This window comes from Pseudomonas sp. TE3644 (assembly GCF_056278815.1).
The window spans coordinates 6,610,172-6,722,281 of record NZ_JBWBQF010000001.1 but is presented as its reverse complement, the minus strand read 5'-3'; the positions used below and the strand labels follow the sequence as shown (position 1 = coordinate 6,722,281).

Annotated in this window: 104 protein-coding genes (2 of these 104 only partly in view); 44 read left to right on the top strand and 60 right to left on the bottom strand. The window is 63.5% G+C overall.

Annotation, left to right across the window (positions count from 1 at the left end; translation table 11 throughout):
* A protein-coding gene (locus ACZ9GA_RS29925) for a histidinol-phosphatase (RefSeq protein WP_455921638.1) crosses the window boundary here: on the top strand, positions 1-65 show its 3' portion. The gene continues 592 nt to the left of window position 1, outside the view; the window shows 65 of its 657 coding nt (coding positions 593-657); its start codon lies off the left edge, out of view; it ends in the stop codon at positions 63-65.
* A 113-nt stretch (positions 66-178) separates the two neighbouring features.
* On the opposite strand, the gene ACZ9GA_RS29920 is transcribed toward ACZ9GA_RS29925, so the two are convergent.
* Together ACZ9GA_RS29920 and ilvA are read right to left on the bottom strand one after the other, a co-directional pair.
* Positions 179-628 carry a DUF2269 domain-containing protein gene (locus ACZ9GA_RS29920; protein WP_457358640.1) on the bottom strand — a complete coding sequence of 150 codons (450 nt, stop codon included), beginning with the start codon at positions 626-628 and terminating at the stop codon, positions 179-181.
* A 43-nt stretch (positions 629-671) separates the two neighbouring features.
* A complete protein-coding gene (gene ilvA, locus ACZ9GA_RS29915; RefSeq protein WP_027980127.1) occupies positions 672-2,186 on the bottom strand; it encodes a threonine ammonia-lyase, biosynthetic in 1,515 nt (504 codons plus the stop codon).
* 123 nt (positions 2,187-2,309) lie between these two features.
* Between ilvA and rpiA the strand changes: the two genes are divergently transcribed.
* On the top strand, positions 2,310-2,981 hold the full coding sequence (rpiA, locus tag ACZ9GA_RS29910; protein WP_457358642.1) for a ribose-5-phosphate isomerase RpiA: 672 nt from the start codon (positions 2,310-2,312) through the stop codon (positions 2,979-2,981).
* A gap of 103 nt (positions 2,982-3,084) precedes the next feature.
* Here rpiA and ACZ9GA_RS29905 read toward each other — a convergent pair whose 3' ends face one another.
* The 3 genes from ACZ9GA_RS29905 to ACZ9GA_RS29895 all read right to left on the bottom strand — a co-directional run bounded on the left by ACZ9GA_RS29905 (position 3,085) and on the right by ACZ9GA_RS29895 (position 6,193).
* Positions 3,085-4,011, bottom strand: coding sequence for an SdiA-regulated domain-containing protein (locus ACZ9GA_RS29905; RefSeq protein ID WP_457358644.1), 927 nt, complete (start codon positions 4,009-4,011; stop codon positions 3,085-3,087).
* A 105-nt stretch (positions 4,012-4,116) separates the two neighbouring features.
* A complete protein-coding gene (locus ACZ9GA_RS29900; RefSeq protein WP_457358645.1) occupies positions 4,117-4,782 on the bottom strand; it encodes a fumarylacetoacetate hydrolase family protein in 666 nt (221 codons plus the stop codon).
* Between the two features lie 10 nt (positions 4,783-4,792).
* On the bottom strand, positions 4,793-6,193 hold the full coding sequence (locus ACZ9GA_RS29895; protein WP_457358647.1) for an FAD-binding oxidoreductase: 1,401 nt from the start codon (positions 6,191-6,193) through the stop codon (positions 4,793-4,795).
* Positions 6,194-6,367: 174 nt separating this feature from the next.
* On the opposite strand from ACZ9GA_RS29895, the gene serA reads away from it, so the two are divergent.
* The 3 genes from serA (at position 6,368) to ACZ9GA_RS29880 (ending at position 10,162) form a co-directional block, all read left to right on the top strand.
* Positions 6,368-7,597, top strand: a complete 1,230-nt coding sequence (gene serA / locus ACZ9GA_RS29890) for a phosphoglycerate dehydrogenase (RefSeq protein ID WP_455921643.1) — start codon at positions 6,368-6,370, stop codon at positions 7,595-7,597.
* A 190-nt stretch (positions 7,598-7,787) separates the two neighbouring features.
* On the top strand, positions 7,788-9,050 hold the full coding sequence (locus tag ACZ9GA_RS29885; protein ID WP_457358648.1) for an ATP-grasp domain-containing protein: 1,263 nt from the start codon (positions 7,788-7,790) through the stop codon (positions 9,048-9,050).
* Between the two features lie 11 nt (positions 9,051-9,061).
* The gene (locus tag ACZ9GA_RS29880) at positions 9,062-10,162 is read left to right on the top strand and encodes a phosphoserine transaminase (RefSeq protein ID WP_457358650.1); all 1,101 of its coding nucleotides are present in this window, start codon (positions 9,062-9,064) and stop codon (positions 10,160-10,162) included.
* Between the two features lie 68 nt (positions 10,163-10,230).
* Here the strand turns inward: ACZ9GA_RS29880 and ACZ9GA_RS29875 are convergent, their stop codons facing one another.
* The 3 genes from ACZ9GA_RS29875 to ACZ9GA_RS29865 all read right to left on the bottom strand — a co-directional run bounded on the left by ACZ9GA_RS29875 (position 10,231) and on the right by ACZ9GA_RS29865 (position 11,961).
* A complete protein-coding gene (locus ACZ9GA_RS29875; RefSeq protein ID WP_457358652.1) occupies positions 10,231-10,668 on the bottom strand; it encodes a DUF4399 domain-containing protein in 438 nt (145 codons plus the stop codon).
* 176 nt (positions 10,669-10,844) lie between these two features.
* Positions 10,845-11,327, bottom strand: coding sequence for a 2-thiouracil desulfurase family protein (locus ACZ9GA_RS29870; RefSeq protein ID WP_457358654.1), 483 nt, complete (start codon positions 11,325-11,327; stop codon positions 10,845-10,847).
* Between the two features lies 1 nt (position 11,328).
* The gene (locus tag ACZ9GA_RS29865) at positions 11,329-11,961 is read right to left on the bottom strand and encodes a 2OG-Fe(II) oxygenase (protein ID WP_457363622.1); all 633 of its coding nucleotides are present in this window, start codon (positions 11,959-11,961) and stop codon (positions 11,329-11,331) included.
* Positions 11,962-12,103: 142 nt separating this feature from the next.
* Between ACZ9GA_RS29865 and ACZ9GA_RS29860 the strand changes: the two genes are divergently transcribed.
* Positions 12,104-12,868, top strand: a complete 765-nt coding sequence (locus tag ACZ9GA_RS29860) for a DUF2059 domain-containing protein (protein WP_457358656.1) — start codon at positions 12,104-12,106, stop codon at positions 12,866-12,868.
* 225 nt (positions 12,869-13,093) lie between these two features.
* Here the strand turns inward: ACZ9GA_RS29860 and bipL are convergent, their stop codons facing one another.
* Entirely contained in the window at positions 13,094-14,017 is a 924-nt protein-coding gene (gene bipL / locus ACZ9GA_RS29855) for a phospholipase BipL (protein ID WP_457358657.1), read from the bottom strand.
* 96 nt (positions 14,018-14,113) lie between these two features.
* Here bipL and ACZ9GA_RS29850 point away from each other — a divergent pair, with 96 nt between their 5' ends.
* Both ACZ9GA_RS29850 and ACZ9GA_RS29845 read left to right on the top strand, forming a co-directional pair.
* On the top strand, positions 14,114-14,692 hold the full coding sequence (locus tag ACZ9GA_RS29850; protein ID WP_457358658.1) for a DUF6436 domain-containing protein: 579 nt from the start codon (positions 14,114-14,116) through the stop codon (positions 14,690-14,692).
* Between the two features lie 16 nt (positions 14,693-14,708).
* The gene (locus tag ACZ9GA_RS29845) at positions 14,709-17,066 is read left to right on the top strand and encodes a penicillin acylase family protein (protein ID WP_457358660.1); all 2,358 of its coding nucleotides are present in this window, start codon (positions 14,709-14,711) and stop codon (positions 17,064-17,066) included.
* A gap of 303 nt (positions 17,067-17,369) precedes the next feature.
* On the opposite strand, the gene ACZ9GA_RS29840 is transcribed toward ACZ9GA_RS29845, so the two are convergent.
* The 7 genes from ACZ9GA_RS29840 to ACZ9GA_RS29810 all read right to left on the bottom strand — a co-directional run bounded on the left by ACZ9GA_RS29840 (position 17,370) and on the right by ACZ9GA_RS29810 (position 25,487).
* On the bottom strand, positions 17,370-18,260 hold the full coding sequence (locus tag ACZ9GA_RS29840) for an ABC transporter permease subunit (RefSeq protein WP_457358662.1): 891 nt from the start codon (positions 18,258-18,260) through the stop codon (positions 17,370-17,372).
* Entirely contained in the window at positions 18,257-19,177 is a 921-nt protein-coding gene (locus tag ACZ9GA_RS29835) for an ABC transporter permease subunit (RefSeq protein WP_457358664.1), read from the bottom strand. Before ACZ9GA_RS29835 ends, ACZ9GA_RS29840 begins: the two co-directional genes overlap by 4 nt.
* Positions 19,174-20,316, bottom strand: coding sequence for a polyamine ABC transporter ATP-binding protein (gene potA / locus ACZ9GA_RS29830; RefSeq protein ID WP_457358666.1), 1,143 nt, complete (start codon positions 20,314-20,316; stop codon positions 19,174-19,176). Before potA ends, ACZ9GA_RS29835 begins: the two co-directional genes overlap by 4 nt.
* A 375-nt stretch (positions 20,317-20,691) precedes the next feature.
* Positions 20,692-21,789: a polyamine ABC transporter substrate-binding protein gene (locus ACZ9GA_RS29825; protein ID WP_457358668.1), complete on the bottom strand. Its 1,098-nt coding sequence runs from the start codon at positions 21,787-21,789 to the stop codon at positions 20,692-20,694.
* 147 nt (positions 21,790-21,936) lie between these two features.
* Entirely contained in the window at positions 21,937-23,301 is a 1,365-nt protein-coding gene (locus ACZ9GA_RS29820) for an aspartate aminotransferase family protein (RefSeq protein ID WP_457358670.1), read from the bottom strand.
* Positions 23,302-23,335: 34 nt separating this feature from the next.
* Positions 23,336-24,694, bottom strand: coding sequence for a glutamine synthetase family protein (locus ACZ9GA_RS29815; protein ID WP_457358672.1), 1,359 nt, complete (start codon positions 24,692-24,694; stop codon positions 23,336-23,338).
* 13 nt (positions 24,695-24,707) lie between these two features.
* A complete protein-coding gene (locus ACZ9GA_RS29810; protein WP_457358673.1) occupies positions 24,708-25,487 on the bottom strand; it encodes a gamma-glutamyl-gamma-aminobutyrate hydrolase family protein in 780 nt (259 codons plus the stop codon).
* A 277-nt stretch (positions 25,488-25,764) separates the two neighbouring features.
* On the opposite strand from ACZ9GA_RS29810, the gene ACZ9GA_RS29805 reads away from it, so the two are divergent.
* Positions 25,765-27,141 (top strand): glutamine synthetase family protein, encoded by a 1,377-nt coding sequence (locus ACZ9GA_RS29805; protein ID WP_457358675.1) that lies wholly within the window; start codon positions 25,765-25,767, stop codon positions 27,139-27,141.
* 197 nt (positions 27,142-27,338) lie between these two features.
* Positions 27,339-27,977, top strand: a complete 639-nt coding sequence (locus tag ACZ9GA_RS29800) for a TetR/AcrR family transcriptional regulator (RefSeq protein ID WP_457358677.1) — start codon at positions 27,339-27,341, stop codon at positions 27,975-27,977.
* 90 nt (positions 27,978-28,067) lie between these two features.
* On the opposite strand, the gene ACZ9GA_RS29795 is transcribed toward ACZ9GA_RS29800, so the two are convergent.
* From ACZ9GA_RS29795 to ACZ9GA_RS29725, 15 genes are all read right to left on the bottom strand, one after another.
* The gene (locus tag ACZ9GA_RS29795; protein WP_457358679.1) at positions 28,068-29,222 is read right to left on the bottom strand and encodes a glutathionylspermidine synthase family protein; all 1,155 of its coding nucleotides are present in this window, start codon (positions 29,220-29,222) and stop codon (positions 28,068-28,070) included.
* 7 nt (positions 29,223-29,229) lie between these two features.
* A complete protein-coding gene (locus tag ACZ9GA_RS29790; RefSeq protein WP_457358681.1) occupies positions 29,230-29,961 on the bottom strand; it encodes a DUF1190 domain-containing protein in 732 nt (243 codons plus the stop codon).
* 14 nt (positions 29,962-29,975) lie between these two features.
* Positions 29,976-30,404 carry a DUF350 domain-containing protein gene (locus ACZ9GA_RS29785; RefSeq protein ID WP_027980100.1) on the bottom strand — a complete coding sequence of 143 codons (429 nt, stop codon included), beginning with the start codon at positions 30,402-30,404 and terminating at the stop codon, positions 29,976-29,978.
* A gap of 18 nt (positions 30,405-30,422) precedes the next feature.
* On the bottom strand, positions 30,423-31,073 hold the full coding sequence (locus tag ACZ9GA_RS29780) for a DUF2491 family protein (RefSeq protein ID WP_457358683.1): 651 nt from the start codon (positions 31,071-31,073) through the stop codon (positions 30,423-30,425).
* Positions 31,074-31,625: a rhomboid family intramembrane serine protease gene (locus ACZ9GA_RS29775; protein ID WP_457358685.1), complete on the bottom strand. Its 552-nt coding sequence runs from the start codon at positions 31,623-31,625 to the stop codon at positions 31,074-31,076.
* Between the two features lie 118 nt (positions 31,626-31,743).
* On the bottom strand, positions 31,744-32,448 hold the full coding sequence (locus ACZ9GA_RS29770) for a PspA/IM30 family protein (RefSeq protein ID WP_457358687.1): 705 nt from the start codon (positions 32,446-32,448) through the stop codon (positions 31,744-31,746).
* Between the two features lie 18 nt (positions 32,449-32,466).
* The gene (locus tag ACZ9GA_RS29765) at positions 32,467-33,123 is read right to left on the bottom strand and encodes a YjfI family protein (protein ID WP_027980096.1); all 657 of its coding nucleotides are present in this window, start codon (positions 33,121-33,123) and stop codon (positions 32,467-32,469) included.
* 161 nt (positions 33,124-33,284) lie between these two features.
* A complete protein-coding gene (locus tag ACZ9GA_RS29760; RefSeq protein ID WP_027980095.1) occupies positions 33,285-33,500 on the bottom strand; it encodes a TOBE domain-containing protein in 216 nt (71 codons plus the stop codon).
* Positions 33,501-33,531: 31 nt separating this feature from the next.
* Entirely contained in the window at positions 33,532-34,347 is an 816-nt protein-coding gene (ssuB, locus tag ACZ9GA_RS29755; protein WP_457358689.1) for an aliphatic sulfonates ABC transporter ATP-binding protein, read from the bottom strand.
* On the bottom strand, positions 34,344-35,126 hold the full coding sequence (ssuC, locus tag ACZ9GA_RS29750; RefSeq protein ID WP_027980093.1) for an aliphatic sulfonate ABC transporter permease SsuC: 783 nt from the start codon (positions 35,124-35,126) through the stop codon (positions 34,344-34,346). Before ssuC ends, ssuB begins: the two co-directional genes overlap by 4 nt.
* A gap of 9 nt (positions 35,127-35,135) precedes the next feature.
* Complete coding sequence (gene ssuD, locus ACZ9GA_RS29745) at positions 35,136-36,284, bottom strand: FMNH2-dependent alkanesulfonate monooxygenase (protein ID WP_476227402.1); 1,149 nt, start codon at positions 36,282-36,284, stop codon at positions 35,136-35,138.
* A gap of 58 nt (positions 36,285-36,342) precedes the next feature.
* Complete coding sequence (locus tag ACZ9GA_RS29740; protein WP_027980091.1) at positions 36,343-37,308, bottom strand: sulfonate ABC transporter substrate-binding protein; 966 nt, start codon at positions 37,306-37,308, stop codon at positions 36,343-36,345.
* Between the two features lie 177 nt (positions 37,309-37,485).
* Positions 37,486-38,079: an NADPH-dependent FMN reductase gene (ssuE, locus tag ACZ9GA_RS29735; protein ID WP_457358691.1), complete on the bottom strand. Its 594-nt coding sequence runs from the start codon at positions 38,077-38,079 to the stop codon at positions 37,486-37,488.
* 304 nt (positions 38,080-38,383) lie between these two features.
* On the bottom strand, positions 38,384-39,022 hold the full coding sequence (locus tag ACZ9GA_RS29730) for a peroxiredoxin (RefSeq protein ID WP_416421506.1): 639 nt from the start codon (positions 39,020-39,022) through the stop codon (positions 38,384-38,386).
* A 282-nt stretch (positions 39,023-39,304) separates the two neighbouring features.
* The gene (locus ACZ9GA_RS29725) at positions 39,305-40,657 is read right to left on the bottom strand and encodes an OprD family porin (protein ID WP_457358693.1); all 1,353 of its coding nucleotides are present in this window, start codon (positions 40,655-40,657) and stop codon (positions 39,305-39,307) included.
* 416 nt (positions 40,658-41,073) lie between these two features.
* Between ACZ9GA_RS29725 and ACZ9GA_RS29720 the strand changes: the two genes are divergently transcribed.
* From ACZ9GA_RS29720 to tauD, 6 genes are all read left to right on the top strand, one after another.
* Complete coding sequence (locus ACZ9GA_RS29720; RefSeq protein WP_457358695.1) at positions 41,074-42,006, top strand: aliphatic sulfonate ABC transporter substrate-binding protein; 933 nt, start codon at positions 41,074-41,076, stop codon at positions 42,004-42,006.
* 34 nt (positions 42,007-42,040) lie between these two features.
* Positions 42,041-43,021, top strand: coding sequence for a taurine ABC transporter substrate-binding protein (gene tauA, locus ACZ9GA_RS29715; RefSeq protein WP_457358697.1), 981 nt, complete (start codon positions 42,041-42,043; stop codon positions 43,019-43,021).
* Between the two features lie 247 nt (positions 43,022-43,268).
* On the top strand, positions 43,269-44,243 hold the full coding sequence (tauA, locus tag ACZ9GA_RS29710; protein WP_457358699.1) for a taurine ABC transporter substrate-binding protein: 975 nt from the start codon (positions 43,269-43,271) through the stop codon (positions 44,241-44,243).
* 150 nt (positions 44,244-44,393) lie between these two features.
* Entirely contained in the window at positions 44,394-45,185 is a 792-nt protein-coding gene (tauB, locus tag ACZ9GA_RS29705; RefSeq protein ID WP_457358701.1) for a taurine ABC transporter ATP-binding subunit, read from the top strand.
* Positions 45,182-46,015 (top strand): taurine ABC transporter permease TauC, encoded by an 834-nt coding sequence (gene tauC, locus ACZ9GA_RS29700; protein WP_457358703.1) that lies wholly within the window; start codon positions 45,182-45,184, stop codon positions 46,013-46,015. Before tauB ends, tauC begins: the two co-directional genes overlap by 4 nt.
* A 34-nt stretch (positions 46,016-46,049) precedes the next feature.
* The gene (gene tauD / locus ACZ9GA_RS29695) at positions 46,050-46,883 is read left to right on the top strand and encodes a taurine dioxygenase (RefSeq protein WP_457358705.1); all 834 of its coding nucleotides are present in this window, start codon (positions 46,050-46,052) and stop codon (positions 46,881-46,883) included.
* Positions 46,884-46,977: 94 nt separating this feature from the next.
* Here tauD and ACZ9GA_RS29690 read toward each other — a convergent pair whose 3' ends face one another.
* Positions 46,978-47,220: a hypothetical protein gene (locus tag ACZ9GA_RS29690; RefSeq protein WP_457358706.1), complete on the bottom strand. Its 243-nt coding sequence runs from the start codon at positions 47,218-47,220 to the stop codon at positions 46,978-46,980.
* A 386-nt stretch (positions 47,221-47,606) separates the two neighbouring features.
* Positions 47,607-47,849 (bottom strand): hypothetical protein, encoded by a 243-nt coding sequence (locus ACZ9GA_RS29685; protein WP_457358708.1) that lies wholly within the window; start codon positions 47,847-47,849, stop codon positions 47,607-47,609.
* 587 nt (positions 47,850-48,436) lie between these two features.
* On the opposite strand from ACZ9GA_RS29685, the gene ACZ9GA_RS29680 reads away from it, so the two are divergent.
* Both ACZ9GA_RS29680 and ACZ9GA_RS29675 read left to right on the top strand, forming a co-directional pair.
* Complete coding sequence (locus tag ACZ9GA_RS29680; protein WP_457358710.1) at positions 48,437-49,099, top strand: hypothetical protein; 663 nt, start codon at positions 48,437-48,439, stop codon at positions 49,097-49,099.
* Positions 49,100-49,101: 2 nt separating this feature from the next.
* Entirely contained in the window at positions 49,102-50,304 is a 1,203-nt protein-coding gene (locus tag ACZ9GA_RS29675) for a helix-turn-helix domain-containing protein (protein ID WP_457358712.1), read from the top strand.
* Positions 50,305-50,310: 6 nt separating this feature from the next.
* Here the strand turns inward: ACZ9GA_RS29675 and ACZ9GA_RS29670 are convergent, their stop codons facing one another.
* From ACZ9GA_RS29670 to ACZ9GA_RS29655, 4 genes are all read right to left on the bottom strand, one after another.
* A complete protein-coding gene (locus ACZ9GA_RS29670; protein ID WP_457358714.1) occupies positions 50,311-51,237 on the bottom strand; it encodes a sulfonate ABC transporter substrate-binding protein in 927 nt (308 codons plus the stop codon).
* A gap of 51 nt (positions 51,238-51,288) precedes the next feature.
* The gene (gene mgrA / locus ACZ9GA_RS29665) at positions 51,289-52,326 is read right to left on the bottom strand and encodes an L-glyceraldehyde 3-phosphate reductase (protein ID WP_457358716.1); all 1,038 of its coding nucleotides are present in this window, start codon (positions 52,324-52,326) and stop codon (positions 51,289-51,291) included.
* 127 nt (positions 52,327-52,453) lie between these two features.
* Positions 52,454-53,782, bottom strand: a complete 1,329-nt coding sequence (locus tag ACZ9GA_RS29660; protein WP_457358718.1) for an LLM class flavin-dependent oxidoreductase — start codon at positions 53,780-53,782, stop codon at positions 52,454-52,456.
* A 2-nt stretch (positions 53,783-53,784) separates the two neighbouring features.
* Entirely contained in the window at positions 53,785-56,022 is a 2,238-nt protein-coding gene (locus tag ACZ9GA_RS29655) for a TonB-dependent receptor (RefSeq protein ID WP_457358719.1), read from the bottom strand.
* Positions 56,023-56,237: 215 nt separating this feature from the next.
* On the opposite strand from ACZ9GA_RS29655, the gene ACZ9GA_RS29650 reads away from it, so the two are divergent.
* Positions 56,238-57,263, top strand: a complete 1,026-nt coding sequence (locus tag ACZ9GA_RS29650) for a LacI family DNA-binding transcriptional regulator (protein ID WP_457358721.1) — start codon at positions 56,238-56,240, stop codon at positions 57,261-57,263.
* Positions 57,264-57,354: 91 nt separating this feature from the next.
* On the opposite strand, the gene ACZ9GA_RS29645 is transcribed toward ACZ9GA_RS29650, so the two are convergent.
* On the bottom strand, positions 57,355-58,245 hold the full coding sequence (locus ACZ9GA_RS29645) for a LysR family transcriptional regulator (protein WP_457358723.1): 891 nt from the start codon (positions 58,243-58,245) through the stop codon (positions 57,355-57,357).
* Between the two features lie 116 nt (positions 58,246-58,361).
* On the opposite strand from ACZ9GA_RS29645, the gene ACZ9GA_RS29640 reads away from it, so the two are divergent.
* Positions 58,362-59,090, top strand: coding sequence for an SDR family oxidoreductase (locus ACZ9GA_RS29640; protein ID WP_457358725.1), 729 nt, complete (start codon positions 58,362-58,364; stop codon positions 59,088-59,090).
* A 152-nt stretch (positions 59,091-59,242) separates the two neighbouring features.
* Here the strand turns inward: ACZ9GA_RS29640 and betT are convergent, their stop codons facing one another.
* A complete protein-coding gene (betT, locus tag ACZ9GA_RS29635) occupies positions 59,243-61,207 on the bottom strand; it encodes a choline transporter BetT (protein WP_457363623.1) in 1,965 nt (654 codons plus the stop codon).
* Between the two features lie 319 nt (positions 61,208-61,526).
* On the bottom strand, positions 61,527-62,462 hold the full coding sequence (epsC, locus tag ACZ9GA_RS29630) for a serine O-acetyltransferase EpsC (RefSeq protein WP_457358727.1): 936 nt from the start codon (positions 62,460-62,462) through the stop codon (positions 61,527-61,529).
* Positions 62,463-62,743: 281 nt separating this feature from the next.
* On the opposite strand from epsC, the gene ACZ9GA_RS29625 reads away from it, so the two are divergent.
* The 13 genes from ACZ9GA_RS29625 to ACZ9GA_RS29565 all read left to right on the top strand — a co-directional run bounded on the left by ACZ9GA_RS29625 (position 62,744) and on the right by ACZ9GA_RS29565 (position 75,000).
* On the top strand, positions 62,744-63,742 hold the full coding sequence (locus ACZ9GA_RS29625) for a D-cysteine desulfhydrase (protein ID WP_457358728.1): 999 nt from the start codon (positions 62,744-62,746) through the stop codon (positions 63,740-63,742).
* 123 nt (positions 63,743-63,865) lie between these two features.
* The gene (gene tcyJ / locus ACZ9GA_RS29620) at positions 63,866-64,663 is read left to right on the top strand and encodes a cystine ABC transporter substrate-binding protein (protein WP_457358730.1); all 798 of its coding nucleotides are present in this window, start codon (positions 63,866-63,868) and stop codon (positions 64,661-64,663) included.
* Positions 64,660-65,328 (top strand): cystine ABC transporter permease, encoded by a 669-nt coding sequence (gene tcyL / locus ACZ9GA_RS29615; RefSeq protein WP_457358732.1) that lies wholly within the window; start codon positions 64,660-64,662, stop codon positions 65,326-65,328. The genes tcyJ and tcyL overlap by 4 nt, the downstream gene beginning before the upstream one ends.
* 4 nt (positions 65,329-65,332) lie before the next feature.
* Complete coding sequence (gene tcyN, locus ACZ9GA_RS29610; RefSeq protein ID WP_457363624.1) at positions 65,333-66,076, top strand: L-cystine ABC transporter ATP-binding protein TcyN; 744 nt, start codon at positions 65,333-65,335, stop codon at positions 66,074-66,076.
* Between the two features lie 214 nt (positions 66,077-66,290).
* Positions 66,291-66,998 carry a hypothetical protein gene (locus ACZ9GA_RS29605; RefSeq protein ID WP_457358734.1) on the top strand — a complete coding sequence of 236 codons (708 nt, stop codon included), beginning with the start codon at positions 66,291-66,293 and terminating at the stop codon, positions 66,996-66,998.
* Positions 66,999-67,100: 102 nt separating this feature from the next.
* Entirely contained in the window at positions 67,101-68,336 is a 1,236-nt protein-coding gene (locus ACZ9GA_RS29600) for an SfnB family sulfur acquisition oxidoreductase (RefSeq protein WP_457358735.1), read from the top strand.
* A 20-nt stretch (positions 68,337-68,356) separates the two neighbouring features.
* Positions 68,357-69,562: an SfnB family sulfur acquisition oxidoreductase gene (locus ACZ9GA_RS29595; RefSeq protein WP_457358737.1), complete on the top strand. Its 1,206-nt coding sequence runs from the start codon at positions 68,357-68,359 to the stop codon at positions 69,560-69,562.
* On the top strand, positions 69,562-70,923 hold the full coding sequence (locus ACZ9GA_RS29590; protein WP_457358738.1) for an LLM class flavin-dependent oxidoreductase: 1,362 nt from the start codon (positions 69,562-69,564) through the stop codon (positions 70,921-70,923). The genes ACZ9GA_RS29595 and ACZ9GA_RS29590 overlap by 1 nt, the downstream gene beginning before the upstream one ends.
* 113 nt (positions 70,924-71,036) lie before the next feature.
* The gene (locus tag ACZ9GA_RS29585) at positions 71,037-71,828 is read left to right on the top strand and encodes a MetQ/NlpA family ABC transporter substrate-binding protein (RefSeq protein WP_457358740.1); all 792 of its coding nucleotides are present in this window, start codon (positions 71,037-71,039) and stop codon (positions 71,826-71,828) included.
* A gap of 2 nt (positions 71,829-71,830) precedes the next feature.
* Positions 71,831-72,949, top strand: a complete 1,119-nt coding sequence (locus ACZ9GA_RS29580) for a methionine ABC transporter ATP-binding protein (RefSeq protein WP_457358742.1) — start codon at positions 71,831-71,833, stop codon at positions 72,947-72,949.
* Positions 72,939-73,583, top strand: coding sequence for a methionine ABC transporter permease (locus ACZ9GA_RS29575; protein ID WP_457358744.1), 645 nt, complete (start codon positions 72,939-72,941; stop codon positions 73,581-73,583). Before ACZ9GA_RS29580 ends, ACZ9GA_RS29575 begins: the two co-directional genes overlap by 11 nt.
* Before the next feature lie 38 nt (positions 73,584-73,621).
* Positions 73,622-74,248 (top strand): class I SAM-dependent methyltransferase, encoded by a 627-nt coding sequence (locus tag ACZ9GA_RS29570; protein WP_457358745.1) that lies wholly within the window; start codon positions 73,622-73,624, stop codon positions 74,246-74,248.
* A gap of 236 nt (positions 74,249-74,484) precedes the next feature.
* Entirely contained in the window at positions 74,485-75,000 is a 516-nt protein-coding gene (locus ACZ9GA_RS29565; RefSeq protein ID WP_457358747.1) for a hypothetical protein, read from the top strand.
* Between the two features lie 194 nt (positions 75,001-75,194).
* On the opposite strand, the gene ACZ9GA_RS29560 is transcribed toward ACZ9GA_RS29565, so the two are convergent.
* From ACZ9GA_RS29560 to ACZ9GA_RS29490, 15 genes are all read right to left on the bottom strand, one after another.
* A complete protein-coding gene (locus tag ACZ9GA_RS29560; RefSeq protein ID WP_457358749.1) occupies positions 75,195-78,263 on the bottom strand; it encodes an efflux RND transporter permease subunit in 3,069 nt (1,022 codons plus the stop codon).
* Entirely contained in the window at positions 78,260-79,330 is a 1,071-nt protein-coding gene (locus ACZ9GA_RS29555; protein ID WP_457358751.1) for an efflux RND transporter periplasmic adaptor subunit, read from the bottom strand. The genes ACZ9GA_RS29560 and ACZ9GA_RS29555 overlap by 4 nt, the downstream gene beginning before the upstream one ends.
* A complete protein-coding gene (locus ACZ9GA_RS29550) occupies positions 79,327-80,406 on the bottom strand; it encodes an efflux RND transporter periplasmic adaptor subunit (protein ID WP_457358753.1) in 1,080 nt (359 codons plus the stop codon). The genes ACZ9GA_RS29555 and ACZ9GA_RS29550 overlap by 4 nt, the downstream gene beginning before the upstream one ends.
* A gap of 1,015 nt (positions 80,407-81,421) precedes the next feature.
* On the bottom strand, positions 81,422-82,303 hold the full coding sequence (locus ACZ9GA_RS29545; protein ID WP_027980056.1) for a transporter substrate-binding domain-containing protein: 882 nt from the start codon (positions 82,301-82,303) through the stop codon (positions 81,422-81,424).
* The gene (locus ACZ9GA_RS29540; RefSeq protein WP_457358755.1) at positions 82,300-83,073 is read right to left on the bottom strand and encodes an amino acid ABC transporter ATP-binding protein; all 774 of its coding nucleotides are present in this window, start codon (positions 83,071-83,073) and stop codon (positions 82,300-82,302) included. Before ACZ9GA_RS29540 ends, ACZ9GA_RS29545 begins: the two co-directional genes overlap by 4 nt.
* Entirely contained in the window at positions 83,070-83,729 is a 660-nt protein-coding gene (locus ACZ9GA_RS29535) for an amino acid ABC transporter permease (RefSeq protein ID WP_457358757.1), read from the bottom strand. Before ACZ9GA_RS29535 ends, ACZ9GA_RS29540 begins: the two co-directional genes overlap by 4 nt.
* Positions 83,710-84,375, bottom strand: a complete 666-nt coding sequence (locus ACZ9GA_RS29530) for an amino acid ABC transporter permease (protein ID WP_455921704.1) — start codon at positions 84,373-84,375, stop codon at positions 83,710-83,712. Before ACZ9GA_RS29530 ends, ACZ9GA_RS29535 begins: the two co-directional genes overlap by 20 nt.
* Before the next feature lie 471 nt (positions 84,376-84,846).
* Positions 84,847-85,629 (bottom strand): MetQ/NlpA family ABC transporter substrate-binding protein, encoded by a 783-nt coding sequence (locus ACZ9GA_RS29525; RefSeq protein WP_457358759.1) that lies wholly within the window; start codon positions 85,627-85,629, stop codon positions 84,847-84,849.
* Positions 85,630-85,787: 158 nt separating this feature from the next.
* Positions 85,788-86,735 carry a sigma 54-interacting transcriptional regulator gene (locus ACZ9GA_RS29520; RefSeq protein ID WP_457358761.1) on the bottom strand — a complete coding sequence of 316 codons (948 nt, stop codon included), beginning with the start codon at positions 86,733-86,735 and terminating at the stop codon, positions 85,788-85,790.
* 9 nt (positions 86,736-86,744) lie between these two features.
* The gene (locus tag ACZ9GA_RS29515) at positions 86,745-87,326 is read right to left on the bottom strand and encodes an alpha/beta hydrolase (protein WP_457358763.1); all 582 of its coding nucleotides are present in this window, start codon (positions 87,324-87,326) and stop codon (positions 86,745-86,747) included.
* A gap of 646 nt (positions 87,327-87,972) precedes the next feature.
* The gene (locus ACZ9GA_RS29510) at positions 87,973-88,374 is read right to left on the bottom strand and encodes an ExbD/TolR family protein (RefSeq protein WP_027980049.1); all 402 of its coding nucleotides are present in this window, start codon (positions 88,372-88,374) and stop codon (positions 87,973-87,975) included.
* Position 88,375: 1 nt separating this feature from the next.
* Positions 88,376-89,101, bottom strand: a complete 726-nt coding sequence (locus ACZ9GA_RS29505; protein ID WP_455921708.1) for a MotA/TolQ/ExbB proton channel family protein — start codon at positions 89,099-89,101, stop codon at positions 88,376-88,378.
* A 27-nt stretch (positions 89,102-89,128) separates the two neighbouring features.
* Positions 89,129-89,941 carry an energy transducer TonB gene (locus tag ACZ9GA_RS29500; RefSeq protein ID WP_457358766.1) on the bottom strand — a complete coding sequence of 271 codons (813 nt, stop codon included), beginning with the start codon at positions 89,939-89,941 and terminating at the stop codon, positions 89,129-89,131.
* A 226-nt stretch (positions 89,942-90,167) separates the two neighbouring features.
* Complete coding sequence (locus tag ACZ9GA_RS29495; RefSeq protein ID WP_457358768.1) at positions 90,168-91,502, bottom strand: aryl-sulfate sulfotransferase; 1,335 nt, start codon at positions 91,500-91,502, stop codon at positions 90,168-90,170.
* A gap of 16 nt (positions 91,503-91,518) precedes the next feature.
* Positions 91,519-93,882, bottom strand: a complete 2,364-nt coding sequence (locus ACZ9GA_RS29490) for a TonB-dependent receptor (RefSeq protein ID WP_457358770.1) — start codon at positions 93,880-93,882, stop codon at positions 91,519-91,521.
* Positions 93,883-94,059: 177 nt separating this feature from the next.
* On the opposite strand from ACZ9GA_RS29490, the gene ACZ9GA_RS29485 reads away from it, so the two are divergent.
* The 4 genes from ACZ9GA_RS29485 (at position 94,060) to ACZ9GA_RS29470 (ending at position 99,082) form a co-directional block, all read left to right on the top strand.
* Complete coding sequence (locus tag ACZ9GA_RS29485; RefSeq protein WP_457358772.1) at positions 94,060-95,010, top strand: LysR family transcriptional regulator; 951 nt, start codon at positions 94,060-94,062, stop codon at positions 95,008-95,010.
* A 210-nt stretch (positions 95,011-95,220) separates the two neighbouring features.
* Positions 95,221-96,270, top strand: coding sequence for an ABC transporter substrate-binding protein (locus ACZ9GA_RS29480; protein WP_457358773.1), 1,050 nt, complete (start codon positions 95,221-95,223; stop codon positions 96,268-96,270).
* A 15-nt stretch (positions 96,271-96,285) separates the two neighbouring features.
* Positions 96,286-97,890 (top strand): alkaline phosphatase family protein, encoded by a 1,605-nt coding sequence (locus ACZ9GA_RS29475; RefSeq protein ID WP_457358775.1) that lies wholly within the window; start codon positions 96,286-96,288, stop codon positions 97,888-97,890.
* A 133-nt stretch (positions 97,891-98,023) separates the two neighbouring features.
* On the top strand, positions 98,024-99,082 hold the full coding sequence (locus ACZ9GA_RS29470; protein WP_457363625.1) for an IS110 family RNA-guided transposase: 1,059 nt from the start codon (positions 98,024-98,026) through the stop codon (positions 99,080-99,082).
* A 349-nt stretch (positions 99,083-99,431) separates the two neighbouring features.
* Here ACZ9GA_RS29470 and ACZ9GA_RS29465 read toward each other — a convergent pair whose 3' ends face one another.
* On the bottom strand, positions 99,432-100,337 hold the full coding sequence (locus ACZ9GA_RS29465) for a TauD/TfdA dioxygenase family protein (protein WP_455921715.1): 906 nt from the start codon (positions 100,335-100,337) through the stop codon (positions 99,432-99,434).
* Between the two features lie 149 nt (positions 100,338-100,486).
* Here ACZ9GA_RS29465 and ACZ9GA_RS29460 point away from each other — a divergent pair, with 149 nt between their 5' ends.
* Positions 100,487-101,407 (top strand): LysR family transcriptional regulator, encoded by a 921-nt coding sequence (locus tag ACZ9GA_RS29460; protein WP_455921716.1) that lies wholly within the window; start codon positions 100,487-100,489, stop codon positions 101,405-101,407.
* 132 nt (positions 101,408-101,539) lie between these two features.
* Here the strand turns inward: ACZ9GA_RS29460 and ACZ9GA_RS29455 are convergent, their stop codons facing one another.
* A complete protein-coding gene (locus tag ACZ9GA_RS29455; RefSeq protein WP_457358777.1) occupies positions 101,540-102,538 on the bottom strand; it encodes an ABC transporter substrate-binding protein in 999 nt (332 codons plus the stop codon).
* Positions 102,539-102,835: 297 nt separating this feature from the next.
* On the opposite strand from ACZ9GA_RS29455, the gene ACZ9GA_RS29450 reads away from it, so the two are divergent.
* The 3 genes from ACZ9GA_RS29450 to ACZ9GA_RS29440 are packed head-to-tail and all read left to right on the top strand — an operon-like array spanning position 102,836 to position 106,882.
* Complete coding sequence (locus tag ACZ9GA_RS29450) at positions 102,836-104,434, top strand: ABC transporter permease (RefSeq protein WP_457358779.1); 1,599 nt, start codon at positions 102,836-102,838, stop codon at positions 104,432-104,434.
* 5 nt (positions 104,435-104,439) lie between these two features.
* On the top strand, positions 104,440-105,255 hold the full coding sequence (locus ACZ9GA_RS29445) for an ABC transporter ATP-binding protein (RefSeq protein WP_155980601.1): 816 nt from the start codon (positions 104,440-104,442) through the stop codon (positions 105,253-105,255).
* 16 nt (positions 105,256-105,271) lie between these two features.
* The gene (locus ACZ9GA_RS29440; protein ID WP_457358781.1) at positions 105,272-106,882 is read left to right on the top strand and encodes an arylsulfatase; all 1,611 of its coding nucleotides are present in this window, start codon (positions 105,272-105,274) and stop codon (positions 106,880-106,882) included.
* Positions 106,883-107,000: 118 nt separating this feature from the next.
* On the opposite strand, the gene ACZ9GA_RS29435 is transcribed toward ACZ9GA_RS29440, so the two are convergent.
* Complete coding sequence (locus ACZ9GA_RS29435) at positions 107,001-108,074, bottom strand: fatty acid desaturase (RefSeq protein WP_457358783.1); 1,074 nt, start codon at positions 108,072-108,074, stop codon at positions 107,001-107,003.
* Between the two features lie 100 nt (positions 108,075-108,174).
* Between ACZ9GA_RS29435 and ACZ9GA_RS29430 the strand changes: the two genes are divergently transcribed.
* Complete coding sequence (locus ACZ9GA_RS29430) at positions 108,175-109,179, top strand: AraC family transcriptional regulator (protein ID WP_457358784.1); 1,005 nt, start codon at positions 108,175-108,177, stop codon at positions 109,177-109,179.
* Here ACZ9GA_RS29430 and ACZ9GA_RS29425 read toward each other — a convergent pair.
* Both ACZ9GA_RS29425 and ACZ9GA_RS29420 read right to left on the bottom strand, forming a co-directional pair.
* Positions 109,127-110,536 carry a heavy metal sensor histidine kinase gene (locus ACZ9GA_RS29425; RefSeq protein ID WP_457358786.1) on the bottom strand — a complete coding sequence of 470 codons (1,410 nt, stop codon included), beginning with the start codon at positions 110,534-110,536 and terminating at the stop codon, positions 109,127-109,129. The genes ACZ9GA_RS29430 and ACZ9GA_RS29425 overlap by 53 nt on opposite strands.
* Positions 110,529-111,203, bottom strand: coding sequence for a heavy metal response regulator transcription factor (locus tag ACZ9GA_RS29420; RefSeq protein WP_457358788.1), 675 nt, complete (start codon positions 111,201-111,203; stop codon positions 110,529-110,531). Before ACZ9GA_RS29420 ends, ACZ9GA_RS29425 begins: the two co-directional genes overlap by 8 nt.
* Before the next feature lie 136 nt (positions 111,204-111,339).
* Between ACZ9GA_RS29420 and ACZ9GA_RS29415 the strand changes: the two genes are divergently transcribed.
* Both ACZ9GA_RS29415 and uraH read left to right on the top strand, forming a co-directional pair.
* A complete protein-coding gene (locus tag ACZ9GA_RS29415; RefSeq protein ID WP_027980031.1) occupies positions 111,340-111,807 on the top strand; it encodes a GlcG/HbpS family heme-binding protein in 468 nt (155 codons plus the stop codon).
* Positions 111,804-112,110, top strand: partial view of a hydroxyisourate hydrolase gene (gene uraH / locus ACZ9GA_RS29410; RefSeq protein ID WP_457358790.1) — the 5' portion only. Its footprint extends 104 nt past the window's final position; only the first 307 of its 411 coding nucleotides appear in the window; the start codon lies at positions 111,804-111,806; its stop codon lies beyond the right edge, outside the window. Before ACZ9GA_RS29415 ends, uraH begins: the two co-directional genes overlap by 4 nt.

Here is a 112,110-nt window from a genome sequence, read left to right as displayed (position 1 = left end):
CCGACCCGAATCTGCTGGCTGAAGCGCAGCGGCGCGGGTGGAAGATCATGTCGCTGCGCGATTGATGCTCCACCCACCTCGCGTGGGAGCGGGCTCTGCCCGCGAAAAGGGCGACGCGCAGTGACAGATATCACGCGGTGTTCTTTTCGCGGGCAGAGCCCGCTCCCACGGGGTCGAATCAGACCGGCTTGATCAGCATCAACGCCAATATCGCCACCAACACCACCAGCGACACCCCCGCAAACACCATACTGAACTTGCGCTGCTTGACCACCTGCACCTGGTTATAGGCCACCGCCGCCTGCCGCCAGCGAATGGTGCGGCGCACCAGCAGCAGAAACCCCGCCACGCCCACTATGTACAACACCGAGCCGCCCAGCAGCCAGGTCTGCCCCAACGGCCAGCCCACGGTGTGCATCATCCACCAGCCGGTAAACGGAAAGCTCACCACGCACACGCCCATCAGTATCCAGGCGTACAGCCACGGGCGTTGCAGGGTTTTGGCGAAGGCCGACTTGTCGCCGCCGCGCCAGCCGCGCCAGGTCTGGAACAGCACGGCCGCCACGCTGCCCAGCAGCAGCGCGGTGGCAATGCCATGCAGCATTTTCAGCAAGCTCAGGGTTTCCATGGTGCAGGTCCTGTGCGTGTGTCGATGCCTTACAGCCTAGCAGTCAGCCCAGGAACAGGCGGTACGCCGGGTTATCGGTCTCGTCCCAGAACGGATAGCCGATTTCGGTCAGGGCCGCCGCCACGTCGCCGCGCTCCTGGGCCGGTACCTGCAGGCCCGCCACCACACGGCCGTCGGCCGCGCCATGGTTGCGGTAGTGGAACATCGAGATGTTCCAGCGCCCGCCCAGCTTGTTGAGGAAGTTGAACAGCGCGCCCGGGCGCTCCGGGAACTCGAAGCGCATGACCATCTCGTCGCTGACCTGCGCCGCATGCCCGCCCACCATGTGGCGGATGTGCAGTTTGGCCAGTTCGTTGTCGGTCAGGTCCAGCACCGGGAAACCCTGTTCGGTCAGGCTGGCGACCAGCGCGGCACGTGGGTCGGTGTCCGGGTGGGTCTGCACGCCGACAAAGATGTGCGCCTCGCGACCGGTGTGGTAGCGGTAGTTGAATTCGGTGATCTGGCGCTTGCCGATGGCTTCGCAGAACGCCTTGAAGCTGCCCGGCTTCTCGGGGATGGTCACAGCGATGATGGCTTCGCGGCCCTCGCCCAGTTCGGCACGCTCGGCCACGTGGCGCAGGCGGTCGAAGTTGACGTTGGCGCCCGAATCGATGGCCACCAGGGTCTGGCCGGTGACGCCGTACAGCTCCACGTACTTCTTGATGCCCGCCACGCCCAAGGCGCCGGCAGGTTCAGTGATCGAGCGGGTATCGTCGTAGATATCCTTGATGGCCGCGCAGATCTCGTCGGTGCTGACGGTGATCACTTCGTCTACGTAGTCTTTGCAGATATCAAAGGTGTGCTGACCGATCTGTGCCACGGCAACACCGTCGGCGAAGATGCCCACGGTCGGCAGCACCACGCGCTCGCCCGCCGCCATGGCGGCTTGCAGGCAGTTGGAGTCGTCCGGCTCCACGCCGATGACCTTGATCTCGGGGCGCAGGTACTTCACGTAGGCCGCGATACCGGCGATCAGGCCGCCGCCGCCCACGGGTACGAAGATCGCGTCCAGGTTGCCGGGGTGCTGACGCAGAATCTCCATGGCCACGGTGCCCTGGCCGGCGATGGTGTGCGGATCGTCATACGGGTGGATGTAGACGTAACCCTTCTCGTCCACCAGCTTGAGCGAGTAGGCCAGGGCCTCGGGGAAGGAGTCGCCATGCAGCACCACCTTGCCGCCGCGCGAGCGCACGCCTTCGACCTTGATCTCGGGGGTGGTCTTGGGCATCACGATGGTGGCTTTCACGCCCATTTCCCGCGCCGCCAGGGCCAGGCCCTGGGCGTGGTTGCCGGCCGAGGCGGTGACTACGCCACGGGCACGTTCTTCGTCGCTCAACTGCGCCAGTTTGTTGTAGGCGCCGCGAATCTTGAAGGAAAACACCGGCTGCAGGTCTTCGCGCTTGAGCAGAATACTGTTGCCCAGGCGTTTGGACAGCTGGCCGGCGGCCTGCAAGGGGGTTTCCACGGCAACGTCGTAGACGCGCGAGGTGAGGATCTTCTTAACGTACTGTTCGAGCATCGGAAGCATCACTGGCGGTTGAGCAAGACCTGCGAGTCTACCCCAGCGTTCCAGCCAAGGACCACAGCAAAGGGGTATAATGCCGCCCTTCCCCCGCTACTTTGTGCCCGCTCCGGAGCCCGCATGACCCAGGACCAACTCAAACAGGCCGTCGCCCAGGCTGCTGTCGACTTCATTCTGCCCAAGCTGGACGACAAGAGCATCGTCGGCGTCGGCACCGGCTCGACAGCCAACTGCTTCATCGACGCCCTGGCCCAGCACAAGGGTGCCTTCGACGGCGCCGTTGCCAGCTCCGAAGCCACCGCTGCGCGCCTCAAGGGCCACGGCATCCCAGTGTACGAGCTGAACACCGTCAGCGACCTGGAGTTCTACGTGGACGGCGCCGATGAAAGCGACGAGAAGCTGAACCTGATCAAGGGCGGCGGCGCAGCCCTGACCCGCGAGAAGATCGTCGCGGCTGTGGCCAAGACCTTCATCTGCATCGCCGACGCCAGCAAGCTGGTGCCGGTGCTGGGCGCGTTCCCGCTGCCGGTGGAAGTCATCCCGATGGCCCGCAGCCACGTGGCGCGCCAGCTGGTCAAGCTGGGCGGCGACCCGGTGTACCGTGAAGGGGTGATCACTGACAACGGCAACATCATTCTCGATGTGCACAACATGCAGATCACCGACCCGGTGGCACTGGAAGCGCAGATCAATGCGATTGTCGGCGTGGTGACCAACGGCCTGTTCGCGGCGCGTCCGGCTGACCTGCTGTTGCTGGGTACCGCCGAAGGCGTGAAGACCCTCACCAAGTGATACCTCTGTAGCCGCTGCCGCAGGCTGCGCTGGCCCTGGAATACACTGAAGATGTTCAGCGTGGCATAGGGCCAGCGCAGCCTGCGGCAGCGGCTACAGGCAATCAGAACTTGCGGAACACGTAGAACAGGTTCGGCTCGCTGACCATATAGATAGTCCCGCTTTCGTCCATCGTCACGCCTTCTGCGCGTGGAATGGTGTCCTTCAGGCCGTTCAGGCCGCCCAGCAAGGTCATGTAGCTGATCTGTTTGCCGCTGGGGTCCAGCTCCAACAGCATGTGCGAGTCCGCCGACAGGGCCAGGGTATTGCCCGTGCGCCGGTCAACGGCCAGCGCCGACAGGTTGCGCATGTTCAGGGTGGTGTAGGGCAGCTTCACTTTGTCGCCCTGCCACTGCCCCTTGTCATCGCTCTTGAGCGCGAACATCGCCGCCGGACGCTCTTCACCCAACAGGATCTGGCCGCGACGCGGGTCCCAGGCAATCCCCTCGAACGCCTTGTTCTGATTGGCCGACGGCCCCAGGTCGAACTGCGGCCAATCGGCCAGGTTCAACGCCTGGGTCTCGGGGGTCACGGTGACCACGGTCATCAGGTGCTGACGCTCATCGGTAATCGCCATACGGCCACCGCTCAGGTAAGTCACGCCCTCGGGGTTGGACCAGCCATTGAGTGGCATCTTGCGCAGCACGTCGCCTTCCAGGTTCAACTCCACCAGGAACGCATGCTTGCCCATCACCGAGAACAGCGTCTTGGTATCGGGGTTGTAGGTCAGGTCTGACGCTTCGTCCGTCTCCAGGCCCACCATTTTCTTGCCATCAATAAAGGCGTGGTAATCGGGCAGCCAGACCGCAGCATCGCGCTGAGCCTGGGGGGTCATGCGCTCAATCACCCAGAGTTTGACCCGGGTGTCCCACTGCATGATCGCGGCAACGGCGTAGGCCGCCACGACAAGCAACAGCCAGACATACCAGCGGGTCAAAAAGCGCGATTTGCGCCCGCGCGCTGGCGAGGAAACGGAGGGGGATACGGCCATGTGGATGTCTTCCTGAGAATGCGGCGACCCTGGGCGCAACGGCGCGCAGGGTGATTAAGCCGCATTATCCGGATGACGTGTGAAAAAAAAGCAAAAGCCCGGAGGTCAGTTCACAACGGACTCGAAACGGCTGGCACCCGGCAATTCCAGCACCAGCTCATCGCCCGGGTTCAGCGCGCCAACCCCGGCCGGCGTACCGGTCAGGATCACGTCGCCGGCCTGCAGCGAGAAGTGCGCGGCCATGTACTGGATCATCGGCACGATGGGGTTGAGCATCAGGTTGCTGTTGCCGTCCTGGCGCACTTCGCCATTGATGGTCAGGCGCACCGGGATGTCGGTCAGGTCCGGGTAGGTGCCGGTGGCCACGAACGGCGCGATCACCGCCGCACCGTCGAACGACTTGGCCAGCTCCCACGGCAGGCCTTTTTCCTTGAGCTTGCTCTGCACGTCGCGCAGGGTCAGGTCCAGCGCCGGGGCGAAACCGGAAATGGCGTCCAGTACCTCTTCCTCGCTGGGCCGGGTGGACAGCGGCTTGCCCAGCAGCACGGCGATTTCCGCCTCGTAATGCACCGAACCGCGATCAGTCGGGATCTTGAAGCCGCCTTCCACCGGCACCACGCAGCTGCCCGGCTTGATGAACAGCAGCGGCTCGGTAGGCACCGGGTTGTTCAGTTCCTTGGCGTGTTCGGCGTAGTTGCGGCCAATGCACACCACTTTGCCGAGGGGAAAGTGAATGCGGGTACCGTCTACATATTGATGCTGATAGCTCATGACCGACTCCTTATTGATCAACCGGGAAGATCTTGCCAGGGTTCATGATGCCATTGGGGTCGAACACCGCCTTCAGGGCTTTCATGTATTCGATTTCCGCAGGCGAGCGGCTGTAGTCCAGATAATCGCGCTTGACCAGGCCCACGCCGTGCTCGGCAGAGATCGAGCCGTTGTACTTCTGCACCGTCTCGAACACCGCGGTATTCACCGATACGCACTTGGCAAAGAACTCTTCCTTGCTCAGGTCTTCAGGCTTGAGGATGTTCAAGTGCAGGTTGCCGTCGCCGATGTGGCCGTACCACACCACTTCGAAATCCGGGTAGCTGGCGCTGACGATGGTGTCGATGTCCTTCAGGAACGCCGGCACCTGGGCCACGGTCACCGAGATGTCGTTCTTGTAGGGCGTGCGGTGCGAGATGGTCTCGGAGATGTACTCGCGCAGCTTCCACAGGTTGGCCAGTTGCTGTTCGCTCTGGCTCATCACGCCATCCACCACCCAACCCTGCTCCACGCAGTGCTCGAAGGTGGCCAGCGCTTCGTTGGACACCTCTTCGGTGGTGGCCTCGAACTCCAGCAGGGCGTAGAACGGGCAGTCGGTGGCGAACGGCGGCGGCACATCGCCGCGGGCCATGACCTTGGCCAGGGCCTTGTCGCTGAAGAATTCGAACGCAGTCAGGTCAAGTTTGCCGCGGAAGGCGTGCAATACCGGCATGATCGAATCGAAATCCGGCGTGCCCAGCACCATGGCGGTGAGGTTTTTCGGCGCCCGGTCCAGGCGCATGGTGGCTTCCACCACGAAACCCAGGGTGCCCTCGGCGCCGATGAACAGCTGGCGCATGTCGTAGCCGGTGGCGTTCTTGATCAGGTCCTTGTTGAGTTCCAACAGGTCGCCCTTGCCGGTCACCACTTTCAGGCCGGCCACCCAGTTGCGGGTCATGCCGTAGCGAATCACCTTGATGCCGCCGGCATTGGTGCCGATATTGCCGCCAATCTGGCTGGAACCGGAGGAGGCGAAGTCCACCGGGTAATACAGGTCGTGATCCTTGGCCAGGTTCTGCAACTGCTTGGTGATCACGCCCGGTTGGCACACCACGGTCCGATCAACGGTATCCACGGCGCCAATCCTGTTCATGTAGTCGAACGACACCACCACTTCGCCATTGGCGGCAACCGCCGCCGCAGACAGGCCGGTGCGGCCGCCCGAGGGCACCAGCGCAATCTTGTGGGTGTTGGCCCAGCGCACGATGGCCTGGACCTGTTCGACGGTCTTGGGGAAGACGATTGCACTGGGGGCCGGGGCGAATTGCTTCGTCCAGTCCTTGCCATAAGCCTCGAGAGAGTCGGCGTCGGTGAGTACCTTGCCGGGTTCAACCAGGGTGTGAAGCTCTTCAAGAAACGCTGAATGGGTCATCGCAGAACTCTCGAACTATTCATAGTCACCCTGAGCACACTTCACGTCCCAGGGATGGGCTTATCAAGGGGGGGATATGCTAGCATACGCCCCCCGCTAATCGCGCTTTGCGCCGATTCTGCGACTGGCTTCATCCCCCCTGCCATTTTTTCTCCGGGACACAGGTTTACGCAGATGAGCAAGACTTCTCTCGATAAGAGCAAGATCAAGTTCCTTCTTCTCGAAGGCGTCCACCAATCCGCCGTCGACGTCCTCAAGGCCGCCGGGTACACGAACATCGAGTACCACATCAAGGCGCTGCCAGAAGCCGAGCTGAAGGAAAAGATCGCCGATGCACACTTCATCGGTATCCGCTCCCGCACCCAGCTGACTGAAGAGCTGTTCGATTGCGCGAAAAAACTGGTAGCTGTCGGCTGCTTCTGCATCGGCACCAACCAGGTAGACCTGGACGCGGCCCGCGAGCGCGGCATCGCCGTGTTCAACGCCCCGTACTCCAACACCCGTTCGGTAGCCGAACTGGTGCTGGCCGAGGCTATCCTGCTGCTGCGCGGCATCCCCGAGAAGAACGCTTCCTGCCACCGTGGTGGCTGGATCAAGAGCGCGGCCAACTCCTTCGAGATCCGCGGCAAGAAGCTGGGCATCGTCGGCTACGGCTCGATCGGTACCCAACTGTCGGTTCTGGCCGAAAGCCTGGGCATGCAGGTGTTCTTCTACGACACCATCACCAAGCTGCCGCTGGGCAACGCCACTCAGGTTGCCAGCCTGACCGAGCTGCTGGGCATGTCCGACATCGTCTCGCTGCACGTGCCTGAAACCGCTGCTACCCAGTGGATGATGGGCGAGAAGGAAATCCGCGCCATCAAGAAGGGCGGCATCCTGATCAACGCCGCCCGCGGCACCGTGGTCGAGCTGGACCACCTGGCCGAAGCCATCAAGGACAAGCACCTGATCGGCGCCGCCATCGACGTGTTCCCGGTGGAGCCACGCTCCAACGACGACATCTTCGAAAGCCCGCTGCGTGGCCTGGACAACGTGATCCTGACCCCGCACATCGGTGGTTCCACCGCCGAAGCCCAGGCCAACATCGGCCTGGAAGTGGCCGAGAAACTGGTCAAGTACAGCGACAACGGTACCTCGGTGTCGTCGGTCAACTTCCCTGAAGTGGCCCTGCCGGCTCACCCGGGCAAGCACCGTCTGCTGCACATCCACGAGAACATCCCGGGCGTGCTGAGCGAGATCAACAAGGTGTTCGCCGAAAACGGCATCAACATCTCCGGTCAGTTCCTGCAGACCAACGAGAAAGTCGGCTACGTGGTTATCGACGTGGACGCCGATTACTCGGACCTGGCCCAGGCCAAGCTGCAACAGATCAAAGGCACCATCCGTAGCCGCGTTCTGTTCTAAGCAAGCCTGCGTCATCAAGAAAGAGGCCTTCGGGCCTCTTTTTTTTGGCCCTCACAACGCCTGCCGACGAGTGCCCTGGCCACGTACGGTATTATGTCGCAACGGTAACGACGCCTTCACTGAAAGCTGACAAACCCCGTGCTACAGTCCGACACTATCCGTATTGCATCGGTCCACGAGAGCAAGCCGCTTGAATAATTCGCCCGTCACTCCCCCTGATTCCACGCCACGTGCAACCACCGCATTCGTAGGCCTGGCGCCCTTCCTGCGGATGAGCATCGCCGGCATCGACTTTACCCAGCAGGCCGCCGACATGATTGCTGGGGTGCAGCAGGCCCCAGACGATGCCGAGCTGCACCTCAACCTGTCGGTAGCCCTGATGTGCCTTGGCCACCAGGCAATCGGCCTGGAAATGCTGGGCCATGCCCTGGACTTGCAGCGGGTGTACCACATCAAGCCGCGGCAGCCGGTGCGTCTGCGCCTGCTGATACTGATGGTGCCGGGCGAACTGTCGGCCAACGTGCCGGTTGACTGCCTGCTGGAAGACTCGGACGTGGAGCTGATCTACTACTACGTCAGCCCGGACGAGCCCCTGAAGGTGGCCATTCCCGAGCACGACGTGGTGCTGGTGGGCATCAGTGCCGCCGACGGCACCCGCCAGGTGCTGGCGCAGCTCGAAGAACCGCTGAGCCGCTGGCCGCTCCCGGTCATCAATACGCCAAGCCAGGTGGCCTTGTCCGAGCGCCATGTCGCCAGCCAGTTGCTGCAAGGCGTGCCGGGGCTGACCATGGCCCAGGTCCAGCGCATCACCCCGACCACCCTGCAGGATGTGGCGCGCGGCAGCTTGGCCCTGAAGGATGTCACCGGCGGGATCGATTTCCCGATTATCCTGCGCCCGGTGGGCACCCACGGCGGCCACGGCCTGGAGCGCGTCAACTCGGCCGAGGATATCCACGGCTACCTGTCGCGCGTCGAAGCAGCGCAATACTTCCTCGCCCGCTTCATTGACTACAGCGCGGCCGATGATGGCCTGTTCCGCAAGGCGCGCGTGTTCCTCATCGACGGCAAACCGTACGCCTGCCACATGGCAACGTCGGAAAACTGGATGATCCATTACCTCAACGCCCGGATGTACGAGCTGGAGGAGCGCCGTGCCGAAGAAGCCCGCTTCCTGGACAACTTCCCGGCATTCGCCGCGCGCCATGCCGGCGCCCTGCAAGCCATTGCCGAACGCACCGGGCTGGACTACCTGGGCATTGACTGCGCGCAAACGCGTGACGGTGACCTGCTGGTGTTCGAGATCGACCCGGCCATGGTGATTCACGCCATGGACCTGGAAGCCGTGTTCCCCAACAAGCAGCATCACATGCAGAAAGTGAAGACAGCCCTTCACGACCTGCTTGTGCACCGCAGTGCCCAGCAGCCTGGGCAACCCACCGTCCAATCGTCTTGATGACAAGGTCTATGGCAACTAACCCGCGTAATGCCCTGAATTTTTCCGGAGGCCCCGGCGCCTTGCCCGAGACGGTGCTGGCCCAGGTCCAGCAGGCTATCGTGGAAGTCCCGGAGGTCGGCTTGTCGATCCTGGGCATCAGCCACCGCTCCGATTGGTTCGCTGCCGTAGTGGAGGAAGCCGAAAGCAATATCCGCACGTTGCTGGGGTTGCCACAGGACTTCCACGTGCTGTTTCTGCAAGGTGGCGCGACCCAACAGTTTTCCATGGTGCCCATGACCCTGTTGCGCGGCAGCGAGCATCCGGCCGAGTACATCGACTCGGGCTACTGGAGCCGCAAAGTCATTCAGGAAGCCAGGCGTGAAGGGCCGATCAAGACCCTCTGGAGTGGTGAAGCCTGCCGCTACAGCCGCCTGCCTACCGATGACGAGCTTACGTTTTCGGCTGACGCACCCTATCTGCATTATGTCGCCAACGAAACCGTGGAAGGCCTGCAGTTCCACCGGGTGCTGGGCCGTGATGACGTACCGCGCATCTGCGACATGTCGTCGGACTTCCTGTCCAAGCCTTGCGATGCCGACAAGTTCTCGGTGATCTACGCCCATGCGCAGAAAAATATCGGCCCGGCCGGCGTCACCGTGGTGCTGGTGCGCGATGCCGTGGCACGCAAGGCGTCGGATGACTTGCCGTCGTTCCTCAACTACCGCCGTCATATCGAAGCACGCTCCAACCTCAATACCCCGCCGGTGTTCGCCATCTACGTGGTGCTGCTGGTCACGCGCTGGCTGTTAAATGACATCGGTGGCCTGCAGAACATGGCAGGCATCAACCGGCTCAAGGCACAGCAGTTATATTCAGCCTTGGACGAGGCTGAAGGGTTTTACCAGGGCTGGGCAAACAAGGCGGACCGTTCGAACATGAACGTGGCGTTCACGCTGCCCAATGAGCGCCTGCAACAAGCGTTCTTCGAACAAAGCCGGGCCTTGGGCTTTTCCGGGCTTGAAGGCCACCGGGCCATCGGTGGGGTGCGCGCCTCCATCTACAACGCCCTGTCGTTGCCTGCGGTGGAGCAGCTCACGGAGTTCATGCATGACTTCCGCCGGCGTCACTGAGCACAAGCATGAAAAAAGGGGGAGGCTAATCAGCCTCCCCTTTTTGTTGGGCGCCAAACCCGCCGGGGTTACTTGACGGTCACGGTGATCTTCTTCGACTCGACGGCTGGCTTGAACGGTACATGGAAGCGATCACCCAGCAGCAACTGCAGGGTGTGCTTGCCCGGTGCCAGGGTCAGGGTGGTTTCGGTCTGCGCCTTGCCGAAGTGCAGGATGTGGTCGGTGACCGGCAGTGGCTGGTCGGCTGGCGGCTGCTGATCGACGTCCACCAGCAGGTGGTGGTGACCGGTGCCAGGCGTGGCATCGCCAGCCGGGGCCAGCTTCATGCCTTCGATGCCGAATTTCACGGTGAAGGTCTTGTCGACGGTCGCGCCGTCTTCGGGGGAAACGATGAACACCTTGGCACCGGCCGGGGCTTCGACGCTTTTCAGGTCGTCAGCGGTGGCCAGCAGGGAAGCACTCATCAGCAGACCGGCAACGGCGGCGCGGGCAAAAAGAGATTTCATGGTGGTCTCCAGGGAATGTTTCTGGTTTTGTCTGGAGATACCTTAGACCATTTCGCAGCCCTTTAGACCGGGGCTTGCGCAGGTTTCACGTAGCCGCTGCCGCCAGGCTGCGCTGGCCCTCGATTTCACTGAAGATCTCCAGCGGGGCACAGGGCCAGCGCGGCCTGCGGCAGCGGCTACAGGGACTGCAGGGCCTGGGCGGCTTCGGGCAGTTGCAGTTCGCTGAATACTTGTACGCCTTCGCGGCGCAGCAGGGCTGCGGTGACGCCCTCGCCGGTCACTTTGGTGGCGGTGAAGGTGCCGTCGTAGGTCAACAGGTTGCCGCACGACGGGCTGTTGGCCTTGAGCACCGCGATACGGATGCCATGCCGGCGCACTGTTTCCAGCGCCAGCTGGGCGCCGCGCATGAACGCCTCGGTGAAGTCCTCCCCCGCTTCGGTCAGCACCAGTGCCTGGCCGTCGAGCACTTGCACGCCCTGCCCGCCCGGAATCTCTGCCGCAGGGCGCGGGGTAGGCAGGCCACCGGCCACTTCCGGGCACAACCCCACCACGCGCCCTTCGGCCAGCCACACATCAAGCTGATCGAAAGGCCCGCTGGCGCCCCCGTCGTAACGCACGCGGTGGCCCAGCAGGCAGCGGCTGACCAGTATCTTGTGCATATCAGAACGGCTCATTGCCACGGCGGCGGAACCAGCCGGTCAGCGACAGGCGATCACGCAGGGCCGGCAGCACTTCGTGGGGCACCTCGCCCGACAGGAACACCACCAGGCAACCGCCGGTCGGCGCCACGTCGTGTTCGCGGCCCTCTTCGAGGTACATACGCAGATGGCCGCCGTGCTCCGGCTGCCACGCATCGTTCAAATACAGTACGACCGAGACCATACGCTTGTCGTCATCACGGAAGCGGTCCACATGCTTGCGGTAGAACGCACCCGGCGGGTACAGCGCAAAATGGCATTCGAAGTCCTCGAGACCCAGGAACAGCCCACGGTTGAGGGCTTCGCGCAGGCTGTCCATCATCGTCAGGTATTGGTCGCATGGCGCTGACTCGCCAGGTTCCAGCCACTGGATGCGATCACCGCGGATACCCTCGCGGATCTCCTGCGCCGGGCCACGGCCCACGGCGGCAGGCGCCAGCTCGCCCTGGGCGGCGCGCTGGCGGCACTCGGCCGCCAGCTGTGCTGTCAGCGCCTGGGGCAGGAACAGGTCTTGCTGCGACCAGCCGCGCTCGGCCAGGTCGTCGACGATACTTAACAGCAGCGGGTGATCAGAGGATATTTGCATGCCGCGCATAGTATCCATGTGCCCGCGAAACGGACAGAGCCACTTGGCTCCCCAGTTGCAGCACGTCGATTATGTTGCAGGGAGTGATACGAATTCTCGACAAAGCCCCGCCTGGCCAAGGACAATGACGGCCTGCCGACAGGAGTCCCTGATGCGCCGTTTGTTTTTCCTTTTGATCATGTGCTGCGCCCTGCCTGCGTGGGCAGACAGTCACGACCAGTTGTACAAGGTCGCCGGCTGGCCGGAGCAGCGGGCGCATTTCACCGATGCCCTGAAAGCAGCCCAGCAACGCTACCAGAACAGCCTGCCGCCCGCGGTGTTCCAGGCCCTGGTGAACAACAGCGACCAGCGTTTCGCCCCCCAGGCCATGGACCAGCGCGCCGAAGCGCGGCTGCGCCAGACCCTGGCCGACCCCAACCCGGCCCTGGCCTTCTTCCAGTCGCCGCTGGGCCGCAAAGTGGTGGCCGCCGAACTGCTGGCCACCCGCCGCGACCAGCTGGCCAAAAACGCCCAGGGCCTGCCGCACATCGAAGCCAGCGACACCCGCACGCTGATCATCGGCCACCTGTCCCGCGCCCTGCCCGCCCGCGAGGCCGGCGCCGAAGTCAGCCTGGCCATCGCCGGCGTCGCGGCCGACAGCCTCAGCCAGATGATTCCCGGCCTTCTAGGTGGCGACCAGGCGCAGGGCATGCTCGATGGCCAGCGTCAGCGGCTGATGGCGCAGATTGGCGGTGAGCTGGATAACACCCTGCTGTACGTGTACCGCGACCTGTCCGACCCGGAGTTGGAGGAATTTGCCAACTTCGCCGAATCGCCTGAAGGCCAGGCCTACTACCAGGCCGCCCTGGCCGCCGTGCGCGCCAGTCTGGCGGTGGGGCAAAGCACCTCGAGCCTGAACCCGCGCAAGGGTAATTGACTGCGCCCCCGTAGCAGCAGGCACACCGCGCTGGCCATGACGCCGCCTTCGGCAGCTGCTACAGAAGCGGGGTGCACACTGTGGGAGCAAAGCTTGCTCGCGATGCAGGCGACGCGGTTTTTCTGGATTACGGCGTCGATGCCATCGCGAGCAAGCTTTGCTCCCACAGTGTGTACCGCCACAAGACAGTTGCTGCTACAGAGGTCGCGTCATTAGGTGCGGCGGTTACAGTTTTGAATCCACAAACCCGAAGTACCGCTCGCGAATCGGTGCCACTTCATTGGCCAGGTGATGCCGCGCCCCCGGCAACATCAGCACCTGTGGGGCCAGGAACTTGCTCTGCAGCACGCTCAGGTTGTGCTCCCAGTCCACGGTCATGTCATCGTCACCCTGAATGATCAGCGGCGAACGCGGGCAATGGGGTGCGGCTTCGATGCGCGGTATCCAGTTTTTCAACGCGCCGACCCAGGCGGTGGGCAGCCGCACGGGCTGCAACGGGTCGGCCTGCAGGAAGGGCATGAAGTCCGGGTCGTTGGTGTTCTCGCTGAAGCGCCGGGCAATGCCTTTGACGAAGGGGCTGAGCAGGTGATAGCTCAGCTGCGACCAGCGCCAGCCCTTGGGCCGCACCAGCGGCGCCAGCAGGATGCTGTGGCCCTGGGCCGGGCTGTCCAGGCCGTGGTACAGCAGGTGGTCGAGGACAATGGCGCCGCCAGTACTTTGCCCCAGCAGGTGCCAAGGCTTGGGCAGGCCGATGCTGTCAGCCTCCACGAACAAGCCGCGCAAGGCCGCCTGGTAATCGTCGAAGTCATCGATACGCGCGCGCTCGCCACTGGACAAGCCATGCCCCGGCAGGTCAGCCGAGATCACCGCGAAGCCATGGTCCAGCGCCCAGCGGATCACATGCCGGTACAGGCCCATGTGGTCATAGAAGCCATGCAGCAGGAACAAGGTGGCCACCGGCGCAGGCGGCAGCCACACCTGGCTGACTAGCTCGAAGCCAACCGCCTCGAAACGCCCCAGCCAGCTTTCGCACGGCAAGTCGATGCCATAAAAGCGCTGGTAGGCCTGAGCCTCGGCAGTCAGCGGCTGGCGTTGGGCCAGGGGCTTGAGGCCGGCGCGTAGCGCATCCGGCCGGAAGGTTGCGGGCATAAGGTCTCGCAGTCGAAAGCGAATAAACACAAAGCCGATATTCTTCTGTCTGGCCCGGCATGGCAAGCTAGGCGTCCTGCCACGGACCGAGCCTTTATGTCTGCCTCGCGCCGCAAAACCCTTTTTCTCAGCCTGCTGGCCCTGATTTGCGCAGTGACCCTGTGGGTGGCCTACGGCTGGTTCCAGTCGCGCTACATCCGCGCCTTCAGCGAGCACGCCACGCTGTTTGAAGGCGACAGCCTGAAGCTTCCCGACGCCCTGGCCGGCCCCGGCCCCATCCGCCTGGTGCACTTCTGGGACCCGGCCTGCCCCTGCAACGTCGCCAACCAGCAACACCTGGGCGAGCTGCAAGCCACCTTCAGCCCCCAGGGCGTGCAGTTCTATGCTGTACAAAAAACCGGCAGCCACGGCCGACTGCCTGCTGATCTGGACACATTCAAGGCCCTTGCGGCCATAACCGGCAGCGAACACATCCCCGCCAGCCCCGCCGTGGCAATCTGGGACCACCAAGGCCACCTGGCCTATTTCGGCCCTTACAGCGAAGGGGCGACGTGCAATTCGAGCAACAGCTTCATCGAGCCGATCCTGAAAGCGCTGACCGAGGGCCGGCACGTCAATGCCACCCATACCCTGGCCCAGGGTTGCTACTGCCCATGGAATGCCCCCGCACCGTAACGAACAAGGACACCCGATGAAACGCAGCCTCAGCGTCCTCGCCGTGCTCATCGCCGCCGCTGCGGCCGGCGGCGCCTGGTATATCCACGGCAAGCAACCCCAGCGCAGTGGCGACCTCACCCTCCCCCACCTCACCGCCGCCGTCAGCGTGCGCTACGACGACCGTGGCGTGCCGCATATCCAGGCGCAGAACCAGCCCGACCTGTACCGTGCCCTGGGCTATGTGCAGGCCCAGGACCGGCTGTTCCAGATGGAGATCATGCGCCGCCTGGCTCGTGGTGAACTGGCCGAAGTGCTGGGCCCCAACCTGGTAGCCACCGACACCCTGTTCCGCAGCCTGCGCATTCGCGAACAGGCCGAGGTGTACGTGGCCCGGCAGGACAAGCAGTCACCGGCCTGGCAGGCCCTGCAGGCCTACCTGGACGGCATCAACCAATACCAGGCCAGCCACCCGCGCCCCCTCGAGTTCGACGTGCTGGGCATCAAGCCACGCCCATTCACCGCCCAGGACACCTTCAGCGTCGCCGGCTACATGGCCTACAGCTTCGCCGCAGCCTTCCGCACCGAGCCACTGCTGACCTACGTGCGCGACAAGCTAGGCCCCGGCTATCTGAAGATCTTCGATATGGATTGGCACCCGCAAGGCGTGCTGCCCCTGGCCGCCAGCGACTGGAAAAGCCTGGACACCGTCGCCCAGCTCAGCCAGCAGGCCTTGACCCAGGCCGGCCTGCCACAGTACGAGGGCAGCAACGCCTGGGCCATCTCTGGAACGCGCACCGCCAGCGGCAAGCCGCTGCTGGCCGGTGACCCGCACATTGGCTTCTCGGTGCCGGCGGTGTGGTATGAGGCGCAGTTGTCGGCACCCGGCTTCGACCTGTACGGCTACCACCAGCCGCTCAACCCTTTCGCCGCCCTGGGGCAGAACATGGACTTCGGCTGGAGCCTGACCATGTTCCAGAACGACGACCTGGACCTGGTGGCCGAGAAGGTCAACCCGGCAAACGCCAACCAGGTCTGGTACCACGGCCAATGGACCGACCTGCAGGCCAGCACCCAGCAGGTCGCGGTCAAGGGCGAGCAGCCAGTGACTATCACCCTGCGCCGCTCGCCCCACGGCCCCATCATCAACGACGCGCTGGGCAAGGTCGCACCCGCCACGCCGATCGCCATGTGGTGGTCATTCCTGGAATCGGAAAACCCGATCCTGGAAGGCTTCTACGAGGTCAACCGCGCCGATACCCTGGCGAAGATGCGCAGCGCCGCCGCAAAAATCCAGTCGCCCGGCCTGAACCTGATGTGGGCCAACGCCAAGGGCGACATCGGCTGGTGGGCCGCCGCGCAATTGCCCATCCGGCCGGCAGGCGTGCAGCCGCAGTTCATCCTCGACGGCAGCGGTCCGGACGCCGACAAGCTGGGGTTCTACCCGTTCAGCGCCAACCCGCAGGAAGAAAACCCCAGCCGCGGCTTCATTATCTCGGCCAATTTCCAGCCGCTGTCGCCCACCGGCATCGCCATCCCCGGTTACTACAACCTGGCCGATCGCGGCCAGCAGCTGTTCAGCCAGCTGGATGATCCCAGCGTGAAATGGGACGTGCGCAACACCCAGGCGCTGCAGTTGGGCAACCGCACCGGCTACGCCCAGCGCGTGCTCCAGCCATTGCTGCCGGTGCTGCGCGAGGTGGTCCGCGACCCGCAGGAAAAGGCCCTGGTGGAGCAGCTTGGCCAGTGGCACGGCGACTACCCGCTGGATTCCACCAACGCCACGCTGTTCACCCAGTTCCTGTATGAGGTGACCTACGCGGCCATGCACGACAAGCTGGGCGACGCCATGTTCGACACCCTGCTGACCACCCGCGACCTGGACAGCGCCCTGCCGCGGCTGGCAGCCGATGCCGATTCACCATGGTGGGGGCCCGCAGGCCGTGCCGAAACCGTGAAAAAGGCCTGGCGCAACAGCCTGACCCATCTGCAGGCGACGCTGGGAGACGACCGCGCAAAATGGCAATGGGGCAAGGCGCACACCCTCACCCACGGCCATCCGCTGGGCAAACAGCAGCCGCTGGACAAGCTGTTCAACGTCGGCCCGTTCGCCGCGCCAGGCACCCATGAAGTGCCTGACAACCTCTCGGCAAAACTCGGCCCCGCGCCGTGGCACGTCAGCTATGGCCCGTCGACCCGCCGCATCATCGATTTCGCCGACCCGGCGCATGCCTTGACGATCAACCCGGTGGGGCAAAGCGGGGTGTTGTTCGACGCGCATTACAGCGATCAGGCGAAGGATTACATCGAGGGCAAGTACCGGCAGGCGCTGATACAGGAGGGGGATGTGGCGAAGGGGACGATGAGCACGCTGAGATTGGTGCCCGGCGCGTAAGACGCGGCCTTACGGCCGCTGCTACAGGGGCGGTAAACCCTGTAGCAGCAACTGTCTTCATGTGGGAGCGGGCTCTGCCCGCGAAGAGGACGCGGTGGTGCTTCAGATACTTCGCGGTGTTCTTTTCGCGGGTAGAACCCGCTCCCACAGGTGCGGGATCGTGTCAGGATAAATAGCGGTGTCCGCATCGCGACCAAGGTCGGCTCCTACGCTGTCCGTGGTAGGAGCCGGCCTTGGCCGCGATGCAGACGCCGCCGTTGTGTAACAGCTGCCGAAGGCGGCGTCATCAGGCGACGCGCACCATCAGGCCGCAGCTGGCTGCTGCGCGCGGCGCGGATCAGGCTGTTTCCAGCCGTCGGCCGCAGCCTCTTCGATCGCCGCCTGAATGGCGCGCTTGCGGTGCTCTTCGGCACGGCGGGTGAAGAACCATACCAGGAAGGTCACGATCGACACCGACAGCAGGATCAGGCTGGCCACGGCGTTGATCTCCGGCTTCACGCCCAGGCGAACCGCCGAGAACACTTCCATCGGCAGGGTAGTGGAACCCGGGCCCGACACGAAGCTGGCCAGCACCAGGTCGTCCAGCGACAGGGCGAACGACATCATGCCGCCCGCCGCCAGCGATGGCGCGATCATCGGGATGGTGATCAGCATGAACACCTTCCACGGCCGCGCGCCCAGGTCCATGGCTGCTTCTTCGATGGACAGGTCCAGCTCGCGCAGACGGGCCGACACCACCACCGCCACATAGGCGGCGCAGAACGTGGTGTGGGCGATCCAGATGGTGACGATGCCGCGCTCTTCAGGCCAGCCCAGGGACTGGGCCATGGCCACGAACAGCAACAGCAGCGACAGACCGGTGATCACCTCGGGCATTACCAGCGGCGCCGTCACCAGGCCGCCGAACAGCGTACGGCCCTTGAAGCGGGTGACGCGGGTCAGCACGAACGCCGCCAGGGTGCCCAGCGCCACCGCCGCGATGGCGGTGTAGCAGGCGATTTCCAGCGAACGGCCCACCGAGCTCACCAGCTGGGTGTTGTCCAGCAGGCCCACGTACCACTTCACCGACCAGCCGCCCCACACCGTCACCAGCTTTGAGGCGTTGAACGAGTAGATCACCAGGATGACCATGGGCAGGTAGATGAACAGCAGGCCCAGTACCAGCATCAGGTTGGAAAAACTGAAACGCTTCATGCCTTGCCCTCCATCTCTTTGGCCTGACTACGGTTGAAGAGCAGGATCGGCACAATCAGGATCGCCAGCATCACTACCGCCAGGGCCGACGCCACCGGCCAGTCACGGTTGTTGAAGAACTCTTGCCACAACACGCGGCCGATCATCAGGGTTTCCGGGCCACCCAGCAGTTCAGGAATCACGAACTCGCCCACCACCGGGATGAACACCAGCATGCAGCCGGCGATGATGCCGTTCTTGGACAGCGGAATGGTGATTTTCCAGAAGCTGTTGAAGGTGCTCGAACCCAGGTCGGATGCGGCTTCCAGCAGGCTTTCGTCGTGCTTCACCAGGTTGGCGAACAGCGGCAGGATCATGAACGGCAGGTACGAATAGACCACGCCGATATACACCGCCAGGTTGGTGTTGAGGATCTGCAGCGGCTGATCGATCAAGCCAGTCCACATCAGGAAGGCGTTGAGCAGACCGTTGTTGCTGAGAATGCCCATCCACGCATAAACGCGGATCAGGATCGCGGTCCAGGTCGGCATCATGATCAGCAGCAACAGCACCGTCTGGATGTCCTTGCGGGCACGGGCAATGGCGTAGGCCATCGGGTAGCCGATCACCAGGCACAGCAGGGTGCTGAAGAACGCCATTTTCAGCGAGCCCAGGTACGCCGAGATGTACAGGTCGTCGTCGCCCAGCATCGCGTAGTTGCCCAGGTTGAGCAGCAACTGGATCTTCTGGTCGACGAAGGTGTAGATCTGGGTGTACGGCGGGATCGCCACGTCCGCTTCAGCGAAGCTGATCTTCAAGACGATGAAGAACGGCAGCATGAAGAACAGGAACAGCCACAGGAACGGCACGCCAATCACAAACTGGCGGCCGCCGGGCGTTATTCGTTGCAGGGCACGTTTGAGTTTTTTTGTATTCATGAGCGCAGTACCACGCCGCTGTCATCTTCCCACCACACGTACACCTGGTCGTCCCAGGTAGGGCGTGCGCCACGGCGTTCGGCGTTGGCCACGAACGACTGGACCAGCTTGCCGCACGGCAGCTCCACGTAGAACACCGAGTGGCCGCCCAGGTAGGCGATGTCATGGACCTTGCCGCGCGACCAGTTGTACTCGCCAGCAGGCGGCTCGACGGTCACCAGCAGTTTTTCCGGGCGGATGGCGTAGGTGATGCGCTTGTCCTGCACCGAGGTGCTGACGCCGTGGCCCACGTAGATATTGCGCTCCAGCTCCGGGCTGTGGATCAGCGCGTGGCCTTCGGCGTCGTCCACCACTTCGCCTTCGAACAGGTTGACGTTACCAATGAATTCGCACACCAGGCGGCTGGTCGGCGTTTCATAGATATCGATCGGGCTGCCGATCTGGGCAATCCAGCCCAGGTGCATGATGGCGATGCGCTGGGCCATGGTCATGGCCTCTTCCTGGTCGTGGGTTACCATGACGCAGGTCACGCCAACGCGCTCGATGATCTCCACCAGCTCCAGCTGCATTTGCGAACGCAGCTTCTTGTCCAGCGCGCCCATGGGCTCGTCGAGCAGCAGCAGTTTCGGACGCTTGGCCAGCGAACGGGCCAGGGCCACGCGCTGACGCTGGCCACCGGACAGCTGGTGCGGCTTGCGCTTGGCGTACTGGCTCATCTGCACCAGCTTGAGCATCTCGGCCACGCGGGCATCGATCTCGGCAGCCGGGATCTTGTCCTGCTTCAAGCCGAAGGCAATGTTCTGCGCCACGGTCATGTGCGGGAACAAGGCGTAGGACTGGAACATCATGTTGATCGGCCGCTCGTAGGGCGGCATGTCGGTGATGTCCACGCCATCGAGGAAAATACGCCCCTCGGTTGGCCGTTCGAAACCGGCCAGCATGCGCAGCAAGGTGGATTTACCCGAGCCGGAGCCGCCGAGCAGGGCAAAGATCTCGCCCTTGTTGATTTGCAGCGACACGTCATCGACTGCAACCGTCTCGTCGAACTTCTTCGTGACCCGGTCGATTTTGACCAGCACCTGTTTAGGTTGCTGATCGCCCTCGAGGGCTTTCTTATAGGCACCGGAGGCAACTGCCATTACGAAACTCCCAACAAAATTTTTCAGCCCACCCCGGATAGGCGGGCCCTGGATTCTTGCAGCCTGGTCCTTCAGGTCGCCCGCCACAGGGTATTGGCAGGCCTGACCGACTGAATCACGGGACCTGAGCGATCACTTCAGGCGCTTGTGAGACGGCCAACAGTGTCGGCTCCTAAGTACAAATGCATGCTTGAAGGCATGCGCAAACGGTAATGCAGAAAACAAAATGCGGACGGCCGCGTGCCGACCGATTGAAAAACCGGCGCGCAACTTAACAACTGTTACAGCCTTGCAGCAAAAACTATTTCGAAATCAGTTACCTGCGGTACTGCGCCGCGCGTTGCGACGCAGTACCCCAGTAACCTCAAGCTCGGCTTACTTGCCCGATTTGATGGTGGTCCAGGTGCGAGTCAGGATGCGCTGAGTCGCAGCCGGCAGGTCGGCGATGGCGTACAGCTTGGCCAGCACTTCAGCCGGCGGGTAAACGCCTGGGTCGCCCGAGATATCCTTGTTCACCAGCGGGGTCGCGGCGGCGTTGCCGTTCGGGAAGCCCACGGCGTCGGTGATCTCGGCCATCACTTTAGGTTGCAGGATGAAGTTCATGAACTTGTAGGCGCCTTCGACGTTTTCGGCATCTTTGGGGATCGCGACCATGTCGTAGAAGCTGCCTGCACCTTCTTTCGGAATGGCGTAGCTGACGTGCACCTTGTCACCGGCTTCGTGGGCGCGGGCAGCGGCCTGCTTCACGTCACCCGAGTAGCCCACGGCCACGCAGATGTTGCCGTTGGCCAGGTCCGAGATGTACTTGGACGAATGGAAGTAGGCGATCGAAGGACGAATCTTGAGGTACAGATCCTCGGCCTTCTTGATTTCATCCTTGTTTTGGGTGTCGGTCTTGAAGCCCAGGTAGTGCAGCGCGGCCGGAATCATCTCGGTTGGCGAGTCCAGGAAGCTGATGCCACAGCCTTTGAGCTTGGCAGCGTTCTCGGGCTTGAACACCAGGTCCCACGAGTTGACCGGTGCATCGGCGCCCAGGGCAGCCTTGACCTTCTCGGGGTTGTAGCCGATGCCGATGGTGCCCCACATGTACGGGAAGGCGTGGGCGTTGTTCGGGTCGCTGATGGACACGGCCTTGAGCAGGTCCTTGTTCAGGTTGCCGTAGTTGCTCAGCTTGGACTTATCCAGTTCCTGATAAACGCCAGCCTTGATCTGCTTGGCCAGGAAGTTGTTGGACGGCACCACGATGTCGTAGCCCGATTTGCCGGCCAGCAGCTTGGCTTCCAGGGTTTCGTTGCTGTCGAATACGTCGTAGACAACCTTGATCCCCGACTCCTTCTCGAACGCCGCGATGGTATTCGGTGCAATGTAGTCCGACCAGTTGTACACGTGCAGTACTTTGTCGTCCGCGTGAGCAGCACCAGCCACGGCACCCATAAGGGACATGGCGAGGAGGGTCTTGCCAAATATCTTCATGCGTAAGGCTCCAATATTTTTTTTGATTCCGTTGTGTCAGTAGCCGGGGGCAACCGCACCGCCTAGTCTGGCAAGGACCGAGTTGCTGTTTCAATTAAAACAGCAACCTTTTCCTCCCCCCCTGCGAACAACCTCAAAGCCTAGCACTCAGTTGTTCAGCGCTTCCAAAGTCAGGTCCAGGCATTTACGCGCCTTGGTCACCAACTCATCGATCTCCTCATGAGTGATCACCAGCGATGGCGCGATGATCATGGTGTCGCCCACGGCGCGCATGATCAGGCCATTGTCGAAGCAGAAGTTGCGGCACACCATGCCCACACCCTTGCCGTCGTAGCGCTGGCGCGTGGCCTTGTCCTTGACCAGTTCGATGGCCCCCAGCAATCCCAACCCGCGAACTTCGCCCACCAGCGGGTGGTCATTCAGCTCACGCAGACGTTTCTGCAAATACGGTGCCGTTTCTTCACGCACGCGCTCGATAATTTTTTCGTCGCGCAAAATACGGATGTTTTCCAGGCCCACGGCAGCGGCTACCGGGTGGCCGGAATAGGTAAAACCGTGGTTGAAATCGCCGCCCTCGGACAGGGTCTTGGCCACTTCGTCACGCACAATCACGCCGCCCATGGGGATGTAGCCGGAGGTCAGGCCCTTGGCGATGGTCATCAGGTCCGGCGCAAGGCCGTAGTAATCGCTGCCGAACCACTGGCCGGTACGGCCAAAGCCGCAGATCACTTCGTCGGCCACGAACAGGATGTCGTACTTGGCCAGGATCTCTTTCACCCGTGGCCAGTAGGTTTCTGGCGGAATGATCACGCCACCGGCACCCTGGATCGGCTCGGCAATGAAGGCGCCGACGGTGTCCACGCCCAGCTCCAGAATCTTTTTCTCCAACTGGTCGGCCGCCCACACGCCGAACTCGTCCTGGCTCATGTCGCCGCCTTCGCCAAACCAGTACGGCTGGGCAATGTGGACGATGCCGGGAATCGGCAGGTCGCCCTGCTCGTGCATGCCCACCATGCCGCCCAGGCTGGCGCCGGCCACGGTGGAGCCGTGGTAGCCGTTGATGCGGCTAATGATCACCTTTTTCTCGGGCTTGCCCTTCAGCGCCCAGTAATGGCGGACCATGCGCAGCACGGTGTCGTTGCCTTCGGAGCCGGAGCCGGTGAAGAACACGTGGGTCATGCCTTCGGGGGCCACGTCGCTGACTGCCTTGGCCAACTCCAGCGCCGGTGGGTGGGCGGTCTGGAAGAACAGGTTGTAGTACGGCAGCTCGCGCATCTGCTTGGCGGCCACATCGGCCAGCTCGTCACGGCCGTAGCCCACGGCCACGCACCACAGGCCGGCCATGCCGTCGAGGATCTTGTTGCCTTCGCTGTCCCACAGGTGCACGCCCTTCGCCTTGGTGATGATGCGCGGGCCTTTCGCCTTGAGCTGGTTGTAGTCGCTGAACGGCGCCAGGTGGTGCTCGCCGCTCAGGGCCTGCCACGCTTGGGTTTGCGAATTCTTGTTGCTCATTGCCTTCTCCTCATCGGGGCGCGCCCCGGGTTGATCACACCGCGAACAGCAGGAATTCACGTTCCCATGAGCTGATGACGCGCTTGAAGTTCTCATGCTCCGCACGCTTGACCGCGACGTAGCCGATGATGAATTTACTGCCCAGGTACTGCTCTACCGTCTTGCAGTTTTCCATGCGTTCCAGGGCGTCTTCGAGGGTCAGCGGCAGGCGCAGGTTGCGGCGCTCGTAGCCGCGGCCCTGCACCGGCGCGCTGGGCTCGATGCCCTCGACCATGCCGATGTAGCCGCACAGCAGGCTGGCGGCGATGGCCAGATAGGGGTTGGCGTCGGCGCCCGGCAGGCGGTTTTCGACACGGCGGTTCTGTGGGCCGGCATCGGGCACGCGCAGGCCGACGGTGCGGTTCTCCTCGCCCCATTCCACGTTCACCGGCGCCGAGGTGTCAGGCAGGAAGCGGCGGAACGAATTGACGTTGGGCGCGAACAGCGGCAACAGCTCGGGGATGAACTTCTGCAAGCCGCCCACATGGTTGAGGAACAGCTGGCTCATGCTGCCGTCTTCATTGGAGAAGATGTTCTTGCCGGTCTCCATGTCGACAATGCTCTGGTGCAGGTGCATGGCGCTGCCGGGCTCGCCGGTCATGGGCTTGGCCATGAAGGTGGCGGCCACGTTGTGCTTGAGCGCCGCCTCGCGCATGGTGCGCTTGAACACCAGGATCTGGTCGGCCAGGTGCAAGGCGTTGCCGTGACGGAAGTTGATCTCCATCTGCGCCGTGCCGTCTTCATGAATGAGGGTATCGAGGTCCAGGTTCTGCAGCTCGCACCAGTCGTAGACGTCCTCGAACAGCGGGTCGAATTCGTTCGCCGCTTCAATAGAGAACGACTGGCGACCGGTCTCCGGGCGGCCCGAGCGGCCCACGGGCGCTTGCAGCGGGAAGTCCGGGTCTTCGCAGCGCTTGGTCAGGTAGAACTCCATCTCCGGCGCCACGATGGGCTGCCAGCCCTTGTCGGTGTACAGCTTGAGCACCTTCTTGAGCACGTTGCGCGGCGACAGCTCGATCGGGTTGCCCTGCTTGTCATAGGTGTCGTGGATCACCTGCGCGGTAGGCTCAATGGCCCAAGGCACCAGGAATACGGCGCTTTCGTCGGGGCGGCAGATCATGTCGATGTCGGCCGGGTCCAGCAGCTCGTAGTAGATGTCGTCTTCCACGTAGTCGCCGGTAACGGTTTGCAACAAAACACTTTCCGGCAAGCGCATGCCCTTTTCGGCGATGAACTTGTTGGTGGGCGAGATCTTGCCGCGGGTGATGCCGGTGAGGTCGGCAATCAGGCATTCGACTTCGGTGATCTTGTGTTCTTTCAGCCAATCGGTGAGCTGGTCGAGACTGGTACGCATGACTACCTCGGGGCTATTGGGCACTACGGGCCGCAGCGGCGTCGCGTTGCGCCGCGCGCTGCCGGCAGGCCTGGCCGAAGGCCTGGAAAATGGCCAGGTAGTGCGGGTTATCCAGCACTTGCCATTCAGGATGCCATTGCAAGCCTAGTGCAAAACCCCGGCCTGCCTCGACCGACACCGCCTCCACCAGGCCATCGGGGGCCACGGCTTCCACCCGCAAACCCGGGGCCACGCGGTCGATACCCTGGCCATGGATGGAGTTGACCTGGATCTGCGCCGGCAGGCCGATGGCTTGCAGAACGCCGCCAGGCTGGACAGCCAGGGCATGGCGCAGGGCATACTGGACCTCGACCGGCTGGTCCTTGGGCTCGCGATGGTCCATGAAGGTTCCGGTTTCGTGCACCTGCTGATGCAACGAACCGCCCAGGGCCACATTGAGCTCCTGAAAACCGCGGCAAATGCCCAAAACCGGCACGCCAGCCGCCACGGCGGCGCGAATCAGGGGTAGAGTAGTAGCATCACGGGCAGGATCATGCGCGGTGCCCGGTGCACTGTCGGAGCCGGCGTAATGACGCGGCTCGACGTTGGAAGGTGAACCGGTAAAGAGGATGCCATCCAGACCGTCAAGTATTTGGGTCGGCTGGAACAGTTCGCCAAGCGCAGGGATGATCATCGGCAAGCCTTCGGCGGCCACGGCGACTGCGCGGACGTATTTGTCACCACACGTATGGCTGGCATGCAAACCGACCGGTTTTATGCAGGCGGTGACGCCGATTGTCGGCAGGCGTGACATGAGATCCCCCGGTATTATTGGCGTTATGGGTTGTGACCGAGCTTAGCGTTGTTCATTTTTTTTCACAACACCCCCGTAAAAAATACAACACGCCCCACCGAACAATTCATTTGAGGGCCTCTGGAAACAGAAAAATCGCCCCAAAATGCTGCAAAAATAGCTTCAAGGCGCCAATTCAGGGCAAACCGGGCCTCGCTTGACTTCAGGATGGCTTTCCGATTGACTGAAACAGCAAAAGCCCAATGATTGATATTTTTAACAACAAAGGTGTTGCATCATGTCGGTACCCCCGCGTGCCGTTCAGCTCAACGAAGCGAACGCATTCCTTAAGGAACATCCTGAGGTTCTGTACGTCGACCTTCTGATTGCAGATATGAATGGTGTGGTGCGCGGCAAGCGCATCGAACGCACCAGCCTCCACAAGGTTTACGAGAAAGGCATTAACCTGCCTGCCTCCCTTTTCGCCCTGGACATCAATGGCTCGACAGTGGAAAGCACTGGCCTGGGCCTGGACATCGGCGACGCAGACCGCATCTGCTATCCGATCCCCGATACCCTCTCCAACGAGCCTTGGCAGAAGCGCCCTACCGCGCAACTGTTGATGACCATGCACGAACTGGAAGGCGAGCCATTCTTCGCCGACCCGCGTGAAGTGCTGCGCCAGGTAGTGTCCAAGTTCGACGAACTGGGCCTGACCATCTGCGCCGCGTTCGAACTTGAGTTCTACCTGATCGACCAGGAAAACGTGAACGGCCGTCCGCAGCCGCCACGCTCGCCTATCTCCGGTAAACGTCCGCACTCGACCCAGGTTTACCTGATCGACGACCTGGACGAATACGTGGACTGCCTCCAGGACATCCTGGAAGGTGCCAAGGAGCAAGGCATCCCGGCCGACGCCATCGTCAAGGAAAGTGCCCCGGCGCAGTTCGAAGTGAACCTGCACCACGTGGCCGACCCGATCAAGGCCTGCGACTACGCGGTACTGCTCAAGCGCCTGATCAAGAACATCGCCTACGACCATGAGATGGACACCACCTTCATGGCCAAGCCCTACCCGGGCCAGGCGGGCAACGGTCTGCACGTGCACATCTCGATCCTGGACAAGGACGGCAAGAATATCTTCACCAGTGAGGATCCCGAGCAGAACGCCGCGCTGCGTCACGCGATCGGCGGTGTGCTCGAGACCCTACCAGCGTCGATGGCGTTCCTGTGCCCGAACGTCAACTCGTACCGCCGGTTTGGTGCTCAGTTCTACGTGCCTAACTCCCCGTGCTGGGGCCTGGACAACCGCACTGTGGCCCTGCGCGTGCCTACCGGTACACCGGACGCCGTGCGCATCGAACACCGCGTGGCCGGTGCCGACGCCAACCCATACCTGCTGATGGCTGCCGTGCTGGCGGGCGTGCACCACGGCCTGACCAACAAGGTCGAGCCCAACGAGCCGGTGGAAGGCAACTCGTACGAGCAGAACGAGCAGAGCCTGCCGAACAACCTGCGCGATGCACTGCGCGAGCTGGACGACAGCGAGATCCTGGCGCGGTATATCGATCCCAAGTACATCGATATCTTCGTGGCGTGCAAGGAGAGCGAGCTGGAGGAGTTTGAACACTCCATCTCCGACCTTGAGTACAACTGGTATCTGCATACGGTTTGATGGCTGGGCGCTGTAAAAAAAACCGCAGCCTCCCCAACGGGGAGCTGCGGTTTTTTCGTTTATCGGCGGCGCCTGCTTCCCGAGCTTCGCCCGGTCCCACAGTGGGGATGTGGTTCCATTGTGGGACCGGGCGAAGCTCGGGAAGCAGACACCGCAAACCCCACCCCCTACAATGCGCGCCTGACCCGGAGAAGCCCATGACCCGCACCGCCACGCCCCGCAAACCCCGCGCCCGCAGCCAGGCCCGGATCGACTCGATTCTCGAGGCGGCGCGTGCCCTGCTGGCCAGCGAAGGGGTGGGCAGTCTGTCGATCTACAGCGTGGCCGAGCGCGCCGAGATCCCGCCGTCGTCGGTGTACCACTTCTTCGCCAGCGTACCCGCCCTGCTCGAAGCCCTCACCGCCGACGTGCACGCCGCCTTCCGCGCCTGCCTGCAAGCGCCGGTGGACCACGCCAGCCTGCGCAGCTGGCACGACCTGTCGCGCATCCTGGAAGAGCGCATGCTGGTGATCTACAGCGAAGACGCCGCCGCCCGCCAGCTGATCCTGGCGCAGCACGGCCTGGCCGAAGTGACCCAGGCGGATCGTCAGCATGACCTTGAACTGGGGGTGTTGATGCATCAAGTGTTCGACCGGCACTTCCAACTGCCTGCCCTGCCGGATGATGTGGATGTGTTTGCCCTGGCCATGGAGCTGGGCGACCGGGTGTACGCGCGCTCGGTGCAGCTGCATGGGCTGATCAGCCCGCGGCTGGCGGAGGAAGGGATGCGGGTGTTTGATGCGTATGTGGGGCTGTATCTGCCGCCGTTTCTGCCTAAACGCGTACTCAAACCGTAGCCGCTGCCGCCAGGCTGCGCTGGCCCTGTGCCCCACTGGAAATCCTCAGGGTTCACACCGGCCAGCGCAGCCTGCGGCAGCGGCTACAGGTTAGTCGAGAATCAAATGCGGCAAGAACCTGCTGGTATCCTTGGTGATCAAGCTGTCATCTTCGCGAATCCCGATGCCCGCCGCACGGTCGCCAATCACCCACGACCCCACCAGCGTATAGCTGTCGCCAAACCTGGGCAGCGGCGCCAGCTGCTGCAAAATGTAGGGCGCGTCATCGTACGGCCCTTCCACCACGTGCAGTTGATCATCCGCCGTACGCAACTCGATATTCGCCCCCTCGCGGGAGAAATACGGCTTGCGTACCCAGCCCTTCGGCACCGCCGAACGCGGGTTGCTGTCCTGGTGGCTTTCCAGCAAGTTGGGGTGGCCTTTGTGCGCCTCCCACAGCATCGGCAGGATGCCCTTGTTGGACAGGATCGCCTTCCACGCCGGCTCGATGAACTGCGTGTCGCACTGGGCGATGGCCGCGCCGAACGGCTCATGGAAGATGAACTCCCAGGCGTGCAGCTTGAACAGGTGCGGTATCCAGCGATCCTCCAGGTCGACGAAGCGGCCGTCCAGCAGGCCGATGTCTTCCAGGTCGATGTGCCGTGATTCGATGCCGACTTTCTCGGCGATCAGGCGCAGGTAATCGGTGGTGGCCTTGTCTTCTACCGAGCCTTTGATAGAGGCGAAGTAGAACGGCCGCTGGATGTTCAACGCAGCGAAGGCTTCGTGCAGGCGGGTGTCGATGCTATTGAACTGGTCGACCCCGGCAGGCAGCAGGCCGCGCTCGAGGCACTGCTCCAGCCAGCCCCACTGGAAGGCCGAAGCCTCGTAGAGGCTGGTGGGCGTGTCGTAGTTCAGTTCCAGCAGCTTGGCCGGGCCAGTACCGTCGTAGGAGAAGTCCATGCGCCCGTACAGGTGCGGATGGCCTTCCAGCCACGAGGTGCGCACCAGGTCGTGAAAGGCGGCGGGGATGGCCAGGCGTTCCAGTTGCTCCTCGCTGTGCACCACCTGGCCGACCAGGTCCATGCACATATCGTGGAGTTCCTGGGTCGGGTCTTCCAGGTCGTCCTCGATCTGCTTGAGGCTGAACTGGTAGTAGGCGCTTTCATCCCAGTAGGGCTCGCCATCGATGGTGTGGAACATGAAGCCCAACTGCTCGGCCGTCTGTTTCCAGTCGGGGCGTTCGGCGATGGCGATTTTCTTCATGCCGCCCTCACCCGCCGAAACTGCTGCGCGACGAGGACGAGCCGCCCCAGCCGCTGCGTGCCGTGGCCGAACTGCCGAAGCCCCCGCGCGTGGTGGCCTGGCGCACCGACACCGGGTTGGCGTTGGTGCGACCGAAGCTGCCACTGCTGTAGCCATTGCCCGACTCGCTCTGGCGCGAGCGCGAGAAAGTGGCACCGCTGTTGATGCGCGAGCCCAGGGTGGAGCTGGAGTAATTGCCGCGGTCATCACGGTACTGATACACCGGCGCCGACCTGAAGTTGCCGGTGCTGCTGCTCAGCATGTGGCCGATCAGCAGGCCCGTGAGCAGGCCGTTGCTGTTGAAGCCGCCACCGCTGCTTTCACCGCCGCTGCGCGCCACTTCGGCTTTGGCCGCATCCAGCTGGCCCTGGGTAACGGTGCCATCAGCGTCCATCTCGAAGCCGCCCAGCTGGGGCATGTACTTGCCCGCCGAATCGACCTGGCAGTAGTCCGGTACAAAGTCGGCTTCGCAGTCGGCCTTGTTGTCGTACACCGGGGCAATCTTGCGGTGCTGGTTGAGCGCGGCGATGTAGGCGTCGGAGCACACGTCCACGGGAAACCTCTGCGCGGTGCACTCGGCCACTGTCTTGAAATCGAAGGTCTTCTTGACCTGGTAAGTCTTCTCCGGCGCACCACAGCCGGCCACCGCCAGCGCCACCGAGGCGGCCAGCGACAGTTGTACGTACTTGCTTCGTTTCATCCCTGGCTCCGCGATCAGTTGGTGTTGGGCGTCATGCAGGCGGCATTGAGCATGCCCACGCTGATCGCCACCGCTGCCACATAGATGCCCGTGGCCAGCTCGCCGCGCTGGATACGCGCCGACACGCCCTTGAGCACAAGGCTCACGGCCAGGAACGCCAGCAGTTGCACCACGCCTGCGATCAAGGCCCACACCACGAAATCCAGCAGGCTGATGGAGTAGGCAATCACGTTGCTGGCCGGGATGGCGAAGCCGATGATCGCGCCGCCCAGGGCGATGGCCGCGGCGACGTTACCCTCGCGGATCAGCTCGAATTCCTTGTGCGGGGTCATGCGCGTGTAGATGAACTGGAACAGCGCGAGGAAAATCGCCGCGCCCAGCAGGTAGATCAGGAAACCCAGCACCGCGGTGGGGTTCAGCGAAATCGAGAGTGCGTCTAGCATGGCATGTCCTTATGGGGGTCAGAGGATGTGCAGGTCGGTGGAGTACAGCGAAATGCCCAGCGAGGCGCTGAGGCTGACGGTGCCCTCCTCGTCCTGCTCCACCGAGAACAGCAGAAACTCGCGGCGGTCGGTGAGGCCGGTTTCACGCGCATACAGCATCGCCCGATGCTCAACCACGTAGGATTCGTTGGGGTTGGCCACGCGCTCGCGCAGGTCCACCAGCTCGGTCTGGCCGGCTTCGGTGCCCCAGACGCGGGTGTACTGCACACCGTCAAGGGTGTAGGTGGGCGGGCCGATGTCGCTGGTAGGGCCGGCCAGACGCTGCAGCTCGGCCGTGCTGCTGATGGTGGCGTAGCGCAGGTAGTTGAATAGGATCACCGATTCCACCTGGCCGTCCTGGTCACCGCTGGTGTGCACCTGCAGCCAGTAGTCTTCGTCGTCCATGTAGTAGCGGCTCAGCCACTGGGACTGGCCCAGCTCGACGCTGCCCACGCTCCAGATCTGCTGGGTACCGGGGATGGCGACCCGGGTGTGGCCGTCGAGCAGCAGCTTGAGCGTGCTGTCGAAGCTCACCGACCGGCCCTGGGCCAAGCCCAGCGCGCCTTCGACGGGGGCCTGCGGTTTGGCGGCAGGCGCCTCCAGCCCCATGATTTGCTTGAACCAACCCATTTATCGAACTCCTTCTTCTTTGCGCAAAAGCATCCGTGCTGCCATCAGCCCCGCCACCGCACCGGCGATATGGGACTCGAACGAGACGCCATAGCGTGGCAGAAAACCGAATATCAGCCCACCGTACAGCACCAGGGCCGCCACGGCGCAGAACAGATTGGCCCAGCTGTGATGGAACCAGGCCCGGGCCAGCACGTACACCCACAAACCAAGTACCCAGCCGCTGGCGCCTACATGGTAGTAGCCACGGCCGAACAGCCACACCAGCAGGCCGCCGATGACGACGATTAGCGCGCTGGCGGTGAGGAAACGGCGGATGCCGTCCTTGGCCACCAACGCGCCCAGCACCACGAACGGCACCAGATTGCCCAGCAGGTGCCAGATGGAACCATGCAGGAACGGCGCGCTGACAATGCCCAGCAGGCCATGGGCCGAACGGGGCAGCAGGCCATAGGTGTTGAGGCTATAGCCCGACAGCAGGTTGAGCACCTGCACCACGCACATCACCCCGGCTAGCCAGAGTACGGGTTTGAAATCCTTGGCGGCGATCACAAGCGTTTCCTGGCGTGGCTGTAGCCGCTGCCGCAGGCTGCGCTGGCCCGCAACCACACTGGAGATTTTCAGTGCACTTGAGGGCCAGCGCAGCCTGGCGGCAGCGGCTACAGAAGGGTTACTGGCCGGCCTGCTGCTTGCGCAGGCGCTCCAGGATGGCGTCGGCGCTGCCGGTGTCCGGCACGATGCCGGCTTCCTTGAGCTTGCGCTCCAGGTCGTTGCCGGTAGAAGCATCGGCCAGTTGGTCCTGGGCTTCCAGCTCGGCAGCGCGCTGCTCCTGCTTGGCCTGCAGGCGGTTCAAGGTGCCCACCGCAGTCTCCAGCTTGCCATTGGCACCGCCGCTGGCGATGGAGGCGCTGACCTGGGCCTTCTGCACGCTTTCACGGGCCTTGGCCACGTCCACCTGCTGGCGCAGGCTTTTGATGCGCGCTTCAGCCTTTGTGATGTCCTTGCGCATTTTCTCGACGTAGCCGCCGAACTCGACAACCTGCTTGTGCTCGGTCTCGCGCTCGTTGACCTGCACGGCAATGGCCTCGGCCACTTCGTGGGCCAGGTCGTTGCGCTCGGCCTTCATGGCGGCCAGGGCCTTGGTTTCCAGGTCACTGATGCGGGCGTCGTACTGGGCCACGCGGTCAGTGGCCAGCTTGTGCTTGGCCATGATGGTCACCAGCTCGCGCTTGGCGTTGGCCAGCGCGGTGTCGGCGTCGCGGATCTCCTGATCGAGGATGCGCAGGGCCTGGTGGTCGACGATGGTCTCGCCGACTTCGCTGGCACCGCCGCGCAGCGCCGTGAACAACTTGCTCCAGATGGATTGATTACTCATGTCGTTACTCCTTGGCGATTACTTGAAGAAGCCCTGAAAGGCTTCGGCGGCGCGCTGTACGTTGTCCACCAGGGTGAACACTTCGGTCACCACGTTGGTCAGGCTGGAACTGGCACTCAGCGCGCCGAACATGTTGTAGACGGTCTGGCCGTTGGGCATTTGCTCAAGGCCGATGGACGACAGCGGGAACAGCTCGCGGCTACGCAGCACGGCTTCGTTGAAGTGAGCCAGGTCCTTGATCGAATCGACGTCCACCAGCACGGTGTCGACGATGATCTGCTCGCCCACCACGGCAATGTGAATCGGCAGGCCGCCGTATTCGTTCATCTCCAGCTTCAGGCTCTGTTCCGCGCCTTGCACCAGGGTTAGGGTGATTTCCTTCGACGCTACTTCGTCCAGGGCCTGAAAGGCCTGGTGAAGGCGGTCAAGGGTCCATTTCTCCGCTGTGGTCATGTGTTCCTCCAACTTGAATGTGCCAGCCATCACCGGCTGACGAAGCTGTTTTTCCACCTGCTTGAGCAACCCGCGATTCTCCGGGAGCACCCAGGCTTCGTGTTTCACATAGCCGGCATCCGCCAGGCCGGCCCGCATCCGCTTCATGTAGAAGCTGGAGGTTTTCTTCTCCGCGGGCAGCTTTTTGGCTGCCGGTTTCGGGCTGTCTGGCTTGTCCGTCATCGTGTCTGTTCCGTATCACATGTGATAAACATACACCTTCTTCCGGGGAGTGCAATACATCACGCGTGAGAGAATATTTCCATTTGTGACCGAATACCCCTGTGGGAATAAAAAAGCCCCGCAGGGCGAACCGTGCGGGGCTGAAACTGCCTGAAAGCTGGTTACAACTTGGCGATCGACACCTCAGTGGATTTCACAAAGGCAATCACCTCACTGCCAATCACCAGTTCCAGCTCACGCACCGAGCGGGTGGTGATCACCGAGGTGACGATGCCGGAGGCGGTCTGCACGTCGATTTCCGACAGTACCGGGCCTTCGATGATTTCCTTCACGGTGCCTTTGAACTGGTTGCGGACGTTGATCGCTTTGATGGTCATGTGATTCTTCCTGTTCAAACGAGGGTAAGGTTCAGAGTGCCCAGCGCAGTTGCGTAGGCAAGGGAGCCGTTGGCTCGGGTTCGGGCGGTGTGCCCGGCAACGCCAGCACACGGTTGAGGACTTCGGTTTCCAGCGCCGCCAGGCGGTGCGAGCCACGGGCACGCGGGCGCGGCAGTTCGACGTGCAGGTCCAGGCCCACCTCGCCGTCTTCGATCAGGATGACCCGATCGGCCACCGCCACCGCTTCGGCCACGTCGTGGGTCACCAGCAGTACGGTGAAGCCATGCTGCTTCCACAGGCGCTCGATCAGTTGCTGCATCTCGATACGGGTCAGGGCATCCAGCGCACCCAGTGGCTCGTCGAGCAACAGCAGGCGCGGCTTGTGGATAAGTGCCCGGGCCAAGGCCACGCGTTGCTTCTGGCCACCGGACAAGGCCGCCGGCCATTCATTGGCGCGTTCGGCCAGCCCCACGGCTTCCAGGGCTTCCAGCGCTTGCGGGCGCCAGTTGCCTTTGAGGCCCAGGCCGACGTTGTCGATGACCTTCTTCCACGGCAGCAGGCGGGCTTCCTGGAACATCAGGCGCGTGTCGTCGCGGGCTTGGCTCAGCGGCGCAGAGCCGGCCAGCAGCTCGCCGCCACTGGGTTTGTCGAGGCCGGCCAGCAGACGCAGCAGGGTACTTTTGCCGCACCCGCTGCGGCCCACCACGGCGACGAATTGCCCGGCCGGAATGTGCAGGTCGATGTCCTTGAGCACCTGACGGCTGCCGAAGGATTTGTGCAGCTTGTCCAGCGCCAGCGGGATGCCTTGCAGCAGGCGCGGCGGTTGCCCTTTCAATACGGCCGTCATGCGGCACCTCCCTTGACCACTTGATAGGCAGGGTGCCAGCGCAGCCACACGCGCTCCAGGCCACGGGCGGCCAGGTCGGCGAGCTTGCCAAGCACGGCGTACAAGACAATGGCCAGCACCACCACGTCGGTCTGCAGGAATTCACGGGCGTTCATGGCCAGGTAGCCAATGCCGGAGCTGGCCGAGATGGTTTCCGCCACGATCAGCGTCAGCCACATGAAGCCCAAGGCAAAGCGCACGCCCACCAAAATCGACGGCAGCGCGCCCGGCAGGATCACTTGGCGGAACAGCGCAAAACCGCTCAGGCCATAGCTACGGGCCATTTCCACTAACGCCGGATCGACGTTGCGGATGCCGTGGTAGGTGTTCAGGTAGATCGGGAACAGGGTGCCCAGGGCCACCAGGAAGATCTTCGCCGACTCGTCGATGCCGAACCACAGAATCACCAGCGGGATCAGCGCCAGGTGCGGCACGTTGCGGATCATCTGCATGGAGCTGTCGAGCAGGCGCTCACCCCATTTCGACAAGCCGACGACGAAGCCCAGGAACAAGCCCAGCGAGCCGCCAATGACGAAGCCGACACCGGCACGCCAGCCACTGATGGCCAGGTGGGTCCAGATTTCGCCGCTGCGCACCAGCTCCACGCCCGCTTCCACCACAGCGCTGGGCGCCGGGAGGATGCGCGTGGACAGCCAGCCGGCGCTCACTGATAACTGCCATACCGCCAGCAGCAGGACGGGCAGCGCCCAAGGCGCCAGCCTGTGGATAATCTTTTCCATGACCAGCCCTCAGCCCCGCGCCGCAGCTTGGGGCACGATATCGTTGGCCACGATTTCACCCGCCGCCTTGACCGGCCTGCCACCCTGCGGCCACTCGGGCTTTTGCACATCCAGCAGGGGGAACAGCAGTTCGGCCACGCGATAGGACTCTTCCAGGTGCGGGTAGCCGGAGAAGATGAAGGTGTCGATGCCAAGATCTGCGTATTCCTTGACCCGTGCAGCCACCGTCTCGGCATCACCCACCAGCGCAGTGCCGGCACCGGTACGCACCAGCCCTACGCCAGCCCACAGGTTAGGGCTGACTTCCAGCTTGTTGCGGTCGCCGCCATGCAACGCCGCCATGCGCTGCTGGCCCACCGAATCAAAGCGCGCCAGGGAGGCCTGGGCGCGGGCGATGGTTTCGTCGTCCACATTCGATATCAGGCGCTCGGCCGCTGCCCAGGCCTCGGCGCTGGTTTCACGCACGATCACATGCAGGCGGATACCGAAGCGCACGGTGCGGCCCAGCTTGGCGGCCTTGGCGCGCACCTGGGCAATTTTCTCGGCGACGGCCGCGGGTGGCTCGCCCCAGGTCAGGTACATCTCCACCTGCTCGGCGGCCAGGTCCTGGGCGGCATCCGAAGAGCCACCAAAATACAGCGGCGGGCGTGGCTGCTGCACGGGCTCGTACAGCAGTCGGGCGCCCTTCACGGTGATGTGCTTGCCGTCGTAGTCCACGGTCTCGCCTTCCAGCACGCGACGCCAGATGCGGGTGAATTCCACCGAGGCTTCGTAGCGCTCCTCGTGCGTGAGGAACAGGCCATCCCCGGACAGCTCCTCCGGATCACCGCCGGTCACCAGGTTGAACAGTGCGCGGCCGCCGGACAGACGGTCCAGGGTGGCCGCCTGGCGCGCCGCGACCGTGGGCGAAATGATGCCGGGGCGCAACGCCACCAGGAACTTCAGGCGCTGGGTCACCGGGATCAGCGATGCCGCCACCAGCCAGGAATCCTCGCAGGAACGCCCCGTGGGAATCAGCACGCCGCCGAAGCCCAGGCGGTCGGCCGCCTGCGCAATCTGTTGCAGGTAGCCATGATCCACGGCGCGCGCGCCCTCGGCGGTGCCCAGGTAGTGACCGTCGCCATGGGTGGGAAGAAACCAGAAAATATTGAGGCTCATTGGAGTTGTCTCCTAAGGGTGGCTGGGGCCGACGCGACGCGCCGGCCCGCGGTACAAATCACGGGGCGGTCGCGACCTTGGCAGGCGGCGTCCAGATCACATCCTTGATGCTCAACGGCTTTGGAATCAGCTTGAGCTGGTAGAAGGCGTCGGCGATCTTCTGCTGCGCGGCCACCACCTCAGGGGTGATGAACTCGGCACCAAAGCCTTGGCGCTTCACCGACGTCAGGGTGATGTCGGCCGGCAGGCCCAGCAGGGGCGAGACTTCCTTGGTCACCTGCTCGGGGTTGGACTTGGACCACTCGCCAACCGAACGCACTTCGTCGACCAGGGTGGCGATCACTTGCGGATGCTGTTGCGCGTACGGCTTGGTGGCCAGGTAGAACTGGTTGTTGTCGACCAGGCCCTTGCCGTCACGCAGGGTGCGGGCTTGCAGTTGCTGTTCGGCGGCGGCCTGGTAGGGGTCCCAGATCACCCAGGCGTCGACGGCGCCGCGTTCGAAGGCGGCGCGGGCGTCAGCCGGTGGCAGGAACACGGTCTGGATATCGGTGTACTTCAGGCCGGCGTCTTCCAGGGCGCGTACCAGCAGGTAGTGCACGTTGGAGCCCTTGTTGAGCACGACCTTTTTGCCTTTCAGATCGGCCACGGATTTGATCGGCGAATCCTTGGGTACCAGGATGGCTTCGCTGTGGGGCGCGGGCGGCTCGTGGGCCACGTACAGCAGGTCGGCGCCGGCCGCCTGGGCAAATACCGGCGGGGTCTCGCCGGTAACGCCGAAGTCGATGGAGCCTACGTTCAGGCCTTCCAGCAGCTGCGGGCCGCCGGGGAATTCGGTCCACTGCACTTGCACGCCCTGGGCGGCCAGGCGTTTCTCCAGCGAGCCGCGGGCCTTGAGCAGCACCAGGGTGCCGTACTTCTGGTAGCCGATGCGCAGGGTGTCAGCCTGGGCCTGGGTAATGGCGCCGAACGACACAGCCGCAGCAAACAGAGCGACCAGCCCACGACGCAAAAAGACTGTGCGCATAGCGCCGCTCCTTTGCTTGATAGGGTTATTGGCTGCACCTGCTTGCCCGTTGGCGGGCGAGTAAGGCCAGTAAATCTCTGTAGCCGCTGCCGCCAGGCTGCGCTGGCCCTTAGTGCACTGGAAATCTCCAGTGGGGTCGGGGGCCAGCGCAGCCTGCGGCAGCGGCTACGGGCGGCGTCAGATACTCCAGCGCGCGCTCAGTAGTCTTTCGTTGAGAATGCCCGGGTCCAGCGCATGGGGCCTGCGGCTCAGCGCGTAGTGGAACTCGTCCAGGGCATCGGCCAGGCGCTGCTCCAGCGCCGGTGCCAGCTGCGCCGCGGCGCTGCCTTCGCCGTAGGCGATCTGGCTGTCGTCAGCAAAGATCCCCTGCAGCATTTCCTGGGCCTTGAGCGCGGCCAACACCGGCTTCAGGGCGTAATCCACCGCCAGCATGTGGGCGATGCTGCCGCCGGTGGCGATGGGCAATACCACTTTGTTGGCCAGCGCGCGCTCGGGCAGCAGGTCCAGCAGGGTTTTCAGTGCGCCGCTGAACGATGCCTTGTACACCGGGGTGGCGACGATCAGGCCGTCGGCCTTCTGCACCAGCTCCAGAAAGTCGAGCACCTTGGGGCTGTCGAAACGGGCGTGCAGCAAATCCTCGGCCGCGAAGTCGCGTACCTGGAAAGTCACCACTTCGACGTTATGACGCTGCAACCAAAGGCGTGTCTGTTCCAGCAACACACCGGATCGCGAGCGCACACTGGGACTGCCACCAAGAGATACAACCAGCATTGCGACGCTTCCTTCGTTGTCCAAAAGGCCTCGCGATCAGCGAGATGGCACTGACCATAACAGGCCTTTTATATATCCATAAATCATATTTTTTCATGTGGTTAGACGCTGAAAGCATATGCATTTTCGGGCAAAAAAAAGGGCCGTGATCAACGGCCCTGAAACCCTGTCGTGGGAGGATGAATGGGATGGATCTTTGGTTGTGGGAGCGGGCTCTGCCCGCGAAAAGGACGCCGCGTAATTGCAGATGCACCGCGGTGCATAGTTCGCGGGCAGAGCCCGCTCCCACAAGATGAATCAGTGCTCAGCGGTTGGGCTGAGGGGTCAGGCGCAGGTACGGCTTCACCGCGCGGTAGCCCTTGGGAAAGCGTTGCTTGATCTCTTCCTCGTCCTTGAGCGACGGCACGATCACCACCTCATCACCGTCCTGCCAGTTGGCCGGGGTAGCCACCTTGTGGTTGTCAGTCAGCTGCAACGAATCGATCACCCGCAGGATTTCGTGGAAGTTGCGGCCGGTGCTGGCGGGGTAGGTAATGGTCAGGCGCACTTTCTTGTTCGGGTCGATCACGAACAGCGAGCGCACGGTGAGGGTGTCATTGGCGTTGGGGTGGATCAGGTCGTACAGGTCAGCCACTTTGCGATCGGCGTCGGCCAGGATCGGGAAGTTGACGATGGTGTTCTGGGTTTCGTTGATGTCTTCGATCCACTTGTGGTGCGAGTCCACCGGGTCCACCGACAGGGCGATGGCCTTGACGTTGCGCTTGGCGAACTCTTCCTTGAGCTTGGCGGTGAAGCCCAGCTCGGTGGTGCACACCGGGGTGAAGTCGGCCGGGTGGGAGAACAACACACCCCAGCTGTTGCCCAGCCACTCGTGGAAACGGATCTTGCCGGCGCTGGAGTCTTGTTCGAAATCGGGGGCGATGTCGCCGAGGCGGATGCTCATGAGGGGCCTTGCTCCTTGTTGAGTGCTGTATGGGAACTACTGTGCACTCAGCGTAGACGAAATAAAAAGAATAAATATCGATTTATTAAGCACTCAAAAGCATAAGCATTTGGCGCAAGCCGTAGCCGCTGCGGCCAGGCTGCGCTGGCCAGTGTGAACCCTGAAAATCTCCAGCGGGGGACAGGGCCAGCGCAGCCTGGCGGCAGCGGCTACGGGCCTTGGAGGCAATAAAAAACCCGCCGGGGATGGGATCCGCGGCGGGTTTTTGGGTTACGGCAAAAATTACTTCAGTGGGATCGAGTAGCTGACGATCACACGGTTTTCGTCCTGGTCGCGCGCAGACAACACGTCGTTGCGTGTCATAGCGTTTTTCCAAGTGAAGCCCAGGCCTTTGAAGGTGCCTTCTGGCACTACGTAAGCCAGGGTGATGTCGCGTTCCCACTCGGAGCGGCCGTTGGACTGCACGGTAGCACTGTGAGTATCGATATTGTCACCGCGCGAGTAGACGATGCCCGCAGTAGCACCAGGCAAGCCCAGGGCAGCGAAGTCATACGAGTAACGCGCCTGCCAGGTACGCTCACCTGCACGGCCGAACTTAACGATCTGCATGTCAGTGATGGTGTAGTTCGACGAACCGTCGCCCTGGTTCAGCCACGGGAAGTCCGAGCTGCCGTTGCTTACCTGATAACCGCCACCAAAGGTGTGGCCTGCAACGGTATACAGGAACAGGCCGCTGTACAGGTTGTTGTCCACAGGACCTTTACCGGTGCTGTTGTTCTGGTAGCTACCAGTGGTGTAGTAGGCGGCATTGTTGCTATTGGCGCCGTCATCGCTGCTGTTGAAGTAGCGCAGATCGGACTTCAGCACACCGGGACCGATCGCCCAGTTGTGGGTCAGGCCCAGGAAGTGCTGCTTGTAGAAGTCAGTCAGCTCACCGTAGTAATACTGCAGCAGCAGGTCCTTGGTGACCTTGTAGTCGGCGCCAGCGTAGTAGAACTTGTTGCTACGCTCGCCAGCATTGCTGTTGCCGCTGCCGTTAGCACCGCTAATCGACAGGTTCTCGTTGTTGCTGGAGTTACGGCCCTTGGCCGACTCGATCTGACCCGCGATCAGAGTCAGGTCCTTGATCTCGCCCGAGGTGATCTGGCCACCCTGGAAGGTCTGAGGCAGCAGGCGACCGTCGTTGTATTGAATGACCGGCAGCTTGGGCAGCAGGGTACCGATCTTCAACTCGGTCTTGGAGATCTTGGCCTTGGCGGTCAGGCCCAGGCTTGAGAACTCGCTCGCCGGATCGTTGCCGTCGGTTGGGAACACACTACCGCCGTCAGCCGCGCCCGAATAGTTGTTCGAGCGACCACGGCCGCTGTCCAGACGCACACCGAGCAGACCGATAGCATCAACACCAAAACCCACGGTACCCGCGGTATAACCCGACTGGAAGTCGAGCTGGAAGCCTTGGCCCCATTCAGCAGAGTAATTGTTGGTCTTGGGCGAGCCCGAATCACGGTTATCCGTGTTGATGTAGTAGTTACGCAGCTTCAGCGTAGCCTTGCTGTCATCCAGAAAACCTTCAGCATTGGCTTGCGCGGCCAGCACCCCAACAGCCACGGCCAAAGCCAGAGAAGACTTGTACATTGTGTTGCTCCTGTAATGATTCTAATTCTTGTCTGCCCCCAATCCTGGATCTTCTGTCCATTACGCTGGGGTTGTTGCGATTAGTGCCACTGGCGAGCATCGCTTCAACCGCTCTAGGCCGGTTTTCAGCGATGGTCTATGTCCATTTTGTGACGGGCAAGAGTAAATAATATTTCATAACTCTAAAAAGAATTGTTTCATCTCTTTTCAGACCGTTTTGGAATAAATATCCCGCCGGCCCAAACCAATGGCCTAAAGCCTGTATCGGCCTCTAAGCTAATTACTAAACAGTCTTTGTATTCTATTTTTTAGATCGTTTAGCTTTCACTCCACCGGTCCACCGGACATCCCGTCACCCCTTTCCGACCAGCCGCCCCTGCGGCCAGAGGTGCTCCATGTCCGTCCGCCGTCCGCCCATGAACAAAGTTTTAATCGCCGCCCTCAGCCTGTTCATCTTCAACGCCTCGGCGCAGGCCGCTGAAACCCTGCGTATCGGCTACCAGAAGTCATCCACGCTGATCACCCTGCTCAAGCAGCAAGGCACCCTGGAGAAGGACCTGGCCGCCCATGGCATCCAGGTCAGCTGGCATGAGTTCCCCAGCGGCCTGCCGCTGCTGGAATCGTTGAACGTGGGCAATGTCGACATCAGCGCCGACGTGGCCGACACCGTGCCGGTGTTCGCGCAAGCGGCTGGCGCCAACCTCACCTACTTCGCCCAGGAAACCGCCTCGCCCGAGGCCCAGGCCATCGTGGTGCGCCAGGACAGCCCGCTGAAAACGCTGGCCGATCTGAAGGGCAAGAAAGTCGCCGTGACCAAGGCCGCCGGCACCCATTACCTGTTGATCGCCGCGCTGAACAAGGCCGGGCTCAAATTCACTGATATCCAGCCCGCCTACCTGACCCCGGCCGATGGCCGCGCCGCCTTCGAAAACGGCAAGGTAGACGCCTGGGTGACCTGGGAACCGTTCCTCACCAGCGTGCAGCGGCAGTTGCCGACCCGCGTGCTGGCCGGGGGCGCAGGGCTGGCCCAGTACAAGCGCTATTACCTGACCAGCACGGCGTATGCCCAGGCCCACCCGGACGTGCTGAAGCTGGTGTTCGCCGACCTGCAGAAAGCCGGTGAATGGACCAAGGCCCATCCCGACCAGGCCGCCGCCGTGCTTGGCCCGCTGTGGGGCAACCTCGACAGCGCCACGGTGCAGGCGGCCAACCAGCATCGCAGCTACCAAGTGCAGCCGGTGAAGCTCGACCAACTGGGCGAACAGCAAAGCATCGCCGATGCCTTCTTCAGCGCCGGGCTGTTGCCCAAGCCGGTGGACACCAAGACCGTCGCCATCTGGCACCCCTGATTCCAATAACAACCCGACACCAAAGGCACCCCACATGGCTATCACCCTGCCCTACCGCCGCCTGTTCGCCGCCATCGCCCTCGCCGGGTTTGGCTTGAGCGCCCAGGCCGCCAACCTGACCATCGGCTACCAGACCGGCATCGACCCCAGCAAAGTCCCGCAGGCCGACGGCGCCTACGAGAAGGCCATTGGCGAGAAGATCGACTGGCGCCGCTTCAACAGCGGCCCTGAAGTGGTCACCGCCATCGCCTCGGGTGACGTGCAAATCGGCAACCTGGGCTCCAGCCCGCTGGCTGCCGCCGCTTCGCGCAAACTGCCGATCGTGGCTTTCATCGTCTCGGCGCAGATCAACGCCGCCGAGGCCCTGGTGGTGCGCAACGGCAGCGGCATCAACAACCCGCAGGACCTGGTGGGCAAGACCATCGCCACGCCGTTCGTGTCCACTTCGCACTACAGCCTATTGGGCGCGCTCAAGCACTGGGGCCTGGAGGGCAAGGTCAAGGTGGTGAACCTGCAGCCGGCCGAAATCGCCGCCGCCTGGAAGCGTGGCGACATCGACGGCGCCTTCGTCTGGTCGCCAGCGTTGGGCGAAATCCGCAAGACCGGCAAGACCCTCACCGACGCCGCCCAGGTGGGCCAATGGGGGGCGCCCACGTTCGAAGTGTGGGTAGCGCGCAAGGACTACGCCGACAAGCATCCCGAGGTGATCGCGCAGTTTGCCAAAGTGACGCTGGACTCGTTCGCCGACTATGCGGCGCACAAGGACGCCTGGACGGCGGATTCGGTGCCTGTACAGAAAATCGCCAAACTGACCGGTGCCAACGCCACTGACGTACCGGAACTGCTGGCCGGCTCGGCGTTCCCGGACGCCAAGGCCCAGCAGACCGCAGCGCTGCTGCAAGGCGGTACCGCCAAGGCGATCGAGCAGACCGCTGAATTCCTCAAGGAACAGGGCAAGGTAGAGAGCGTGCTGCCCGACTACTCTCCCTACGTCAGCGCCAAGTTCGTCAACTGACCGCCGCCGATCTTCTGTAGCAGCGGCCGCCAGGCCGCGTCACGGACGCCGCGCAGTTACTGACTCACCGCGCCGCCTGTAACGCAGCCTTCGGCAGCTGCTACGAGGCGGGGCGCACACCGTGCGCGGCAGCGGCTACAATGCGCTGGCCTAAGCTAATGAAAAACGGTTATTTATTTACCGATTCTTAGATCATTTAGTCTTAACTTCACACACGCCATCCGGCCGCCTGACGAGGAGCTGCACCATGTCCCGATTCAACCCCCTCCGCCTGCTGGCGGCCGTCACCCTGGCAGGCGCCACGTTCATGGCCCAGGCCGCCGACTTCACCGTGGCCTACCAGACCACCGTCGACCCGGCCAAGGTGGCCCAGGCCGATGGCGCTTACGAAAAAGCCACCCAATCGACCATCAACTGGCGCAAATTCGACGGCGGCGCGCAGGTCATCACCGCCGTCGCCTCCGGTGACGTACAGATCGGCTACGTCGGCTCCAGCCCCCTGGCTGCCGCCGCCACCCGCCAACTGCCGGTGGAAACCTTTTTGATCGCCACCCAGATCGGCGCCGCCGAGGCCCTGGTGGCCCGCAACGGTGCGGGCATCAACAGCCCGCAAGACCTGGTCGGCAAGAAGATCGCCGTGCCGTTCGTGTCCACTGGTCACTACAGCCTGCTGGCCGCCCTCAAACAGTGGAAGATCGACCCCTCCACGGTTACCATCCTCAACCTTGACCCACCGGCCATCATCGCGGCCTGGAAGCGCGGCGACATCGACGCCACCTACGTCTGGGACCCTGCCCTGGGCGTGGCCAAGGAGAGCGGCAAGGTACTGATCACCTCCGGCGAACTGGCCAAGGTTGGCGCGCCTACGTTTGACGCCTGGATCGTGCGCAAGGACTTTGCCGCCAAGCATCCGGAAATCGTCAAGGCATTTGCCAAAGTGACCCTGGACGCCTACGCCGATTACCGCAAAGACCCGAAAGCCTGGCTGGCCAACCAAAGCAATGTCGACAAGCTGGTGAAGCTGTCGGGTGCCAAGGCGGCTGACATCCCGCTGCTATTGCAGGGCAACGTCTACCCGCTGGCCGCAGACCAGGTAACCGCATTGGGCGCCCCTACCACCCAGGCCATCACCAACACCGCCACCTTCCTGAAAGAACAAGGCAAGGTCGACGCCGTACTGCCCGACTACGCCCCGTACGTAAGCGCGAAGTTCGTTCAGTAAACTTTTGTACCCATCTGCACAGACTCTGTGGGAGCGGGCTTTGCCCGCGAAGAATTCACCTCGATCTACCTGATACACCGAGGTGACCTTTTCGTGGGCAGAGCCCACTCCCACAGAGGTCAGTAAAGCAGCCCAACGAGGATCGATCCCATGGCCCTGCTGCAACTCGAGCGCATCAGCGCCCAATATCCCGGCGCCAGCGCGCCGGTACTGGCCGACATCAACCTGTCCCTCGGCCCGCAACAACTGCTGGTGGCCCTGGGCCCTTCGGGTAGCGGCAAAACCTCGCTGCTGAACCTGATCGCGGGTTTCATCGAACCCAGCGCCGGGCGCATCACGCTCGACGGCGTGCCCGTCAAAGGCCCCAGCGCCGAGCGCGGCGTGGTGTTCCAGGATGATGCCCTGCTGCCCTGGCAGGACGTGCTGGCCAACGTCGCCTTCGGTCTGCAACTAGCCGGCGTGCCGCGCGAAAAGCGCGAACTGCGCGCCCGCGACATGCTCGCCCTGGTGGACCTGGCCGACTTCGGCAGCCGCCGCATCTGGCAACTGTCCGGTGGCCAGAAGCAACGTGTCGGCCTGGCCCGCGCCCTGGCCGCCGACCCGCGCGTGCTGCTGATGGACGAACCCTTCGGCGCCCTCGATGCCTTCACCCGCGAGCAAATGCAGGAACTGCTGCTGCAAGTGTGGAAGCGCACCGCCAAGCCGGTGTTCCTGATTACCCACGACATCGAAGAAGCCGTGTTCCTGGCCACCGACCTGATCCTGCTGGCACCCAACCCGGGCCAAGTGGTGGAGCGCCTGAACCTGGACTTCGGCCAGCGCTACGGCCAGGGCGAGTCGGCCCGCTCAATCAAGTCCGACCCACGCTTTATCGAAACCCGCGAATACGTACTCTCGCGGGTCTTTTCCCAACGCACCGCACTGCAACAGGAGCTGGCATGAGCAGCTACCAGGCCCCCGCCAACGCCCAGGCCACCTTGATCAAACCGGTCAAGCCACGGCGCCAGCTGAGCACCCGCGCCATCAGCGCCATCACCCTGCTGACACTGCTGGCCTTATGGTGGGGCGTGACCGCCAGCGGCCTGATCGAGCCGCTGTTCCTGCCGCCGCCCACCGCCGTGCTGGAAAAAGGCTGGCTGCTGGCGACCAAGGGCTACATGGACGCCACCCTGTGGCAGCACTTGGGTGCCAGCCTGAGCCGTATCGGCCTGGCCCTGGGCTTCGCCATCCTCACGGCCATCCCGATCGGCATCGCCATTGGCACCAACCGCATCGCACGCGGCATCTTCGACCCGCTGATCGAGTTTTACCGCCCCATCCCGCCACTGGCCTACCTGCCGCTGATCGTGATCTGGTGCGGCATTGGCGAGCTGTCGAAAGTGCTGCTGATCTACCTGGCCATCTTCGCCCCCATCGCCATCGCCACCGCCACCGGCGTGCGCACGGTCGACCCAGCCAAACTGCGCGCCGCCCAGTCGCTGGGCGCCACCCGCGCGCAACTGATCCGCCACGTGATTTTGCCCAGCGCCCTGCCCGACATCCTCACCGGCGTGCGCATCGGCTTGGGGGTGGGCTGGTCCACCCTGGTGGCCGCCGAACTGATCGCCGCCACCAGCGGCCTGGGCTTCATGGTGCAATCGGCCGCGCAGTTCCTGGTCACCGACGTGGTGATCCTGGGCATCCTGGTGATTGCCATCATCGCCTTCGCGCTGGAAATGGGCCTGCGCGCCCTGCAACGCAAACTGGTGCCCTGGCACGGCCAGAGCCATTGATCGACCGCTGATTACCTGGAATGACGAGACAGCCATGAGCCTGACCATCACCCCCATCAGCCCGGCCATCGGTGCTGTCATCAGCGGCATCGACATCGCCCAGCCGCTGGAGCAGGACAACCGCGACGCCATTGAACAGGCGCTGCTGGCGCATCACGTACTGTTCTTCCGTGACCAGCCGATCACCCCGCAACAACAGGCGCGGTTTGCGGCGCACTTTGGTGATCTGCACATTCACCCGATCTATCCCAACGTGCCGGAGCAGCCCGAAGTGCTGATCCTGGACACCGCCATCACCGACGTGCGCGACAACGCCACCTGGCACACCGACGTAACCTTCCTGCCCAACCCTGCGATGGGCGCAGTGCTTAGCGCCAAAGTGATCCCGCCCTACGGCGGCGATACCCTGTGGGCCAGCGGCATAGCGGCGTATGAAGCGCTGTCCGAACCGATGAAGCGCCTGCTGGACGGCCTCACGGCCACCCACGACTTCACCAAGACCTTCCCCCTGGAGCGCTTTGGCAGCACCCCGCAAGACCTGGCCCGCTGGGAAGAAACCCGCCGCAAAAACCCGCCGATCAGCCACCCGGTGATCCGCACCCACCCGGTGAGCGGGCGCAAAACGTTATTCGTCAGCGATGGTTTTACCACCCGCATCAACGAGCTGGAACCGGCCGAGAGCGAAGCCATCCTGAAACTGCTGTTCGCCCACGCCGCCCGCCCGGAATTCTTCGTGCGCTGGCGGTGGCAGGAAAACGACGTGGCATTCTGGGATAACCGCAGCACCCAGCATTACGCCGTGGATGATTACCGGCCTGCGCGGCGGGTGATGCAGCGTGCGACGATTCTGGGTGATGCGCCGTTTTAGCCAGCCCCGCACGATGCCTGTAGCCGCTGCCGCCAGGCTGCGCTGGCCCTGATCCCCACTGAAGATCTTCAGCGTACTCAGGGGCCAGCGCAGCCTATCGGCAGCGGCTACTGTGCATGGCCTCCAGCACCTTACAGCCTTCCTGCAGCAAGTGATACGACACCTCGGCGACCACATTCAGGTCCTTGCCCTCGATCGAACATGAGTTCATGCACGACAAGGGTTCCATCAGGTTGCGCACCGTCTGGAAACGGCGGGTGGCGAATTCGAAGAGGTCGAGGTCGGGGCAGTCGGGGTTGATCAGGAAGATGGGGGGTGAGGCGTCGTGGTTGGTCATGGCAAGTACTCTGGACAGTTGAGACAGCCACCCTCGCTTGCACGCGAATGAGGTGGCAGCTATGCGCAGGTGTGCAAGACCGGTCCAGAGCCGGCAGACCCGAAGGCCTCCCACACATAGCCGCCATAACGAGCACAGCAGGCAATTCTACTGCCTGCTGTGCGCTTACGGGACTAAGTTTCTGGACAGGCTTGCACGCCCGGTCGCTGATGCTCAGCAACGCAGACGACTATAGGGCGATGCCTGGGGCAGCAGTACCCGGCCACTTCCGATAACACTGTGGGAAAAATCCCAAACAACGCGGGCCGACCGTAGCCGCTGCCGCCAGGCTGCGCTGGCCCGGATCCCCACTGAAGATCATCAGTGTACTCAGGGGCCAGCGCAGCCTATCGGCAGCGGCTACGGTGCATGGCCTCCAGCACCTCACAGCCTTCCTGCAGCAAGTGATACGACACCTCGGCGACGACATTCAGGTCCTTGCCCTCGATCGAGCAGGAATTCATGCACGACAAGGATTCCATCAGGTTGCGCACGGTCTGGAAACGGCGGGTGGCGAATTCGAAGAGGTCGAGGTCGGGGCAGTCGGGGTTGATCAGGAAGATGGGGGGTGAGGCGTCGTGGTTGGTCATGGCTAAGTCCCTAAAGCTGATGAACCGCCACCATCGTTTGCACACGATTTAAAGGTGGCGGCTGTGCGCAGGTGTGCAAAACCGGGCTTTAGAAACCGGCAGACCCGAAGGTCTCCCACGCACAGCCACCATAAAGCCGAACAGCAGGCATAAATATGCCTGCTGTGCAGATTGATGGCTACAGCGTCTAAAGCACGGGTTTGCACGCCCGGTCGCTGATGCTCAGCAACGCAGAGGACTATAGGGCGATGCCTGGGGCATCACTACCCGGCCACTTCCGATAACTGTGTAGGAACAATCCCAAAACACCGCCAAGGTGTCATGCATAAGAAAACCGCCTGATAGAGGCGGCTTCTTTAACTCATGTGTCCTCAAGGGGAGGCTTACGCCAACAGATCTTGAGGCAATCATTTCCAATATAAAACGATTTATTGAGGCTGAATATCCCGAAATTTCCTGCGAACACGTAGGAAATCTCTCCTTTTCGTTATTGGCCTAAATACGGACAAATGGACAGAAAAAGCCTTTCAAAACGAAGAAAAGTTGGCTAGATATCCGCTTATCGAATCATAAGAAAGGCAGTATCCATGGTGACCAAGCACGACCTTCAGCGCTTCATCCGAGCGGAGATTCATCAGGATTTTTTTGAGGAGCTGAGCATCCTCATCCCCCAGACCTTCCAGAAAGCCATGTCTGACAGTCAACAGCTGCGCAACGTCCCACCCGAGCATTTGCGCGGTTACCTGCGCTATATGTACGTTCAAGAGGCCATGGGCGGGCTAGTTCGCTGGTCCCCTGTAATCCGGGAGACAGCGCCCAAGGGAAGCTTTTTCGTGCTTCTTGCTATAGGCAAAGTCCGTCTGACCGCCGTGGTGCTGCCTTGGCAGAAGGAAGTGCGTGAAGCCAAATACCGATCAGAGCTCAAGCTATTGAACGAAACACTGGCTTGCACCCAGATCGACTGGATCAATGAGGTAACGCAACCAGCGGATGATCACCTGATCAATGCCCTGGTTATCGCACATGCTCCACCTCCCAGCTGCGCTAACCAGGCAGAGCCGCTGGCTATTGCATTGGCGGTACCGCATTTCAACGGTAAAGGCTTTCACATGAGCTGTGCGTTGGAGGAACTGATCGATGGCTATGCTGAAGATGAGCACGCTGGTCTTAAACCCATTGCGCTGGTGAAATTGCGAGATAATATGCGCCGCGCAGAAGACACAGACACCGAAACCCAAGCGAAGAGGTAATGATGAGGACGGGAGTCGCAGGCTTTCAATCAGGACGCCTCAAGCAGTTGCGCCTGGCATTTGGCCTGACTCAATCCGGGCTGGCTGAATTGGTTGGCCGCGCCTCTGGAAATATCTCCAAATGGGAAAATGGCCTTCAGGCTCCTGAAGCAGATGCATTTCACCGTTTGTGCGAGGTTTTCGGCGTAAGCCAGAACTGGCTAGTGGAGTCACCTGTGCACAGCGACGCCGCCAGTCCATTCTTCTTCCGTTCAAATGTCACGGCCACGGAAACCGCGAGGGAAATAGCTGCGATCCGGCTGTCGTGGCTCCAGGAAATCTCCTTCAAACTGCAGGAAAGCCTCGAATTCCCCGACGTCAACGTTCCCTGCCTCTACGAACAAAACTGCGAACTGATTTCCGACGCCGAGATCGAGCAGGTCGCCAGCGCATGTCGTCAGGCGTGGGGCCTGGGTAATGGCCCGATCCCGCATGTAATCGACATCATGGAGCGCGCCGGCATCGTCTGTGCGAGAAGCCATCTGGGCTTTCTGAAGATGGATGGCGTATCAAATTGGTGCCTGGCAGATGATCGGCCTTACGCCCTCATTATCGCGGACAAGGCCAATGGGCTTCGCAATCGATTTGATGCCGCCCACGAGCTGGGGCATATCGTGCTTCACCGGCACGTGACGCAAACACAGTACGTTGAAAAGTACGCGTTGCTGGAGACACAAGCCCATCGCTTCGCCAGCTCCTTCCTGCTGCCTGCAGAAAGTTTCTGCCGTGAAGTGCGTTGGCCCACACTGGATACCCTGCTTGCACTCAAACCCCGCTGGAAGGTCTCGGTGGCGGCCATGGTGAGGCGGTGCCAAGACTTGGACATCATCAACGAAACCACCGCTACGCGCCTCTGGAAGGCACGTTCAGCGAGAGGCTGGGTGAAGGGCGAACCTCTGGATGACACCCTTCAACATGAGTTGCCGTCGTTGCTGTCTCAAAGCATCAAGATGATGGTTGAGAGCAAGGTGCTCTCTCGCTCTCAACTTCGACAGGTGCTTGGCTTACCCACTGACACACTGGAATCGCTGTGCAGCCTTGAGCAGGGATACTTTGAACTCCCTGATGCAGCTCGGATCCTGGAATTGCGAGTCAAACGCCAGCCGATCTCGAATCCGTCCTTCAAGAAGCCTGCACAGGTGCTCGGCTTCCCTGCCAAACACTGATCCGCATCATTTCCAGGCTTGCTGGCTCACGTCCAAATGCTTGGGCAACAACCGATTCTGATAAAACAAATCCGCCGTCACCTGCTGCGCCGCCATCACCTTCCCATCAATCGGCGAAATCGGCGAAGGCGGGCGGTTGTCGATGTACTGCGCCACCACCGCCTTGGGCAGGTTCATGTTGCCCGCCAGCACGTTGATGCTGTCTTCACGCTGGCTGCGCGTCAGGGCCTCCGCCTGGCTCAGTTCGTCCAGCACGCTGTGGATAAACGGCCCATTCTGCTCGGCGTACTGCCGGCGTGCGGTGTATAGCGGCCCGGACAGGCCCAGCCCGGTGCCATCGGCGAGTTTGCGGGTGTGGCCTTCGCTCAGGGCCAGCGAGGAGTACGGGTCCCAGATCACCCAGGCGTCGACGCTGCCTTGCTCGAAGGCCGCGCGGGCGTCGGCGGGGCTCAGGTAGATGGGCTGGATGTCCTTGTAGGTCAGGCCAGCCTGGTTGAGGGCGCGCAGGATCAGGTTGTGCGAGCTTGAGCCCTTCTGGAACGCGACTTTCTTGCCCTTGAGCTCGGCCACGCTGTGCAGCGGGCTGTCGTTTTTCACCAGGATCACTTCCGCCGCAGGCTTGGACGGTTCGGCGCCGATGTAGACCAGGTCCGCGCCTGCCGCTTGGGCGAACAGCGGCGGGATGTCGCCGGTGGAGCCTACGTCCAGAGCGCCGACGTTGAGGGCTTCGAGCATTTGCGGGCCAGCGGGGAATTCGATCCACTGCACCTTGGTTTGCGGGAACTGCTTTTCCAGCAGGCCGTGCTCTTTGGCCAGTACCAGGGCGATGGAGCCTTTCTGGTAGCCGATGCGCAGCGCGGCCGGGTCGGCCAGGGCGTTGAAGGTCAGGGCGAGCAGGGACAGGCCGGCGGCCAGGCGTGCTAGTGGTTTCATCGGGTTTCTCGCAATGCAGGGCCGGGGGCCGTAGCCCCCGGCGGGGCGGGGTTATTCAGCCAGCGATGGCTTTTCCCACAGGTTGATGCCGCCTTCCACGGCGAAGCGGTCGATGGCGTCCAGCTCTTCACGGCTGAAGGACAGGTTCTTCAGCGCGCCGACGTTCTCGATGATCTGCTCCGGGCGGCTGGCACCGATCAGTGCCGAGGTCACGCGTGGGTCGCGCAGGGTCCAGGCCAGGGCCATCTGCGCCAGGCTTTGGCCGCGCTGTTGGGCGATTTCGTTCAGCGAGCGGATGTGCGCCAGGTTGCTGTCCGACAGGTGCGATTGCAGCAGCGAACCGCCGCCGGGTTTGTTGACCCGGGCGTCCTTGGGCACGCCATTCAGGTATTTGTCGGTCAGCAGGCCCTGGGCCAGCGGGGTGAAGGCGATCACGCCGCTGCCCAGTTCGTCGGTGACGTCCAGCAGGTCCTTTTCCACCCAGCGGTTGAGCAGGTTGTAGGCCGGCTGGTGAATCAGCAGCGGCACTTTCCATTCCTGCAGCAGCTTGGCGATCTCGCGGGTTTTCACCCCCGAGTATGAGGAGATGCCGATGTACAGCGCCTTGCCCTGCTGCACGGCCGTGGCCAGTGCGCCGGCGGTTTCTTCCAGCGGGGTGTCGGGATCGAAGCGGTGCGAGTAGAAAATGTCCACGTAGTCCAGGCCCAGGCGCTGCAGGCTCTGGTCCAGGCTTGCGAGGATGTATTTGCGCGAGCCGCCGCCCTGGCCGTACGGGCCTGGCCACATGTCCCAACCGGCCTTGCTGGAGATGATCAGTTCGTCGCGGTACTGCTTGAAGTCTTCGCGCAGCAGGCGGCCGAAGTTGATCTCGGCGCTGCCGTAGGGCGGGCCGTAGTTGTTGGCCAGGTCGAAGTGGTTGATGCCCAGGTCGAAGGCGGTGCGCAGCAGCGCGCGCTGGGTGTCGATGGGCGTGCTGTCGCCGAAGTTGTGCCACAGGCCCAGGGACAGCGCGGGCAGCACCAGGCCGCTGCGGCCTACGCGGCGGTAAGGGATGGACTCGTAGCGGTCTTGCGCAGCGATGTAGGTCATCGGTTCCTCTCTTATTGAATGTGGCAACCTGTAGCCGCTGCCGCCAGGCTGCGCTGGCCCTCGAGTACACTGGGCATCTCCAGCGAGGCCCAGGGCCAGCGCAGCCTGGCGGCAGCGGCTACGGGGTTTACAAAAACGGGTTGGCGGGTCTTGCCAGGCCCAGGTTCTCGCGCAGCGTGGTGCCTTCGTACTCGGTTCTGAACAGCCCGCGGCGTTGCAGCTCGGGCACTACGTGATCGGCAAAATCCTCCAGGCCGCCAGGTAAATGCGGCACCAGTACGTTGAAGCCATCCGCCGCGCCCTGTTCAAACCATGCCTGCAACTGATCGGCAATCTGCACCGGGGTTCCGATCAGGCTGTAATGCCCGCGCCCACCGGCGATCTTGCGGCCCAGCTCGGCCAGGCTGAGGTTCTCGCGGCCGGCCAGTTCGGTCAGCAGTTTCTGCCGGCTTTGCTGGCCGCTGTCGGTCAGCGGCAACTCGGGCAACGGCCCGTCCAGCGGGTAGCCGGACAGGTCGAAGTTGCCGAGCATACGCCCTAACAGGGCGACGCCGACTTCAGGTTCGACCAAAGCCTGAAACGCTTCGAACTTCGCCCGCGCCAGGGCTTCGGTCTCGCCCACCACCACGAACACGCCTGGCATGATTTTCATCGAATCAGGGCTACGGCCGAACTTTGCCAACCGGCCCTTGAGGTCGGCGTAGAACGCCTGGGCGTTGGCCAGCGAAGTCTGGGCAGTAAAGACCACTTCGGCGGTTTGCGCTGCCAGCTCGCGACCGGTTTCCGAAGAACCAGCCTGCACGATCACCGGCCGGCCCTGGGGCGAACGGGCGACGTTGAGCGGGCCCTTGACCTTGAAGTGCTCGCCGCTGTGGTTGAGCACATGCAGCTTGGCCGGGTCGTAGTACTGACCGCTGGCCTTGTCGCGGGTGAAGGCGTCATCGGCCCAGCTGTCCCACAGGCCGGTGACCACCTGGTAGAACTCGCGAGCGCGGCTGTAGCGGTCGGCATGGCCGATGTGCTCGTCACGGCCGAAGTTCTGCGCCTCGGCGGCCGCATCGGAGGTCACCAGGTTCCAGCCGGCGCGGCCGCCGGACAGGTGATCCAGCGAGGCGAACTTGCGTGCCACGTGGTAGGGCTCGTTGTAGCTGGTGGTGACGGTGCTGATCAGGCCGATGTGTTCGGTGACGGCGCTGAGCGCCGACAACAGGGTCAGCGGCTCGAAGTGATCGGAGCGGGCCATGCGGCTGGCGATGTCGCCGGTGGCCGCGGCCACGCTGTCGGCCACGAACAGCGTGTCGAAGCGGGCCCGCTCGGCCACCTGGGCCAGGTGTTTGTAGTGTTTGAAATCCAGGCCCGCGTTGGCCGGTACATCAGGGTGCCGCCAGGCCGCCACGTGGTGCCCGGTGGCCATCAGGAACGCGCCCAATTTAAGTTGTCGTGGTGCCTGGCTCATGGTCAGAAGTCCTTGCGTACTTGAATGCCGAAGTAACGTTGGTCGTCACGCGGTACCGCGCGGTAAACGTAGCCGCTGCCGCTGGCCAGCAGGGGCGAGTAAGACTTGTCGAGCAGGTTCTTGCCCTCCAGCGATACGCGCCAGCCGCTGTTGTAGTCGGCCAGGGCCACGCTGGCGTTCCAGATGCCGTAGGCGCCCTGCTTGGTGTCGGGGTTCTGGCTGATGTCGTACTGCACTTGGCTCTGCCAGTTGTAATCAGTGCCCAGCTCGATATCCATGCCGTTGTCCAGCGGGATGTCGTAGTCGGCGCGCACGTAGGTTTTCCAGTCCGGGCTGAACGGCAGGGTCTTGCCGTTGACGTTGCAGGACGCGGCGGCGCCGGCCGGGCAGCTGAACTGGTCGATGCGCGCGTGGGTGTAGGCGAACGCGCCGGACAGTTTCAGGTTGCGAGTGGCCTGCAAGGCCCAGTCACCCTCCACACCTTCGGTGCTGACCGTACCGGCGTTGATCAACCGGGTAACCACCTGGCCGGCCACGGTGTCGTAGAAGTTGGCCTGGTAGTTGTCGTAGTCGCTGTGGAATACGGCCAGGTTGGTGGTCAGGCGGTTGTTCCAGCTGGTGGCCTTGATGCCCACTTCCCAGGTGTTGGAGGTTTCCGGCTTGAGGGCCTGGGTGTCGCGCGGCTGCATGTTGAAGAACACGTTGTAGGCCGGGCCCTTGTAGCCACGCGAGTAGGTGACGTAGCTGGTCACGGTGTCACTCAGGTCGTACTGCAAGCCCAGGCGGCCCGACCAGCCTTCCTCGCTGGTACTGCCCGAACTGCTGGTGCTGGGGTTGATGCCATTGACCGCCACGGCCGAGGTGGACGTGCGGTCGTGGTCGTATTTCAGCTCGTCGTGGGTCCAGCGCAGGCCGGCGATGCCGCGGAAGGTGGGCGTGAAGTTGAAGGTGTTCTCGCCGAATACCGCGTAGCTGTCGCTGGTGGTGCTGTAGTTGGCCAGGCCGCTGTTGGTGGCCGTGGTGGTGATCAGCGTGCGGCCGTAGGTTTCCTTGTCCTTGGCGTGCATGTAGTACAGGCCGCCCACGTATTCCAGGAACTCGCCCTTGGGCGAGGCCAGGCGGATTTCCTGGCTGTACTGGTCGTAGTCCAGGGTGCCTTTGTCCTGAATGCCGGGGAAGGCGGCACTGATGGTGGACAGACGGTCGGCGTCCTGCCACTGGTCGTTGTTCCAGCCGCGCCAGGCGGTGATGGACGTCAGGGTGTAATCGCCCAGGTTCCAGTCCAGCTGCGCCGACAGACCCTTGTTGATGTCGTCGACATGGGTGCGGTAATCGCTGTTGATATCGCGGTTGTGCGAGGTGGCATTAACGGGCGACAGGGCATTGGCGAACGCCGTGCTGCTGGTGCTGCTGACCACGCCGTTGGGCGCGTCGCTGCCGGAGTTCATGTAGTCGGCCGACAGGGTCAGCTTGACGTCATCGTTGGGGGTGAATTCCAGTTTGCCGCGCACGCCCTTGCGGTTGTAGCCGTTCACTTCCTGGCCGTTGGCCTTGTTGTCGACGTTGCCGTCGTAGCTGCTGACCAGGGTAGTGAGGTTGCCCTTCAGGGTGCCGGGGATCAGCGTGCCGCCGATGCCGAAACGGGTGCGGCTTTCGTTGCCCTGGTAGTAGGACTGTTCCACGTAGCCGTGGGTCTCGTCGGTGGGCGCCTTGGTGGTGATGTTGAGCACGCCAGCCGAGGCGTTCTTGCCGAACAGGGTACCCTGCGGGCCACGCAGCACTTCGATGCGCTCAAGGTCCAGCAGGTCGAGGGTGGCCATGCCCGGGCGGCCGTACACCACGCCGTCGACCACGGTGGCCACGGTCGGCTCCACGCCCGGGGAGGTGGAGATGGTGCCCACGCCGCGGATGAACAGCGACGTGTCCTTGTTGGAGGCGCCGGTGCGGAAATTCACCGTGGGGATCTGCTGGACGATGCTTTCGATGTTGGTGCGGTTCTCACGCCCCAACTGCTCGCCGTCCACCACGGTCACGGCCACGGGCACCTTCTGCAGTGACTCTTCGCGGCGGGTGGCAGTGACGGTCACCGACTTCAGCGTCGGCTCGGCGCTGCTGTCGGCGGCCGCCGCCTCTGCTGCCTGGGCGGCGCCCAATGGCATGGCAGCGCAGGCGGCCAACGTCCAGCCAAAGGCCTGGGCCAAGGTGGTGGTTTTGAAGCGATCCCCAAATCGGTTTTGCATGTCGATGCCCTGCTCGAAGGTTGTGCCCTGGCCGTGGCTCTGCGGCCACTGCGTCTGTCGTTTCGCAGATAAGGTGTCTTGGGCATTCGCTCGAGCGAGTAGCAGACAAAGCACTTTGTTAGCGCTAACATCGAAAGTATCGGCAATCCGGACATAGACCGTCCAATACTGAAAAATTACTTTTATATGCGTTTAGGTTTTATCAGGAGGCACAGGTGAGCGAAGACAAGCGCAAGCGGCGTGGCGCCGGTCGGGTCACGTTGAACACCGTGGCGCGGCATGCGCAGGTGTCGGCGATCACCGTGTCGCGCTACTTCAACCAGCCGGACCAGGTGTCGCCCGAGCGACGCGAGCGCATCAAGGCAGCGGTGGATGAGCTGGGGTACGTGCCCAATCTGGTGGCCGGTGGACTGGCGTCGGCGCGTGGGCGGATTGTCGGGATGGTGATTCCCAACATCTCCGGGCCGATATTCGCCAGCACCATTCAGGGGTTCAGCGACACCTTGAATCGCCATGGCTATCAGCTGCTGCTGGCCTCCAGTTACTTCTCGGTGGAGCAGGAAGAAAGCGCGGTGCGTGCGTTCCTGGGTTGGTCGCCTGCCGCCCTGGTGCTGACCAGCCATTTCCACAGCGAGGCGACCGAGAAGATGATCGCCGAAGCCGATATTCCGCTGATCGAGACCTGGGATTACCGGCCTGAACGCAGCCCGATCCAGATCGGCTTTTCGCATTTTCAGGTGGGGGTCACGGCTGCGCGGTACCTGCATGGCAAGGGCTACCAGCGCATTGCTTTCGTGCAGAACAGCGCGGCGGGGGACTTCAGTGCGCTGGAGCGGCGTGATGGCTATAGCGCGACCATGACCGAGTTGAGCCTTGAGCCGCAGGTGTATGCGCCGCAGGAAGGCCTGGCGCCGTTCGAGGCGGGCAAGCAGGCCATGCAGGCGTTGATGGCCAGCGAGCTGCCGCCCCAGGCAATCATCTTTGCCAACGACAACCTGGCGGCGGGTGGCTTGCTGGCCGGGCAGCGGGCGGGGGTGAAGATCCCCGGGGACTGCGCGGTGGTGGGGTTTGGTGACTATCCGTTTGCCGAGATGCTGATGCCCAGTTTGACCACCATCAAGCCGCCGGCGCTGGAGATTGGGGTGTTGGCGGCGACGCGGGTGTTGGAGAGTCTGGGGGAGGTGGAGGTTGAGCGCCTGAATCTGCTGGAGTGCCGGCTGATTGAGCGCGAAAGCGCCTGACCGTAGCCGCTGCCGCCAGGCTGCGCTGGCCCTCGCGTACAACTGAAACTTCAGGGTTGGAATACGGGCCAGCGCAGCCTGGCGGCAGCGGCTACAGGGCCCGGCTAAAAACCTCAGCTACCCAATCCACAAACGCCCGCACCCTCGGCGCCATGTGGCGGTTCTGTGGGTACAGCACCGACACCGGCATCGGCGGCGGCGCAAACTGCGGCAGCACCTCACGCAGCAAGCCCTGCTCGATCGGCAAGGCCGCCCGATACCGCGGCACCTGAAACAACCCCAACCCGGCAATCGCCGACGCCGTATAGATCTGCGTGCCAAACACCGAGATCGCCCCCGGCACCTGCACTTCCACCACGTCGTCATCAACCATGAATTCGAAGGGAAACGCCTTGCCCGAAGCGCGTGACACGTAGTTCACCGCCTTGTGCCCCTGCAAATCGGCCAAGGTCTTCGGCTCCCCATGCAAACGCAGGTACCCAGGACTGGCGCACGTCACCTGAGGCAAATTCGCCACCCGCCGCCCGATCAGCGACGAATCCCCCAGGTTGCCCGCCCGCACCACGCAATCCACGCCCTCCTCGATCAGGTCGACAAAGCGATCTGCCTCGCTCAACGACAACTCGATATCCGGATAGCGCGCCATGAACTCCGGCAACGCCGGCACCACGAAGTAGCTGGCCAGCGAGCCATGCAGATCCACCCGCAAGCGCCCTTTCGGGGCCACCTGCCGGAACGCCAGCTCAGCCTCCTCCAGCTCGGCCAGCAATTGCACGCAGCGGGCGTAATAGGCCTGGCCATCCAGCGTCGGCCGCACCCGCCGGGTGCTGCGTTCCAGCAACCGCGTGCCCAGCCAGGCTTCGAATTGATTGAGGGTGTGGGTCAGGGTGGCGCGGGGCATGCCCAAGTCTTCGGCGGCCTGGGTGAAGCTGCTGCGTTCATAGATGCGCACGAAGATCTTCATGGCGCGAACCTGGTCCATGCGGCCCCCTGATTGTTGGCGTGGATTGAACAGTCAAGGCAACTCTGGGGCATTTATCGGGCTGGGTAAACCTGTAAATCTTTGCTCCACACCCACCCGACAAAGGACTTCCCCCCATGAGCAAAGTAGCCATCGTCACCGGCGCCTCGCGCGGCATCGGCGCCGTCATCGCCCAACGCTTGGCCCGCGACGGCTTCGCGGTAGCCGTCAACTACGCCAGCAGCGCCCACGAGGCCGAAGCGCTGGTCAGCCAGATCAAGGCAGGCGGCGGCCAGGCCATCGCCGTGAAAGCCAACGTCGCCAACAGCAGCGAAGTAGGCGCATTGTTCGACATTACCGAACAGCAATTGGGCAAGGTCGACGTACTGGTCAACAACGCCGGCATCATGAAGCCCACCCCCATCGCCGAGACCTCGGATGAGCTGTACGAGCAGATCTTCGCCATCAACACCCGCGGCACCTTCAACACCCTGCGCGAAGCCGCCACGCGCCTGAACGACGGTGGGCGGGTGATCAACTTCTCAAGCTCGGCGCTGGCCCTGAAACTGCCGGGTTACGCCGTCTACAACGCCAGCAAGGCAGCGGTGGAGTCCATGACCCACGTGTTCGCCAAGGAACTGCGTGGTCGGCACATCACCGTCAACGCCGTGGCGCCGGGGCCGGTGGCAACCGAGCTGTTTTTGACCGGCAAGAGTGAAGAGCAGATCCAGCACTTCGCCAAGCTGCCGCCCCTGGAGCGGCTGGGGCAGCCGGAGGATATCGCCGGGGTGGTGGCGTTCCTGGCGGGGCCGGATGGTGGGTGGGTGAACGGGCAGACGCTGCGGGCCAATGGGGGGATTGTTTGAATCAGCTCAACGTTTGCGCCGATCTCTAGGCCCTATCGCGAGCAAGCTTTGCTCCCACAGTGTCAAGCCGACCACGGTGGATGCCATCACACTGTGGGAGCAAAGCTTGCTCGCGATGAGGCCAGCGGTAGCGCCGGAAATGACCGGTCTACCTAGCGCACCATGTGCAGAAACTGCATATGCCGCTCGTACTGGTCCAGAATGTCGTTGATCACCTGCTCGCGGGTGTAGCCCACCAGGTCATAGTCCTGGCTACCTTCAGCCAGATGCACCTCGGCGCGATAATACCGGCGGTTCTTCAACTCCTTGGTGCCCATGCCACCCCGTGCAAACGAAGGGGTGAAATACCCGCGCATCTGCACCTGATAGATGAACGGCCGCTCTTCACCGTGGCCGATTTCCAGGCTGACCTGGTCGTGGCTCAAGTCTTCCTGGGTGACCACCTTCAGGCCTTTCTCGGTGAACACCGCCGAGACTTCCTCGATGGCCGGGCGCACCAGGGTGTCCATGAAGCGGTACACCTCGTCGCGCGACGGGAAGTGCACGGCCTGGCTCAGACGCTGGCGCCAGCCGCCTCGGCCGCGGCGGGCGTTGGTGGCTACCGGGGCCAGGGAGTACATCTGCGCGATCTTGCGCTGGGACTCCAGGTAGAACGCCTTGTGCAGGCCCCACATCATCGCCAGCAGGATCAGCGAGAACGGCAGCGAGGTGAGCACCACCGCCGATTTCAGCGAGTCGATGCTGCCGGCGAACAGCAGGCCGCTGGTGACCACTGCGGTCATCACGCCCCAGAACACCCGCAGCCACTTGGGCCCGTCTTCGTCGGCGTTGCCGCCACGCGCCGACAGGGTCGAGAGCACCACGGTGCCCGAGTCTGCCGAGGTGACGAAGAACACGAAGCTGATGAACACCGTGACAGCGATGACTTCGCGGCTCCACGGGTACGTCTGCAGCAGCAGGTACAGGGTCTTGGCCGGGTCGGCCAGGGCCGACTGGCCCAGGGCGGTCATGCCGTGATTGAGCACCATGTCGATGGCGCTGTTGCCGAAGATCGACATCCACGCCAGGGTAAAGCCCAGCGGGATCAGCAGCACGCCGAAGACGAACTCACGGATGGTGCGGCCCCGGGAAATGCGCGCGATGAACAGCCCCACGAACGGCGCCCACGCAATCCACCAGGCCCAGTAGAACACCGTCCAGTTGCCCAGCCAGTCGCTGGGCTTGTCGTAGGCGTACACGTCGAAACTCTTGGACGGCAGCGCGCCCAGGTAGTCGCCGACGTTCTGGATCAGGGTAGTCAGCAGGTGCTGGGTGGGCCCGGCGAACAGCACGAACAGCAGCAGCGCAACGGCCAGCAGCATGTTGATGTCGGACATCACCCGCACGCCCTTGTCCACGCCGGATACGGCAACGATGATTGCCGCGCCCATCATCAGCGTGATCAGGATCACCTGCACCCACTGGGTGTGCGGCACGCCGAAGAGGATGTCGAGGCCGGAGTTCAAGTGCAGCACGCCAAAGCCCATGTCAGCGCCCAGGCCGAACACCGTGGCGATGATGCCGAAGCCGTCCACCGCGTAGCCGATGGGGCCGTTGATGCGCTTGCCAATCAGGGGGTACAGCGCCGAGCGCAAGGCCAGCGGCAGGTTATGCCGGTAGGCGAAGTACGCCAGGGCCATGCCCACGAAGGCGAACACGCCCCAGCCGTGCAGGCCCCAGTGCAGGAACAGCAGCTGCATGGCCTGGCGCGCAGCCGCCTGGGTGCCGCCCTCGCCTTGCGGCGGGGTGAGCATGTGGGTCAGGGGTTCGGACACGCAGAAGAAAAACAGGGTAATGCTGATGCCGGCGGCGAACAGCATGCCGGCCCATGACAGGTAACTGAACTCGGGCTCGTCGTGGTCGGCACCGAGCTTGATCTTGCCGTAGCCAGACAAGGCGGTGACCACCACGAAGACCAGATACAGGGTCATGGCCAGCATGTAATACCAGCCAACGGTGTTGGCGGCCCAGGTTTGCGCGGCAGTGAGCCAGGCCCCGGCTTGTTGCGGGAAAGCGATGACCACGATGCCGAACAGCAGGATGAAGCTGGCGGCGAAGTAGAACACCGGTGGGTTCATGCGGACATTGCCGCTGGCGGGAGTAGACGAGGCACTCATTGGCAGTGCACCTCGAAAGGCGGGAAAGCAGCTGAATAGAGCGTTTTCAGCAAGGGATAACCTCCTGTAGAACGCGGAACGCGAACATCTTTTAAATTGAACAGCCGTTCAATTTAAACACAGATGGCCACTCCAGACCAAACCGGGCGCCCTGTAGCAGCGGCCGCCAGGTCGCGTCACAGGCGCTGCGCACTTGCTGACACACCGCGCCGCCTGTGACGCAGCCTTCGGCAGCTGCTACAGAACCCCCGACCCACCGCAGCAAAATTCGCGTTAAACGTTACTTCTGGGTGCCGTCATCGTGCTGCAGGTTGGCCTGGGTCAGGTTGCTGCCGGCCGCCACGCTGCGGGTCAGCCACACGTTGCCGCCGATGGTCGAGCCTTTGCCAATGGTGATGCGCCCCAGGATTGTCGCCCCGGCGTATATCACCACGTCGTCCTCGACAATCGGGTGGCGCGGATGGCCCTTCTGCAATTGCCCCGACTCGTCCGCCGGGAAGCGCTTGGCGCCCAGGGTCACGGCCTGGTAGATGCGCACGCGCTCACCGATGATCGCCGTCTCGCCAATCACCACGCCGGTGCCATGGTCGATAAAGAAGCTCGGCCCGATCTGCGCACCGGGGTGGATGTCGATACCCGTGGCCGAATGCGCCAGCTCCGAACTGATGCGCGCCAGCAACGGCAGGCCCGCGCGATACAGGTGATGGGCCAGGCGATGATGGATGATCGCCAGGATGCCGGGGTAGCACAGCAGCACCTCGTCCACACTGCGCGCCGCCGGGTCGCCGTGGTAGGCGGCCAGCACGTCGGTGTCCAGCAGCACGCGAAGGTGCGGCAAGGCAGCCGCGAAGCCCTGGATCAACTCCAGCGCCTGGGCATCCACGTCTTCCTGCTGTTGTTGATGACGCGCGGCGTAGCGCAGTTCCAGGCGGGCCTGTACAAGCAGCGCATTCAGCGCCGCATCCAGGGTGTGGCCGACATAGAAGTCCTCGCTTTCCTCGCGCAGGTCCACCGGGCCCAGGCGCATGGGGAACAGCGCGCCGCACAGCTGCTCCAGAATGCAGCGCACCGCCTCGCGCGACGGCAGTTGCCGCCCACCCTGCTCGCCGCTGCTGCGCCCGTTCGAACGGCGCCACTGCTCGCGCGCACCGCGCAGCTGACTGACGATTGACTGCAGCTGCCAGTGGCCATTGGGCCCTTGGGGTTTGTCGCTCACGATGGGTACTCCTGATATGGCCGCCTGATCGGCGCCCACTCTACGGTAGATTGTCGCACCGCAAAAAGAACCGATTCTGCTGGGTGGTGATGTTATGAACATAAGCCAATGCAGCCGTTCCATCCCCACAGCTGGGCATCTTTTGTGGGAGCGGGCTCTGCCCGCGAATGGGCCATCGCGGTGTTCTTTTCGCGGGCAGAGCCCGCTCCCACAGAATCACAGGGTTGCCCCCCATTCAGTGCCTGCCTATAGTCCTGTTTCCCCCACCCACCGGAATCCCCATGATCACGCAATCGCTTGCCCGCTTCCCCCGTCTCGAACTCCTGGGTGCCCCCACTGCACTGGAAAAACTCGAGCGACTGTCACAGTGGGTAGGCCGCGACATTTACGTCAAGCGTGACGACCTGACCCCGCTGGCCATGGGTGGCAACAAGCTGCGTAAGCTCGAATACCTGGCCGCCGACGCCCTGGCCCAAGGCTGCGACACCCTGGTCACTGCCGGCGCCATCCAGTCCAACCACGTGCGCCAGACCGCCGCCATCGCCGCCAAACTGGGCCTGGGCTGCGTCGCGCTGCTGGAAAACCCCATCGGCACCGATGACAGCAGCTACCTGGGCAACGGCAACCGCCTGCTGCTGGACCTGTTCGATGCCAAGGTCGAGCTGGTGGAAAACCTCGACAACGCCGACGAGCAACTGCAAGCCCTGGCCCGCCGCCTGGCCGACAGCGGCCGCAAGCCGTACCTGGTGCCGATCGGCGGTTCCAACGCCCTGGGCGCCCTGGGCTACGTGCGCGCCGGCCTGGAACTGGCCGAGCAGATCAAGGCCACCGGCCTGGACTTCGCCGCCGTGGTACTGGCCTCCGGCAGCGCCGGCACCCACAGCGGCCTGGCCCTGGGCCTGAGCGAGTCGCTGCCGCAGTTGCCGGTGATCGGCATCACCGTGTCGCGCACCGAGGAAGCCCAGCGCCCCAAGGTGCAGGGGCTGGCCGAGCGCACCGCCGAGCTGCTGGGCGTGCCGCTGCCTGACAGCTTCAAGGTCACCCTGTGGGATGAATTCTTCGGCCCGCGCTATGGTGAACCCAACGCCGGCACGCTGTCGGCGATCAAGCTGGTGGCCAACCAGGAGGGCCTGCTGCTGGACCCGGTCTACACCGGCAAGGCCATGGCCGGGCTGCTGGACGGTATCGGTCGTCAGCGTTTCAACGACGGCCCGGTGATTTTCCTGCACACCGGCGGGGCGCCGGCGCTGTTCGCCTACCCGGGCATCTGGCCCAGCTGATATACCCGTAATAGCAGAAAGCTGAATTTTTTATTATTTTCAGCCATAACGACAGGCGGCGATAATTACGCCTCCAGCGCAAGGATGCGTTGCCTTCCCTCACAACAACATATGGGGCATCACATGACTTTTTCCGCGTTGCGTCGCAATCTCCTCATCGCCAGCATGGGCCTGGTCATGGGTTCCGCTCTGGTCGGCCAGGCAGTGGCTGGCGACGAGCTGAAATCCATCCAGGACAAGGGCAGCATCAGCGTAGGCCTTGAAGGCACCTACCCGCCGTTCAGCTACGTCGACGAGAACGGCAAGCTCACCGGCTTCGAAGTGGAGTTCGCCCAGGCCCTGGCCAAAGAGCTGGGCGTGACCGCCAAGCTGCAGCCGACCAAATGGGACGGCATCCTCGCATCGCTGGAGTCCAAGCGCCTGGACGTGGCCATCAACCAGGTGACCATCTCTGAAGAGCGCAAGAAGAAGTACGACTTCTCCGAGCCCTACACCGTGTCGGGCATCCAGGCCCTGACCCAGAAGAAGGACGCGGGCAAGATCACCTCGGCCAATGACCTGACCGGCAAGAAGGTCGGTGTGGGCCTGGGCACCAACTACGAGCAGTGGCTGAAAGACAACGTGCCGGGCGCCGTGATCAAGACCTACGACGATGACCCAACCAAGTACCAGGACCTGCGCGTAGGCCGTATCGACGCCATTCTGGTCGACCGCCTGGCTGCGTTCGAACTGATCAGCAAGACCAACGACACCCTGGCCGTTTCCGGCCCGGCGTTCTCCCGCCAGGAAGCCGGCGTGACCCTGCGCAAGGGCGAGCCTGAGCTGCTGGCCGCCATCAACAAGGCCATCGACAAACTGCGCGCAGACGGCACCCTGGCCAAGCTGTCGCAGAAGTATTTCAACGCTGACGTGACCAAATGATTGAAGAAAGTCTGAAACTGGCGCTGGATTCAGCGCCTTTCCTGCTCAAGGGTGCCGAATTCACGGTGCTCTTGAGCCTGGGCGGGATGTTTTTCGGTTTGCTGCTGGGCTTCGGCCTGGCGCTGATGCGGCTGTCACGCTTCATGGTGGCGCGGGGTATTTCGCGGGTCTACGTGTCGTTCTTCCGCGGCACGCCGTTGCTGGTGCAGTTGTTCGTGATCTATTACGGCCTGCCACAGGTCGGTATCGAGCTGGACCCGCTGCCGGCGGCCTTGATCGGTTTCTCGCTGAACATGGCGGCCTACGTGTGTGAAATCCTGCGTGCGGCCATCAGTTCCGTGGACCGTGGCCAGTGGGAAGCGGCCGCCAGTATCGGCATGACCCGTGGCCAGACGCTGCGCCGGGCGATTCTGCCCCAGGCCGCGCGCACCGCCCTGCCGCCGTTGGGCAACAGCTTTATCTCGCTGGTCAAGGACACCGCCCTGGCGGCCACCATCCAGGTGCCCGAGCTGTTCCGCCAGGCGCAGCTGATCACCGCCCGTACCTTTGAAGTGTTCACCATGTATTTGGCTGCGGCGCTGATTTACTGGGTGCTGGCCAGCGCGCTGTCGGCGCTGCAGAACCGTCTAGAAGCGCGGGTCAACCGCCATGACCAGGAGGCCTGACGCCATGATCGTGGTGGAAAAACTGACCAAGCATTTCAACGGCAACGCCGTGCTCAAGGGCATCGACCTGCGCGTCGACGCCGGCGAAGTGGTAGCCATCATCGGCCCCAGCGGTTCGGGCAAGACCACCTTCCTGCGCTGCCTGAACCTGCTGGAAACCCCGGACAGCGGACGCATCCGCATGGGTGACATCGAGATCGACGGCAGCCGCATCGCCCAGCAACAGGGGCTGATCCGCCGCCTGCGCCAGCAGGTGGGCTTTGTGTTCCAGAACTTCAACCTGTTCCCGCACCGCACGGCGCTGGAAAACGTGATCGAAGGCCCGGTGGTGGTCAAGAAGACCCCACGCGCCCAGGCCGAGGCCCTGGGCCGCAAGCTGCTGGCCAAGGTTGGCCTGGCGGGCAAGGAAGACGCCTACCCGCGTCGGCTGTCCGGTGGGCAGCAACAGCGAGTGGCAATCGCCCGGGCCCTAGCCATGGAGCCGGAGGTGATCCTGTTCGACGAACCCACCTCGGCGCTGGACCCGGAACTAGTAGGCGAAGTGCTGGCGACCATTCGCAGCCTGGCCGAAGAAAAACGCACGATGGTCATCGTCACCCACGAAATGGCTTTCGCCCGTGACGTGGCCAATCGCGTGGTGTTCTTCGACAAGGGTGTGATCGTGGAACAGGGCGAGGCCAAAGCCTTGTTCGCCAACCCGCAGCAGGAGCGCACCAAGCAGTTCCTCAGCAAGTTCCTGGCTGGCTGAGCACCAATGTAGCCGCTGCCGCCAGGCTGCGCTGGCCCCCGCGTACACCCGAAATATCAGGGTTGGACTACGGGCCAGCGCAGCCTGGCGGCAGCGGCTACAGGGGGCGCCGTTTGTAGGAATGGTCTGAACAGGCACAACGGCAATCCCCCCACCTTGACCCCCGCACCGGCAACCCCCTATCAAGGACGCCCTGCCCTCAAGGAGACTCGCCATGCGCCTGTTCAATGGATCTGAACTCTCGCCGCCCACCCTGCCCCCCTGCGCCAGCCACGGCATAAGCCTGCACGCCGCCAACCACCTCAGCGCCACCATCGCCCCCTACCCCGACATGGACCAGGGCGATCTGGTCGAGTTGTTCTGCAACAGCCGTTTCGTCAGCGCCCACCCCCTGCAAGCCGACGACATAGGTAACACGTTGCAGCTGCCCATCCCCGCCAGCTTCGTACTCAGCGGCGAAGCCCACCTGCACTACCGCGTGCTGCGCGTCGGCCATCGGGCGCAAAAGTCCCAAAGCCTGAGCGTGCCGGTGAAGCTCGACTGCCCCGGCGGCTCGCTTCAGGTCGACGGCGAAAACCAGTTCCTGGCCCCGGTGCAACTGCCCGACGAGGTGTGCCTGAACACCCTCAAGCGCGGCATCCCCTTCAGCATCGAGCCTTGGCGCCACATGGCCGCGCTCGACTGCCTGACCCTGCGCTGGGGCGATCTGCGCCTGGACTTGCCGCCGTTGCATGGCGATCAGGTGGGCGAGCCGATCAAGGGCCGCATCCCCAAGTCCATGGTGCGCGAAGCTGGCCAGGACGCTCATCTGGAGGTGACCTATTGCATCCTCGACCGGGTCGGCAACCCGTCCGGCTGGGCCCCTTCCCGGCAGGTGCGGGTGTACCGCGATCCCGCTTCTATTGATATTCCTAAAGGTTAGTATATTTAAAATTTATACACGATTAGGGTATATAAACCGGACCACCGGACCAACGCATTTTCCGTCGCGACAACGCGGCGCTATTCATGACGTGAGGACGGTATGGTCAGCAACAACGACATCCAGTCGCATCTGGACACCCCGCCACCGCTGCTGCCCGCCAAGGTGCTGGGCAGCGACGCCGAGGCCCTGCAGGCCGCCCATGAACTGGCCGCCGCTGCCCGCAGTGGCGCTGCCACCCGCGACCGCCAGCGGCAGTTGCCCTGGGCGCAGATCGAGCAGTTCACCGCCACTGGCCTGGGTAGCATCTCCATCCCTAAAGCATTCGGCGGGCCGCAGCTTTCGTTTGTCACCATTGCCGATGTGTTCCGCATCGTCTCGGCCGCCGACCCGGCGCTGGGGCAGATCCCGCAGAACCAGTTCGGCCTGCTGCACTTGTTGCCGGGCGTGGCCACGCAACAGCAGCAGCGCCAGTTGTTCACCTCGGTGCTGCAAGGCGCGCGCATCGGCAATGCCGGTCCCGAACGCGGCACCCGCAATACCCTGGAACTCAAGGCCCGCATCACTCGCCAAGGCGACAACTACGTCATCAACGGCCAGAAGTTCTACTCCACTGGCGCCCTGTTCGCCCACTGGGTAGCCGTCAAGGCACTGAACGAGGAAGGCCGCCAGGTGATGGCGTTTGTGCCCCGTGGCACCCCTGGCCTGCACATCGTCGATGACTGGAGCGGCTTCGGCCAGCGCACCACCGCCAGCGGCACGGTGCTGCTGGACAATGTGGTGGTGGCCGCCGACCTGGTGGTGGACAACTGGCGCAGCGGCGAACGGCCGAATATCCAGGGCGCAGTGTCGCAACTGATCCAAGCTGCCATCGATGCCGGTATCGCCGAAGAAGCCATCGCCGACACCATCGCCTTCGTTCGCGAGCGCTCGCGCCCCTGGGTCGACGCCAACGTGGAACGCGCCAGCGATGATCCGTATGTGATTGCCGACGTCGGCCGCCTGACCCTGGAGCTGCACGCTGCCCAGGCGCTGCTGCGCAAGGCCGGCCGGGTGCTGGACGAGGTGTTCGCGGGGGTCATCGACCAAGACGCGGCTGGCCGCGCGTCCATCGCCGTGGCCGAAGCCAAGGTGCTGACCACCGAAATTGCCCTGCAGGCCAGCGAGAAGCTGCTGGAACTGGCCGGCAGCCGCGCCACCCTGGCCGAGTTCAACCTGGACCGCCACTGGCGCAACGCCCGCGTGCACACCCTGCACGACCCGGTGCGCTGGAAGTACCACGCCGTGGGCGCCTACCACCTCAACGGCAGCCTCCCCGCCCGCCACTCCTGGATTTGACCAGCGCACCGGAGAACGCAATGAACGCATTCACCCCCAAGCCGGGGCCGGTGGAGCTGATCCGCTCTGACGCCCAGGCCATCGAAACCGCTCACCGCCTGGCCGCCACCCTGCGCCAGGACAGCATCGTACGCGACCGCGAACGCCGCCTGCCCCATGACGAACTGGCGCTGTTCAGCCAGTCCGGGCTGTGGGCCATCAGCGTGCCGAAAGCCTTCGGCGGTGCTGGCGTGTCCAACGTCACCCTGGCCCAGGTAGTAGCCATCATCGCCCAGGCCGACGCCTCCCTGGGGCAGATTCCGCAGAACCACTATTACGCCCTGGAAGTGCTGCGCGTGAACGGCAGCCCCGAACAACAGCGCCGTCTTTATGCCGAAGTACTCGCCGGCCAGCGCTTCGGCAACGCCCTGGCCGAACTGGGCACCAAGACTGCCCACGACCGCACCACGCGCCTGACCCGTGACGGCGACGGCTACCGCATCCACGGCCGCAAGTTCTACGCCACCGGCGCCCTGTACGCCCAGCGTATCCCTACCTCGGTGGTGGACGAGCAAGGCGTGCAGCAACTGGCCTTCGTGCCCCGTGACAGCCAAGGCCTCGAAGTTATCGACGATTGGAGCGGCTTCGGCCAGCGCACCACGGGCAGCGGCTCGGTGGTGTTCGACCACGTCTACGTCGCCGCCGAAGACGTCATCCCGTTCCAGACCGCCTTCGAGCGCCCCACCCCGGTCGGCCCGCTGGCGCAAATCCTCCACGCCGCCATCGACACCGGCATCGCTCGCGCCGCCTACGAAGACGCCCTGCACTTCGTGCGCACCCGCACCCGGCCGTGGATCGACTCCGGCATCGAAAAGGCCGTGGACGACCCGCACAGCCTCAAATCCATCGGCCATTTGGCCATCCGCCTGCACGCCACTGAGGCGCTGCTGGAACGCGCCGGCGAATACCTCGACCTGGCCCAGGCCGACAGCAACGCCGACAGCGTGGCCGCGGCCTCCATCGCCGTGGCCGAGGCCCGCGCCATCAGCACCGAAGTGTCGCTGGCCGCCGGCAGCACCCTGTTCGAACTGGCCGGCAGCCAGGCCACCCTCGCCGAGCATGGCCTGGACCGCCACTGGCGCAACGCCCGCGTGCACACCCTGCACGACCCGGTGCGCTGGAAGTACCACGCCATCGGTAACTACTACCTCAACGACGAGAAGCCGCCACGCCGAGGGACCCTTTGATGAGCGATAAGAAGATCCTGCTCAATGCCTTCAACATGAACTGCATCGGGCACATCAACCACGGCCTGTGGACACACCCGCGCGACACCTCTACCCAGTACAAGACCCTCGAGTACTGGACCGACCTGGCCAAGACCCTCGAGCGCGGCTTGTTCGACGGCCTGTTCATCGCCGATATCGTCGGTGTCTACGACGTGTATCAGAACAGCGTCGACGTGCCGCTGCGCGAGGCCATCCAACTGCCGGTCAACGACCCGCTGCTGCTGGTCTCGGCCATGGCCGCGGTAACCAAAAACCTGGGCTTCGGCCTGACCGCCAACCTCACCTACGAGCCGCCCTATCTGTTCGCCCGCCGCATGTCCACGCTCGACCACCTGAGCCGTGGCCGGGTGGGCTGGAACATTGTCACCGGTTACCTGGACAGCGCCGCCAAGGCCATGGGCCTCAGCGAGCAGGCCGAACACGACCGTCGCTACGACCAGGCCGACGAGTACCTGCAGGTGCTGTACAAGCTGTGGGAAGGCAGCTGGGAAGACGACGCCGTGGTCAACGACCCGGCCCGCCGCGTGTACGCCGAGCCGAGCAAGGTGCACAAGGTGGAGCATCAGGGTGAGTTCTACCAGGTCAACGGCTACCACCTGTGCGAGCCCTCGCCCCAGCGCACGCCGGTGCTGTTCCAGGCCGGTGCCTCGGAGCGTGGCCTGCTGTTCGCCGGGCGACATGCTGAGTGCGTGTTCATCAGCGGCCAGACCCGGGCGGCTACCCGTGCCCAGGTCGACAAGGTGCGCGCCAGTGCTGCGGCCGCCGGGCGCCGCCCGGAAGACATCAAGGTGTTCATGGGCCTGACCGTGATCGTCGCCCCGACCGAGGAGGCCGCCCGCGCCAAACACGCCGAATACCTGCAATACGCCAGCGCCGAAGCCGGCGTGGCGCATTTCGCCAGCTCCACCGGCATCGACTTTGCCCAGTACGAGCTCGACGAACCGATCCAGTACGTGAAAAGCAACGCCATCCAGTCGGCCACCAAGAACCTGCAGAACAACGACTGGACCCGCCGCAAGCTGCTGGATCAACACGCCCTGGGCGGGCGCTATATCACCCTGGTCGGCTCGCCCGAGCAGGTGGCGGATGAACTGATCGGCTGGCTGGACGACACCGGCCTGGACGGCTTCAACCTGGCGCGTACGGTGACGCCGGAAAGCTACGTGGACTTCATCGACCTGGTGGTGCCGGAGCTGCAACGGCGCGGGCGGTACAAGACCGCGTATGGCGACGGCACCTTGCGCGAGAAGCTGTTCGAGCAGGGCGCGCGCCTGCCGCACAACCATATTGCCAGCGAATTCAAACCACACAACTTGTAGCCGCTGCCGCCAGGCTGCGCTGGCCCGTATTCCAACCCTGAGTTCTCGGGTGTACACGGCGGCCAGCGCAGCCTTCGGCAGCGGCTACGGATAAACCATTTCGGAGCTGACCCATGAAAAAACTCACCACCCTGCTGCTCACCCTCAGCCTGGCCACCGGCCTGGCCCATGCCGCCGATGCCCCGCTGAAAATCGGCACCACCGCCGCCTTCGCCATCCCCCTGGAAGCCGCCGTCGCCGAAGCCGACAAGCAAGGCCTGAAAGTGCAACTGGTGGAATTCACCGACTGGATCGCCCCCAACGTCAGCCTGGCCGCCGGTGACATCGACGTGAACTACTTCCAGCACATCCCCTTCCTGGAAAACGCCAAGGCCGCCGCCGGCTTCGACCTGGTGCCCTACGCCCCAGGCATCATCAACAACGTCGGGCTCTACTCCAAGAAGTACAAAAGCTTCAACGACCTGCCCGACGGCGCCACCGTGGCCATCGCCAACGACCCCATCAACAGCGGCCGTGGCCTGCAACTGCTGGCCAAGGCCAAGCTGATTAGCCTCAAGGACGGCGTGGGCTACAAGGCCACCGAGGACGATATCGTCGCCAACCCCAAGCACCTGAAGATCCTGCAGGTGGAAGCGGTGCAGCTGGTGCGCGCCTACGATGACGCCGACCTGGTGCAGGGCTACCCCGCCTATATCCGCCTGGCCAAGACCTTCGATGCCGAGTCGGCGTTGCTGTTCGACGGTGTCGATCACCCTGAGTACGTGATCCAGTTCGTGATCCAGCCCAAGGAGAAGGCCGACCCGCGCCTGGCCAAGTTCATCGACATCTACCAGCACTCGCCGGTCGTGCGCGCCGCCTTGGACAAGACCTACGGCAAGCTTTACCAGACCGGTTGGGGGAGCTGACCATGAGCAGCGCCCAGCGCCTGATTGAAACCACCACCACCGTCAGCGCCGAGCGCACCCAGCTGCACCCGGAACTGGCCAACGCCCACGTGCGCTTCATCGGCGTGGGCAAGACCTATCAGGGCCAGAACGGCCCGGTGCAGGCCCTGCAAGGCATCGACCTGAACATCCAGCGCGGCGAGATCTTCGGCATCATTGGCCGCAGCGGCGCTGGCAAGTCATCGCTGATCCGCACCATCAACCGCCTGGAGCAACCCAGCGTCGGCCGGGTGCTGATCGATCAGGTGGACATCGGCGAATTCGACGAAGACCACCTGGTGGCGCTGCGGCGGCGCATCGGCATGATCTTCCAGCACTTTAACCTGATGTCGGCCAAGACCGTGTGGCAGAACGTCGAGCTGCCGCTGAAGGTGGCGGGCGTGAGCCAGGCCGAGCGGCACCGCAAGGTCAGCCAACTGCTTGATCTGGTGGGCCTGGCCGACAAGCATCACGTCTACCCGGCGCAGCTGTCCGGCGGCCAGAAACAGCGCGTGGGCATTGCCCGTGCCCTGGTGCACGACCCGGCGATTCTGCTGTGCGACGAGGCCACCTCGGCGCTAGACCCGGAAACCACCGAGTCGATCCTGACGCTGTTGCGCGACATCAACCAGCGCCTGGGCCTGACGGTGATCCTGATTACCCATGAAATGGCGGTGATCCGCGATATCTGCGACCGCGTGGTGGTGCTGGAAAAAGGCCAGGTGGTTGAGCAAGGACCGGTGTGGCAAGTGTTTGGCGACCCGCAGCACGAGGTCAGCAAGACCCTGCTGGCGCCTTTGCAGCATGGCTTGCCGGCCGAGTTGCAGGCGCGCCTGCACAGCGAGCCGCAATCGGCCGCTTCGGCACTGGTGCTGGGCCTGCGCCTGACCGGCACCGACGGTGACGAGCCGGACCTGTCGGCGCTGTTCCACAGCCTGGGTGGCCGCGTCAGCCTGCTGCAGGGCGGCGTCGAACGCATCCAGGGCCGCGCCCTGGGGCAACTGGTGATCGCCGTGGCGCACTCGCCGCTGGCTCGCGAACAATTGGTGGAACGTGCCGCCCTGTGGGCGCATCGCGTGGAGGTGCTGGGTTATGTGGGCTGAACGACTGTTGCAAGGCATCCTCGACACGCTGCTGATGGTCGGCGTGTCGTCCTGTATCGCGCTGATCCTTGGCATTCCCCTGGCGGTGATCCTGGTCACCAGCAGCAAGGGCGGCATCTACGAAGCCCCCGCCGTAAACCGGGTGCTGGGCGCCTTTGTGAATCTGTTCCGCTCGGTGCCGTTCCTGATCCTGATGGTGGCGCTGATCCCCTTCACCCGACTGATCGTGGGCACCACCTACGGCGTGTGGGCCGCCGTGGTGCCGCTGACCATCGCCGCCACGCCGTTCTTCGCGCGCATCGCCGAAGTCAGCCTGCGTGAGGTGGACCACGGCCTGATCGAGGCCGCCCAGGCCATGGGTTGCCGACGCTGGCACATCATCTGGCACGTACTGTTGCCCGAGGCGCGGCCCGGCATCGTCGGCGGTTTCACCATCACCTTGGTGACCATGATCAACTCCTCGGCCATGGCCGGCGCCATCGGTGCCGGCGGCCTGGGCGACATCGCCTACCGCTACGGCTACCAGCGCTTCGACAGCCAGATCATGCTGACCGTGATCGTGCTGCTGGTGGTACTGGTGGCGTTCATCCAGTTTGGCGGCGATCGGCTGGCCAAGGTGTTGAACAAGCGCTGAGGTATCATCGTGGTCATCACCCACCGTTGGCGACCACGATGAAACTCGACCCCCAGGCCCTGCAACAGATCACCCAGACCACCCTGGGCAACTACAACCAGACCGCCGAAAGCTTCCGTGCTGGCACCCGCGACCACGATGTCAGCCAGAACATCGAGGCGCTGTTGCGGCATATCCAGGTGCCAGCGCCTGCGCAGATCCTCGACTTTGGCTGCGGGCCGGGGCGCGACCTGCGCACCTTCACCCACCTGGGTCATGTCGCGACCGGGCTGGATGGCAGCGAGCGGTTCGCCGAGATGGCGCGGGCGGACAGTGGCTGCGAGGTGTGGCAGCAGAACTTTCTGGAGCTGAACCTGCCGGCCGAGCGCTTCGACGGCATCTTCGCCAATGCGGTGCTCTTCCATATCCCCAGCCAGGAACTGCCTCGGGTGCTGGCTCAGTTGCATGCCACGTTGAAGCCAGGGGGTGTGCTGTTCAGCTCCAACCCGCGTGGCGACAACCAGGAAGGCTGGAAAGGCCCGCGGTATGGGGCCTATCACGACCTGGAGAATTGGCGGCGGGTGCTGACCGAGGCCGGGTTTGTCGAGCTTGAACACTACTACCGCCCGGCAGGCTTGCCGCGCGAGCAGCAGCCCTGGTTGGCGAGTGTGTGGCGCAAGGCTTGAGTCCTCGGCGTCTGCTTCCCGAGCTTCGCCCGGTCCCACAACGGTGATGCGTGGTGCCTGTGGGACCGGGCGAAGCTCGGGAAAAAGACGCCGCCTGGTTCAGCCAAACCCTACTACCCCGTAGCCTGGCGTCAGCGGCTGCATGAGGCCACTCGCGTAGCACCCTGGTACAAAAACTCGATTGCCGCTATTGGATCTGCCGAAGAAACTGTCGCCCTTTTGCATTGGCGCCCACCATGGCAGGCAGTATTCAAGAACGAGGGGATCGAGCATTAGCGGATGCATTCGAAGCATTGCTCAATGCAGCGATTGATCTCGCTGAATGCAAGGGTACTTTGCCTCATAACACTCAGTCACCGAGCTTTTCCTACCTGCTGACGCCCAAGCAGTTCGACAAAATCCGAAAAATATGCCGAGAGATGAACTGGCCTGTCCCAAACAGGCGGGGCATATTGATGGACCTGCAGGCGGTCGCACATCCGCTTGCGTCAAGGTCTCGGAAAGATGGCTGCACACCTCAAGAAACGTTGTCCATTCTGGTCAACGCATACTGCGCATACAGCCAGATCGGTTTGAACAAACCTAAACACACACAAGGAATTATCTTCAACACCGGCCGCAAAGTGCGAATTGGGGATGCGATGTATTTTGCGGTAGCAGTACTTCAGGTTTGCACTGAGGGAGGGGAAAAGTACTTGGCCCCGGTCACTGCGTATCACGCAACCGAGGCCAAGCTGAAGAATATCAAGTGACTACGAGGAAGGACGGCCTCACAGGAAAGTCTTTCGCACTGAAGCGAAACAACCGGGCACCTGCAATTTCCCTTCATATGAGCTTGGCAAGCCAAGCCCTGCGCAGCTCCGCCGACAAATTTTCTGCTGTCGCGTAGTCAGCTGCAATCTTAAGCCGCGCAACCAGTCGGTCGCAAGGCTAGCCGTCGGAGCAATTACGTGTCCGTATGTTGCGCAGTGGTCTTCTTCGGCTCCTTGATCTTGTACCACGCCACATACAGCGCCGGCAGGAACAGCAGCGTCAGCAGCGTGGCGCTGATGATGCCGCCGATCATGGCGTAGGCCATGGGGCCCCAGAATACTTCGCGGGCGATGGGGATCATGCCCAGGCTGGCCGCAGCGGCGGTCAGCAGGATGGGGCGGCGGCGGTGCTGGGCGGCTTCGACCACGGCGTCCCAGGGGGCGTAGCCGTCCTTTTCGAAGATGTCGATCTGGGTCACCAAAATCACCGAGTTGCGGATGATGATGCCGATCAACGCCAGGATGCCGAGGATGGCCACAAAGCCCATCGGCGTGCCGGTGGGCACCAGTGCCACCACCACGCCGATCAGCCCCAGCGGCGCGACGCTGGCCACCAGGAACATCTTCTGCACGCTGTGCAGCTGGATCATCAGGAAGGTCGCCATCAAAAACAGCATCAGCGGCACCACCTTGGCGATTGGGCCCTGGGCCTTGCCGCTTTCCTCCACGGTGCCGCCGGTGGCCACCTTGTAGCCCACGGGCAGGCTGTTGGCGAACTGCTCGATGTCGGGCTTGAGCTGGGTGACCAGGTCGGTGGGTTGCATCTGGTCGCGCACCGAGGCCTTGATGGTGATGGTGGGGTGCCGATCACGACGCCACACCAGCGGTTGCTCCAGCTCATAACGCACGGTGGCGAACGCCAGCAACGGGATCGACACGCCGTTGGGGGTGACGATCTGCAGGTTCTGCAAGGTCTCGGGCGAGCCCCGCTCGGCGTTTTCGGCGCGGCCCACCACGTTGATCAGGTAGATGTCGTCGTTCACCTGGGTCACGGCGGTGCCGCTGACGATGGTATTCATCAGCTTGGCCACGTCCTCCGAAGACAGCCCCAACTGCCGGGCCTTGTCCTGGTTGATGTCGATGCGCAGCACCTTGCCCGGCTCGTTCCAGTCGTAAATGATCTGGCCGATGTGCGGGTTCTTGTCCAGCAGGGTGGCCAGGTCGATGGCGTGCTTGCGCACCTGGTCGATGTCTTTGCCGCTGACCCGGTACTGGATCGGCCGGCCCACGGGCGGGCCCATCTCCAGGGTCTGCACGTAGCTGCCAATGCCGACGAAGTTGTCGCGCAGGCGCTGGCGCAGGCGGTCCATCAGGGCGGCGCGCTGCTCCAGGCTTTTGCTGACGATCACCAGCTGGGCGTAGTACGGGTTCTCCAGTTGCTGGTCCAGCGGCAGGTAGAAACGAATCGCGCCCTGGCCAATGTAGGTGCTCCAGCGGTCGATGTCCGGGTCGTCCTTGAGCGTGGCTTCCAGCTTGTCCACGGCCTTGCGCGTCTCGTTGATCGAGGCGTTCTGCGGCAGGTTGAGCTCCACCAGTACTTCAGGCCGGTCGGAAGACGGGAAGAACTGGTTCTGCACAAACTTCATGCAGAACACCGACAACAGAAAAATCCCCACGGTAATCGCCACCGTCAGCCAGCGATGGCGCATGGACCACAGCAGCCCGCTGTTGAACGCCCGGCCGATGCGCCCCGCCTCGTTGGAGTGCGGCTTCACGTTGGTGCTGAGGATATGCACGCCCAGCACCGGCGCGAACAACACCGCCACCACCCACGACACCAGCATCGCCACGGCGATTACCGCGAACAGGGTGAAGGTGTATTCCCCCGCCGAGCTGGCGTTGAGGCCGATGGGCACGAAGCCCGCCACCGTCACCAAGGTACCGGTCAGCATCGGGAATGCCGTGGAGGTGTAGGCGAACGTGGCCGCCTGCTCTTTGGTCTCGCCCATTTCCAGGCGCGTGACCATCATCTCCACGGTGATCATGGCATCGTCCACCAGCAAGCCCAGGGCGATGATCAACGCCCCCAGCGAGATACGCTGCATGGTGATGCCGCTGTATTCCATGAACACAAACACCAGCGCCAGCACCAACGGGATCGAGCAGGCCACCACCAGCCCGGCGCGCACGCCCAGGCTGATGAAGCTGACCACCAGCACGATGATCACCGCCTCGAACAGCGCGCTGGTGAAGCCGCCCACCGCCTCTTCCACCACCTGGGCCTGGTCAGAGACGTTGTGGATGCCCACGCCTACGGGCAGGTCAGCGGTGATCTCGGTGATGCGCTGGTGCAGCGCCTTGCCGAACGACTGGATGTTGCCACCGTCGCGCATGGCGATGCCCAGGCCGATGGCCGGCTGGCCGTTGAAGCGGAACATGGGCGTGGGCGGGTCGCTGTAGCCGCGCTGGATATCGGCGACGTCGGCCAGGCGATAGAAGCGGTCGTTGAGCCGCAGGTTGACGGCGGCCAGGTCTTTCTCGGAGGCGAACTGGCCGCTGGTGCGCACGGAAATGCGCTCCGGCCCGGCCTCGATCACCCCGGCGGGCGTCACTGCGTTCTGTGCCTGCAGGGCCTGCACCACCTGGCGCTGGTCGATGCCCAGGGCCGCCAGTTTGCGGGTCGAGAAGTTCAGGTACAGCACCTCGTCCTGGGCGCCGATCATCTCGATCTTGCCCAGCCCCGGCACCTGGCGGATCTCGGCGCGCGCCTGCTCCACGTAGTCGCGCAACTGGCGCATGCTCAGGCCGTCGGCGGTGAAGGCGTAGATCGAGCCATACACATCGCCGAACTCATCGTTGAACGCCGGCCCCTGGATGCCCTGGGGGAAGCTGCTGCGGATATCGTCGATCTTCTTGCGCACCTGGTACCAGATCTGCGGGATGGCCTTGCCGTTGGTGGTGTCGCGCAGGTACACGAACACGGTGGACTCGCCGGGACGGGTGTAGCTTTTCACGTAGTCCAGGGAGTCCAGCTCTTCGAGCTTTTTCTCGATGCGGTCGGTGACCTGCAGCAGGGTTTCGTCCTGGGTGGCGCCCGGCCAGCGGGTCTGGATGATCATGGTCTTGATGGTGAAGCTGGGGTCTTCCTCGCGGCCCAGGTTGAGGTAGGAGAACACCCCCATCAGCAAGGCCACGAACATCAGGTACCAGACGAAGGACTGGTGCTTGAGCGCCCAGTCGGACAGGTTGAAGCTTCCTTTCATTGCTTGCTGCCCTCGTCCACTTTGACCTTCTGCCCGGGTTTGAGACTGTTGACGCCAGCGCTGACAACGCGCGTGCCGGCCTTGAGCCCGGCGCTGACGATGACTGAGTCCTTATCACGGCTGAGCACCTGCACCGCCTGGGGCGCGACCGTGTGGTTTTGCATGTCGAGAATCCAGATGCGCGACTGGCCGTCGATGTCCTGAATGGCGCTGAGCGGCAGCTCCACCTTGGGTTCGATGGCCGTGCTCAGGGTGACGCCGATGGCCGTGCCCAGGCGGAACGCCGCCGGGGTGTCGGCCAGGCTCAGGCGCGCGCGACGGGTGCGCGTGGCGCTGTCGGCCTGGGGCTCCAGTTCGCGCAGGGTGGCGGTGGTGGCGATGCTGGGTTCAAGCTGGTCGGCGACGCTGAAGGTCACGCCCTGGGGCAGTTGCTCGGCCAGGGTCGAGGGAAGGTCGATGACGGCTTCCTTGATGTCGGGTCGGGCCAGGGTCACCACTTCCTGACCGGCGCCCACCACTTGGCCGGCCTCGGCGTTCCAGTGGGTGACCACGGCGTCGTGGTCGGTGCGCAGTTCGCTGTAGTTGAGTTGGTCACGGGCCTGGCTGACCGAGGCCTTGGCCTGGTCGAGGGAGGCCTTGGTGGTCTTCAGGTTGGTCTGCGCCACGTCCAGCTGCGCCTGGGCGCCCACGCCACGGTCGAACAGCTCCTGCTGGCGTCGGGCGTCGGCCTGGGCGTTGATCCATTGCGCCTGCACGCGAGCCAGGTCGCCTTGGCTTGAGCGCACCTGGTTCTGCAGATCGGTGGGGTCGAGGGTGGCCAGCAGGTCGCCGGCCTTCACTTCGCTGCCCACGTCCACGGCGCGGCGGGCGATGCGGCCCGACACGCGGAAGCCCAGGGTGCTTTCGTAACGGGCCTGGATGGTGCCGGCGAAGCGGCCCAGTTGTTCCATGTTCTGCGGGGTGATTTCCACCGACAGCACCGGGCGTACCGGCTCGGGCGGAGGTTCGTTCTTCGAGCAGCCCAGCAACGCCAGGCCCAGGCACATCAGCGCCAACGTACGACTCATGGTTTGCCCTCGGCGGCGATCTCGACCTGCATGTCCGGGTGCAGCAATTGACCGCCAGCCACCACGACCTTCTCGCCGTTCTGCAGGCCATCGCCGATGACCACCTTGCCGGTCAGGTAGCGGATCACCGTGACCTTCTGCAGGCTGGCCTTGTTCTGCGCGTCCACCCGCCACACGGCGGGGTCGCTGCCGTCCTTGGTCAGGGCCGACCAGGGCAGTTCGATGCTGGGTTTGGCCGGGCCGCTGAGGCTGCCGCTGACCACCGCGCCCAGGTTCATGCCCGGCGGCAGGCTGGCCAGCGCGACTTTGACCTGCAAGGTACCGGTCTGCGCCGACACCGCCGGGGTCACTTCGCGCACCTTGCCGCTGGTCTTGATGCTGGGGTCTTCGACCAGGCTGACCGGCACCGGCTGGTCGGTGGGCGGGGCGACGAACAGGGATTCGTAGACGTTGAACACGGCGTCGCGCTCGCCATCGCGGGCCAGGCTGAAGATCGGCACGGTGGCCTGCACCACCTGGCCGACTTCGGCCTGGCGGGCAGTGATGATGCCCGGCGCGTCGGCCACCAGGTCGGTGTAGCTCAGTTGTTCGCGGGCGCTGGCCAGTTGGGCGTTGGCGGCGGTCAGGGCGCTTTGGCTGCTGCGCAGGGCGGCTTGGGCGGAGTCGTATTCGCTTTGGCTGGTGTAGCCCTTGGGCAGCAGTTTCTGCTGACGCACGAAGGCGGCCTGGGCCTGGGTGACGCGGGCCTGTTCGGCGAACACGGCGGCCTTGGCGGAATCGACGTTGGTCTGCAGGTCTTTGGGGTCGAGCTGGGCCAGCACCTGGCGCGCGGTGACGCGGTCGCCGACATCGACCATGCGCTTGATGATCTTGCCGCCCACGCGGAATGACAGCTGGGTTTGCACCCGTGCCTGAATGTCCCCGGTGAGGCTGACCGGCGCGGCGAAATCGGCGCTTTGCACCGACATCACCTGCACGCGCGGGTATTCGCGCGGTGCCGGCTTGCCCTGCCCACAACCGGCCAGGGCCGCCGCAAGGCACACCCCAGCCACCAACCCCAACCGACGAGCAGCCATGCAGGCTCCTTTGCGTGCGCTATCAACTCAGAATCATTGCGACTGTGAGGGTAGCGCAGGGTTCATTGTGGGGACAATGATGCCGTCAATGGCAAATCCGCAAACCTGTAGCCGCTGCCGCCAGGCTGCGCTGGCCGGTGTGAACCCTGAAGATCTCCAGTGAGGCTTGGGGCCAGCGCAGCCTACGGCAGCGGCTACGGATTGATGTAGCCGCTGCCGCCAGGCTGCGCTGGCCGGTGTGGACCCTGAAGATCTCCAGTGAGGCTTAGGGCCAGCGCAGCCTGCGGCAGCGGCTACGGATTGATGTAGCCGCTGCCGCCTGGCTGCGCTGGCCGGTGTGGACCCTGGAGATCTCCAGTGAGGCTTAGGGCCAGCGCAGCCTGCGGCAGCGGCTACGGATTGATGTAGCCGCTGCCGCCAGGCTGCGCTGGCCGGTGTGAACCCTGAAGATCTCCAGTGAGGCTTGGGGCCAGCGCAGCCTACGGCAGCGGCTACGGATTGATGTAGCCGCTGCCGCCAGGCTGCGCTGGCCGGTGTGGACCCTGAAGATCTCCAGTGAGGCTTGGGGCCAGCGCAGCCTACGGCAGCGGCTACGGATTGATGTAGCCGCTGCCGCCAGGCTGCGCTGGCCGGTGTGGACCCTGGAGATCTCCAGTGAGGCTTAGGGCCAGCGCAGCCTGCGGCGGCGGCTACGGATCGATGTAGCCGCTGCCGCCAGGCTGCGCTGGCCGGTGTGGACCTTGAAGATCTCCAGTGAGGCTTAGGGCCAGCGCAGCCTGCGGCAGCGGCTACGGATTGATGTAGCCGCTGCCGCCAGGCTGCGCTGGCCGGTGTGAACCCTGAAGATCTCCAGTGAGGCTTAGGGCCAGCGCAGCCTGCGGCAGCGGCTACGGATTGATGTAGCCGCTGCCGCCAGGCTGCGCTGGCCGGTGTGGACCCTGGAGATCTCCAGTGAGGCTTGGGGCCAGCGCAGCCTACGGCAGCGGCTACGGGTTCGGTTTGGTTGGGTATTACATCACCCCTGCCACTTGCCGCCTTCAACGATCACGCTCTCAGGCTTGGTGTCATCACTCAACTGCTTGCGAACATACTGGTCATACAGCTTGAGCAGATACTTCTGCTCACCCAGCTTGGCCAGTTCGGTGTTAACCCAGTCACGCAGCTCGATGTTGCCTTTCTTCACCGCCGGAGCAATCGGGGCTTCAGCGCCCAGTTTCTCGTCCAGCACGCGATAGCCCGGGTTCTGCTTGGCCCAGCTGAACAGCACCAGGTTGTCCTGGGCATAGGCATCGCCACGGCCGTTGGCCAAGGCCTGCAGCGACTCGGAGTTTTTCTCGAACTTGAGCAGTTTCCAGTCCGGATGGTTTTTGGTCAGCCACACGTCAGCCGTGGTGCCGGTGGTGACGATGGTGGTGCGGGTAGCCAGGTCATCCAGGCTTTTCACGCTGCTGTCGTTAGGCACCAGCGCCTGCACCGCTACCTTCAGGTTGGGGTTGGTGAAGTCCACCGCCTGCTGACGCTCGGGGGTGACGGTCATGTTGGCCAGGATCAGGTCGACCTTGTCGCTCTGCAAGAAGGGAATGCGGCTGGCCGGCTCCACTGCCACGAACTCGACCTTGTTCTCGTCGCCCAGCAGGTCCTTGGCGAACTGGCGGCCGATGTCGGTATCGAAGCCCACGTAGCGGCCCTTCTCATCGACGAAACCGAACGGCGGCTTGTCGGTGAACACGCCGACAATCAGCTTGTCGCGCGCCTTGATGGTGTCCAGGTAGCTGGTGGTGGCAGGTGCAGCACCCGAAGCAACCGGTTTGGCCGGGGCTTCGGACTTGTTGCAGCCGGCCAACAGGGCCAGGCCCAGCAGGGGCACTAACAGCAGTGACGATTTGGCAGTTTTCATGAAAGCTCCTTTGCATGCGACTTGGGCATGGCTTCGACGTAGGAGAACTTCTCCAGGAACTGCTGCGCGCGTGCGGTCTGCGGGTTCGTAAAGAAAGCCTCGGGATGGTGTTGTTCAAGGATGCGCCCGGCGTCCATGAACACGATGCGGTCGGCCACCGCGCGGGCGAAGGCCATTTCGTGGGTGACGATGAGCATGGTCATGCCGCCGCGGGCCAGGTCCAGGATCACTTCCAGCACTTCCTTGACCATCTCCGGGTCCAGCGCCGCAGTGACCTCGTCGAACAGCATGACCTGGGGGTTCATGCACAACGAGCGGACGATGGCGATGCGTTGCTGCTGGCCGCCCGACAGTTGCCGCGGGAAGGCGTCGCGCTTGTCCCACAGCCCGACCCGGCGCAGCAGCGCCTCGGCCTGGGCGGTGGCTTCGGCACGCTCGCGGCGCTGCACTTTCAGCGGGCCCAGCAGGATGTTGTCGAGCACGCTCATGTGGCCGAACAGGTGATAGCTCTGGAACACCATGCCAACCTGCTGGCGCACCTGGCGCCAGTCGGTGGCCTTGCCCAACAGCTCGTCGCCCGCCAGGCGCAGGCTGCCGCTGTGGGCCACTTCCAGGCCGTTGAGGCAGCGCAGCAGCGTGCTCTTGCCGCAGCCGCTGGGGCCGAGGATGACGATCACCTCGCCGGCCTGCACCGACAGGTCGACGTTGTTCAGCACCTGGTTGCTGCCGAAGTATTTGTTGAAACCCTTGAACTCGATCAATGCGCTCATGCTTGCGTCCAGCGCCGCTCCAGCGCGCGCGAGGCGGCCGACAGCGGGTAGCAGATGAAAAAGAAAAACAGGAACAGCGCGCCGTAGATCAGTACCGACTCGTACGTACGCTCGATGATCTGCTGGCCCACTTTGATCACGTCCACCACGCCGATCAGCACCGCCAGCGAGCTGGTCTTGATGATGCGCGTGTAGATATTGATGGTCGGCGGCGTCATGCGCTTCAGCGCCTGGGGCAGCAGCACATAGCCGTACAGCTGCGCGCCGGACAGGCCGATGGACAGCCCCGCCTCACGCTGGCCGCGCGGCAGCGAATGCAGTGCGCCGCGCACCACTTCACCCACCTCGCTGGCGCCCCACAGCGACAGCACCAGCACCGCGCACCAGAACGACGGGATGCTGAGGCCGAAGAAAATCGGCAGGCCGAAAAACAGCAGGTACAGCCACACCAGCACGGGGATGGCGCGGAACAGCTCCAGATAAACGCGCAACAGCAGGTTCAGCGCCCGCTGGTTGAGGCTCCGGAGCACGCCGTAGAGCACGCCACCCACGCTGCTGAAGACAATGCTCAGCGCCGAGATCGCCAATGTCTGCGCGGCGCCCTTGGCCAGTTGCGGCAAGGACACCAACAGCAGTTCAAGACCCGAACTGGCCATGTTGCAACCTCCTTTCCAGGCGGCTGAGCAGCAGCGACAGGGGCAAAAACAGCAACACGCAGATCAGCGTCAGCACGGTGAGCATTTCGTAGGTCTTGTAGTACAGGGCGATGTAGCTCTTGGTGGTGTAGAGGATTTCCGGCACCGCCACCGCCGAGACCACGGTGGTTTCCTTGAGCAGGAAAATGAAATTGGCGAACAGCGCGGGCAGGCTGAGGATGCCGGCCTGGGGCAGGATCACGTGGCGCAGCAACTGGGTATCGGACAGGCCGATAGAGCGCCCGGACTCGATCTGCGCGGCGGGCACGGCTTCCACGCCGGCGCGCAGCACCTCGGTCAGGTAGGCACCGCCCAGGAAGGTCATGGTGACGATGGCGGCGGTGAAACCCGAGACCTTGATGCCCAGGGCCGGCAAGGCGAAATAGACGAAGAACAGCTGGATCAGCAGCGGCGTGTTGCGCGCCAGCTCCACGTACAGCGCCACCAGGCGGTGAAGGTACGGCGTGCGATAGACCAGCAACGCGGCATTGATCAACGCCACCAGCAGCGAGGTGCAGATGGCGATCAGGCCCACTTGCAGCGTCACCCCTACCGCCTTGAGGAAGGCCGGCAGCGTGCTGAGGATAAAGGGAATATCAAGGTTCAAGGAAACACAGCCTCCTGGCGCGCGTGTCGGGCGACGGCGCAGGAAGCGACTTTAAGGGTATATAAAACTAAATTTAAATACCGTTAAGGCATATGCATATCACGGAAATTTTTTTGCGGGCATGGATCTTTTTCGTACGGGCGTACTCGAAAAAAATCAGCCCATTCCAAGGAAGACAATAATGAACAACAAGACCGTGAAAAAGCTCGATCCCAAGGAAGTGCTCAAGCTGCTGACCGCTTTGCGCCGGGCGGTGAAAGCTGCCCGCTGATTCGCTTTACCGGAGCGTCTTCAGCGTTCACACCGGCCAGCGCAGCCTGGCGGCAGCGGCTACACGCCCGTAGCCGCTGCCGAAGGCTGCGCTGGCCCTGCTCCGCACTGAAGATCTCAAGGGTTCACATCGCAAGGCAATAAAAAACGCCGACGCTGTAAAAGCCGTCGGCGTTTTTGTCAGTGCAGCTCAACCGGCAATCAGAACGCCGGCAGTACCGCGCCGTTGTACTTCTTGGCGATGAAGGCTTTCACTTCCGGGCTGGTCAGGGCAGCGGCCAGTTTCTTGATGGCGTCGCTGTCCTTGTTGTCCGGACGGGCAACCAGGTAGTTCACGTACGGCGAGTCAGCACCTTCGATCACCAGGGCGTCCTTGGCCGGGTTCAGGCCGGCGTCCAGCGCGTAGTTGGTGTTGATCATGTCCAGGTCAACCTGGTCCAGGGCGCGTGGCAGCATGGCCGATTCCAGTTCCTTGAACTTCAGGTGCTTGGGGTTCTCGGCGATGTCTTTAGGCGTGGCCAGGGCATTCTTCGGATCTTTCAAGGTGATCAGGCCGGCTTTCTGCAGCAGCAGCAAGGCACGACCGCTGTTGCTGCCTTCGTTAGGAATGGCAACGGTAGCGCCGTCCTTGAGTTCGGACAGCGACTTGATCTTCTTCGAGTAGCCACCGAAGGGTTCCACGTGCACGCCGATCACGGTCACCAGGTTAGTGCCCTTGCCTTCGTTGAAGTTCTTCAGGTACGGCAGGGTCTGGAAGTAGTTGGCGTCCAGACGCTTCTGGTCAACCTGCACGTTAGGCTGCACGTAGTCGGTGAATACCTTGATTTCCAGGTCTACACCTTCCTTGGCCAGGACTGGCTTCACCAGCTCCAGGATTTCAGCGTGCGGGACCGGCGTGGCAGCAACCACCAGCTTCTCGTTGGCGTTGGCAACACCCATGGTCAGGGCGGCGGCCAGGGCAGTGAACAGCAGAGCCTTTTTCATGCAAAGTCCTTGATCAATAAGGTGCCAGCTGCGTATTTGGCCGGCTTGGGGCGGACAATACCGATATTCTTTATATCAAGACAATATCTTTTAATTCGCTGCTTATGCCTTTTTTACCATTTTTCAGCAAAAGGCCATGTCGGCGCCTGGTGCATGGATCAGCCCGCCTGTTGCGCCAGACGCAATGCGCTGCGCTCCAGCAACGCCTTGAGGCCTTGAAGGGCCAAGCCAGAGCCTTCGCTGAACAATGCGTCAATCTGCCGCTCGATATCGGCCAACGGTTCGGGCGCCGATGGCAGGTTCAGGTGCTCGGGCAGGATCTCTTCGCCACTGCTCACCAGCAGGGCGAAATGGATGATGTTTTCCAGCTCGCGGGTATTGCCCGGCCAGCTGTGGCGCTCCAATACCTGCTGGGCGCTTTCGCTGATGAAAGGCACTGACAGGTTGAGGCGCACGCTGTAGATGCCGACAAAATATTCGGCCAGCGAAAGAATGTCGCCCGGCCGCTCGCGCAACGCCGGCAGTTCCAGGTGCCCTTCGCTCAGGTAATGAAACAGCCGCTCATTGAACTTGCCCGCCGCCACCGCCTGGGCCAGGTCGATGCTGGTGGCTGCCACCAAACGCACATCCACCGGGCTTGGCTGCTGGGCGCCGACGCGGGTGACTTCATGGTTCTCCAGCGCCGCCAGCAGCTTTTGCTGAATAGGCAGCGGCAGGTCGCCGATCTCGTCCAGGTACAAGGTGCCGCCGTTGGCCGAGCCGAACCAGCCAGCGCGGCTGCTGGCCGAGCCGCTGTGGGCTCCGGCGCTGTAGCCGAACAGCTCAGCGTCGGCGTAGGTGGGGCTGATGGCGCCGCAGTTGACTGACACGAACAGCCCGGCGCGATCGCTTTCCCGATGGATGTGGCGTGCCAGCAGCTCTTTACCGGTACCGGTCTCACCCTTTATCAACACGGGCAGGCTGCGCGGCGCCAGGGCTTCCATCTCCCGGCGCAGTTGCCGCGAACGCGGGTCGACGAACACCAGCGCCTTGGCGCGAATGCTCAACGGGCTTTTGTCGGCTTCGGGAAAGGTCAGCAACGGCTGGCCGAATTCAGTGTGACTCATGGCACCACCTTAGGCGCGTAGCAAGGCGTGCTGCTCGATACGACCCTGCAAACGATAGAGATAAGCAAATCCCTGCTCCCAGCGCTGGTGGCCGGATTTGACGTTGATGTGGCCGGCCCCGGTAAGGAAACCAGCTTCGCTGCCCCAGTCGCGAGCCATGTCCATGGCGCGCGGCACGCTGACGGCCGGGTCGTTGTCGGAACTGACGATTTGGCTGGGGAACGGCAGCAGGTGACGCGGAATGGGGGCAAAATTGCGCAAGGCCGTGTTGCAGGTAGGCCGCTCGACATCCGCCGGCGCCACCAGCAATGCGCCGCGCACCTTGCGCAGCGAGGCACGCGGCGCGTGCTCGGCCCAGTGGGCAACGGTGACGCAACCCAGGCTGTGGGCAATCAGGATCACCGGCGTGTCATCGGCGTTCACCGCCTCTTCCAGCGCGCCTACCCAGGCCTCGCGTTGTGGGGCATGCCAATCCGCCTGCTCGACCCGCGCACTGTTGGGCAGGCTGGCCTGCCAGTGGCTCTGCCAATGGTCCTGTGGCGAACCTTGCCAGCCTGGGACTATCAAGTAGCGGATCGATTCATTGCGCATGGAATACGCCTCCTGCATCGTTTTGCGTGGGGTTCAGTATAAAGGCGAGGTATATATCCGTTAAGGAATAAGAAGCTATTTGTTAATAACCTATAACGATATAACTGCTTGATTGCCCTTATTGATCGATAATCATTCTCATCTATCAAAGAAAGATGGGCAAGGATTAATCAGGCTTTCTAGGGCCCCCATCAATCTCATGCCAGGCCACCAAGGCTAAAACCTCGGTGTGTCAGGCCATGGCGCGTTGCAACAGACGTGGGAGCGGGCTCTGCCCGCGAAGCGCCGCGCGGGCGGCGCTCGATCTGAAGGGCGCCAGAGAGACCAAGGCATGCACCTCCAAGGCCCATGCAATTTCAACTCAGGCACATCGGGATGTTTGCGATTTTATCGACGGTAGACCGCGTCATGGCCACCAGGTGCTAGCCGATGATGTTATGGCGCTCTTGAGATCGAGCGCCGCCCGCGCGGCGCTTCGCCGCCTCACGCGCAAGCCCGCTCCCACGTCTGTTGCAACGCGCCATGGCCTGACACACCGCGTGTTTAGCCTTGTGTGATAGGCATTGGTTGGGTGGAGGCATTGTTTTGGCAAAAAAAAAGGGCCGCCCCCTGCCTGAGGAGCGGCCCAAGAAACCTGTATTCCCTATCAACGCTTGGTAATGACCGACAACTTGGTAATCCCCGCCTTCTCGATCGACGCCATGGCCCCGGCCACCTTGCCGTAGCCCACCCCGTCATCGGCCTGCAGTTGCACACGCAGGTCGGGGTTCTTGGCCTTGGCGGCTTCCAGGTTGGATTCCAGCAAGTCGGGCTGCACTTCATCCTTGTTGATGAAGAACTTGCCCCCACCGTCGATGCTCACCACCAGCGGGTCCTTCTGCTCCACCGGCGCCACGGCGTCGGTTTTGGGCAGGTTGATCGGGATCGAGTTGGTCAGCAGCGGCGCGGTGACGATGAACACCACCAGCAGTACCAGCATCACGTCCACCAGCGGCGTGACGTTGATCTCGCTCAGTACCTCATCACTGTCTTGGGTCGAGAAGGCCATATCAGGACGCCTCCTTCACTTTCTGGCCAGCACCGCCCTGGGCAGTCTTGGTCAGGGCCGGGTGCAGCAGCACGCGGAATTGGCTCTTCTGGGCCAGGCTGTAGAAGTCGTGGGCGAAGTCGTCCAGGTCGGCGACGGTCAGCTTCAGACGGCGCAGGAAGAAGTTGTAGACCAGCACGGCCGGTACGGCGACAGCGATACCCACGCCGGTGGCAACCAGGGCAGAACCGATGGGGCCGGCCACGGTTTCCAGGCTGGCGGAACCGGCGGCGCTGATGCCCTTGAGTGCGGACATGATGCCCCACACGGTACCGAACAGGCCGATGAAGGGCGACGTCGAACCAATACTGGCGAGCACGGCCAGGCCGGCTTCCAGGGAGCGGCGTTCACGCACGATCTGCTGACGCAGGGCGCGTTCCAGGCGGTCCTGGTGGTTGATGGCCTGGCTCAGGTCTGCAGCGTGGCCGGGTTCACCCACCTGGATGGCGGCATAGCCTGCCTGGGCAACGCGGGCCGCGGCGCCAGGCTGGGTTACGGTCAGTTCGGCCGCCGAATCAAGGCTCGACGCCGCCCAGAATTGTTTGTGGAACTTGCGATCCTGATTCTTCAGGCGGCCGAACTGCGCGCCCTTGGCCAGGAACAGGCCCCAGGTAGCGACAGAGAACGCGATCAACAGCCAGATCACCGCGCCTTCGATGGATTCAAATGGGGAAGCCAATGTACTCATGATGTGTATTCCTTGTGTTAGCGCGAATTAGCGGATCTTGAAGTCGATGGGCACGCTGACCCAGCCGTCCTGGGCGACATCGCCCTGCTTGGCGGGTACGAAGCTCCAGCGCTTGACGGCGGCCAGGGCGGCGTCATCGAGCTGATCGCGACCACTGCTTTTCTGAATCTGGATCTCACCCGGCTTGCCGCTGGCCAACACATGGACGCGCAGCAAAACGGTACCTTCCCAGTTGCGGCGCATGGCCAGGGCCGGGTATTCGGGGGCCGGGTTATGCAGGTAGCCAGCGTTGGCCGAGGCCGGTGTCACAGGCGCCGGCGCGGGTGGCGCTGGCGGTGCCGGTGGCGTGGGTGCGGCTACCGGTTGTGGCGGCGCGGGCGGCTGCTCCACCGGTTTGGGGACCGGCTTGGGCACTGGCTTGGCGACCTGCTTGGGTTTGGGTTTTGGCTTGGGCGGCGGCTTGGTGGCCAGCTCGTCCTCGACCGGTGGCGGCGGCTCCACGGGCTGCACCACGGGTGGTGGCGGCGGTGGAGGCGTTTCAACCACCGGCGGTGCCGGTTGGGAAAACTCGATGGTCATTGGCGGGATTTCCGGCGGCTTGATTGGCAGCGCTGCCAGCGGCTTCTGGCTCAGCCAGAAAATCACCGCGCCATGCAGCACCAGCGCAAACACGCCCAGCAGAATCCCTTCACGCCGGCTCAGTACACCCTTGGGGGTCTTGTGCAGACGCGACTGGGCGAGCGGCGAACGGTGCGCGCGGCCCAGGTCGACCAACTCGCCACCGGGCGCCGGGCGCACAAACGCCTGGGCTGCACTGGCTGCGGTCTGGACATTACCCATTGTTGTACTCCTGCGGTTTTCAGCGATTGCGCGAGGGAGGCCTCGCGAGGCGAATCATCATCGCCAGACGCTTAGCTCCGAAAGTAATCTTTAAAGTTATCCATAGATCGTAAATGCATATGGAAAACCCCCGTTTCCCGCCAGCCCCCGTGCTACAAGGCCTGTAGCAGAGCGGTCGGCGGGCCATGCCTTGGCGGCATTGAAAATATTCCGCCAAGGCATGGGTTTAGCGGCTGGCGTTGGCGTTTTTCAGCGCAGCGTCAGGGGCGATCACGGCAGTTTCCGAACGCGGCGTGCCTTCGGGCACCCAGTCGTAGGCCACCGGCAAGGCGCGGTACACCCAGTTGCTGACCGCATCGCTGCCCGGTGCCTTGCCCTGATAAGGGCTGACGTACTCCCAGACGATCTCGCCCTTGTCGGTGACCTGGAAGAAGCGGCCGTTCATGCCCTCGTCGATCAGCGTGTTGCCGTTGGGCAAGCGCCGGGCGCTGCTGATGAACGAGCTGTAGAACGCCCAGGACGGCTGTTTGGAGCTGGCGGCGGTGTACTGCCACACCACCTGCTGCTTGATCGGGTCGATCTCCAGCACCCGCGAGCCAGGCGTCAGGCCCAGCGGCGCCGAGGGGTAGCCGGCGGTGCCCTGGTTGTCGAACACCATCAGGTTGCCCGCGCCCGGCAGGCCGGCCGGGATGATGTGCACGTCGTGCTGGCCCACGAACTGGTCCAGCGGGCGTGGTACCTGCTGCGCAGTCTTGGGGTTAATGGTCGGCAGGTTGGGGCCCAGGTGCCACACCACCTTGCCGCTGGCCTTGTCGATGATGGCGATGAAGTTGGAGTTGCGTGAGTCCAGCAGCAGGTTGTCGGGGGCGAAGCGCTTGTCGCCGGCGTCGAACCACTTGTTGGGGCCCACCACGCTGAGGTTGTTGATGTGCAGGTAGTCCGGGTTGTCGGTGGCGCGCACCAGCTTCAACTGCGCCGGGGTGAAGCCGAACTCGGTGAGGTGGTCGCTGGCCAGCCACTGCCATTTCACCTGGCCTTGGGGGTCGACTTCGTAGACCACGTCGTCGATCAGCTCCGGCACCTTGAAGCCGGCCACCTTGTGCACCTTGTTGGCCAGCACCAGGGTGTTGCCGTTGCTCAGGCGACGCTGGTCATGGTGCTGCTGGGCGGCGCCACCGGGGGCTTTGTCGCCCCACTGCCACACCACCTTGCCGCTCCAGTCCAGCTCGCCGACGCTCTGGTTGGCCAGGCCATTGCCCGCCGCACCCAGGGGGCCGGGGGCCTTGTCGGACAGTTGCAACAGCACATGGCCGCGCTCACCGCCTACCAGCTTGGGGTCGATGATGGCCGACGGGAAACCGTTGTGCGGCCAGCTTTTGACTTCGTTGCCGTCCATGTCGATCAGGTGCGTCTGCTTGTCGGCACCGGCGAAGATCACGTACTGGTTGTAGGCCTTGGCCGGGTCGTAGCGGGTCACCCCGGTGGGGTACACGCTGGGCGCGGCGTGGGCTGTGCTGGCGAACACGGCGCCGGCCAGCAGGGCAGTCTTGAAGGCTTTCATCGTCACGCTCCTGTTATTAGAAGTCATAGCGGGCGGTCACGCCCAGGGTGCGCGGGTCGCCGAGCACGCCGCTGTAGCCACCGTTACCCTCGGCCCAGAGGGTGGTGTAGTAGGTCTTGTCGAAGGCGTTTTTCAGCCACAGCGAAACGTCCCACTGGCCTTGGCCGAGGTCGCCGCGAAAGCCGGTGCTGAGGTTGACCAGGCTGTAGCCGGGGATCTGCGCGTAGGCGGAATCTTCCAGGGTGCCCACGGCGTGGGAGCGGTACGAGTAGCTGCCGGTGACGTACTCTTCCAGGCCGTTATCCCAGTTCCACTTGTATTCACCGTTGGTGTTGAACACGTATTTGGAGGCGCCCGCCACCTGATGGCCGGACAGGCTGCACGAGGCCGGTGCACCGGTCTGCTCGCTGACTTCCGGCGGGCATGGGGCGTCCTTGTAGGACATGTAGCGCACGTCGTTGTACGAGCCGTTGAAGTTCAGGGTCAGGCCCTTCACCGGGATGACCGTGCCGTCCAGCTCCAGGCCACGGGAGCGCACGGTGCCGGCGTTGGTCAGGTACGACACGCGGTTGGTGGAGTCATAGGCGTTGGCCTGGTAACCGTTGACGGTGGTCCAGAACAGGTTGGCGTTAAGCAGCAGGCGACGATCCCACAGGGTGCTCTTGACCCCCAACTCGGCGTCGTTGGCACGCTCGGAGCCGATCAGCAATGAATCCGCACCGGCAGTTGGCGCACTGCCCACCGCCAGGTTGACGCCGCCCGACTTCTCGCCGTGGGACAGGGTGGCGTAGCCCATCACGTCGTCGGTGAAGTGGTAGCTGAGGTTGACCATGCCCGAGGGGCTGGCGCTGTACAGGCTCAGGTCGCCGGAGTTGTAGGCACCGGCGCGGCCATTGCGCGCCGCCAGTGCGGCACCGGTCACAGTGGCGCCACCCACGGGCGCGTCGCGCTCCACGGTAGCGCTCTTCTCTTCGTACGTGCCGCGGATACCGGCGGTCAGGTCCAGCTTGGGCGTGAGGTGCCAGGTGCCCTGGGCGAACAGCGCGAAGCTGTCGGTATCGATGTGGCCACGGCCAATGCTGGTGACGTTGGCCAGCGCGCCAGTGGCCGTGCCGTTCCAGATATCCGCCTGGGGGCCGTAGTAGGCGAACGACTTGTTGTCCGTCTTGGAGCCGAAATAGTAGCCGCCCAGCACGTAGTCAAACGCCCCGCCCGTAGGCGACGCCAAGCGAAATTCCTGGGACCACTGCTTGTCTTCCACCGACACGCCGGCGTTGTAGGAAGCGGCCACGTTCAGGCCATCGTCGTTGCGCGGGGTGAAGTTCCAGAACCGGTAGGAGCTGATCGAAGTCAGGGTGAAGTCGCTCGGCAGCTTCCAGTTGGCCTCCACCGATCCGCCGCCCTGGTGCACCGTCACGTGCTGGCTGCCGTCCAGATTGACCTTGCGCGAGCCAGGCTCCACCAGTGTCGCGCCAGCTGCTGCGGCGCGGGTTTCGTACAGGTTGACGCCGTTGACGGTCGGCCCGGTGCTGAACAGCGTGCGGGTACCGGAGCTGGAGTCTTCCTCGTTGTAGTCGAGGATGGCGCGCAGGCTGAAGTCCTCGTTGGGCTTGAACAGCAATTGCCCGCGCACGCCGTCACGCTCGCCGCCGCCCAGCTTGTGGCCGTTTTCCTCGTTGGTGATGGTGCCGCCGCTGTCGCTGCGGTACACCGACAGGCGCCCGGCCAGCTCATCGGTGATGGGGCCGGAGATGGTGCCCTTGGTCTGCACGTAACCATGCTGGCCCACCGAGGTTTCGATGGTGCGCTCGGGGGTGAAGCTGGGCGCGCGGGTGGTGATGTTGATCACCCCGGCGGTGGTGTTTTTGCCGAACAGCGTGCCTTGCGGGCCGCGCAATACCGCCAGTTGGTCGATGTCCATCAGGTCGAATACGGCCATGCCCGGGCGGCCCAGGTAGACGTTGTCGATGTACAAACCGACGCTGCCTTCCAGGCCGTCGCTGGCCGGGTTGTTGCCCAGCCCACGGATGGACACGCTGGACTGGCGCGCGTGCATGAACGCCACGTTGACGCTGGGCACCAGCTGCTGCAGGTCCTGAATACGGTACACGTGCTGGCTTTCCAGGGTGCTGCCGTCGACGGTGCTGATCGGCGTGGGCACGTCCTGGGCGCTTTCTTCACGGCGGCGCGCGGTCACGGTCACGGTCTTGAGGTGAGTGCCGTCGTCCTGGGCGGCGGGGGCCGTCGCGCTGGTGGGGGTTACGTCGTCAGCCGCATGGGCCAGGGAAAAACTGGCGCTGCCGGCCAACAGCAGGGCCAGCGGCAGGCGCTTCAAACGCCTCGCGGAAGTAGGGGTAGCAGATGGTGACTGACGACTCATGGACGGCTCCTCGGTGAGGGAACTGGGGGACGGCCTGCGATGGGCACGTCACTCCTCATATTCCCTTCAGTTATTTGCATATGCTTTTCTAGAGATTTACTGCATAAGTGATTGCCTTTATAAGGAGTGCACCGGATGCATAGCAAATGCATTTGCCCGATACTTTTAATGTGAAAAATGCATATAGACCTGCGCCAACTCCGCCACCTGATCGCCCTTGCCGAGCACCGCAGCTTCGTCGCTGCCGCGGTGGCGGTTAACCTGTCGCAATCGGCTTTCAGCCGCAGCATCCAGGCGCTGGAACACAGCGTCGGCTGCCAGCTGGTGGACCGTGGGCGCAAGGATCTGCCACCTACCAAGCAGGGCCAGGTGGTGCTCGAACATGCCCGCCGACTGGTCAGCGGCGCGCGTCAGCTGAGCAACGAGATCAGCCAATTCAATGGCCTGGAGGCCGGTGAACTGCGCTTCGGCTGCGGACCGGCGCCGGCTTCCTGGCTGGTGCCGTCGGCGGTGGGCAGCTTCATCGGTCGCTACCCCAAGGCGCGGGTGCATTTCCACGTGGATGACTGGCACAGCCTGAGCAAGCGGCTGCTGAGCGAAGAATTCGAATTCTTCGTCGCCGATACCCGCCAGTTCGAAGCTGACCCCGACTACCACACCCATCGCCTGCGCCCGCGCAAATGGCACTTCTGCTGCCGCGCCGGGCACCCGCTGGCGCAGCAGGAACGGGTGACCGCCGAGCAGTTGCTCAGCTACCCCCTGGCCGCCACCCTGCGCCCGCCCAACCTGCGCAAAGTGCTGGCCGACCTTAGCGGCCGCCCGGACTTTGCGCCGAATGTGGAGTGCGAAAGCAGCTATGCGCTGTTGAGCGTGGTGCTGCGTTCGGACGCCATTGGCATCAGCGGCACTTACAGCGATGCGGTGCAGAATGCCGGTGGCGAGTTGGTGCGTTTGCGTATCGAGGGGCTGGATGAGCAGCGTGAAGAGTTGTTTACCCGCTATGGGATAGTCAGCCGGGCGGGGTATCGGTTGTCGCCGTTGGCGGAGGCGATGATCGAAGAGATCAAGTTGGTGGATGGGCGGGATGAGAGCGCCAGCACCTACGACATCCACAACCTGGCGGTGTAAGCCACCCACCCGTAGCCGCTGCCGCCAGGCTGCGCTGGCCGGTGTGAACCCTGGAAATCTTCAGCGAGGCCCAGGGCCAGCGCAGCCTTCGGCAGCGGCTACGGTATGCATCCGCTGCATACAAATTATTCACTGAATGCGCTTGCCGAATACCCCCTCCCGATCGCGAAATAGTCGCTATTTCAGTGACTTGCGCAATCAGGAAGGCCCATGAAAAAGTTCTTCAAACCGCTCTTAGGCATCGTCCTCGCCGGCCTGCTGGGCCAGGCCCAGGCAGCCGACCCCGTCACCCTTCGCATCGGCACACCTGACCAGGGCGCCGGCAGCGCCCCGTTCATTGCCGGGCCCGTGGGCCTGGCGCATATCCAGAAGCAACTGGAGAACGAGTTCGCCGCCGACGGCGTGAAGGTGGAGTGGCACTTCTTCAAGGGCGCCGGCCCGGCCGTCAACGAAGCGCTGGCCAATCAGCAACTGGACTTCGCCTGGCTGGGCGACCTGGCGGCCATTATCGGTCGCTCCAGCGGCCTGCAGACCCGCCTGCTGCTGGGCGCGCGCGGCAACAACATGTACCTGGCCACCCGCGCAGGTTCGGATATCCACAGCCTGGCGGACCTCAAGGGCAAGCGCGTGGCCGTGTACCGGGGTACCGCCGACCAACTGTCGTTCGCCCGCGCCCTGGCCGCCCAGGGCCTGAAGGAACACGACCTGCAAATCATCAGCCTGGACTGGAGCGCCGCCCGTGCCGCCCTGGCCAGCGGCCAGATCGACGCCACCTGGTCGGGCATGGGCATTCTCGCCCTGGGCCAGCAGGGCGTGCAGTTCCCACTCAGCACTAAACAACTGCCGCGCCTGTCCACCACCCAGGCCGGGCTGGTGGCCACCCAAGCCTTCATCGACCAGCACCCCGACCTGACCCAGCGCCTGATCAACGTGCTGGTGAAGAACGCCGCCTGGCTCACCGACGGCCAGAACCAGGCCGCCTACAACCAGCTGATGGGTGAGCAAAGCGCGATCCCCGCCAAGCTGTTCGAACAGGAAAGCGCAGGCGATGACCTCAAGTTCCGCGACTCGCCACGCATCGACGATTTCCTGCGCGCCAGCCTGCAGGACAGCGTCGACCAGGCCAAGACCCTGGGCCTGATCCGCCGCCCCTTCACTGCCGCCGACTGGGTAGAGCCACGCTTCGTGGACGCCGCCGTGCAGCAACAGAAACTCGACACCCTGTGGCCCGCCTTCGACGCCACCGGCAAAGCCCTCTGATTCCAGGTACCGACCATGACCGCCATCAAGAACGTGTTGTACATCATGTGCGACCAACTGCGCCGCGACTACCTGTCGTGCTACGGCCACCCGCACCTGCACACCCCCAACATCGATCGCCTGGCCGCCGCCGGCGTGCGCTTCAGCCGCGCCTACACCCAGGGCACCATCTGCGGGCCGTCGCGCATGTCGGCCTACACCGGGCGCTACGTCAGCAGCCACCAGGTGGCCTGGAACGCCGTGCCGCTGCCGCTGGACGAGCTGACCATCGGCGACTACCTGCGCCCGGCCGGCATCCGCACCGCGCTGGTGGGCAAGACCCACGCCACGCCCAACACCGATGCCCAGCAGCGCCTGGACATGGCCCCGGACAGCGCCCAGGCCGAGCAGCTCAACGAAGTGGGTTTCGAACCCTACGTGCGTCATGACGGGCTGTTCCCCGACGACCCGATCTTCGACGGCAAGCGCGAAAGCGCGCCCTACACCCACTACCTGCGTGAAAAAGGCTACGAAGGCCGCAACCCGTGGCACGACTGGGCCAACGCTGCCGAAGGCAAGGACGGCGAAATTCTCAGCGGCTGGAAAATGCGCAACGCGCACTTGCCTGCCCGCGTGCCCGAGCAGCATTCGGAAACCGTCTACACCACCGACCGCGCCATCGACTTCATCAGCGAACAGGCCGAACAGCCGTGGTGCCTGCACCTGTCCTACATCAAGCCACACTGGCCCTACATTGCGCCTGCGCCGTACCACGCGCTGTACGGCAAGGACCAGGTAGTGCCCGCCGTGCTGCCCCAGCCAGGCCAGGAAAACGACCACCCGGTGTACAACGCCTTCCGCCAGCACGAGGAAAGCCGCAACTTCTCGCGCCAAGAGGTGCGCCTGAACGTAATCCCCACCTACATGGGCCTGATCAAGCAGGTGGACGACCAACTGGGCCGGCTGTTCGACTTCCTGCAAAGCAACGGCCGCTGGGATGACACCCTGATCGTGTTCACCAGTGACCATGGCGACTACCTGGGCGATCACTTCCTGGGGGAAAAGGAGTTCCTGCTGGAGCCGGCCGTGGGCGTGCCGCTGATCGTGCGCGACCCGCGGGCCGAGGCCGACGTGACCCGTGGCAGCGTCGATGATCGCCTGGCCGAAACCATCGACGCCCTGCCCACCTTCCTCGATGCCCTGGGCTTGCCGCCTGCCGACCATCGCCTGGAAGGCCGCTCGCTGATCCCGCTGCTGCATGGCCGGCAACCGCAGTGGCGCGACTTCGCCGTGGCTGAGTACGACTACGCCTTCCAGGCCCCGGCCCGCGAGCGCCTGGGCCAGCCGATCGACCGCTGCCGCATGTACATGGTGCGCAGCGAGCGCTACAAGTACCTGGCGTACGACGGCTACCGGCCGCAGTTGTTCGACCTGGAGAATGACCCGCAGGAGTTGCATGACCTGGGCACCGACCCGGCGTTTGCCGGGGTGCGCGAGCAGCATCAGGGGTATCTGTTTGATTGGCTGCGCGGGTTGAAGCGGCGCACCACCATCAGCAATCGGGAGATTGATGTGCGTGGCAAGCGGTTCCGCTATGGCGAGCCTGAGGAAGAGAAACTGGTGCCCATCGGCGTGTGGTAAACACTGTAATTGGATGGACTCGCCCAAGCCGAGGCGTCAATGCGCCACGGTGGCAGTCTAAACAGCCAACGACAGCGAGGGCGAGTCCATGAAAAAGCATACTTCGATTGATCAATCCTTGTCTTCCGCCAATTTGTCGGCTTGCACGACCGTGGCAGTCGATCTGGCCAAACATGTCTTTCAGGTTGCCGGAGAGGATGCCCTCGGCCACGTGCACTATGAGCAACGCCTCAAGTCGCGCGAAGCGTTCTACGAGTTCCTTCAACAACTGGCACCCCACGTCATAGTCTTGATGGAGACGGGACCAGGTGCGCAAGCCTGGGCGCGTCAGCTGCAGGAACAGGGCGTCGAGGCTCGGATTTTGCCGGCCAAGCTGGTGACGACACACCGCACAGGGCCTAAAAACGATCGTAACGATGCGTTGGCGATTTTGCGGGCCGGTCGTGATGAGAAAATCTGCGCAGTACCGATCAAGAGCGTTGCGGCGCTTGCTATGCAGGCATTGCATCGTGCTCGCCAGGGCTATGTGCGCCGCCGCACGGCATTGAGTAATCAGATGCGCGGCCTGCTGCTTGAGCACGGCGTGGTCCTGGCTCAAGGTGATGTCGCCATCAGCCAGAGAATTCCACGAGTATTGGAGGATGCCACTCAACCAGTGCCAGCCATGTTGCGCGAGTTGATCGATGAACTGCTGGCGGAATGGCGCTTTTTGGGCGAGCGCATTGCGGTGTTGACGGGCCGTCTGGAAGCAGCGGCAAATGCCGACAGCACGGCCAAGCGGCTGATGAGCGTGCGCGGTATCGGTCCGGTGACCGCCACGGCGTTGGTAGCCAAGGAAACCCAGCCCGAACGGTTCCCCAATGCACGCAAGTTCGCGGCCTACTTTGGCCTGGTTCCCGACCAACACAGCAGCGGGAATAAAGTTCGCCTGGGCGGTATGAGCAAGCGAGGCGATTCATATCTGCGCAGCCTGATGATCCAGGGCGCGCACGCGGTGCTGCAACAGCTGCGATCCGATTCGGAGCAACCCGACGACCGCCGATTACTGCGCTGGATGAGCCGCCTGGGCCGCAAACAGGCTGCGGTCCGGCTGGCCAATCGCAACCTGCGTATCGTCTGGAGGCTTCTACAGAATGACCAGACTTATCGTCGACAGCATGGCAGCGGCCAGCCAGCGATGATGAGCCACTGATCCACCGAGTTCTGCCACCGAGGTAACGACTGTCCAACCCTGTGCTGAAAAACATTGACCCCAGATAGGATCGGCGTGGATTGATGCCTAAGCGGCTAGCGGCCTTCGAGGCCTGACTGTAATCGGCATACCACGAGCTCTTCCAATGTCGGCCAGAGGCCCAAAGCGGCTTCCTTGAATAGGCCTAATACATAGATGCAACGGGCGGCAGTTTTTCAAAAGCGGGTAGACAGGAGGGGCGAGTCCATACATAGCCGCTGCCGTCAGGCTGCGCTGGCCCCCGGGTTCACTGGAGATGTTCAGTGTATGAGAGGGCCAGCGCAGCCTGGCGGCAGCGGCTACGGGTGGATCAGATACCGCGCGTTGTCACGCTGCGCTGCCCCGCCACCCCCACCGGCACCTCGCCCTGCAGGGTCACCCGGCGCACGATGCGTTCCTGGGTGCCGTAGTCGTCCACCGCGTAATGCTGGGTGGCGCGGTTGTCCCAGATGGCCACGTCACCCGTGTTCCAGCGCCAGCGCACGGTGTTCTCCAGGCGCACCACATGGCTTTGCAGCAACCCGAACAGGTGCGCCGAATCGCTGGCGTTGTAGCCCTTGATGCGCTTCACGAAGTGCCCCAGCAGCAAGGTTTTCTCACCGCTGATGGGGTGCACGCGCACCACCGGGTGCTCGGTCTCGAACACGGTGGAGGTGAACACCTTGCGGTAGTTCTCCAGCTTCTCCGCCGACACGTCCGGCTTGGCCGACGCGTAGTCGTATTCGTTGCTGTGCACGGCCCACAGCTTGTCGGCCAGCTCCTGCAACGGCGCCGGCAGGTCGTTGTAGGCGGCTGCGGTATTGGCCCATACGGTGTCGCCACCGGCAGCCGGGGCGATCACCGAGCGCAGGATCGACGCCTTGGGGTAGGCATCGACGAAGGTCACGTCAGTGTGCCAGGAGTTGGCGCGCTGGCCGTCGGCGCCGCTCAGTTGCATCAGGTAGCGGGTGCCGTCGCGCACCGGCACGGTGGGGTGGGCGATGGGCTCGCCCAGCAGGTGGGCGAAGGCCTCCTGGCTCTGGTCGTCGAGGTGGGTCTGGCCACGGAAGAACACCACCTTGTACTTCACCAGCGCAGCCTGGATGGCTTCAACGGTGGCAGCGTCCAGGTCGGCACCCAGCTTGATGCCGCGGATCTCGGCACCGATGCGGCCAGCGACCGGGTGGATATCCAGCGCAACGGCGGTGGGGTTTGTGGCAAGTGTGGCTTGGCTCATGGTTCGACCCTCTTCTCTCTATGCATATAAGTATTGGTTCTAGATAAACAACCAACGCTTCGTTGACGGAATAAGAGCTTGCATTTAAAACCTCAACCCACTCGCTGTACCAATACCTTCGACCTATTTTTCAAATGCCGGGAATGCATATGGATCTGCGCCAACTGCGGTACTTCATCGCCCTCAACGAACACCGCAGTTTTGTCCGCGCCGCCGATGCCATGGGCATCACCCAGCCGGCCTTCAGCCGCAGCATCCAAGGATTGGAACAGGAGTTCGGCTGCGTGCTGGTGGACCGCGCCAACAAGGACCTGCGGCCCACGCCAGAGGGCCAGGTGGTACTGCAACATGCCCTGAGCCTGGTGCAAGGCGCCGCCTTGCTGGCCAGCGAAGTGACGCAGATGACCAAGCTCGACGCCGGCGAGCTGCGCTTCGGTTGCGGCCCGGCGCCGGCCGTGCGCCTGGTGCCCGAGGCGGTGTCAGCCTTCGTGCGCGCGCACCCCAAGGTGCGCACCTGCTTCGAGGTCAACCACTGGGAAAAACTCAGCCGCGCACTGAGCCGTGAAGAGATCGAGTTCTTCATCGCCGACATCCGCCACTTCGAAGCCGACCCCAACTTCCAGACCCAGCCACTGACGCCCAAGCGCGGCGCGTTCTTCTGCCGCCGTGGGCACCCGCTGGTGAACAAGGAAAGCCTGTCCACCAACGACATGTTCGACTACCCCTTGGCCGCCACGCTGATCCCGCCGGGGGTGCGCAAGCTGCTGGCCAACCTGAGTGGCAAGACCGATTTCAGCCCGCATATCCAGACCGAGCACATGCCCACGCTGATGAAGATCGTGTTGAATTCAGATGCCATCGGGTTGTGCAGCGAAGAGGGTTTCGATGAGGACAATCTCGATGGGCAGCTGGTGCGGCTGCACTGGCGCAACCTGCCGCAGAACCTGGAGAGCCTGAGTGCGCGTTGCGGGATTGTCAGCCGCATGGGGTATCGCTTGTCGCCGGCGGCGCGGGCGATGATCGATACCATCGTCGAGATTGATGCCCAGCCGGCAGCAAAAGCAGGCTAAAGAGACGCAGACATCCTTGTGGGAGCGGGCTCTGCCCGCGAAAAGGCCACCGTGGAGTAACTGACTAATCGCGGCGCTCTTTTCGCGGGCAGAGCCCGCTCCCACATAAAATAATCACCGACTCCAGAATTTTCAGAGCGCCGGCGCCACCCAATCCGCCACCTTGAACGGCTTGCGAATCAGGCGCTGCTGCGCTGCCAGGTCCACCGACGCCTGCAACGTACCGAGGAACTGTGGATCAAGGCTGGCCGGGAACACTTCACTCAACCGATCATTCTTCAAATCCTGCGCCAAAATCGCCGGTGGATAGCTGGCCACCTGCGACACCAACTGCACGTAGGCATCCTTGTTGCCATCCTGGGTCAGCCATTGCACGGCCGTGCCCTGCGCCTTGAGCAGGCGCGCGACGATGTCAGGATGGGCGTCGACAAACGCGCCATTGCCCACCAGCACGCTCTGGATGCTGCCGGCGCCACCCAGGTCCTTGGTGGTCAGCGGCAGGTCAGCCAGGCCCTTCTGCTGCAGCACAATCACATTGCTCAGGCCCCAGGTAGCGTCGATCTGCTTGGCCGCCAAGGCCGACTGCGCGGCGCTGTAGTCCAGGTTGACCACCTTGAGGTCCTTCTCGCTCAAGCCCTGGCTGGCCAGCGCGGCGTCGAACGACAGCTGGCTGGCGGTGCCGCGGAAGATGCCTACGCGCTTGCCCTTGAGGTCTTGCAGGGTCTTGATGTCGGAGCCCGGCTGCACCGCCAGGTACTGTTTGATGCCGCGCGCGGTGGCGCTGAGCAGGCGGGTGTCCAGGCCATTGGACTTGCCGATGATAGCGGCCAGATCGCCCAGGTAGGCAAAGTCCACCTGGCCGTTGGCGAAGGCTTCGTTGATGACAGGACCGGCGCCCTTGAAGAACTGCCAATTCACCTTGATGCCGTCGTCGGCGAAGGCTTTTTCCAGCAACTGCTGTTGGCGCAGCACATCCACCACGCCCCCGCCGCTGTGCTGGGCACCCGCGCTGAGGTCGGGCACGGCGATGCGGATTTCCTTCACCGCATCGGCATAGCTGGCCAGCGGCGCGCAGGCCAGCAGGGCAGGAAGGGCGAAGCGGCTGATGGCGCGGGTAAGGGCTTTTTTCATGGGCGGATGCTCCTGGCTGAATCACGGATGGCGCTCAGTCAGGCACACATCAGCTGATTTCCATAAATACTATAAATTCACATTTTAGTTACTTTAAGGAATAAGCAGGCAGCAGGAGCGCCGAACGGACCCCATGCATAACGCGCATCAAAAATATTCCCAGAATGCATTGGATGCCAGGCGGACATCAGCCTTAAATGGCACCTCTTATCTCTTTATCGAACTTATAATATTTTTTATATATCTGAAAAGAATAAGCAAATAGCCCCACGCAGTAGCCGACAACGGAGGTCTGACATGGCCCGCGACTCGCTGATTAGCCTGCCCCTGGCAAAACCCGTCACTGCCAGGCGGCGTACCGGTCCCGGTCTGGGCCAACGCTTGCAACCTTTCTACCTGCCCGCCGCCATCTTCCTGCTGTGGTGGCTGGCCGCGCGCAACCACTGGATGAGCGAGCAGATTCTGCCGGCGCCGTCGCTGGTGTGGCAAAGCGCGCTGGACCTGGCCACCAACGACCTGCCCGTCAACCTGTGGATCAGCCTGCAACGGCTGTTCTGGGGCCTGTTGGCAGGTATCGGTGGTGGCGCCGTGTTGGGCGCCTGGCTGGGTTTCAGCCGCCGTGCCGAACGCCTGGTACTGCCGACCTTCACCGCCCTGGCGCAGATTCCGACCCTGGCGTGGATCCCGCTGTTCATGGTGTTCTTCGGCATCGGCGAGTTGCTCAAGCTGGTGGTGCTGATCAAGGCCGTGGTGGTGCCGGTCACCTTGCACACCCTGGTGGGCGTGCGTGACGCCCAACCGCGCCTGCGCGAAGCCGCCGCCGTGCTGCGCCTGCCGCCGCACCTGCTGATTCGCCGCCTGGTGCTGCCGGCCGCCCTGCCCTCGTTCATGGCCGGCGTGCGCCTGGCGCTGGGCGCGGGCTGGTCGTCGCTGCTGGCCGTCGAGTTGCTGGCCTCAAGCGAAGGCATCGGCTACCTGATGGTGTGGGCGCGGCAGTTGTTCATGCTCGATATCGTCTTCGTCTGCGTGGTGGTGATCGGCATCATCGGCGTGGCGATGGACAAGGGCATCACCCTGGCCGACCGCAAGCTGGTGCACTGGCCCCACGCAGCCACCGCCGCCCTGCCGCGCAGCGTCGGCGCCCGTGGCCTGGACCGCCTGACGCCGTGGCTGTTGCCGGCGGCGCTGCTGGTGCTGTGGCAAGCCGCGAGCCAGCTGCAATGGGTCGACCCCGCCATCCTCGCTTCGCCGCTGGCGGTGCTGCACACCACTTGGGCCGGCCTGCTCGACGGCTCGCTGCTGACGGCGATGGGCCTCAGCCTGGGCCGTACCGTGGGCGGCCTGCTGCTGGGCGGCGGGCTGGGCTTCGGCCTGGGCCTGCTGCTGGGGCTGTCCGGCACCGCCAACCGCCTGCTCAACCCCAGCCTGTCGGCGCTGCGTCAAATCGCCATTTTTGCCTGGGTACCGCTGATTACCGCCTGGTTCGGTTTGGGTGAGCCCGCCAAATGGGTGTTCGTGGCCCTGGCCGCGTTCTTCCCGCTGTTCATCGCCACCCACCGCAGCGTCGCCAGCCTGTCGCCGCAACTGGCCGAAGCCGCCCAAGTGCTGCGCCTTAGCCTGTGGCAGCGCCTGCGCCGCCTGGTGCTGCCGGGTGCGGCGCCGGGCATCTTCGCCGGCCTGCGCCTGAGCCTGATCTACGCCTGGCTGGGCACCATCGGCGCCGAATACTTCATGCCGTCCAACGGTGGCATCGCCAGCCTGATGATCGGCGCCCAACAGTTGATGCGCATGGACCTGATCATGAGCGGCATGCTCCTGGTCGGCCTCACCGGCGCCCTGCTCAACGCCCTCGGACAACGCATCGAAGCGCGCGCCACGCGCTGGAGACACGCATGAACGCACTGACCACCCCTATCGTCAGCTTCAACCACGTCGGCAAGCAGTTCGACGTCGACGGCGGCACCCTGGAAGCCATCCGCGAGTTCAACCTGCAGATTGCCGAGGGCGAATTCGTTGCCATCGTCGGCTCCAGCGGCTGTGGCAAATCCACCCTGCTGCGCCTGCTGATCGGCCTGGACACCGACTTCCGTGGCGAGATCCAGGTCGACGGCAAGCCGGTGACCGGCATCGGCAGCGAGCGCGGCATCGTCTTCCAGGAACACCGGCTGTTCCCCTGGCTGACCGTCGAGGAAAACATCGGCCTGGGCCTGGTCAACGAAGCCCTGAGCAACGAGCAGCGCCAGCGCCGGGTGCAGGACTTCGTCAACCTGGTGGGGCTCAAGGACTTCACCCGTGCCTACCCACACCAGCTGTCCGGCGGCATGGCCCAGCGCGTGGCCATCGCCCGCGGCCTGGTGGCCAGCCCACGGATCCTGCTGCTGGACGAACCCTTCGGCGCCCTCGACGCCCTGACCCGCCAGCAGATGCAGGACGAGCTGCTGGCCATCCGCGAGCGCGCGCGCATCACCACCGTGCTGGTGACCCATGACGTCGAGGAAGCCATTTTCCTGGCCGACCGCGTGGTGGTGATGGAGCCGCGCCCCGGCCGCATCAAGCGCGTGGTGGACATCGACCTGCCGCACCCGCGCCAGCGCAGCAGCTTCGAGTTCCACCAACTGCGCGAGGAACTGCTGCACGAACTGACCAGCGACGACCACTACGTGGCGCCCAATCCCGTGCAGATCCGCGACCTGCACCCCGCCTTCATTGCTTGCTGAACCATGGAGCCGCACGATGCCCCAACGTCCCAATTTCCTGGTGATCCTGGCCGACGACCTCGGCTTTTCGGACATCGGCGCCTTCGGCAGCGAGATCGCCACGCCACACCTGGACAAACTGGCCCTGGCCGGCCTGCGCCTGACCGACTTCCACACCGCGCCCACCTGCTCGCCCACCCGCTCGATGCTGCTGACCGGCACCGACCACCACATTGCCGGCATCGGCACCATGGCCGAGGCGCTGACGCCCGAACTGATCGGCAAACCCGGCTACGAGGGCTACCTCAACGAACGCGTGGTGGCCCTGCCGGAGCTGCTGCGCGAAGCCGGTTACCAGACCCTGATGAGCGGCAAGTGGCACCTGGGCCTGACCGCCGAACTGGCGCCCCATGCCCGCGGCTTCGAGCGTTCGTTCTCGCTGCTGCCGGGCGCGGCCAACCACTACGGTTTCGAGCCCACCTACGATGACAGCACCCCCGGCCTGCTCAAGGTCACCCCGGCGCTGTACATCGAGGACGACACCTTCGTCGACGAACTGCCCGAGGACTTCTATTCCTCCGACGCCTTCGGTGACAAGCTGCTGCAGTACCTCAAGGAGCGCGACCAGAGCCGGCCGTTCTTCGCCTACCTGCCCTTCTCCGCGCCGCACTGGCCGTTGCAGGCACCGGCGGACATCGTCGCCAAGTACAAGGGCCGCTACGACGCTGGCCCGCACGCCCTGCGTCAGGAGCGCCTGGCGAAGCTGCGCGAACTGGGCCTGATCGACGACGCCACCGAAGCCCACCCGCTGCTGGAGCTCAACGCCGAGTGGGACAAGCTCGACGACAGCCAGCGCCAGGCCTCGGCGCGGGCCATGGAGGTGTACGCCGCCATGGTCGAGCGCATGGACTGGAACATCGGCCGGGTGGTGGAGTACCTGCGCCAGCAGGGCCAGCTGGACAACACCTTCATCCTGTTCATGTCCGACAACGGCGCCGAAGGCGCGCTGCTGGAAGCCTTCCCGAAATTCGGGCCGGAGCTGATGACGTACCTGGACACCCATTACGACAACAGCCTTGAGAACATTGGCCGGGCCAATTCCTACGTGTGGTACGGACCGGGTTGGGCCCAGGCGGCGACCGCGCCGTCACGGCTGTTCAAGGCCTTTACCACCGAAGGCGGCATCCGCGTGCCCGCGCTGATCCACTACCCCGCACTGGCGCGGCAGAAGCAGATTGGCCATGGCTTCGGCACGGTGATGGACGTGACCCCGACCATCCTCGACCTGGCCGGGGTGCGCCACCCGGGTACGCGCTGGCGTGGCAAGGAGGTGGCGCCGGTGCGCGGGCGTTCGTGGCTGGGGTATCTGTCGGGTGAGACGGCGACCGTGCACGATGACAAGACGGTCACGGGCTGGGAGCTGTTCGGGCAGCGGGCTATTCGGCAGGGGGATTGGAAGGCGGTGTGGATCCCCGGGCCGATTGGGCCGGCGACCTGGCAGCTGTATGACCTGAGCCGGGATCGGGGCGAGGTGCATGATTTGGCCGGGAGCCATCCCGAGAAGCTGGCGGCGTTGATTGGGGAGTGGCAGAAATACGTTGAGGAAACCGGGGTAATCCTGAACAAATCCCCCTTCCAGCCTGACTGAATACCAGCAACCACGACCCTGTAGCCGCTGCCGGCAGGCTGCGCTGGCCCCTGAGTACACTCAAGATCTTCAGCGAGGATCAGGGCCAGCGCAGCCTTCGGCAGCGGCTACAGGCGTCTTACGCGTTGCCTTGCGCAGCGGGGGCGGTGACGGCATCGGGCACCGGCGTAAACCGATTCGCCCGCGCAAACGTCCCGAAATCATTAAACCGCACCCCCATCTCCGCCATCACTTTGTGCGCCACCGGCGCGGTCATCTGGCGAATGTAGAACGGTTCCTTCACCACAAAATGATGAATGCCATGGGTGCTGCCAAAGTTGAAGCAGAACGCATGCAACGGCCACAACCACCACGCATTCAGCACCTGGGTCTGCTGCATTACGTTACCCAGCTCGACGTCGCCGTAGTAATGCATGTTCGAACTGACGAAGTGCAGGCAGAAGGTGCGCAGCACATTCGGGCCCACGATCACCACCACGGCCAGGTCGATCACGTGCATCACCGCCAGCGTGTCGGCTGACCACTCGATAGGCGCCCCCAGCAGCCAGGCCACGCCATTGGCGGCATGGAAGCCCAGGAACACATACCACGCCCCCCAGTTCAGCAGCGCCAGCGGCGCATACACCCGCATCGTGCGTTTGAGGATGCTCCACTTGTGCGCCCAGGTCTTGGCCCGCAGCATGCGGATCAGCGACGACATGACGTTGTCACCCACCATCAGCAGGCGCACGATGCCCCAAGGCTCGCCGTTGGTGATGGCGCGTTCTTCCATGTCGGTCTCGGTGCCCGAGACCTTGTGGTGGTTGAGGTGCAGATGGCGACGGATCCACGGGTTGATGGTGCTGGGCCGCGCCAGCCACACCAGCGCCAGCATCAGGTTGTGCGGCACCCGCTGTTTGCGGAAGTACATACTGTGGATCAGGTCGTGTTCCAGCTCGTGGGTCAGCGAGGCGAAGAAGGCGTTGAGCAGCAGGCACACCCACCAGGCCATGTAACCCGCCAGGTAGAGCGCTGCGCTGCCGATCATGCCGGCCAGGGCGAAGGCCAGGATACTGGCGCCGATGGCGTCCTGGTGCTGAAGTATCGGGTAGCGGCGGCGCAACTCATCGCCTCGGGCCATCACTACCTGGCGAATATGCGCGCTGCGTTGTTGTGCATTCAGTCTGTCGGGGCTTGCACAAGTGCGGTCCATGCTTCCATCCTCTTGTTATGGATGGACCGACTGTGCCCCAGAACTCGCCAAGGAACGCTAGCCGTGGACGCCAACCTGTTGACCTCAGGCGCCATCTGCCATGACTGAACCGACCACGCTTGCCAGCTGGACCCGAGCCTTGCGCAAACAACTCGACGCACTGGGCCTGGACAGCGCTGCGCTGTGCGCAAAGGCCGGGCTGGACCTGCAGCACATGGACGACCCCAAGGCCCGCTACCCGCTGTCGGCCACCACGCGCCTGTGGCAGTTGGCGGTGCAGGCCAGCGGCGACCCGGCCATCGGCCTGCGGGTGTCGCGCTACGTCAGCCCCACTACCTTCCACGCCCTGGGCTACGCGCTGGTGGCCAGCGAAAACCTGCGCGAAGTGTTCGAGCGCATCGTGCGTTATCACCAGGTGGTCAGCGATGCCGTAGTGCCGCACCTGAGCCGGGAAAACGGGCGCTATGTGTTCCGCCTGGAAATCCCCGAAGGCGCTCCCGCCCCGGCGCCGGAAGCCATGGATGCCTTTGCGGCGATCTACGTGCGCACTTGCCGCAACCGCCTGGGCCGGGACTACGCGCCGCTGGGCGTGTGGCTGACGCGCCCGCCACCCGCAGACCCTGCGCCCTGGCACACAGTGTTCCGCGCCCCCGTTCATTTCAACGCGCCGTACAACGGGCTGGAATTTGCCTGTGCCGATTTCGAGTGCCACCTGGACGACGCCAACCCGGAGCTGGCCGAACACAACGAAGCCGTGCTCAACCGCACGCTGGAGCTGTTGCACCCACTGACCTGGGAGCGCCGCGTGCGCAACGCCATCGAACACCACCTGCCCCAGGGCGTACCTTCGGCCGACCAGATTGCCGAGTCCATGCACTTGAGCCTGCGCAGCCTGCAACGCCACCTGGCCGACGAAGGCTGCCGCTATGACGCGCTGCTGGACCAGTGCCGGCAGAACCTGGCGCTGGCCTACCTGCGCGATGCCGAGGTGTCGCTGGGCGAGATCGGTTTCCGCCTGGGGTTCGCCGATGCCAGTAGCTTCAACCGCGCCTTCAAGCGCTGGACGGGGTTGTCCCCGGGGCAGTTCCGCGACCGGATGGTGTGAAGGCCAGGCGGAAGACCGTGGCCTGGGCGTCACTGCTGACGCTGACCTGGCCGCCATGCAATTGCATGATCGAACGCACGATGGCCAGGCCCAGGCCGCCGGAATCACCGGGTTCGGCGCGTGAGGGGTCGATGCGAAAGAAGCGGTCGAACAGCCGCCCCAGGTGCTGCGCCGGAATCGGCTCGCCCTGGTTGGCCACGCACAGGCTGCCATCTGTCACCGTCAGGCTGATGGTGCTGCCCGGCGTGGCGTGCCGCACTGCATTGGCCAGCAGGTTGGCCAACGCCCGTTGCAGCAACTGCAAATCAGCCTGCAGCGTGCCGTGCAACTGGTTGTCCAGGCGCAGTTCACGGTCTTCGGCCAAGGCTTCGAAATAGCCGCACAGATCCTCGCCCAAGGCGTGCAGGTCGACCGATTGCAGGTTCAGCAGGCGCTCGCCGTGATCGGCGCGGGCCAGGAACAGCAGGTTTTCGATCATGCGGTTCAGGCGCTCGTACTCCTCCAGGTTGGAGGCCAGCACTTCCTGATATTCGTCGACGCTGCGTGGCTGGTTCAGCGCCAGGCCGTTGCTGCCCAGCAGGTTGTGCAACGGCGTGCGAATCTCGTGGGCCAGGTCGGCGGAAAACTGCGACAAGCGCTCGAAGCTGTCGTTGAGGCGCGCCAGCATCCCATTCAGGGCCACCACCGGCTCGTGCAGCTCACGGGGGATGGCCTGCAATTGCAGGCGCCGGTCCAGGCTGCGCAGGTCGATGGCGGCCACGGTGTCGGTCATGTGGCGCAGCGGCAACAGCGCCCGGCGCAGCAACAGCAGGCCCACCGCAAAGGCCAGCAGCGCGCCCAGCCCTACTGCCAGGTACACCCGCAATCGATAGCTGGCCAGCATGGCCTCGCGCTCGGCCAAATGCTTGCCGACAATCACCGTCAGCGTTTCGCCGCGCGGCCCTTGGGCAGCACCGGCCAACAGCAGCAGCGAGTCAGAGCGTTGGATATCCGTGGGCTGCGGGCCGCGCTGCTCGGGGATGGCGGCCACCGGGGGCACCTTCTGCCGACGCGGGTTGATGGCGATCACTGCGGTACCGTCGGCGCGATTGACCAGTAGCAGGCTCTCCTGATTGCCGAGCATGTTCTGGTACAGGCGCGGGCGCTGTTGCAGGGCGTCAAGGCTGTCGCTGTCCTGCAGCAGGGCCCGCACCTGCTCCAAGCGGCCGAGCAAGGCCTGGTCGTCGCGGTACACCAGCTCCGATTCCAGGCTGCGATACAGGAACACCCCCGCCACGCTCAGCACCAGGGCGCACACCGCGGCGAAGGCCAAGGCCAGCCGCCACGCCAGCGACGGCCCCTTGGCGACCTCACTCATCAGGCGCCTCCAGCTGGTAGCCCACACCCCGAACGGTGTGGATCAGCTTGGGCATGAACGGGTCATCGACCTTGGCGCGCAAGCGGCGCACGGCCACTTCGACCATGTTGGTGTCGCTGTCGAAGTTCAGGTTCCACACCTGGGAGGCAATCAGGGTGCGCGACAGCACCTCGCCACGACGGCTGGCCAGCAGTTGCAGGAGGGCGAATTCCTTGTTGGTCAGGGCGATGCGCTGGCCGCCACGGCTGACCCGGCGGCGCAGCACGTCCACTTCCAGGTCGGCGATGCGGTAGTGCTCCACCTCGCGGGTAGGGCCGCGGCGCAGCAGGGTGCGCACCCGCGCCAGCAGTTCGACGAAGGCGAAGGGTTTGAGCAGGTAGTCGTCAGCGCCCAGCTCCAGGCCGCGCACGCGGTCTTCGATGGCGTCCCGGGCGGTGAGGAACAGCACCGGGGTGTCGCCACGCTGGCGGATCAACTTCAGCAACTGCCAGCCATTGAGGCCAGGCAGCATCACGTCGAGGATGATCAGGTCGTAGGCCTGTTCCTCGATGTAATGCCGCCCGTCCAGGCCGTTGAGCGCCACGTCCACGCTGAACCCCGATTCTTCCAGGCCCTTGGCCAGGAACCGGGCGGTCTTGGCTTCGTCTTCCACCACCAGCAAATGCATCGCACACCTCGATTGAGCTGCGCATAGGCTAGGCCTGTACGCGGCGCTTGCCCATTACAAAGTTGTAATCAGGGCGACGGTTTTCTGCAGGCAGGGCCTGGTTAAGGTAGCGCCACTTATCCACAGGAGCCCTGCCATGCCGCTCAAACCCCTGCTGTTCTGCGCCGCCACCCTGGCCGCTGTGCAGGCCCAGGCCGGCCTGCCGCAACACCCGGAACTGGACCTGGCCAGCGCGCGCCGCCTGGTGGACGCAGCGCCCTGCCGCGCCGCCATCGCCGTACTGGACCGCGGCGGCAACCCGATTCTGGCCCAGCGCGCCGACGGCGTAGGCCCGCACAACGCCGATGCGGCGCGCCGCAAGGCCTACACCGCGCTGTCCAGCAAGACGCCGACCCGGCTGTTCGCCGAGCGGGCGCGCAACAACCCCGAGGCCGCCAACCTCAACACCCTGCCCGAACTGCTGTTGCTGGGCGGCGGCATCCCGCTGTTCGAAGGCCGCGAACTGGTGGGCGCCCTGGGCGTGGCCGGGGCCGGCGGCGCCGAGCAGGACGAACAATGCGCAACCACTGCCGCCAGTGCCCTGGGCCTGGCCATTCACCCATGAAGGAGCTACCGATGAAACTGATACTGGCCTTGGGCCTGAGTACCCTGTCGAGCCTGGCCATGGCGGCCAACCCGCTGAGCGTGCACGTGTTGAACCTGGAAAACGGCGTGCCGTCGCCGGGCGTGGAAGTGACCCTTGAGCAGCACGTGGGCAAGGACTGGCAGATGCTGGCCCATGGCACCACCAACGAGCAGGGTCGCATTGCCGAACTGTTCCCGGCCGATCACACCTTTGTGCAGGGTGAATACCGGGTGGTGTTCAAAACCGGCGACTATTACAAGCGCGTTGGGCATGAAACGTTCT

What these genes read in the sequence shown, in the direction of transcription:
- ACZ9GA_RS29640 (WP_457358725.1), top strand. Translation starts at nt 58,362, where the DNA reads ATGAGCAAAGTAGCCATCGTCACCGGCGCCTCGCGCGGCATCGGCGCC.
- ACZ9GA_RS29790 (WP_457358681.1), bottom strand. Translation starts at nt 29,961, where the DNA reads ATGAAACGAAGCAAGTACGTACAACTGTCGCTGGCCGCCTCGGTGGCG.
- tcyJ (WP_457358730.1), top strand. Translation starts at nt 63,866, where the DNA reads ATGACTTTTTCCGCGTTGCGTCGCAATCTCCTCATCGCCAGCATGGGC.
- ACZ9GA_RS29505 (WP_455921708.1), bottom strand. Translation starts at nt 89,101, where the DNA reads ATGAGTACATTGGCTTCCCCATTTGAATCCATCGAAGGCGCGGTGATC.
- ACZ9GA_RS29490 (WP_457358770.1), bottom strand. Translation starts at nt 93,882, where the DNA reads ATGAGTCGTCAGTCACCATCTGCTACCCCTACTTCCGCGAGGCGTTTG.
- ACZ9GA_RS29685 (WP_457358708.1), bottom strand. Translation starts at nt 47,849, where the DNA reads ATGACCAACCACGACGCCTCACCCCCCATCTTCCTGATCAACCCCGAC.
- ACZ9GA_RS29920 (WP_457358640.1), bottom strand. Translation starts at nt 628, where the DNA reads ATGGAAACCCTGAGCTTGCTGAAAATGCTGCATGGCATTGCCACCGCG.
- ACZ9GA_RS29535 (WP_457358757.1), bottom strand. Translation starts at nt 83,729, where the DNA reads ATGGCCAGTTCGGGTCTTGAACTGCTGTTGGTGTCCTTGCCGCAACTG.
- ACZ9GA_RS29510 (WP_027980049.1), bottom strand. Translation starts at nt 88,374, where the DNA reads ATGGCCTTCTCGACCCAAGACAGTGATGAGGTACTGAGCGAGATCAAC.
- ACZ9GA_RS29770 (WP_457358687.1), bottom strand. Translation starts at nt 32,448, where the DNA reads ATGAGTAATCAATCCATCTGGAGCAAGTTGTTCACGGCGCTGCGCGGC.
- ACZ9GA_RS29555 (WP_457358751.1), bottom strand. Translation starts at nt 79,330, where the DNA reads ATGAGTCGTACGTTGGCGCTGATGTGCCTGGGCCTGGCGTTGCTGGGC.
- ACZ9GA_RS29525 (WP_457358759.1), bottom strand. Translation starts at nt 85,629, where the DNA reads ATGAAAAAGGCTCTGCTGTTCACTGCCCTGGCCGCCGCCCTGACCATG.
- ilvA (WP_027980127.1), bottom strand. Translation starts at nt 2,186, where the DNA reads ATGCTCGAACAGTACGTTAAGAAGATCCTCACCTCGCGCGTCTACGAC.
- ACZ9GA_RS29865 (WP_457363622.1), bottom strand. Translation starts at nt 11,961, where the DNA reads ATGCGCGGCATGCAAATATCCTCTGATCACCCGCTGCTGTTAAGTATC.
- ACZ9GA_RS29625 (WP_457358728.1), top strand. Translation starts at nt 62,744, where the DNA reads ATGATCACGCAATCGCTTGCCCGCTTCCCCCGTCTCGAACTCCTGGGT.
- ACZ9GA_RS29765 (WP_027980096.1), bottom strand. Translation starts at nt 33,123, where the DNA reads ATGACGGACAAGCCAGACAGCCCGAAACCGGCAGCCAAAAAGCTGCCC.
- ACZ9GA_RS29820 (WP_457358670.1), bottom strand. Translation starts at nt 23,301, where the DNA reads ATGAGCAACAAGAATTCGCAAACCCAAGCGTGGCAGGCCCTGAGCGGC.
- ACZ9GA_RS29550 (WP_457358753.1), bottom strand. Translation starts at nt 80,406, where the DNA reads ATGGCTGCTCGTCGGTTGGGGTTGGTGGCTGGGGTGTGCCTTGCGGCG.
- ACZ9GA_RS29570 (WP_457358745.1), top strand. Translation starts at nt 73,622, where the DNA reads ATGAAACTCGACCCCCAGGCCCTGCAACAGATCACCCAGACCACCCTG.
- ACZ9GA_RS29495 (WP_457358768.1), bottom strand. Translation starts at nt 91,502, where the DNA reads ATGAAAGCCTTCAAGACTGCCCTGCTGGCCGGCGCCGTGTTCGCCAGC.
- ACZ9GA_RS29575 (WP_457358744.1), top strand. Translation starts at nt 72,939, where the DNA reads ATGTGGGCTGAACGACTGTTGCAAGGCATCCTCGACACGCTGCTGATG.
- ACZ9GA_RS29785 (WP_027980100.1), bottom strand. Translation starts at nt 30,404, where the DNA reads ATGCTAGACGCACTCTCGATTTCGCTGAACCCCACCGCGGTGCTGGGT.
- ACZ9GA_RS29605 (WP_457358734.1), top strand. Translation starts at nt 66,291, where the DNA reads ATGCGCCTGTTCAATGGATCTGAACTCTCGCCGCCCACCCTGCCCCCC.
- ssuC (WP_027980093.1), bottom strand. Translation starts at nt 35,126, where the DNA reads ATGGAAAAGATTATCCACAGGCTGGCGCCTTGGGCGCTGCCCGTCCTG.
- ACZ9GA_RS29875 (WP_457358652.1), bottom strand. Translation starts at nt 10,668, where the DNA reads ATGAAATCTCTTTTTGCCCGCGCCGCCGTTGCCGGTCTGCTGATGAGT.
- ACZ9GA_RS29810 (WP_457358673.1), bottom strand. Translation starts at nt 25,487, where the DNA reads ATGTCACGCCTGCCGACAATCGGCGTCACCGCCTGCATAAAACCGGTC.
- ACZ9GA_RS29480 (WP_457358773.1), top strand. Translation starts at nt 95,221, where the DNA reads ATGAAAAAGTTCTTCAAACCGCTCTTAGGCATCGTCCTCGCCGGCCTG.
- ACZ9GA_RS29580 (WP_457358742.1), top strand. Translation starts at nt 71,831, where the DNA reads ATGAGCAGCGCCCAGCGCCTGATTGAAACCACCACCACCGTCAGCGCC.
- ACZ9GA_RS29880 (WP_457358650.1), top strand. Translation starts at nt 9,062, where the DNA reads ATGGCAACTAACCCGCGTAATGCCCTGAATTTTTCCGGAGGCCCCGGC.
- ACZ9GA_RS29905 (WP_457358644.1), bottom strand. Translation starts at nt 4,011, where the DNA reads ATGGCCGTATCCCCCTCCGTTTCCTCGCCAGCGCGCGGGCGCAAATCG.
- ACZ9GA_RS29485 (WP_457358772.1), top strand. Translation starts at nt 94,060, where the DNA reads ATGCATATAGACCTGCGCCAACTCCGCCACCTGATCGCCCTTGCCGAG.
- ACZ9GA_RS29595 (WP_457358737.1), top strand. Translation starts at nt 68,357, where the DNA reads ATGAACGCATTCACCCCCAAGCCGGGGCCGGTGGAGCTGATCCGCTCT.
- ACZ9GA_RS29430 (WP_457358784.1), top strand. Translation starts at nt 108,175, where the DNA reads ATGACTGAACCGACCACGCTTGCCAGCTGGACCCGAGCCTTGCGCAAA.
- ACZ9GA_RS29460 (WP_455921716.1), top strand. Translation starts at nt 100,487, where the DNA reads ATGGATCTGCGCCAACTGCGGTACTTCATCGCCCTCAACGAACACCGC.
- ssuE (WP_457358691.1), bottom strand. Translation starts at nt 38,079, where the DNA reads ATGCTGGTTGTATCTCTTGGTGGCAGTCCCAGTGTGCGCTCGCGATCC.
- tauA (WP_457358699.1), top strand. Translation starts at nt 43,269, where the DNA reads ATGTCCCGATTCAACCCCCTCCGCCTGCTGGCGGCCGTCACCCTGGCA.
- ACZ9GA_RS29465 (WP_455921715.1), bottom strand. Translation starts at nt 100,337, where the DNA reads ATGAGCCAAGCCACACTTGCCACAAACCCCACCGCCGTTGCGCTGGAT.
- ACZ9GA_RS29900 (WP_457358645.1), bottom strand. Translation starts at nt 4,782, where the DNA reads ATGAGCTATCAGCATCAATATGTAGACGGTACCCGCATTCACTTTCCC.
- ACZ9GA_RS29895 (WP_457358647.1), bottom strand. Translation starts at nt 6,193, where the DNA reads ATGACCCATTCAGCGTTTCTTGAAGAGCTTCACACCCTGGTTGAACCC.
- ACZ9GA_RS29805 (WP_457358675.1), top strand. Translation starts at nt 25,765, where the DNA reads ATGTCGGTACCCCCGCGTGCCGTTCAGCTCAACGAAGCGAACGCATTC.
- tauB (WP_457358701.1), top strand. Translation starts at nt 44,394, where the DNA reads ATGGCCCTGCTGCAACTCGAGCGCATCAGCGCCCAATATCCCGGCGCC.
- tauD (WP_457358705.1), top strand. Translation starts at nt 46,050, where the DNA reads ATGAGCCTGACCATCACCCCCATCAGCCCGGCCATCGGTGCTGTCATC.
- ACZ9GA_RS29860 (WP_457358656.1), top strand. Translation starts at nt 12,104, where the DNA reads ATGCGCCGTTTGTTTTTCCTTTTGATCATGTGCTGCGCCCTGCCTGCG.
- betT (WP_457363623.1), bottom strand. Translation starts at nt 61,207, where the DNA reads ATGAACCCACCGGTGTTCTACTTCGCCGCCAGCTTCATCCTGCTGTTC.
- ACZ9GA_RS29565 (WP_457358747.1), top strand. Translation starts at nt 74,485, where the DNA reads ATGGCAGGCAGTATTCAAGAACGAGGGGATCGAGCATTAGCGGATGCA.
- ACZ9GA_RS29475 (WP_457358775.1), top strand. Translation starts at nt 96,286, where the DNA reads ATGACCGCCATCAAGAACGTGTTGTACATCATGTGCGACCAACTGCGC.
- ACZ9GA_RS29540 (WP_457358755.1), bottom strand. Translation starts at nt 83,073, where the DNA reads ATGAGCGCATTGATCGAGTTCAAGGGTTTCAACAAATACTTCGGCAGC.
- ACZ9GA_RS29800 (WP_457358677.1), top strand. Translation starts at nt 27,339, where the DNA reads ATGACCCGCACCGCCACGCCCCGCAAACCCCGCGCCCGCAGCCAGGCC.
- mgrA (WP_457358716.1), bottom strand. Translation starts at nt 52,326, where the DNA reads ATGACCTACATCGCTGCGCAAGACCGCTACGAGTCCATCCCTTACCGC.
- ACZ9GA_RS29845 (WP_457358660.1), top strand. Translation starts at nt 14,709, where the DNA reads ATGAAACGCAGCCTCAGCGTCCTCGCCGTGCTCATCGCCGCCGCTGCG.
- ACZ9GA_RS29420 (WP_457358788.1), bottom strand. Translation starts at nt 111,203, where the DNA reads ATGCATTTGCTGGTGGTGGAAGACGAAGCCAAGACCGCCCGGTTCCTG.
- rpiA (WP_457358642.1), top strand. Translation starts at nt 2,310, where the DNA reads ATGACCCAGGACCAACTCAAACAGGCCGTCGCCCAGGCTGCTGTCGAC.
- ACZ9GA_RS29675 (WP_457358712.1), top strand. Translation starts at nt 49,102, where the DNA reads ATGAGGACGGGAGTCGCAGGCTTTCAATCAGGACGCCTCAAGCAGTTG.
- ACZ9GA_RS29655 (WP_457358719.1), bottom strand. Translation starts at nt 56,022, where the DNA reads ATGCAAAACCGATTTGGGGATCGCTTCAAAACCACCACCTTGGCCCAG.
- ACZ9GA_RS29415 (WP_027980031.1), top strand. Translation starts at nt 111,340, where the DNA reads ATGCCGCTCAAACCCCTGCTGTTCTGCGCCGCCACCCTGGCCGCTGTG.
- tauA (WP_457358697.1), top strand. Translation starts at nt 42,041, where the DNA reads ATGGCTATCACCCTGCCCTACCGCCGCCTGTTCGCCGCCATCGCCCTC.
- ACZ9GA_RS29795 (WP_457358679.1), bottom strand. Translation starts at nt 29,222, where the DNA reads ATGAAGAAAATCGCCATCGCCGAACGCCCCGACTGGAAACAGACGGCC.
- ACZ9GA_RS29455 (WP_457358777.1), bottom strand. Translation starts at nt 102,538, where the DNA reads ATGAAAAAAGCCCTTACCCGCGCCATCAGCCGCTTCGCCCTTCCTGCC.
- ACZ9GA_RS29585 (WP_457358740.1), top strand. Translation starts at nt 71,037, where the DNA reads ATGAAAAAACTCACCACCCTGCTGCTCACCCTCAGCCTGGCCACCGGC.
- ACZ9GA_RS29660 (WP_457358718.1), bottom strand. Translation starts at nt 53,782, where the DNA reads ATGAGCCAGGCACCACGACAACTTAAATTGGGCGCGTTCCTGATGGCC.
- ACZ9GA_RS29645 (WP_457358723.1), bottom strand. Translation starts at nt 58,245, where the DNA reads ATGGACCAGGTTCGCGCCATGAAGATCTTCGTGCGCATCTATGAACGC.
- ACZ9GA_RS29425 (WP_457358786.1), bottom strand. Translation starts at nt 110,536, where the DNA reads ATGAGTGAGGTCGCCAAGGGGCCGTCGCTGGCGTGGCGGCTGGCCTTG.
- ACZ9GA_RS29450 (WP_457358779.1), top strand. Translation starts at nt 102,836, where the DNA reads ATGGCCCGCGACTCGCTGATTAGCCTGCCCCTGGCAAAACCCGTCACT.
- ACZ9GA_RS29730 (WP_416421506.1), bottom strand. Translation starts at nt 39,022, where the DNA reads ATGAGCATCCGCCTCGGCGACATCGCCCCCGATTTCGAACAAGACTCC.
- ssuD (WP_476227402.1), bottom strand. Translation starts at nt 36,284, where the DNA reads ATGAGCCTCAATATTTTCTGGTTTCTTCCCACCCATGGCGACGGTCAC.
- ACZ9GA_RS29780 (WP_457358683.1), bottom strand. Translation starts at nt 31,073, where the DNA reads ATGGGTTGGTTCAAGCAAATCATGGGGCTGGAGGCGCCTGCCGCCAAA.
- ACZ9GA_RS29740 (WP_027980091.1), bottom strand. Translation starts at nt 37,308, where the DNA reads ATGCGCACAGTCTTTTTGCGTCGTGGGCTGGTCGCTCTGTTTGCTGCG.
- ACZ9GA_RS29680 (WP_457358710.1), top strand. Translation starts at nt 48,437, where the DNA reads ATGGTGACCAAGCACGACCTTCAGCGCTTCATCCGAGCGGAGATTCAT.
- ACZ9GA_RS29815 (WP_457358672.1), bottom strand. Translation starts at nt 24,694, where the DNA reads ATGCGTACCAGTCTCGACCAGCTCACCGATTGGCTGAAAGAACACAAG.
- ACZ9GA_RS29690 (WP_457358706.1), bottom strand. Translation starts at nt 47,220, where the DNA reads ATGACCAACCACGACGCCTCACCCCCCATCTTCCTGATCAACCCCGAC.
- ACZ9GA_RS29560 (WP_457358749.1), bottom strand. Translation starts at nt 78,263, where the DNA reads ATGAAAGGAAGCTTCAACCTGTCCGACTGGGCGCTCAAGCACCAGTCC.
- ACZ9GA_RS29435 (WP_457358783.1), bottom strand. Translation starts at nt 108,074, where the DNA reads ATGGACCGCACTTGTGCAAGCCCCGACAGACTGAATGCACAACAACGC.
- ACZ9GA_RS29515 (WP_457358763.1), bottom strand. Translation starts at nt 87,326, where the DNA reads ATGCGCAATGAATCGATCCGCTACTTGATAGTCCCAGGCTGGCAAGGT.
- ACZ9GA_RS29725 (WP_457358693.1), bottom strand. Translation starts at nt 40,657, where the DNA reads ATGTACAAGTCTTCTCTGGCTTTGGCCGTGGCTGTTGGGGTGCTGGCC.
- ACZ9GA_RS29720 (WP_457358695.1), top strand. Translation starts at nt 41,074, where the DNA reads ATGAACAAAGTTTTAATCGCCGCCCTCAGCCTGTTCATCTTCAACGCC.
- ssuB (WP_457358689.1), bottom strand. Translation starts at nt 34,347, where the DNA reads ATGACGGCCGTATTGAAAGGGCAACCGCCGCGCCTGCTGCAAGGCATC.
- tauC (WP_457358703.1), top strand. Translation starts at nt 45,182, where the DNA reads ATGAGCAGCTACCAGGCCCCCGCCAACGCCCAGGCCACCTTGATCAAA.
- ACZ9GA_RS29500 (WP_457358766.1), bottom strand. Translation starts at nt 89,941, where the DNA reads ATGGGTAATGTCCAGACCGCAGCCAGTGCAGCCCAGGCGTTTGTGCGC.
- ACZ9GA_RS29590 (WP_457358738.1), top strand. Translation starts at nt 69,562, where the DNA reads ATGAGCGATAAGAAGATCCTGCTCAATGCCTTCAACATGAACTGCATC.
- ACZ9GA_RS29835 (WP_457358664.1), bottom strand. Translation starts at nt 19,177, where the DNA reads ATGAATACAAAAAAACTCAAACGTGCCCTGCAACGAATAACGCCCGGC.
- ACZ9GA_RS29545 (WP_027980056.1), bottom strand. Translation starts at nt 82,303, where the DNA reads ATGAAAACTGCCAAATCGTCACTGCTGTTAGTGCCCCTGCTGGGCCTG.
- ACZ9GA_RS29760 (WP_027980095.1), bottom strand. Translation starts at nt 33,500, where the DNA reads ATGACCATCAAAGCGATCAACGTCCGCAACCAGTTCAAAGGCACCGTG.
- ACZ9GA_RS29600 (WP_457358735.1), top strand. Translation starts at nt 67,101, where the DNA reads ATGGTCAGCAACAACGACATCCAGTCGCATCTGGACACCCCGCCACCG.
- tcyL (WP_457358732.1), top strand. Translation starts at nt 64,660, where the DNA reads ATGATTGAAGAAAGTCTGAAACTGGCGCTGGATTCAGCGCCTTTCCTG.
- ACZ9GA_RS29670 (WP_457358714.1), bottom strand. Translation starts at nt 51,237, where the DNA reads ATGAAACCACTAGCACGCCTGGCCGCCGGCCTGTCCCTGCTCGCCCTG.
- ACZ9GA_RS29440 (WP_457358781.1), top strand. Translation starts at nt 105,272, where the DNA reads ATGCCCCAACGTCCCAATTTCCTGGTGATCCTGGCCGACGACCTCGGC.
- ACZ9GA_RS29520 (WP_457358761.1), bottom strand. Translation starts at nt 86,735, where the DNA reads ATGAGTCACACTGAATTCGGCCAGCCGTTGCTGACCTTTCCCGAAGCC.
- ACZ9GA_RS29825 (WP_457358668.1), bottom strand. Translation starts at nt 21,789, where the DNA reads ATGAAGATATTTGGCAAGACCCTCCTCGCCATGTCCCTTATGGGTGCC.
- ACZ9GA_RS29870 (WP_457358654.1), bottom strand. Translation starts at nt 11,327, where the DNA reads ATGCACAAGATACTGGTCAGCCGCTGCCTGCTGGGCCACCGCGTGCGT.
- bipL (WP_457358657.1), bottom strand. Translation starts at nt 14,017, where the DNA reads ATGCCCGCAACCTTCCGGCCGGATGCGCTACGCGCCGGCCTCAAGCCC.
- serA (WP_455921643.1), top strand. Translation starts at nt 6,368, where the DNA reads ATGAGCAAGACTTCTCTCGATAAGAGCAAGATCAAGTTCCTTCTTCTC.
- tcyN (WP_457363624.1), top strand. Translation starts at nt 65,333, where the DNA reads ATGATCGTGGTGGAAAAACTGACCAAGCATTTCAACGGCAACGCCGTG.
- ACZ9GA_RS29840 (WP_457358662.1), bottom strand. Translation starts at nt 18,260, where the DNA reads ATGAAGCGTTTCAGTTTTTCCAACCTGATGCTGGTACTGGGCCTGCTG.
- ACZ9GA_RS29850 (WP_457358658.1), top strand. Translation starts at nt 14,114, where the DNA reads ATGTCTGCCTCGCGCCGCAAAACCCTTTTTCTCAGCCTGCTGGCCCTG.
- potA (WP_457358666.1), bottom strand. Translation starts at nt 20,316, where the DNA reads ATGGCAGTTGCCTCCGGTGCCTATAAGAAAGCCCTCGAGGGCGATCAG.